We start from the raw sequence: 94,097 nt of genomic DNA, 5'->3' as shown, positions 1-94,097 counted from the left end.
CCCGACCCGACCCCTGGACAGGGGAAAGGTGATGCGACCCCAGCGCGGCCGCCAGCGGCGAAGGGGAGCGCAACGAGGCGTGAACGACCGAGCCGCAAGCTCGACCGTTCACGGCCGAGAAGCTGACCAAGCAGTTCTTCACCCATGATCGACACCACATGGGACGGCGAGGCTTGGACGCCGACGTTCCCCCAGGCCAGATACATGGCGCTGGACGCGGAGCTGCGCTGGGCGGCGGAGGAGTACGGCCGGGATCCGGGCTTCATGTACGGCTCGTACGCCGACAGCATCCTGCCTCTCATCGAGCGGCGGCGGATCGAGCCCGTCCAGGACGGAGCCCGGATCTGCGACCGGATCGAGATCCGGGCCGTACCGGGACACACTCCGGGCTCGTCGGTCGTCATCGTGGAGGGGGACCGGGAGACCGCCGTGCTGTCGGGGGATCTGATCCACCACCCGCACCAGTTCGCCCACCCCCTGACCTGCTCGCGGTTCTGCGTGGACCGGGCCGGGTCGGCGCGCGCCAGGCGGGAGACGCTCGGCTGGATCGCCGAACGCGGGGCCGTCCTGATGCCGGCGCATTTCGGCTGGGGGCGGGTCGCCAAGGAGGACGGCCGGTTCCGGTTCCGGCCGATCCCGCGCTGATATAGCCATATGGCTATGCCTTGTGCGGCAGTTGGTATTGGACAGGTATAGCGCGCGGGGCGATGATGTGGATGGCGGCCGTGCCGGTCACGATGCGGCCGCCCGACCAGCGACAGTGAGCATGACCAGCGCGACGAGCGTGACGAAATTGACGAGCACGACGAGCACGACGAGCACGGCAAGCACGGCCAGTACGACGAGCACGAGAGCGGTGACGGGTTGATGAAGCCGGCCCATTATGTTGGCGGGTCCTTCCTGCCGGACGCGCCCGGCGGGACGACGTTCCCGCTGCTCGACCCGGCCGACGGGACCGAGCGGGGACAGGTCCCGGAGGCCACCCGGGAGACGGTCGACGAGGCGGTACGCGCGGCGCGCGCCGCGCTGAAGGGTGCCTGGGGCGCGACCGGCGACACCGAACGGGCGGCGGCGCTGCGCCGGATCGCCGACGGCATCGAGGCCCGGTTCGAGGAGTTCGTGGACGCCGAGACCGGCGACACGGGCAAGCCCCGCGAGCTGGCCGCCACCGTCGACGTCCCGCGCGCGATCGGCAACTTCCGCGCCTACGCCGATCTGCTGTACGGGCGTCCCGAACGGTCGTACACGACCCAGATCCCCGGCTGGAGCGCCGGCGCGGGCGGGCAGGCGCTCAACTACACCGTCCGGCGCCCGCTCGGGGTCGTCGCGATCATCTCCCCGTGGAACCTGCCGCTGCTGCTGCTGACCTGGAAGGTCGCCCCGGCGCTGGCGGCCGGCAACACCGTGGTCGCCAAGCCGTCGGAGGAGACCCCCTCCACCGCCACCCTGCTGGCCTCGGTGATCGACGAGGCCGGGCTGCCGGCCGGCGCGTTCAACCTGGTCCACGGGCACGGGGCGGGCGCGGCGGGGGAGTTCCTCACCGGGAACCCGGGCGTCGACGCGATCGCGTTCACCGGCGAGTCGGCCACCGGCGCGGCCATCATGCGCAACGCCGCCGACCATGTCACGCCCGTCTCGTTCGAGCTGGGCGGCAAGAACCCGGCGCTGGTGTTCGCCGACGCCGACCTGGAGGCCGCGGTCGCGGGGACGGTGCGCTCCTCGTTCACCCACTCCGGCCAGATCTGCCTGTGCACCGAGCGGGTGTACGTGCAGCGCCCGATCTTCGAGGAGTTCGTCGCCGCGCTGGGCGAGCGGGCCCGCGCGCTGGACGGCTACGGCCCGATGATCTCGGCCGAGCACCGCGACAAGGTGCTGTCGTACTACCGGCTCGCCCGCGAGGAGGGCGCCACGGTCGTCGCCGGCGGCGGTGTCCCGGCGTTCGGCGATGGGCGGGACGGCGGCTTCCATGTCGAGCCGACCGTGCTCACCGGGCTGCCGGAGACCGCCCGTACCGTTCGCGAGGAGATCTTCGGGCCGGTCTGCCACGTCACCCCGTTCGACACCGAGGAGGAGGCGGTCCGGCTGGCCAACGACAGCCCGTACGGGCTGGCCGCCACCGTGTGGACCCGCGACCTGTCCCGGGCGCACCGGGTGGCGCCGCGCGTCGAGACCGGGATCGTGTGGGTCAACTGCTGGAACCTGCGCGACCTGCGGACCCCGTTCGGCGGCGTCAAGGCCTCCGGTATCGGGCGCGAGGGCGGGGAATACTCCCTGGACTTCTTCTCCGAACCCGTCAACGTCTGCATCCAGATCTGATCAGCACGCACTTTTCAGCACGCACCTTGGACACCGCACCGTAGAGAGCGAGCCCGTGACCGACACCGCCATTCAAGCCGCCGCGGAACGCCTCCTGCGGGCGCACGCGACCGGGGAGCCGTGCGCGCCCGTCCGCGACCTGATCGGGCCGGACGACGCGTACGACGTCCAGCGGCACCTCACCAAACACTGGCTCGCCGAGGGCCGCCGCCCGGTGGGCCGCAAGATCGGCCTGACCTCGGCGGCCGTGCAGCGGCAGCTCGGCGTGGACAGCCCCGACTTCGGGATGCTGTGGGCCGACACCGCCGTACCCGACGGCGCCGAGATCCCCGCCGGGGCGGTCCTGCAGGGGCGCGCGGAGGCCGAGGTCGCGCTCGTCCTGGAACGCGACCTGACGCACGAGCGGCACACGGTCGCCGACCTGATCCGGGCGACCGCGTTCGCGCTGCCCGCGATCGAGGTGGCGGGCAGCCGCGTCCGCGACTGGGACATCACGCTCGCCGACACCGTCGCCGACAACGCCTCGTCCGGGATGTACGTGCTGGGCAACCGGCCGGTCAAGCTGGCCGACGTCGACCTGCGGCTGTGCGGGATGGTGCTGGAGCGGCGCGGCGAGCAGGTGTCGACCGGCACCGGCGCCGCCTGCCTCGGCCACCCGCTGAACGCCGCGCTCTGGCTGGCCGACACCCTCGCCCGGGTCGGCAACCCGCTGCGCGCGGGCGACACCGTGCTGACCGGCGCGCTCGGCCCGATGGTCGCGGCCGTCCCGGGCGACGTCCTGGAAGCCCGCATCGAAGGGCTCGGCGACGTCCGCGTCGCCTTCGCCAAGGAGGCCTCATGAGAGAGCCGGAGGGAAGGCGGTGCCTGAAGGCGCCCCGGAGTCGAGCGGGGGACACGGCATGAGTGAAGGACACAGCGGGGGAGAGCGAGAGCCGGTGAACGAGTTCGCGTTGGCGGAGACGCTGGACGCGGCGGTACGGGACGTTCGCGCGATCCCGAGGCTGACCGACAAGGCCGCGCTCGACGTGGAGGCCGCGTACCGGGTGCAGCGCGCGGCGATCGGGCTGCGCGAGGGGCGGGGCGAGGCGCTCGCCGGCGTCAAGATGGGCTTCACCAGCCGCGCCAAGATGGTGCAGATGGGCGTGCACGACGTCATCTGGGGGCTGCTGACCGACGCGATGCTGGTCGAGTCGGCGGTGGACGTCGACGGGCTGATCCATCCCCGGATCGAGCCGGAGATCGCGTACCTGATCGGCCGCCCGGTGCGGTCGGCCGCCGATGTGGACGCGGCCGTGGCCGGCGTCGCGGTCGGCTTCGAGGTGCTCGACTCGCGGTACGAGGACTTCTCGTTCACGCTGCCCGACGTCGTCGCCGACAACGCCTCGGCCGCCGGGTACGGCGTCGGGGCCTGGCACGACCCGCGCTACGTGTCCAACGTCGGGATGCTGATGGAGATCGACGGCCGGGCCGTGCAGGCGGGCTCGTCGGCGGCGATCCTCGGCGACCCGATGCGCTCGCTGCGCGCGGCGGCCCGGCTCGCCGGGGCGGCCGGGATCACGCTGGAGCCGGGCTGGGTCGTGCTCGCGGGCGCCGCGACGGCGGCCGTACCGCTGCCCAAGGGCGCGCACGTACGGGTGACCGCGTCCGGGCTGGGCTCCGTGGAAGTGACGACATGAGCCGCGACCTGGGTGAGGCGCTGCTCGTCGAGGGCAAGGCCAAGCCGCGCGGGCGCTTCCCGCACCTGAAGCGCGCCGGTGACCTGGTCTTCGTGTCCGGTACGAGCTCGCGCCGTCCCGACGGGACGTTCGCGGGCGCGAGCGCCGACCCGATGGGCGTCACCGCGCTGGACATCCGCGAGCAGACCCGGGCGGTCATCGAGAACATCCGCGACCTGCTGCGGGCGGCCGGGGGAGACCTGTCCGACCTGGTGAGCATCACCACCTACCTGGTGAACATGAACGACTTCGGCGGCTACAACGAGGTCTACGCCGCGTACTTCGACGAGACCGGACCCACCCGTACGACGGTGGCCGTGCACCAGCTGCCGCACCCGCACCTGCTGATCGAGATCGCGTGCGTGGCGCACCTGCCCGCGGCGCCCGTCCAGGAGCCCGTCCACGAGCCCGTCCAAGAGAAGGAGGCCGGAAGATGACCACCCTGCCGAAAATGTCGTTCGGCGCGCCGTTCAACTTCGAGCGGTGGATCGACGAGCACCGCCATCTGCTCAAGCCGCCGGTCGGCAACGTCCAGGTCTGGCAGGACTCGGGCCTGATCGTGATGGTGATCGGCGGTCCCAACCAGCGCACCGACTTCCACGACGACCCGGCCGAGGAGTTCTTCTACCAGCTCCAGGGCAACATGGTGCTGCGCGTCATGGAGGAGGAGGGCAAGCCGCCGGTCGACGTCCAGATCAACGAGGGCGACACGTTCCTGCTGCCGCCGCACGTGCGGCACTCGCCGCAGCGCCCCGAGGAGGGCAGCATCGGCCTGGTCGTGGAGATCGGCCGGCCGGAGGGCACGCGCGAGGCGTTCGAGTGGTACTGCGTCAACTGCCACCACCTCGTGCACCGCGTGGACCTGCAGGTGCGGTCGATCGTGGACGATCTGCCGCCGGTGTTCCAGAGCTTCTACGACGGCGACCGCACCTGCGGCAACTGCGGCGCCGTCCATCCCGGCAAGCAGTGGCCCGAGGACATGCGCCCGGTGACCGAGACCCGCACGTGACGGTCATCGACGTTCACGCGCACGTGTTCCCGCGCGTGTCCAGGGACGAGGCGCGGGTCCTGGCGGACGCGGGGGAGCCGTGGCTGCGCGAGCACCGCGACGGCACCGGCATGATGATGAGCGGCGACGCGGAGTACCGGCCGGTCGGCGTGGAGCTGTGGGAACCGGGCGCCCGCGTCGCCGCGATGGACCGGCTCGGCGTGGACGTGCAGGCGGTCTCCTCGACCCCCCTGATGTTCGGGTACGAGGCCGAGCCCGCCCGCGCCGCCGAGTGGTGCGAGCTGGTCAACCAGCGGATCCTGGACTACTGCGCGCAGGCGCCCGACCGGCTGCTGCCGCTGTGCCAGGTCCCGCTGCAGGACGTCGGGCTGGCCCGCCAGGCGGTCACCAAGGCTGCTGCCGCGGGGCACAAGGGCGTGCACATCGGCAACCACGTCGGTACGCGCTATCCCGACGACGCGGAGATCGTGGACTTCCTCGCGCACTGCGCGAACGAGGGCATGCCCGTCCTCATGCACCCCTGGGACATGCTCGGCGGCGACCGGATGGACGGCCGCTACATGCTGCCGTGGCTGGTCGGGATGGCGGCCGAGACCCAGCTGTCGGTCCTGTCGATGATGCTCTCCGGCGCGTTCGAGCGGCTTCCGGAATCGCTGCGGCTGTGCTTCTGCCACGGCGGAGGCAGCTTCGCCTACCTGCTGGGACGGGCCGACAACGCCTGGCACAACCGCGACATCGTCCGCGCGGACTCGCCGCGCCCGCCGTCGGCGTACACCGACCGGTTCTTCGTCGACTCGGCCGTCTTCGACCCGCGCGCGCTGCGGCTGCTGACCGAGGTGATGGGACCGGAGCGGGTAATGCTCGGCACCGACTTCCCGTTCCCGCTGGGCGAGCTCGAGCCGGGCTCGACCGTACGGGCCTGCGACGCGCTGACCGACGGCGAGCGCGCGGCGATCCTCGGCGGCAACGCGCGCCGCTTCTTCTCGCTCCAGGAAGGATCTCTCCAGGACGCCTCACTGCAGGAACTCACTCTGGAGGCGGTCTCTCTGCAGGAAGGGGAGGGAGCGCAGCGGTGAGCACCCAGGACGAGCAAGAGGCGCGGCGGCTGGATGCCGTGGATCCGGTGCCGGTGCTGCGCGAGGAGTTCCATGTTCCGCCCGCGCCGGGTGGCCCGTACGAGGAGGCCGCCTATTTCGCGGGCAACTCGCTCGGGCTCCAGCCCAGGAGCGTCGCGCGCTACCTGAACGAGGAGCTGGAGGACTGGGCGCGGCTCGCCGTCGAGGGGCACACGCAGGCGCGCCGTCCTTGGGTGGACTATCACGAGGCTGCGCGCGCGCCCGCCGCGCGCCTGGTCGGGGCTTTGCCGCACGAGGTCGTGGCGATGAACTCGCTGACGGTCAACCTGCATCTGATGATGGCCACGTTCTACCGGCCCGCCGGGGAGCGCACCTGGATCGTCATCGAGGACGCGGCCTTCCCGTCCGACTCGTACGCCGTCCGGAGCCAGGCCGTCCACCACGGCCTCGACCCGGAACGGACCGTCGTCCGGCTGAAACCGCGCCCAGGCGAGGAGAACCTGCGTACCGAGGACGTCGTCGAGTACCTCGAACGCGAGGGACGGCATGTCGCCCTGCTGCTGCTGGGCGGGGTCAACTACCTGACCGGCCAGCTGATGGACATGGAGTCCATCACCAAGGCCGGACGCGCCGCCGGAGCGGTCGTCGGCTGGGACCTCGCCCACGCGGCCGGGAACGTACCGCTGCGCCTGCACGACTGGGACGTGGACTTCGCCGCCTGGTGCACGTACAAGTACCTCAACAGCGGCCCGGGCGCCGTCGCGGGCTGCTTCGTCCACGAACGGCACGTTCGCGACGCGGCGCTGCCCAAGCTGTCGGGCTGGTGGGGGACCGACCCGGCGACGCGGTTCCGGATGGACCCGCGGATCGATCCGCCCGCCTCGGCCGACGCCTGGCAGCTGTCCAACCCGCCCATCCTGGCGCTGGCCCCGGTGCTGGCCTCGCTGGAGATCTTCGACCGGGTGGGGATGGACGCGCTGCGGACCAGGAGCGAGCGCCTGACCGGCTACCTGGCCGGTCGCCTGGCGCCCATCTCCGGGCTGGAGGTCGTCACGCCGCCCGAACCGGCCGCGCGCGGCTGCCAGCTGTCGATCCGCGTCCCCGACGCGGCCGCGCTGACCGAGCGCCTCGCGGTCTCGGCGGGCGTGCTCGCCGATGCCCGTGAGCCCGATATCGTCCGGCTCGCCCCGGTGCCGCTGTACTCTACGTTCCACGATTGCCACCGCGCCTCCGTGGCCCTCGCGGCCATGCTCGGGTAAGTCATGCTCGGGTGAGTCATGCTCGGGTGAACAAGAGCACGCCCAAGCCGCCGTACGCCCGAATCCGGCACCGTGTGCCCGCGCGGAACGCCGAATCGGCTTCCGAGGTGAAGGACATGGAGCCGCACACGCCGTCCGCTCGAACGGACTCAGCGCACGGCGACCAGCAAGACCGCAGGAACCAGCAAGACCGCAGGAACCAGCAAGACCGCAGGGACCAGCAAGACCACCGGGCCCGCACGGAGACCGAGCTGGACCGCCGGCTGGCGTCCGCCGCGCACCGCGCCGACGGGGCGCGCGGTGTCGTCCGGGTGCTGCGTGAGGAACTCGGGCTCGGCTGCTGGGTACTGTCACCGCTGGCCACCGTCTGGGCGTCGGCCGGCGAGGGCCCGCACCCGGACGAGATACGGCGCGTCTGGCAGCACGTGTCGGGCCGTCCCCGCGACGCCTCGACGGTGCCGCTCGGTGACGGCGTACGGGCATCGGTCCACACGATCCGCGGCGAGGACGGAGACGTCCGCGGCCATCTGGTCTGTGCCCGCAAGGGCTCGGCGGGGTCGCGGGACGCGCTGCGCACGGCGCTGCGGATCATCGGCGGCGAGCTGGACCGGGTGGAACGGCGGCGGCAGGCCGAGCGGCGGCGCGTACAGGACCTCCTTGACCTGCTTACGCCGGACGAGACGGTGCCGGAGAACGAGACGGTGCCGGAGAACGAGACGGTGGCTGCGAAAGAGGTCGCGGCGCGGCTCAGGAAGCTGGGGGCCGATCCCGCGCTCCCGTTCGTGGCCGTCGCGGCACGCCTGGACGCCGGGCTGCCCAGGCCGTGGATCATCGGCGGCGTGCTGTCCGGCCGAGCCCGCAGGGTGCTGCTGTCCGAGCGGGACGGGGACGTGATCGCCCTGGTGAACGGGCGGATCCACGCGGAGGCCGTCGAGGAGGCACTGCGCGGCGCGCACACGAGGTACGGGCTCGTCCTGGACGGCCGCGCGCTGGCCGTCGGGGTGAGCGAGACCGTACCCGGCGCGGACGGGCTGGCCGGCGCCATCGGCGAGGCCAGGCGGTGCCTGCTGTCGGCACGGGCCGGCGCCGGTCCGGTGACCGTCGTGCCGGCCGCGGAACTCGGCTCCCATGGGCTGCTGCTGGCCGTCCTGCCCGGGAGCGTGCGCGACGCGTACCGCGAACGGCTCCTCGGCCCGCTGCAGGAGTACGACGCCCGGCACGGTTCGGAGATGGTCGGCACGCTCGAGACGTTCCTGGAAACGTGCGGCTCGTGGCAGCGATCGGCCGAGTCGCTGTACGTCCACGTCAACACCCTGCGCTACCGCGTCCAGCGGATCGAGGAGCTCACCGGGCGCGACCTGACGTCGATGCGCGACCGTACCGACCTCTACCTGGCGCTGCGCCTGCGGGACGCCCGCTGATCCGGCCGGTCCGCGGTCAGGTGTCGCGCCCTGCGCGGTGCAGCAAGGGGAACTGGCTCAGCGGCATCGGCGATCCGCCGCCCGCGGTGACGAGGGCGGCGAGCCGCTCGGGCGGGATGCCCCCGGCGGCGGCGCTGCAGGGCGCCCAGGTACGAGGCGCGGCCCCGCCCGAGGCCGGGTCCGGAACGCAGGCCTTGATCGCCACGCTGGCCAGCGAGATGACCAGGGACCGATCGGAGTCGGCGTCGAGCCCGACCACGATCCACTCGCGCCCGGGCCGGATCGCCACCCGGCCGGAGTCGGCGAGGGCGGGCCCGAGCCGGTCGATGACGGAACGGGTCAGCCGCAACTCGGCCGCCCCGCCGCCGTGCAGATGCATGATCTGGACACCGCCGGCCGCGAGGGCCACCCCGGTACCGCAGTCCGCCCGCTCCCTGGTCACCCCCGGCCAGGCAGCGAGCCGTTCCGCGATGCGGACATCATGGGAAGTCGCGCCACTCCCGTCGGCTGCCACGTCTCCATAGTCGCGTCCAGATGGCGGTACGCGGAACCTGCCGAGTCGAAATCGTTACGTGTGCCCCAAGTGCAGGCATGACCGTGAGCACAGGGCGCGGTCGTCACGCGCGACCGTATGCCGGGCGCGCTATCGGTCGGGCGCTCTCGGTCAGGTATGGCCGGGCGGCGGCGACGGGAGCCGCTCGCCGGACCGCAGCCGGTCGAGCCCGAGCCAGACGAACTCGACCGCCATCTGCTCGGCCCGTTCCCGCGCGGTGTCGGGATGCTCCAGCCACCACGACACCATCGACAGCATCGACCCGTACATGAGCGGGACCAGCAGCCTGGCCCGCCGCTCGTTGGCGGCCAGCGCGGCCGGCGACAGCGCGGGATCGGCGCGGCGGCGCCGCAGCAGCAGGTCGGCGAACGCGGTGCCGAGCCGTTCGCGCAGCTCGCGCAGCCCGAGGCCGACGTCGGGCTTGTCCAGATGCCGGATCACCAGCGCCCACGCGTCCGGGTCCTCGGTGGCGTAGTCGAACAGCACCCGCACCATCGCGCGGATGCCCTCGATCGAGTCCTGCCGTCCCCGCACCGAGGCGTTGAGCCGCCCGGTGAGCTCGGCCACGATCGTCTCGCTCACCTCGGCGAACAGCTCCTCCTTGGAGGTGAAGTGCTGGTAGAGCAGCGCCTTGGACACCTGCGCGGCCGCCGCCACGTGCTCCATCTGCGTCAGGTGGTAGCCGCGCCGGCCGAACTCGGCCAGCGCCACCCCGAGCAGCTGCTCCCGCCGCCGGGCGTGCGGCATCCTCCGCCGCACGCCCGGCCCTGCTCCCCCCGTACCCGCTCCCCCCGTATCGCTCGTCATTGGCCGGTGTACTTGCCCAACTCGGTACGGGCCACCGACCGCACGTGCACCTCGTCGGGGCCGTCCGCGAGACGAAGCGTGCGCAGGCCCGCCCACATCGCGGCCAGCGGGGTGTCGTCGCTGACGCCGGCGCCGCCGTGGATCTGGATGGCGCGGTCCACGACCTCCAGCGCCACCCGGGGCGCGATCACCTTGATGGCGGCGACCTCGGTCCGGGCGCCCTTGGGGCCGTGCTGGTCGATCAGCCAGGCGGTCTTGAGCGTGAGCAGCCGCGCCTGCTCGATGGCCATCCGGGACTCGGCGATCTGCTGCTGCACGACGCCCTGGCGGGCCAGTTCCTTGCCGAACGCGACGCGGGAGACGGCGCGCTCGCACATCAGCTCCAGCGCGCGCTCGGCCATGCCGATGGCGCGCATGCAGTGGTGGATGCGGCCGGGGCCCAGCCGGGCCTGGGCGATGGCGAAGCCGCCGCCCTCCTCGCCGACGAGGTTGCCCACCGGAACGCGCACGTCGGTCAGCTGGATCTCGCAGTGGCCGTGCTGGTCGGAGTAGCCGAACACGGGCAGCGGCCGGACGATCTCCACACCGGGGGTGTCCAGCGGTACCAGCACCATGGACTGCTGCTGGTACGGGTGCGCGTCGGGGTCGGTCTTGCCCATCAGGATCATGACCTTGCAGCGTGGATCGGCCGAGCCGCTGATCCACCACTTGCGCCCGTTGATGACGTAGTGGTCGCCGTCGCGCTCGATCCGGGTGGCGATGTTCCTGGCGTCGGAGCTGGCCACGTCCGGCTCGGTCATCCCGAACGCGCTGCGGATCTCGCCGTTCAGCAGCGGGGTGAGCCAGCGCTCCTTCTGCTCGGGCGTGCCGAACAGGTGCAGGACCTCCATGTTGCCGGTGTCGGGCGCCGCGCAGTTGATCGCCTCGGGGGCCAGGTTGGGGGAACGGCCCGTGATCTCGGCCAGCGACGCGTAGTCGGTGACCGACAGGCCGTGCGCGGGCTCCTCCTCGGCACTCACCGGGGGGTACAGGGGGGTCGTCCCCCCTGAATGACTCGGCAGGAAGAGGTTCCACAGGCCGCGCTTGCGCGCCTCGACCTTGAGGTCCTCCACCACCGGGGGCACCGTGTGCTCCTCGCCGGCGGCGCGCAGCTCGCGCCGCTGCGCCGCGTACACCGGCTCGGCGGGGTAGACGTGGGAGTCCATGAAGTCCTGGAGGCGGCCGAGATAGTCCTGGGCCCGCTCGCTCAAACCGAAGTCCATTCCGTTATAGTAACTGACGAGTCAGTTACTTTGGAGGGCGCACACATGGTGGCTTTCGACGGCGCGGGGTGGGACGGTCGGGGCAAGACCGCACTGATCACCGGCGGGTCCAACGGCATCGGGGCGGCCGTGGCACGCCGGCTCGCCGGGCAGGGCGCCAAGGTGGTGCTCGCCGACATCGACACGGAACGCGGCGGCGCCCTCGCGGAGGAGTTGGGCGGCCGGTTCGTCCGCTGCGACGTGCGCGAGCCCGGCGACAGCACGGCCGCCGTCGCCGCGGCGGTGGACGCGTTCGGCGGGCTGGACGTGGCCTTCCTGAACGCGGGCATCTCCAGCGGCTGCGGCCTGGACGGCGACTTCGACCCCGAGGTCTACCGGCGCGCGATGGCGATCAACCTCGACGGCGTCGTGTACGGGGTGCACGCCGCCCTGCCGGCCCTGCGCGCCCGCGGCGGCGGCGACATCATCGCCACCGCGAGCATGGCGGGCCTGACCGCCACCCCGTTCGACCCGATCTACGGCGCCAACAAGGCCGCCGTGGTCGCGCTCGTCCGGGCCCTCGGCCCGACCCACGCGGCCGAAGGGATCAGGGTCAACGCCCTGTGCCCCTCGTTCGCCGACACCGACATCCTGGGCGGGATGAAGGGGACGCTGGAGGAGCAGGGCTTCCCGATCCTGGAGGTGGACCGCGTGGTCGAGGCCGTCACGGCCATCCTGGACGGCGACGACGCGGGCGAGGCCTGGTTCGTCGTCCCGGGCCGCGAGCCCGGCCCGTTCGGCTTCCGCGGCGTCCCCGGACCCCGCTGACCCTCGAAGCCCGCGGGCGCGGGCAAGGCCCGTCCCGAAGCACGGTCTCGAAGCAGGTGCCGAAGACAGGTGCCGAAGACAGGTGTCGAAGCAAGGAGGAGAGAGCATGCGCGCGATCCAGATCACCGAGTTCGGCGGTCCCGAGGTGCTGACCGTCACCGAGCTGCCCGACCCGGTCGCCGGGGCCGGGCAGCTGCTCATCGACGTGTCCCGGGCCGGGATCAACTACGCCGACACCCACCAGGCCGAGGACAGCTACCTGTCCAAGTCCACGCTCCCGCTGGTCCCCGGCGGTGAGGCGGTCGGCCGTACGCCCGACGGCCGCCGGGTGGTCGCGCTGCTGGGCACCGGCGGCTACGCCGAGAAGGCCCTGGCCCCCGAGGCGATGGCCTGGGACGTCCCGGACGGCGTCGACGACGTCACCGCCCTCGGCATGATCGTCCAGGGCGCCTCGGCCTGGCTGCTGCTGCGCCGCAGCGTCCACATGGCGCCGGGGGAGTCGGTCGTCGTGCACGCCGCCGCCGGCGGTGTCGGCACGCTGGCCGTCCAGCTGGCCAAGCAGTGGGGCGCGGGCCGCGTCATCGCGACCGCCTCGTCCAAGGAGAAGCGCGAACTGGCCCTGGAGCTGGGCGCCGATGTCGCCGTGGACGCCAACGAGCCCGACATGAAGGCCGCGCTGATCGAGGCCAACGAGGGCCGGCGCGTGGACGTGGTGCTGGAGATGACCGGCGGTACCGTCACCGACCAGAGCCTCAAGGCGCTCGCGCCGTTCGGCCGGCTGGGCTTCTACGGGATGGCCTCCCGGCAGGCGCCCTCGCCCGTACAGCCGGGCAACCTCATGGCCCACTCGACCACCATCGCCGGAATGTGGCTGGCGCACGTGTTCCAGTTGCCCGGCGACGTGATGGGCACCGCGCTGGGCGAGCTGTTCGCGCTGGCCGGCGACGGCCGGCTCCGCGTCGTCTCCGGCGGCGAGTACGGCCTGGCCGAGGCCCGCCAGGCCCACGAGGACCTGCGCGCCCGCCGCTCGACCGGCACCGACCGGAGCGCCGCCTACGAGTCCGTTCTCGTACGCGTAGACCACGGCCTGGGTGCGGTCGCGGAGGGCGAGCTTGGTCAGCACGTGCCCGACATGGGTCTTGACCGTCTGCTCGGCCAGCACGAGCTCGGCGGCGATCTCGGCGTTCGACAGGCCCCGCGCGATGAGGCGCAGCACGTCCAGCTCGCGCGGGGTCAGCGAGGAGGTCGCGCCGGGGCTGGGCCGCTGGTGGTGGCGGCGGCGGGCGAAGTCGCCGATCAGCCGGCGGGTGATCGACGGGGCCAGCAGGGCGTCGCCGGCGGCGACCACCCGTACCCCGTTGACCAGGTCGGCGGCCGAGGCGTCCTTGAGCAGGAAGCCGCTGGCCCCCGCGCCGAGCGCCTCGTAGACGTACTCGTCGAGGTCGAAGGTCGTCAGCACCAGCACCTTGGGCCGGACCCCGGCCGGGTCGACGCCGTCGGCGGGCGGGGCGCCGACCAGCTCGGCGGTCGCGGCCAGGCCGTCCATCTCCGGCATCCTGATGTCCATCACGATGACGTCGGGATCCAGTTCCCTGGCCATCTCCACCGCCTCCAGGCCGTTGCCGGCCTGGCCGATCACCTCGATCCGCGGATCGGAGGACAGCAGCGCGGCCAGCCCGTCGCGGATCATCACCTGGTCGTCGGCGATCAGCACCCGAATCGTCACGGGATGAACAGTAGCGGGGGTGTTCCCCTGGTCGGGTCCCGCCTGCTCGGGCCGCCTGCTCGGGCTACTCGGTCTCGCCGCCGTACGGGACGTCCGCCACGACCGACCAGCCGCCCTCCGGCCGGCCGCCCGCGGTGAGGGTGCCGTCCAGCATCGCCACCCGCTCGTGCATGCCGACCAGCCCGTGCCCGCCGCCCTGCGACTCCTCGGGGGTACTGCGCGGGCCGTCGTCGACGACGGTGACCCGCAGCGAGGACTGCCCGTACCGGACCTCGATCTGGACCCGTGAGCCGGGCGCGTAGCGGGCGGCGTTGCTCAGCGACTCCTGGACGATCCGGAACGCCGACAGGTCGACCCCGACGGCCAGCGGCCGGGGGACCCCGACCACGGTGACGCCCACGGCGAGGCCGGAGCGGCGGGCGGCGGCGACCAGGTCGTCCAGCCGCTCCAGTCCCGGCTGGGGCGCCCGCTCGACGGTCTCGTCGTCGGAGCGCAGCAGCCCCACCACCCGGCGGGTCTCGGTCAGCGCCTCGCGGGCGGCGTCGCGGACCACGCCGAAGGTCTGCCGGGCGGCGTCGGGCAGATCCGGGATCTTGTACGGGGCGGCCTCGGCCTGCATCGCGATCACCGACATGTGGTGGGCGACGACGTCGTGCAGCTCGCGGGCGATCCGGGCGCGCTCCTCCAGGACCGCCTGCCTTGCCAGGTCCTGGCGGCGCAGCTGCTCCTGCTCCCGCACGATCGCCTCGGCGGTACGGCGGCCGCCGACCGCGTCGCCGAACGCCAGCACCACCAGGACGACTCCGGCCAGGATCGCGGCGAACCAGCCCGGCATGCCGAACAGCACGGCGGGACCGAGCAGGCCGCCGATGCTGACCGCGCCCACACCTACCAGGGTCTCCCGGTCGCAGGCGAGGGAGACGAAGAACAGGATCGCCAGATGGGCCAGGAACGCGGTGACCGGCCACGGCCAGAAGCCCACCCCGCGGACCATCAGCACTCCGATGAAGAACCCGGCGGCCGACAGCCGCCAGGCGGCCAGCGGGCGGGTCACGGCCAGCAGCAGTGGCGCGGCCTGCAGGACTCCGAGCAGTGCGCTGATGCCGGGCGAGCGGTGGTCGACCTCGATCGGGATGGCGATGGAGCCTGCGGTGAACCCGATGGTCATGGCCAGCAGGAGCAGCAGGATCGGCGTCCGCAGCCACATCCGCGAGGGCAGCATCGTGGTGTGCGGGTCGTGCGGGCCGGGCAGCAGCGCCGCGCGGATGCCCTGCAGGAGCCGCGCGTGGTCGTGCCGCTCGGGGTCCGGCCGGTACGGCCGGTCATGCCACTGGGGACGGGAAGGTTCGCTCATCGCACTTCGGAGCCTATGGCGCGGACCGGCGAGTTGGCGTACCCCGGGGGAGCCAGATGGCGACCGGCCCCTGGGTAGCAGGCCCCAGCGGGAGGGAGTGCGACACTGCGAGGATGACCGCTGATCACGTTCATCCCATCTTCGCCCGGATCTATCCCCGGCTGGACGCCGCCGCCGCGCGGGCCGGGGGCGCCGCCCACCGCGACGAGCTGCTGGCCGGCGCCCGCGGCCGGGTGCTGGAACTCGGCGCGGGCCACGGCGCCAACTTCGCGCACTACCCGGCCGAGGTGACGGAGGTGGTCGCGATCGAGCCGGAGCCCGGGCTGCGCGCCCGCGCGGTCGCGGCGGCCGCCGCGACCGCGGTCCCGGTGGCGGTACGGGCGGGTGTCGCCGAGGACCTCGATCTCGACGACGCCTCGTTCGATGTGGCCGTGGCCTCGCTGGTGCTGTGCTCGGTGGGCGACCCGGTACGGGCCCTGTCCGAGCTGCGCCGGGTCCTGCGGCCGGGTGGCGAGCTGCGCTACTACGAGCACGTCCGCGCCGTGACGCCCGGGGCGGTCCGGTTCCAGAAGTACACCGACGTGTTCTGGCCCTACCTGGCGGCAGGCTGCCATGTGTCCCGCCCCACCGGCGAGTGGATCGCGCGCTCGGGCTTCACCGTACGGAGCGAACGGCGGTTCGCCTTTCCCGACTCCCGGCTGAACCCCGCCTCGCCCCACCTGATCGGCGTCGCCGTGCGCGACTGAGGCGGCCGCATAACGTCTTTGTCTCCGGGAAGAGCTGCCCCATGGCTGATGATGGGGTGCCCGCAGAGACGAGGCCGCCGGGCGGACCACCGCCGGAGCACGGGCCGCACCCGGCGGCGACCGCCGTGCTGCTGGCCGGCGCGGCGGCCCTGGGCGGCTTCCTGTTCGGCTACGACTCCTCGGTGATCAACGGGGCGGTCGGCGCGATCGAGTCGGAGTTCGGCCTCGGCTCCGTGGCGGTCGGTCTGGTGGTGTCGTCGGCGCTGCTCGGCTGTGCGGCGGGCGCCTGGTTCGCGGGCCCGATGGCCGACCGGTACGGCCGGGTCCGGATGATGCAGATCGTCTCCGTCGTGTTCGTGATCAGCTCGGTGGGCGCCGCGCTGGCGTTCAACGCCTGGGACCTCACCCTCTGGCGGGTGGCCGGCGGGCTGGCGATCGGGGCCGCCTCGGTGATCGCCCCCGCCTACATCGCCGAGATCGCCCCCGCCGAGCTGCGCGGCCGGCTCGGCTCGCTGCAGCAGATGGCGATCGTGCTGGGGATCTTCGCGGCTCTGGTGGCCGACTACGTCATCGCCCGGGTGTCCGACGGGGGAGCGTCCGGCGAGTTCCCCTGGGGCGGCACCGCCTGGCGCTGGATGTTCGCCAGCGCGGTCGTACCGGCGGTGTTCTACGGGGTGATCGCCGCCACCATTCCCGAGTCGCCGCGCTACCTGGTCAAGAAGCGCGAGCTGTCGCGCGCCCGCGAGGTGCTGGCCAGGGTGATGGGCCGGGGCGATGTGGACACCAAGATCAGTGAGATCGTCCGCTCGCTGGCCCGCGACCGGCCGGTGCACCTGCGCGACCTGCGCGGCGACCGGTTCGGGCTGCTGCCGATCGTGTGGGTGGGCATCCTGCTGTCGGTCTTCCAGCAGTTCGTCGGGATCAACGTGATCTTCTACTACTCGACCTCGCTGTGGCGGGCGGTCGGCTTCAGCGAGCAGGACGCGATGCTGACCTCGGTGATCAACTCGCTGGTCAACGTGGTCGCCACGCTGCTGGCCATCGCGCTGGTGGACAAGATCGGCCGGCGCCCGCTGCTGCTGGCCGGGGCGGCCGGGATGACGGTCACGCTCGGGATCCTGACGCTCTGCTTCACCACCTCTCGGGTGGTGGACGGCGAGCCCGCGCTCGGCGACGTGGCGGGACCGGTCGCCCTGGTCGCCGCCAACCTCTACGTGTTCGCGTTCGCGGCCACCTGGGGCCCGGTGGTCTGGGTGATGCTCGGCGAGATGTTCAGCAACGTGATCCGCGCGTCGGCGCTGGCCGTGGCCGCCGCCGCGCAGTGGCTGGCCAACTGGCTGATCACCACCACGTTCCCCGGCCTGTCCGGCATCTCGCTGTGGCTGGCGTACGGGGTCTACACGACCTTCGCCGTGCTGGCCTTCTTCTTCGTGCTGCGCGCCGTACCGGAGACCAAGGGGCGCGAGCTGGAGGACATGGACCAGTTGAAATCCCCCGTCCGGCGCCGAGGCGTCGGTTAGGATGGTTCACATGGCAGCCGTCCACGCGTACGTTCACGCATCTCATGCGTACGAGACGACGACGCCGGGAAGCCCCCGGCGCGACGGCCGCACGTCCTGACATAGCGAGCGGCGAGGCCCCGGGAGCGATCCCGGGGCCTCTTCGCTTTCGCGGGTCGTTCCGGGCGCTCCCCAGACAGCACAGGAGCAGGAGAACGATCATGGAACACGACGCGTCCGGTGACCGGCCGGAGTCGATAGCATCAGGGATCGCAGCGGGAGCGGCCGCGGACGGAGAGAACGTCCCGGGCGCCGCCCCCGTGCCATCCACTTCATCATCGCGAGGAGTACCCGTGTCCACCGTGTCTGAGCTGCGCATCACCCTCGACGGAAGCGAGCGGGTGGTGGCCGCCGGCTCGACCGCCGGGCAGGTGCTGGAGGGGGCCGGGGAGGCCTCCCCCCAGAAGGGGCCCGCCGGCGGCGCGACCGTGATCGCCGCCCGGGTCGGCGGCGAGCTGCGCGACCTGGCCTACGAGCTCCGTGACGGCGAGGTCGTGGAGCCGGTCGAGCTCGGCTCCGACGACGGGCGCGCCATCATGCGCCACTCGGCCGCGCATGTGATGGCGCAGGCCGTCCAGGAGCTGTTCCCCGAGGCCAAGCTGGGGATCGGCCCGCCGGTGGAGAACGGCTTCTACTACGACTTCGACGTCGAGACCCCGTTCACCCCCGAGGACCTCAAGCGCATCGAGAAGCGGATGCGCGAGATCGTCAAGCAGGGGCAGCGGTTCTCCCGCCGGGCCGTCTCCGACGGCGAGGCCCGCGCGGAGCTGGCCGGCGAGCCGTACAAGCTGGAGCTGATCGGCCTCAAGGGCGGCGCCGGCGATGTGGCCGACGCGGCGGACGGCGCCGATGTCGAGGTGGGCGGCGGCGAGCTGACCATCTACGACAACCTGGACGCCAAGTCCGGTGACCTGCGCTGGAAGGACCTGTGCCGGGGGCCGCACCTGCCCACCACCCGGATCATCCCGGCGTTCAAGCTGATGCGCGCGGGCGGCGCCTACTGGCGCGGCAGCGAGAAGAACCCGCAGCTCCAGCGAATCTACGGCACCGCATGGGAGTCCCGCGACCGGCAGGACGAGTACCTGAAGCTCCTGGAGGAGGCCGAGAAGCGCGACCACCGCAGGCTCGGCGCCGAGCTGGACCTGTTCTCCTTCCCCAAGGAGATCGGCAGCGGCCTGGCGGTCTTCCACCCCAAGGGCGGCGTCGTCCGCAACGTGATGGAGGAGTACTCGCGCCGGCGGCACGAGGAGGCGGGCTACGAGTTCGTCAACACCCCGCACATCACCAAGGGCACCCTGTACGAGGTCTCCGGGCACCTCGGCTGGTACAAGGACGACATGTTCCCGCCCATGGAGGTGGACGGGGGCGACTACTACCTCAAGCCGATGAACTGCCCGATGCACAACCTGATCTTCAGGGCGCGCGGGCGGTCGTACCGGGAGCTGCCGCTGCGGCTGTTCGAGTTCGGCACCGTCTACCGGTTCGAGAAGTCGGGCGTGGTGCACGGGCTGACCCGGGTGCGCGGCATGACCCAGGACGACGCGCACATCTACTGCACCCGCGAGCAGATGGTCGGCGAGATCAAGAACCTGCTCGGCTTCGTGCTCGGGCTGCTGCGCGACTACGGGCTGAACGAGTTCTACCTGGAGCTGTCCACCCGCGACGACTCCGACAAGTTCATCGGCGTCCAGGAGGACTGGGACGAGGCGACCGCGGCCCTCAGGGAGGCCGCCGACGACTCGGGGCTCGACCTGGTGGCCGACCCGGGCGGCGCGGCGTTCTACGGCCCGAAGATCTCGGTCCAGGCCAAGGACGCGATCGGCCGCACCTGGCAGCTGTCGACCATCCAGGTCGACTTCAACCAGCCCAAGCGGTTCGACCTGGAGTACCAGGCCGCCGACGGCTCACGGCAGCAGCCCGTCATGATCCACCGGGCGCTGTTCGGGTCGATCGAGCGGTTCTTCGGCGTGCTGCTGGAGCACTACGCCGGCGCGATGCCGCCGTGGCTGGCGCCGGTGCAGGTGGTCGGCATCCCGATCGGCGACGCGCACGTCGCGCACCTGGAGCGGGTCGCGGCCGAGCTGCGTGCCAAGGGGATCCGGGTGGAGATCGACTCCTCCGCCGACCGGATGCAGAAGAAGATCCGCAACGCGCAGAAGCAGAAGGTCCCGTACATGCTGCTGGCCGGGGACGAGGACGTCGCCAAGGACGCGGTGTCGTTCCGGTACCGCGACGGGGAGCAGCGCAACGGCGTCCCGATCGCCGACGCGGTGGACGAGGTCGTGCGGGCGGTCGAGTCCCGGATCCAGGTCTGAGCCGGTTCGCTCGTCGTTACCGTCCGGTAATGCCGGCCTTGGTAACGTCGGCGGTCACCGTTCGGCGAGCGGGGAGCGGTCCTCAGGGAGACCGGCCGGGAGAGCGGTAGAGCGGCGGAAAGATCGGCAGGAAGATCGGCAGGGAGATGAAGACGAGGAGCCGGACCGGGCGGCAGGGTTCGCCCTGGGGCCGGATCGCCGGGTACGGCGGCGCGGTGCTGCTGGTGGCGGCGGCCGTGGCGGTGCTGCTCTACCCGGTCCTCGACCGGCAGGGGAACGGGGCGGCCACGGCCGGCGGGCGGACGACCACCGGCCCGCAGACCGGCGGCCCCGCCGTCGCCGGGCCCGGCGATCCCGCCGCGTCCGGTGCCCCGGGCTCCGCCGGCCCCGATCCCCGGCAGAGCCCCAGCGCCCCGGCCCAGGGGCAGGGCGGTGGGCAGGGCGGCGGCCCGCCGATGCCCGGCCAGGGCGGCGGCGGCACGGTCACCTGGTGCCCGAACGGCACCGCGTTCTACCGCGCGGAAGGCACCACCCTGCAGGTCGTCATCCAGGTCTCGGCCAGCGGCTTCGTCCGGGCCGAGGTGTCGCTGAACGGGCGGGCCCCGCTGTCCAAGCAGGGCAGCGCCAAGGCCGGGCGCCCGCACACCCTCACGTTCCCGGGCGTTCCGGCCGAACTGGTCGAGCGGGTGAAGGTCACGACGGTCTCGGTCGGGGCGTCGATGCAGACCTGCTATGCCCGGATCGGCGCCTGACCCGTTCCCTGACCCGGATGGTTTCCCGCCGGGTTCTGAGGGATAACGAGAGGGTGACCGATACCCACGAAGTGGCACGTCGGACGGCGCGGCGCGCCGCCGAGGTGGCCGGACGGCTGGAGGAACTGCGCCGCCGGCGTCTCGATCTCGCCGGCGGCCCGCCGCGTGACCCCGGTTCCGGGGCCGCGCTGCTGGCGGCCGAACGGGCGGCCGAGGCCCGGCTGCGCGCCGTCCAGGCGCACGAGGACAGCATTCGCGCCCATCTGTCCGCCGCGGCGGCGCACGAGCGGGTGGCCGGCCTCTTCGAGTACCTCGCCGCCAGCGGCCTGGGCGACGCCGAGTACTGCCGGCGGCACGCCGAACGCCACCGGGAGGGGGCCAGGGCCGACCACGAGCAGGCCGAGCGGGCGCGGGAGGGACACCGGACGTGACTTCCACCGACGGCCGCGACGTGGTCGCCGTCGTGGCCTCCGCCGGCGGGATCGGCGCGCTCCGCGAGTTGCTGGGACGGCTGCCCCCCGGGCTGCCCGCGACGGTCCTGGTCGTGCTGCACGTCGCGCCGTACGGCGGCGGCGCGCTGCCGCGGGTCCTGCAGCGCGCCTCGCCGCTGCCCGTCGCGTACGCCGAGGACGGCCAGGGCCTCGCCCGGGGACGGGTTCTGGTGGCCCCGCCCAACCGCCATCTGCTCCTGGCCGGCGACAGGGCGCGGCTGTCCACCGGCCCCCGGCAGAACGGGCACCGGCCCGCGGCGGACTCGCTGCTGTTCAGCGCGGCGCTGGCGGCCGGGCGCCGGGTCACGGCCGTGGTCCTCACCGGCGCGCTCGACGACGGCGCGGCGGGTGCCGCGGCCGTACGGCGGCACGGCGGTGTCGTCCTGGTGCAGGATCCCGGCGAGGCGGACTTCGCCGGGATGCCCCAGGCCGCGCTGCAGGCCGTCCCGGACGCGGCCGTGCTCACCCTGGCCGGACTGGCGGAACGGGTGGCCCGCGAGGCCCGCGAGCCCGCCGGCGAAGAGTTCGCAGGGCCGCCGCCCGATCCCGAGCTGGAACGCCGCGTCTCCTGGCTCATGCCCGAGGACAGGGGGATCTTCCTGCCGGGACGCACCGACCCCGAAGGGCTGTCCTGCCCCGAGTGCGGCGGCCCCATCTACCGAGGCCGGCGGGGTCGACACGAGCCCGCCCGCTACGAGTGCGTCATCGGACACGCCTGGACCGGCCGTACGATGCTCGGCGGCCAGGCGCACCAGGTGGAGTGGGCACTGGAGCAGGCCGCGCGGCAGTTGATGGAGCGCGAGCGGCTCAACCGGCGGCTGGCGGAGGAGGCGGCCGGGCGCGGCCACCACATCTCCGCGATGAGGTTCGCCGAGGCCGGCGCGGAGTCCGAGCGGGCGCTGGCGACGATCCGGCGGCTGATCGCCGAGGTGGGCGACGAGGGCGCGCGCGAACCCGCCGACGCCGGTTCCGAACCGGGCTGATCCCGCCCTGCGCCGATGCGGCCGGGAACGGGCGGGCCGGGACTAGGCTCGTGCCGTGGCGGCTATCTCGGGTGACGGCGAGGATCCCCGCGAGCTCGAGGAACTCCTGGCCATGCTGAAGGAGAACCGCGGCTTCGACTTCAGCGGGTACAAGCGATCGACCCTGACGCGGCGGATCGGCCGCCGCATGATCGCGGTGGGCCTGGCGACGTTCGGCGAGTACCGCGACTTCCTGGAGGTGCAGCCCGAGGAGTACGCGGCCCTCTTCGACAACCTGCTCATCAACGTCACCGGGTTCTTCCGGGACGCCCCGGCGTGGAAGGCGCTGGCCGAACGGGTCGTACCGGAACTGGCCGGCACGGCACCGGCCACCGAGACGGGCGGCACGGCATCGGGCGGCACGGAAGCGGCCGGTACAGCCTCGGGCGGCGCGGCATCGGGCGGTCAGGCGCGCCCGATCCGGGTGTGGAGTGCGGGCTGCTCGACCGGCGAGGAGGCCTACACGCTGGCGATGGTGCTGGCCGAGGCGCTCGGGGCGGACGCCTTCCGGGAACGGGTCAAGATCTACGCCACCGATCTGGACGAGTCCGCGCTGCAGACCGCCCGTACCGGCGCGTACCCGGAACGCCGGATGCGCGACGTCCCGGCCGAGCTGCGCGCCAAGTACTTCGAACGGGTGCAGTCCAACTACGTCTTCCGGCGCGATCTGCGCCGCCAGGTCATCTTCGGCCGCAACGACCTGACCAGGGACGCCCCGATCTCGCGGGTGGACCTGCTGGTGGTCCGCAACACCCTGATGTACTTCAACGCCGAGACCCAGGCCGGCATCCTGCGCCGGATGCACTTCGCGCTGAACGACTCGGGCTACATCTTCCTGGGCAAGGCCGAGATGCTGCTCAGCCACGGCGACTGGTTCGAGCCGGTCGACCTGCGCAAGCGGCTGTTCCACAAGCTGCCCGGACGGCCCAGGGCTCCCCGGATCGCGGTGGGCGACGCCGTCGGCGAGCACGCCGTGCGGACGGCCAGGATCCGGGCCGCTGTGCTGGCGGCGGGCCCGGTCGCCCAGCTGGCGCTGGACACCGCGGGCGATCTGGTCGTGGCCAACACCCAGGCGGAGGCCCTGTTCCACCTGCACCCCAAGGACGTCGGCCGGCCGTTCCAGGACCTGGAGGTCTCCTTCCGCCCGGTGGAGCTGCGGTCGATCATCGAGCGGGTCAAGCAGGAGCTGCGGCCGGTCGAGCTCAAGCACGTCGAGTGGCAGCGCTCCCCGTCCGCCGACAGGTGCGTCCTGGACGTCGTGGTCGGGCCGCTGTTCGACAACGGGCAGGGCCTGCTCGGCGTGGGGATCAGCTTCACCGACGTCAGCCGCTACAGCCGGCTGCACGAGGAACTCGAGCACGCGAACGAGGAGCTCGAACGCGCGTACCAGGAGCTGCAGTCGTTGAACGAGGAACTGGAGACCACCAACGAGGAGCTGCAGTCCACCAACGAGGAACTGGAGACGACGAACGAGGAGCTCCAGTCGACCAACGAGGAACTGGAGACCACCAACGAGGAGCTGCAGTCCACCAACGACGAGCTCCAGGAGATCAACGATGCGCTGCGGATGCGCACCGGCGAGGTGGACGCGGCCAATGCCTTCCTGGGCTCGGTGCTGCGCAGCCTCGGCATGGCGGTGATCGTGGTCGACGGCGATCTGCGGGTGACGGTCTGGACCCAGGGGGCCGAGGAGCTGTGGGGAGTGCGCGCCGATGAGGCCCGCGGCCAGCACCTGCTGGGACTGGACATCGGCCTGCCGGTACAGGAGGTCGCCCCGCTGGTGCGACGGTCGCTGGAGTCGGGCCGCACCGGGCGCGGCGGCATGACGCTGGACGCGATCAACCGGCGCGGCCGTCCGGTGCGGCTGCGGATCGAGACCCTGCCGCTCAGCGACGACGGCGCCGGCCATGGCGTGATCCTGATCGTCGACCATGCCGGATCGGCGGGCGGCGGCACCGTGGCGGGGATGCCGGCGGGACGCCCTTAGAGCCTTCCCAGGCCGTCCAGCGGTCCGGGGGACTCTCGGAGCGTGGAACCGGGGGCGGACCCGCACACTCCCAGTCGTCCCGCCGGCGCTTCAAGCGGTGAGGGGGGAGTCACCGCCTGAGCTGATGCGTCCGGTCGCCGGGCGGGTGTCAGGCGGTCGGCATAGCGGGTGGCGAGGCGCCGGGACTCGCCCGCTGCCCTGCGCAGCACGTCGGCCTTGTCGCGGTAGTGCATCGCGTTGCCGGGACGGACCTCGGCGAGGCGGGTGAAGGTGTCGGCCGCCTGCTCCTGCAGATCGGCGCTGCGCAGCAGGTTGCGCACGAGCCGGGAGGTCGCCTCTGAGGCCAGCGACCGCTGGCGCTCGACGGCCTGGCGGGTCGCCCGCGGATCGCCGCCCGCGGCGGGCGGCGGCGGATCGGCGCGGCGGCCGGGCGCGGTGGCCTCCGGCGGCCCGGCCGGTCCGGGCGGGCCGGGCGGGAGGGAGGACGCCGGAACGTGCAGCTGCCTCGGGGTGATCGGCAGGCCGGCGTCGGCGGCCGTGGTCGTGACGATGCTGCGCAGCGTGCGCTCGGCCAGCCGGCGGCCGCGCCGGCCGACGAACAGGGCCGGCTCGGCGGGGTCGGCGCTGAGCAGCGCGGGCCGGGTCCGCAGCCAGCGCCGCAGCGTGTCGTGGACCTCGCCGTACGGGAGGGTGACCAGGCGCCGGACCTGCCCCGGGCCGTCGCGCAGGACCAGGTGCCAGCGCCGCGAGCCGCGGACGATGTCGTCCAGGTCGAGCGCGGCGAGCTCGGTGACGCTCATCCCCGAGTGCACCAGCAGGAGGCAGATCGCCGCGTCCCGGTCGGAGTGCAGCCGCCGGGCCGCCTCGTGGAACCGCCCGCGCGACCGGGCGTCCAGGACGGCCGGCGACCGGTCGGGCAGTCGTTCCCGTACGGCCCGGGCCGGCCCCAGATCGCGGTGGAAGGTGTAGAAGTGGTCGATCGCCGCCAGGTAGTTGTTGATCGTGCCCGGCTTGCAGCCGTGCATCTCGCGCAGGTGTGCGCAGAAGCCGGCGACCGCGTGGTCGCGGAGGGCGGGGTCGGTGAGCGCCGTGCCGCCGCCGGGCGGGCCGGCCGGCGCGTTGGCGGCCAGCCATGCCAGGTAGCCGCGGAGCCGGGAGAGGTAGACCTGGCGGCTTCCAGGTGACAGCGAGGAGTGGCGCAACGCGGCCCGGTACGCCCACAGCTCCTGCAGTTGGGGGTCCGCAAGCGTGGCCGGGCGCCCGCGCCGGCCGCATCCGGATCCGTCCATGCCGCAGCTGTCACCATCGCCAGCGGTCTGCGCCATGACGACCTCCTGAGCCGGGGGGCCGGGCCGCGTTCCTCTAGGACTATCCCGGCACGGGCGGAACAGGAAACGGCTCAGCGGAAAAGAATCGGCGTTTCTTTCAGTAGCCGCGGCTTTCCGCAGGCGAGCCCGCCGCCCGTCATCGGCCCGTCATCCGGCCGGAGACGGCGCGCGGACGTCGTCGACGGCGACGTTGACCGCGATCACCCGCATCCCGAGCATCCGGCTGACCACCCGCGCCACATTGGTCTTGACCTGCTTGGCCACGTCCATGATCACGCAGCCGTACTCGACCGCGACGCTGAGGTCCAGCGTCACCTCGTTGTCGTGCAGGTGGACCCGCACGCCCGGCTTGGGCGCGTCGAGCCCCGGGACGGGTACGGGGGCACGGGTGCCGGCCGTTTCCGCGGGCTCGCTGCGGGCGGTGCAGGCGGCGGACCCCGCCACCCCCGCCACCTCCAGCGCCGCCAGCACCGCGATCTTCTCGATCACCTGGTCCTCGATGGTGATGCGTCCCTTCACGACCGCGGCCGGGGTGGCGGCCGGGATGGTGTGGGTGGTGTGGGTCTGGACGGGGTCGGCAGGGATGGGGCCGGCGGGCACCGTACCGGCCGGAACGGTGTCGGCCGGAACGGTCTCGGCCGGAACGGTGTCGGCCCGGATCGGGTCGGCCGGGAGGGCCGGGGCGGGCACGGCCGGCGCGGCGGGCGGCGCCGGCCGTGCCGCCGGATGCGGCGGTGCGGCCAGCGGGACGCCGCCGGTGGACGGCGGGCCCGACGACGGCGGTGACGGGAAGAACGGCATGGACCTGCCCTCGGGCCGCGGGGCCTCCGCGCCGTTGCCCGGGAATCCCTTGTCGAGGTCGGTCATCGATCGGCTCCCCACGGTGGATGTGCCCTCCATGGTGTCGGAGCGGCCCCCCGGGCGTCCGCCATGTCGGGTGAAGTCCGGTGAAATCCGGGTTTCTCACTCGGTGCGGGCGCGGGCCGGGGCATCCCGGCTTCAGGCCCTCCGGCTTCTCTCTCTATGCTGCTGGTCAGGCCGCGAACGCTGATCAGGCCGCGAACAAGAGGAGAGCGCCGCCTTGAGCCTAGAGCCGGAGAAGCCCGCGTCGCCGGAGGCGCGCGAGGGCGCGCCCGTCCCGGGCGCGCAGACCGCGAGCGGGCCCCGTCCCGGGGAGCCCCGCTCGAAGGAGCCTCGCTACGAGGAGGAGCGGGGCGGCGCGGGCACAGCCGACAACTTCCAGCGGCTGTGGACACCGCACCGGATGGCCTACATCAAGGGCGAGGGCAAGCCCACCGGCGCCGGCGCCGAGGACGGCTGCCCGTTCTGCGAGATCCCCGCGATGACCGACGACGACGGCCTCATCGTGGCCCGCGGCGAGCGCGTCTACGCGGTGCTCAACCTGTACCCGTACAACTCCGGGCACCTCATGGTCGTCCCGTACCGGCACGTGGCCGACTACACCGGGCTGGACGCGGCCGAGTACGGCGAGCTGGCCGAGCTGACCCGGCACGCCCTGACCGCGCTGCGCCGGGCGAGCGGCGCGCAGGGCTTCAACGTCGGCATGAACCTCGGCCAGGTCGCCGGCGCCGGGATCGCCGCGCACCTGCACCAGCACGTGGTGCCGCGCTGGGGCGGCGACACCAACTTCATGCCGGTCGTCGGCCACACCAAGGTTCTCCCGCAGCTGCTGCGCGACACCCGCAAGATCCTCGCCGACGCCTGGCCGTCCGCCTGACGGCCCCGCCCGGCGGCCGGGCCCCGCGGTCATCCGTGACCGCGGGGCCGGCCGTGGCCGTCAGCCGTCCCGGGAGTCCGCCGCGACCTTGTCGGTCAGGTGCGAGGGCAGCGGCTCGTACCGCAGGAAGTCGCGGTCGAACGTGCCGGTGCCCTGCGACAGCGAGCGCAGGTCGATCGCGTACCGGGTGATCTCCAGCTGCGGGACCTCCGCCTTGATCAGGGTGCGCCCGCCCGGGACCGCCTCGGTGCCGAGCACCCGGCCGCGGCGCGAGGTGAGGTCGGACATGACCGCGCCCACGTAGTCGTCGGCGATCAGCACCGAGACCACGTCGACCGGTTCCAGCAGCAGGATCGGCACCTTGGCCGCGGCGTCCTTGAGGCCCTGGGCGCCGGCCGCCTGGAAGGCCATGTCGGAGGAGTCGACCGAGTGCGCCTTGCCGTCGTGCAGCGTGACCTTGATGTCGACCAGCGGGTATCCGGCCGACACCCCGCGCGCCATCTGCTGCCGGACGCCCTTCTCCACCGACGGGATGAACTGGCGCGGTACCACCCCGCCGACGATCTTGTCGACGAACTCGAAGCCCTCGCCGGAGGCCAGCGGCTCGACGTCGATGTGGCAGATGCCGTACTGGCCGTGGCCGCCGCTCTGCTTGACGTGCCGGCCGAGGCCCTTGGCGGCGCCGCCGAACGTCTCGCGCAGCGGGACGCGCAGCTCGACCCGCTCGACCTCCACCCCGTACCGGGTGCGCAGCCGCTCGATCAGCACGTCGGCGTGCGCCTCGCCCATGCACCACAGCACCAGCTGGCGGGTCTCGGCGTTGTTCTCCAGCCGCAGCGTGGGGTCCTCGGCGACCAGCCGGCCGAGCGCCTGGCCGAGCTTGTCCTCGTCGGCCTTGGAACGGGCCCGGATCGCCACCGGGAGCAGCGGGTCGGGCATCGTCCAGGGCGCCATCAGCAGCGGGGCGTCCGGATCGGAGAGGGTGTCGCCGGTCTCGGCGCGGGCCAGCTTGCCGACCGCGCAGATGTCCCCGGCCGAGCAGGACGGCAGCACGCGCTGGGCCTTGCCGAGCGGGGAGCTCAGCGCGCCGACCCGCTCGTCCACGTCGTGGTCCTCGTGCCCGCGGTCCTCCAGGCCGTGCCCGGAGACGTGCACCGTGGAGTCGGGACGCAGGGTGCCCGAGAACACCCGGACCAGCGAGATCCGCCCCACGTACGGGTCGGAGGTGGTCTTGACGACCTCGGCGACCAGCGGGCCGTCGGGATCGCACCTGATGTCCTTGGGCGGGCCGCCGGTGACACCGGTGACGGGCGGGATGCCGTGCTCCGGCGGGGAGGGGAACGCCTGGGTGATGACCTCCAGCAGCTCCAGCATCCCGATGACCGGCCCGGGATGGTCGCCGTGCGGTACGGAGGTGGCCAGGACCGGGTAGAAGCTGCCGCGCGCCACCGCGGTCTCCAGGTCCTCGATGAGCGACTTGACCGGGATCTCCTCACCGCCGAGGTAGCGCTCCATGAGGCCCTCGTCCTCGCTCTCCTGGATGATCCCCTCGATCAGCGCGGCGCGCTGGTCGGCGATCTGGTCCAGGTAGCGCGGATCCGGGTCGCACTCGACCCGCTCGCCGGTGGAGTAGTCCAGGCAGCGCCGGGTCAGCAGCCCGACCAGCCCTTCGAGGCCGTCGCCGGAGTCGACCGGGAAGTAGCAGGGGAGTACCCCCTCGCCGAAGACGTCCTGGCAGGTCAGCACCACGTCGTCGAAGTCGCCGCGCTGCTGGTCGATCTTGGTGATGACGACCGCCCTGGGCATCGCGACGCGCGCGCACTCCTCCCACAGCAGCCGGGTGAGGCCGTCGATGCCGTCCACCGCCGAGACCACGAACAGCGCGGCGTCGGCGGCGCGCAGCCCGGCCCGCAGATCGCCCACGAAGTCGGCGTAGCCGGGGGTGTCGATGAGATTGACCTTGATGTCGCCGTGCGTCAGCGGGGCGAGCGTGAGGTTGACCGAGCGCTGCTGGCGCACCTCGACCTCGTCGAAGTCGCTGACGGTGGTGCCGTCCTCGACGCGGCCCCGCCGCTGGATCGTGCCGGTCGCGGCGAGCAGCGCCTCGACCAGCGTGGTCTTGCCCGCTCCCGAATGGCCGACCAGCGCGACGTTGCGCACCCTGTCGGGCCGGCCGGCCTCCGGTGCCCTGCCGTGGCCTCCCGGATGGCCTCCCCTATCCGCCATTGACTACCTCCTCGGACGGGCCCGCGCGGGGCCGCGTGCGGCTGAGGGCCCGGCCCCTCCGCCGGGGCCCGGTCCTGTCGTCCGAGTGCGCCGCCTGGCCACCTTCCGACGTGCGTGACCGACGTCACACCCGTGTCCACACCTTTTCCCGTGGCGGCACGGATCACAAGAGGCGGACGGCAAACGTCCGTCATCTCTTACCGCCGGACGACCGCGCCGCGCCGCCTCGACCCCTCGTGGCGGGCGCTCGCACTACGATGGGCCCGCGCTGCGCGGCCCCCCGAGCCCGGCGCGGCCCCGCGGCGAGCCTCTCGGCACGGGACCATGACCTCGACACCACAGGATCGGACGCGATGCTCAACAAACTGCGGCCCGCGCTGGGACGCGTTCTGACCCCCATCGGCCAGACCGTCGCGCGGACCGGGGTCTCGCCCAACGCCATCACCGTCATCGGCACGGTCGGCGTGCTGGCGGGCGCGCTGGGCTTCTTCCCGCGCGGCGAGTTCTTCTGGGGCACGATGGTGATCACCGCGTTCGTGCTGTTCGACATGCTGGACGGCGCGGTCGCCCGGGTCACCGGCAAGATCTCCCGCTGGGGCGCGTTCCTGGACTCCACGATGGACCGGGTCGCGGACGCGGCGATCTTCTCCGGGCTGATGATCGGGCTCTACCGGGACGGCCAGGACGTCCTGGCCGCCGTCGCGCTGTACTGCCTGGTGTCGGGCGTCGTGGTGTCGTACGCCAAGGCCCGGGCCGAGGGCCTCGGCTACACCTGCGACGTCGGCATCGCCGAGCGCGCCGAGCGGCTCATCGTGGTCCTGGTCGCGGCCGGCTTCGACGGCCTGGGCGTGCCGTTCATCCTGGCGGCGGCGCTGTGGGCGCTGGCCGTGCTGAGCACGATCACGGTCGGGCAGCGGTTCGCGACCGTACGGGCGCAGGCCATGGCCGAGCCGGCGGCCGAGGCGGCTCCGCAGGTCGAGCCCAAGACCCGGCCCGGCAAGCCGCAGGGCGGCACCGGGGCGGCCGGCCGGGCCAAGCCCCGGGCGGAGCGCCGCGCGTGACCCCCGGCATCCGGCCGCCCAAGCCGCCCAAGCTGCCCCGGCCGCCCAAACTCTCGGAGGCCCGGGACGAGGTGATGGACACCGCCTACGCCCTCGGCTGGACGGTGGTCCGCAAGATGCCCGAACGCGCCGCGCGCGCCGCGTTCACCGCGCTGGCCGACCGCACCTGGCACCGGTACGGGCCGGGCGTCCGGCAGTTGGAGCGCAACCTGTGCCGGGTGCTGGGCAAGGACGCCGTCGACGACGAGGTCCGGGTCCTGAGCAAGAAGGTGCTGCGGTCGTACTTCCGGTACTGGCTGGAGGTCTTCCGGCTGCCCGAGTACGACCGCGACCGCATCGTCGGCCGGATGCGCATCACCGGGCACGAGAAGATCTTCGAGGAGCTCGGCTCCGGCCGGGGCGTGGTGCTGGCCCTGCCGCACATGGGCAACTACGAGCACGCCGGTGCCTGGCTGGTCCACCAGGGCCACCCGTTCACCACGGTGGCCGAAAGGCTCAAGCCCGAGTCCCTTTTCGACCGGTTCGTTGAATTCCGCGAGAGTCTGGGCATGGAGGTGCTGGCGCACCGGGGGGCGTCCGCGTACGGGCGGCTCGCCCAGCGGCTGCGCGCCGGCCGGCCGGTGTGCCTGGTGGTCGACCGGGACCTCACCGAGAGCGGCATCGACGTGGACTTCTTCGGCGCGACCGCCCGGATGCCCGCGGTGTCGGCGGCACTGGCGATCCAGACGGGAGCCGCGCTCATTCCGGTCACCTTGTGGTACGAAGGCGAGTACTGGGCGGCGCGGGTCCACGACGAGATCCCGGTTCCTGACGGGGGCGTCAGACAGGAGAAGATCCAGGCGATGACGCAGCGGCTCGCGAACGTTTTCGAAGAGGGCATCCGGGAGCATCCCGAGGACTGGCACATGCTCCAGAAGGTGTGGGTCGAGGATCTGGCGGAGGGGCGCCGGGAGAGACCGGCGCCGGAAGGATCGGGACCGTGAGGATCGGCATCGTCTGCCCCTACGACTGGGACGTCCCCGGCGGCGTCCAGCAGCACATCCGCGACCTGGCCGAGGCACTGATCGAGCTCGGCCACCAGGTGTCGGTGATCGCGCCCGCCGACGACGACGCGGTGCTGCCCCCCTACGTCGTCCCGGCGGGACGCGGCGTGCCGGTGCCCTACAACGGCTCGGTGGGCCGGGTCTCGTTCGGGTTCCTGTCGGCCAACCGCGTCCGGCGCTGGATCAACGAGGGCGCCTTCGACGTCCTGCACGTGCACGAGCCCGCCGCGCCGTCGCTGGGCATCCTGGCCTGCTGGGCCGCCGAGGGCCCGATCGTCGGGACGTTCCACGCCTCGTACCAGCGCTCGCGGCTGGTGTCGGTCACCGCGCCGATCCTGCAGAGCGCGCTGGAGAAGATCACCGGCCGGATCGCGGTGTCGGAGGCGGCCCGCAACACGCTGGTGGAGCATCTGGGCGGCGACGCGGTGCTGATCCCCAACGGCGTGGCCACCGAGCGGTACGCGATGGCCGACCCGCTGCCGGGCTGGCCGGGCCGCGGCGACGGCGACGCCGCGCAGGACGGGTCCGGCGGCGTGCTGGGCTTCCTGGGCCGGATGGACGAGCCGCGCAAGGGCCTGCAGGTGCTGATGCGCGCGTTCGAGATCCTCGGCCGCGAGCGGCCCGGGCTGCGGCTGCTGATCGCCGGGCCGGGCGACGCCGACGACGTGGTCGCCAAGGTGTCGCCGGAGCTGCGCGACCGGGTGGTGATGCTCGGGCAGGTCAGCGAGGAGGACAAGGTCCGCGCCTACCACTCCGTGGACGTGTTCGTGGCCCCCAACCTCGGCGGCGAGAGCTTCGGGATCGTGCTGGCCGAGGCGATGTCGGCGGGCGCGCCGATCCTGGCCAGCGACATCGAGGCGTTCGACCGGGTGCTGCGCGGCGGCCGAGCCGGGGCGCTGTTCCCGACCGGCGACCACAAGGCACTGGCCGCCGCCGCCGGGGAACTGCTGGACGATCCCGCCCGGCGCAAGCAGCTGTCGGCCGAGGCGCGGGCGGCCGTCCGCGCCTACGACTGGTCGTCGGTGGCCCGCGACGTCCTGCGGGTGTACGAGACCGTCGCCCTGGACGGCGCCGGCGTGGTCGAGTCCGGCCGCCGAGCCTGAGAGGCGTTCGTCACACATGCCCTTCCCCGACTGGATCATCGACGTCCTGTTCTGGATCGCGGTCGTCTTCCTGATCGCCGTGTACGTCTCCTGGCGCGCGACCCGCCTCGACCGGCTGCACGTGCGGGTCGAGACGGCCCGGGCCGCGCTGGACGCCGCCCTCGTGCGGAGGGCGGCGGTCGCGCTGGAGATGGCGGCCTCCCGGCAGCTGGACCCGGCCACCAGCCTGGTGCTGGCCACCGCCGCGCACGAGGCCCGTACGGCCGATGCCGACGGGCGCGAGTTCGCCGAGAGCGACCTGTCCCGGGCGCTGCGCGCGGTCGTCGACCAGCCCGACTTCACCGAGACGCTCAAGGCCAGAGGCGACGGCCAGCCGGTCCTGGACGAGATGGCCTCGGCCTCGGCCAAGGTCGTCTACGCCCGCCGCTTCTACAACGACGCCGTCTCCGGCGCGCGGATCGCCCGCCGCAAGAGGCTGATCCGGGTGCTGCCGCTGGCCGGCCGGGCCCCGCTGCCGGGCTTCTTCGAGATCGACGACGACCCTCCGGAGGCGCTCCGGGGCTGACCGTACGGGCCGGGGCGCCGCGTGCGCGCCGGCCGTACGGGCCGGGTCACGTCGGGGGATGAACCGGACATAGTGCTTTTACGTATTCGCTACCCTCGGGCTGGTCCGCCGTTGGGAGGCAGAATCGTGGGTTTCGTGTGGGGTCCCTCGGGGACCCGTGGCCGCGTCCGGGGCCGTACGGCCGCCGGGATCGGGGCCGTCGCCCTCGGGGCCGCCCTGACCGCGTGCTCAGGCGGCTCGGGGCCGGAGACGGCCGTGCCCCCCGGCGCCGAGGGCGAGCGCCCCTCAGGCAAGCCCTCAGCCCCCGCCACGCACCCGTTCACCGGGGGCAGGAGCGGGCTCGACAATCCGGTGCTGGCCGTGAAGGTCGAGAACACCCGGCCGGCGCTGCCGCAGACCGGGGTCCGCTCGGCCGACATCGTGTACGTCGAGCAGGTCGAGGGCGGCGAGACCCGGCTGATGGCCGTGTACTCGTCCAAGCTGCCGTCCCGGGTCGGCCCGGTCCGCAGCGCCCGCATCTCCGACCTGCACATCCTCCCGCAGTTCGGGAAGCCGGCGTTCGCGTTCTCCGGCGTGCAGAGCAAGATGAAGAAGTACGTCAAGCAGGCACCGCTGTACGACATCTCGCAGGAGAACGCCGGGTCGGCCTATTTCAGGGCCGGTTCCAAGCCCATCCCGTACAACCTCTACGCCAGCCCCAAGTCGCTGCTGAAGCAGGCGCCCAAGGCGGAGGGGCCGCGCGACATCGGCTTCCGCTTCGGACCGGCCCCCGAGGGCGGCAAGCCCCTCAAGACCTTCACCGCCAAGTGGCCCTCCACCCGGATGTCGTTCACCTGGTCGGCCAAGCAGAAGCGCTGGCTGTCGGCCCACAGCGGCCGTACCAACACCGCCGCCGAGGGCGGCGTCCTGGGCGGCCAGACGGTCGTGATCCAGTACGCCAAGACCACCAGGTCCAAGTTCCACGACTTCCTCGGCAACTACACCCCGCTGATCGAGACCACCGGTACGGGCCGCGCCCTCGTCCTGCGCGACGGCAAGGCCTACGACACCCGCTGGTCGCGCCCGTCGGAGGGCAAGGGGACGACGTTCACGACGGCCGGCGGCGAGCGGATGACGTTCGCCAAGGGACAGGTCTGGATGGTCATCGTCAACGACGGCGAGCCCCGCATTCCGTAGCCCGCGCCCCTGCCGGCGGGGCGTTCCGCGCCGGTGCGCGCAACCTGTGAGAACGGGACGTGGAAGCTTGACACTCTGCCGGGTCCGATACCGGGTCGAGCAGGCAATATCATGGAAACCGACTTGCCGTCCGTTCACGTGAGGAAGACTCGTGTCCAACACTGCCAGCTCTGCCAACGACACTCCCGCCACCGGCACCGCCCGGGTCAAGCGCGGCATGGCGGAGATGTTCAAGGGCGGCGTGATCATGGACGTCGTCACCCCCGACCAGGCGAAGATCGCCGAAGACGCCGGCGCGGTCGCCGTGATGGCCCTGGAGCGGGTGCCCGCCGACATCCGCGTCGAGGGCGGCATCTCCCGGATGAGCGACCCCGACATGATCGAGGGCATCAAGGCCGCCGTCTCGATCCCGGTGATGGCCAAGGCCAGGATCGGGCACTTCGTCGAGGCCCGGGTGCTGCAGGCGCTCGGCGTCGACTACGTGGACGAGTCCGAGGTGCTCACCCCGGCCGACTACGCCAACCACATCGACAAGTGGGCGTTCACCGTCCCGTTCGTGTGCGGTGCCACCAATCTCGGCGAGGCGCTGCGCCGGATCACCGAGGGCGCGGCCATGATCCGCTCCAAGGGTGAGGCCGGCACCGGCGACGTCTCCAACGCCACCACCCACATGCGCGAGATCCGCGGCGAGCTGCGCCGCCTGCAGTCGCTGCCCGAGGACGAGCTGTACGTGGCCGCCAAGGAGCTCCAGGCCCCGTACGAGCTGGTCAAGGAGGTCGCGGAGGCGGGCAAGCTGCCGGTGGTGCTGTTCACCGCGGGCGGGATCGCCACCCCGGCCGACGCCGCGATGATGATGCAGCTCGGCGCCGAGGGCGTGTTCGTCGGCTCCGGCATCTTCAAGTCCGGCGACCCGGCCAAGCGCGCCGAGGCCATCGTCAAGGCCACCACGTTCCACGACGACCCCGACGTGATCGCCAAGGCCTCCCGCGGCCTCGGCGACGCCATGGTCGGCATCAACGTCGCCTCCCTGGGCGAGGACCAGAAGTTCGCCGGCCGCGGCTGGTGACGACCGGCCTGCACCCCTGGTGACGGGCCGCTCGTGACAGGACGAGGGGAGGGGCGCCGTAAGTGACCGGACGGTTACCTACGGCGCCCCCTCCCGCTCGCGCGGCCCAGGGTTTACGCTGGCCGCGCGGTCCTTCGGGGGCGGAACGGCCCCAGGGCGGCCCGGCCGCGAGAGGGGACGATCATGGGGTGGTCGGTCGCGCTGGCGTGTGCGAGCGCCGGTGAGCCCGCCGAGGTCTTCCGGCCCGGCCTCGACCCCGATCCCGACCCCGGGGCGGCGGCCACGCTGGCCCGCGGCCTCTACCCGGCCGCCACCCTCACCGAGACCGGCGACACCGTCCTGGACTTCGCCCTCTGGCCGTACGAGGACGAGCTGTTCGTCGGCGTCTTCGACCGCGCCGTGCTGCTGTGCGACCGGCGGCTGTTCTGCCTGGACGACGACGCCCGCCGGATCGCCGACACCGCCGCCGCCGCGCTGCCCGGCGCCCGCTGCGGCGTGCTGGTCCTGCACAGCGTGATCTCCGGCTGCTGGTTCCGCTGGTACGAGGGCGGCGAGCTGCGCCGCGACGTCTTCGTGACCGCCGAGGACGGCGTGGTCGTCGACCAGGGCGAGCGGCTGCCCGCCGAGCTCCCGTACTGGAAGGCCATCGACGAGGGCACCCCCGACGTGCCGCTGCCGTTCGACCCCGAGGAGTTCGGCCTGGCGCTGGCGGGCACCCACATGTTCGGCCGCGGCATCGCCGACCGCGGCGACGACGGCTTCCTGCCCCTGGAGCTGCCGCTGCGCCGCTTCAAGCTCTGCTGACCAGGGGAAGATCCTCCCGTTCCGGGGACGTTGTACGGTCGGAACACCACCTCCCCGGAAGGCTTCAACGTGACCGCTGTGCCCACCATCGGAGTTCTCGCCCTGCAGGGCGACGTGCGCGAGCACGCCAGGGCCCTGGAGGGCGCCGGCGCGCGCACCCTGCCCGTACGCCGCCCCGACGAGCTCGAGAGCGTCGACGCCCTGGTGATCCCCGGCGGCGAGTCCACCACGATGTGGCGGCTGGCCCGCACGTTCGAGCTGCTGGAGCCGCTGCGCAAGCGGATCGAGGCGGGGATGCCCGCCTACGGCTCCTGCGCCGGCATGATCATGCTCGCCGACCGGATCCGGGACGGCGCGGACGGCCAGGAGACCTTCGGCGGGATCGACATGACCGTCCGCCGCAACGCCTTCGGCCGCCAGGTCGACTCGTTCGAGAGCGAGGTGCGGCTGACCGGCGTGGGGGACACGCCGTTCCACGCCGTCTTCATCCGCGCCCCCTGGGTGGAGTCGGTCGGCGGCGGAGTCCAGGTGCTCGGCCGCACCGAGGGCGGCCCGAACATCGATAGGATCGTCGCCGTCCGGCAGGGACGCCTCATGGCGACCGCGTTCCACCCGGAGCTGACGGGCGACCACCGCGTGCACCACTACTTCGCCGACTTGGTGCGCCGGGCGATCGAGGAGGAGTAAGAGAATGTCCGGCCATTCCAAATGGGCGACCACCAAGCACAAGAAGGCGGCCCTCGACGCCAAGCGGGGCAAGCTCTTCGCCAAACTGATCAAGAACGTCGAGGTCGCGGCCCGTACCGGCGGCGGTGATCCCGACGCCAACCCGACCCTCTACGACGCCATCTACAAGGCGAAGAAGAACTCGGTCCCCAACGACAACATCGAGCGCGCGCGCAAGCGCGGCGCCGGTGAGGAGGCCGGCGGCGCCGACTGGCAGAACATCACCTACGAGGGCTACGCCCCCGGCGGTGTGGCCGTCCTGGTCGAGTGCCTCACCGACAACCGCAACCGCGCGGCCTCCGAGGTGCGGGTCGCGCTGACCCGCAACGGCGGCTCGCTGGCCGACCCCGGCTCGGTGTCCTACCTGTTCAACCGCAAGGGCGTCATCATCGTCCCCAAGGACGGCACCAGCGAGGACGACGTCATGATGGCCGTCCTGGACGCCGGCGCCGAAGAGGTCAACGACCTGGGCGACAACTTCGAGGTCGTGTGCGAGGCCGGCGACCTGATCCCGGCCCGCAGCGCCCTGCAGGAGGCCGGCATCGACTACGAGTCCGCCGACTCCAGCTGGCTGCCCAGCGTCTCGATCCCGCTGGACGAGGACAACGCCAAGAAGGTCTTCCGCCTCATCGACGCGCTGGAGGACAGCGACGACGTCCAGGACGTCTACGCCAACTTCGACGTCTCGGACGAGGTCCTCGCGGCCATCGACGACTGACGGTCCGTACACACCGAACGCCGCCGCGCCCGAAGCACGGCGGCGTTCGCCGTGGCGGGACCTTACCGCCACCATGACTCTCCGTGTTCATTCGTGGGCGTTCCGGCGTTGCGGCGAGGTCCGGCGGGTCGTACGGTCGAGATCATGGAGATCCGGGGGCTCGGCCAGGAGCACAGAGAAGCCGTCCGCGACCTGCTGGACAGGGCGTTCGGGCGGCGGTCGGACGCGTACTGGGAGCGGGCCTTCGAGCGCGCGCGGTCGACGCTGGGCGCCGGGCGGCAGTTCGGTGCCTTCGAGGGCGACCGGCTGGTGGCCACCGCGGTGATCCATGACATGGCCCAGTGGTGGCACGGCAGGCCGGTCTCCATGGGAGGGGTCAGCGAGGTCGCCGTGGCGCCGGAGATGCGCGGCCGCGGCATCGGGCGCGCGCTGATGACCGGGGTCCTGGAGAGCTGCGCGGCGCTCGGCCACGCGGTCTCCATGCTGTATCCGGCGACCACTCCGCTCTACCGCTCGTTCGGCTGGGAGCACGCCGGCGGGCTGCACGGGGTCCGGTTCGCCGCGGAGGCGCTGCGGTCCGTACGGGCGGAGCCCCTGGAGGTACGGCGCGCGACGCCCGACGACGCCGCCGAAGTGGCGCGAGTGATCGGGCAGGTGCACCGGGACGCGCGGGCGAGCGGGCCCGTCGACTGGGGCGAGGACCGGTGGCGGGTCCTCCTGGCCGACCCGGAGAAGTACTTCTACCTGGCCGAGGACGGCTTCCTCGAATACCGCTGGTCCGAGGGCAACGAGTGCCTCGAGGTGGGCAGGCTGGTCGCGGGATCGGAGCGGACGCTCCGCGCGCTCTGGGCCCTGGTCGGCTCGGGCTCGTCGACCGCCTCCTCCGTGACCGCGTACGTGGCGCCCCAGGACCCGGTGTTCTGGCTCACGCGGGAACGCTCCAGCGAGGAGGTGCAGCGGACCCGCTGGATGCTGCGCGTCGTGGACGCGCCCGCCGCGATCCAGGCCCGGGGTTACCCGGCCGGGGTGGCGGCCGAGGTACCCCTGATCATCGACGACCCCTGGTCGCCCGCCAACGCGGGCGCCTGGCGGCTGGAGGTCAAGGACGGTAGTGGACGGCTCGAGCGGTCGGCGGAGACCCCCGGAGCGGTCCGGGTCGGCGCGGGCGGACTGGCCGCCCTCTACTCCGGGGTGCCCACGGCCACGCTGCGGGCCGCCGGCCTGCTCGAAGGGGACGCGCCGGAGCTGGACGCGGTCTTCGCCGCCCTGCCCTTCTCGCTCGACCACTTCTGATCGTTCCGGACACTGATCGTTGCGGACACGGGGCGCGTGAGCGCGACGTATGTCCGGCCTGTTCGGTAGCGTGGCGGCTGCCGAACAGATGATCGAAGGAGTGCGTGTGCGGGTGATGGGCGTGGATCCCGGGCTCACCAGGTGCGGGGTCGGCGTGGTCGACGGCTCGCCGGGCAAGCCGCTGCGGCTGGTCCGGGTGACCGTCGTGCGGACCAGCCCCGACGACGATGTCGCCCTCCGCCTGCTGGGCATCGAGGCGGGCATCGAGGCGCTGATGGACGAGCTGCAACCCGACGCCGTCGCGGTCGAGCGGGTGTTCTCGCAGAACAACGTGCGCACCGTGATGGGCACCGCCCAGGCCGCCGGGGTCGCCATGCTCGTGGCGGCGCGCCGCGGGCTGCCGGTGGCGCTGCACACGCCCAGCGAGGCCAAGGCCGCCGTCACCGGTAACGGCCGGGCCGACAAGGCGCAGGTGACCAACATGGTGACCCGGCTGCTGCGGCTGGACGCCCCGCCCAAGCCCGCCGACGCGGCCGACGCGCTGGCGCTGGCCATCTGCCACGTGTGGCGCGGCGGCGCGCAGGCCAGGATCGACGCCGCCCGGACCAGGACCACCCGTACCGGCGACACTCGTACCAGCGACACTCGTACCAGCGACAGAGGGGGAGCAGGGCTGTGATCGCCTTCGTCAGCGGCCGGGTGGCCGCCGCCGGGCCGGACGGCGCCGTGATCGACGTGCACGGGGTCGGGATGGCGGTGCAGTGCACCCCGGCCACGCTCGCCGGCCTGCGGGTCGGCGAGCAGGCCCAGGTCCCGACCTCCCTGGTCGTACGGGAGGACTCGCTCACCCTCTTCGGGTTCGCCGACGACGACGAGCGCTCGGTGTTCGAGCTGCTGCAGACCGCCAGCGGTGTCGGCCCCCGCCTCGCCCTGGCCATGCTGGCCGTGCACACCCCCGACGCCCTGCGCCGCGCCGTGGCCACCGAGGACTTCACGTCCCTCACCAAGGTGCCCGGGATCGGCAAGAAGGGCGCCCAGCGGATCGTGCTGGAGCTCAAGGACCGGCTCGGCGGCCCGATCGGCGACGGCTCCGACGTGCGCGCCCCCGTACGGGCCGAGCCGTGGCGCGAGCAGGTCCAGATGGGCCTGGTCAACCTGGGCTGGACGGCCCGCGACGCCGACGCCGCCGTGGACGCGGTCGCCGCCGACATCGACGGCGCCGAACCCCCGCCCGTCGCCGCCCTCCTCAAGGCCGCCCTCAGGAAGCTGAGCAAGTGATTCCCGGAGGCGAGCGGAGCGAGCCAATGGGCGCGAGCGGCCGCGCGGCGGCTGGACTGAGGAGCGCAGGGAGCCTGCGACCGGAGCGACGAGGGAAGCCGTCGCGTGAGACGGCCGCGAGCCGGCGAGCGGAGCGAGCCAATGGACGCTGATCGGTTGGTCTCGGCCGCCGTGGACGGGTCCGAGGAGTCGGTGATCGAGGCCGCGCTGCGGCCCAAGAAGCTCGACGACTTCATCGGGCAGGAGCGGGTGCGCGAGCAGCTGTCGCTGGTGCTGCAGAGCGCGCTGCGGCGCGGCCGCACGCCCGACCATGTGCTGCTGTCGGGCGGGCCGGGGCTGGGCAAGACGACCCTCGCCATGATCATCGCGGCCGAGCTGGGGCAGCCGCTGCGGATCTCCTCGGGGCCGGCGATCGAGCGGGCGGGCGATCTCGCGGCGGTGCTGTCGACGATGGCGGAGGGCGAGGTGCTGTTCCTGGACGAGATCCACCGGATGGCCCGGCCCGCCGAGGAGATGCTCTACATGGCGATGGAGGACTTCCGGGTCGACGTCATGGTGGGCAAGGGGCCCGGGGCGACCGCGATCCCGCTGGAGATCGCCCCGTTCACGCTGGTGGGGGCCACGACCAGGGCGGGGATGCTGCCCGGGCCGCTGCGCGACCGGTTCGGGTTCGTGGCGCACATGGACTTCTACGAGCCGGCCGAGCTCGAGGTGATCGTCAAGCGGTCCGCGCGGCTGCTGGGGGTCGAGATCACCGACGACGCCGCCGCCGAGGTCGCGGGCCGGTCCCGGGGCACGCCGCGGATCGCCAACCGGCTGCTGCGCCGGGTCCGCGACTTCGCCGAGGTACGGGCCGACGGATCGGTCGACCTGGACCTGGCCCGGGCCGCGCTGCGCCTGTACGAGGTGGACGAGCGGGGCCTGGACCGGCTCGACCGGGCCGTGCTGGGGTCGCTGATGCGCAAGTTCGGCGGCGGGCCGGTCGGGCTGTCCACGCTGGCGGTGTCGGTGGGGGAGGAGCCGGAGACCGTGGAGGTCGTCGCCGAGCCTTTCCTGGTCAGGCTGGGGCTGCTGGCCAGGACGCCGCGAGGGCGGATCGCCACGCCGGCCGCCTGGGCGCATCTGGGGCTCACCGCACCCGCTTCGGCCCCCATGGCCGGTACGCTGTTCGAACTGGACGACGACGCCGAGCCGCCCGAGCAGTGATCACGAACTGACATGCGGCCCGTAACGGGTTGGGAACTTCACCGGGCTCCCGATCGTCACGTCGTTGCCCGGTGTCTGGCGTACTCTCTAGACTCCGGGACTCGGTCACCCCGTGCCCGGCCGGCCGCTCCATCGGACACCGTATTCAGGTGACAGGCCGGGCAAACCACATCGGAAGGACGCCCCAGTGATGGGCAGCGACATGATTATTGCGGCAGAGCAGGGTGGCAGCGGAGCGTTCAACCTTCTGCTTCTGCTGGCCGTTCCCCTGGTCTTCTACTTCCTGCTGATCCGCCCGCAGAGCAAGCGGCGCAAGCAGCAGATGGAGATGCAGAGCAATCTGCAGCCGGGCGCCAAGGTCGTGACGACCAGCGGGATGCACGCCAGCGTGGTCTCCGTCGACGACGACGGCATCGTGCTGGAGATCTCCCCGGGCGTCGAGGCGCGGTTCGTCAAGGCGGCCGTGATGAACGTCGTCAAGTCCACCGGGGAGGACGTCGACCTCACCGAGGACGAGGACGAGGACGACGAGGACGAGGACCTCACCGAGGACGACGAGGCCAAGACCGACCTGTCGAAGTCCGGCGCCAAGGCCGACCTCGGCAAGTCCGACGCCAAGGCCACGGACGAGGACGGCGAGACCGGCGAGGACGCGGAGTCCGCGGGTGCCACCGCGGTCGGCAAGGGGTCGAAGAAGTCCTCGGGCTGACCCGGCCCCGACATCAGTGACGACGGGAAGTTAACCGACCAGTGGCTCCGCCTAGAAGCAACGTACCCAAGCCAGGGCGCACGCTCCTCGTGCTGTTCGTGGTCATGGCGGCCCTCACGGGCGTGATGTTCCTGCAGGGGCCGCCCACGCCCAAGCTGGGGCTCGACCTGGCGGGCGGGACCACGGTCACGCTGACCGCCAAGACCGCGAACGGCAAGACGCCGCCCGCCACCCAGATGGACCAGGCCGTCAAGATCATGACCCAGCGGGTCAACGGCCTGGGCGTCTCGGACGCGGAGGTGGCCAAGCAGGGCTCCAGCAACATCGTGGTCAACGTCCCCGGGCAGGGCCAGGACCGCGTGGTCCAGCTGATCGGCACCACGGCGAAGCTGCAGTTCCGCCAGGTGTACGCGATGGCCGACGGCAAGCCGGCCGGGGCCGCCCCGGCTCCGTCTCCGTCGCCCACGGCCAAGGACAAGGCCAAGAGCGACAAGGACAAGGGCAAGGACGAGAAGGGCAAGTCGCCCTCGCCGTCGCCCAGTCCCTCGACGACGCCGCGCGGCCGGGCGCTGTCGGAGGCGCTCGCCGCCGCGCCGACGCCCACCCCGTCCGCATCGGGCTCCGGTGCCCCGCCGAACCCGTCCCCGTCCGGGCTTCCCACGGGGCTGCCGGCCACGCCCGACGCCGGCGGGGTGGATCTGTCGGGCATCGACGACAAGGCCGTCGTCCAGCAGTTCGAGGCGCTCAACTGCTACGTCCCCGACAAGCGGGTCCCGGGGTCCAACGACCCCAACCGCAAGTGGGTCGCGGCCTGCGACCAGAAGGAAGAGAGCGGCCAGGTCGCCAAGTACATCCTGGGCCCGACCCGGGTCCTGGGCGAGAACGTCTCCGACGCGGCCGCGATGCCGCCGGACACCACCCAGGGCCAGAGCAGCTGGTTCGTCAGCCTGGAGTTCGACTCCAAGGGCGGCAAGCAGTTCGGCGAGGTGACCACCGACGCCTTCCGGGCGTACCAGCAGAGCCCCGGCTCCGCTCGCTCGCAGATCGCGATCGTGCTGGACGGGCAGGTCGTGTCGGCGCCGAGCATCAGCAAGGGCGCCATCACCGGCGGTACCGCCCAGATCGACGGGCCGCCGGAGAGCTTCACCCAGGCCTACGCCACCGACCTGGCCAACGTGCTCAAGTACGGTGCGCTGCCGCTGGAGTTCACCCAGAGCTCGATCGACGAGGTGTCGTCCACGCTGGGCTCCGACCAGCTGCGCGGCGGCCTGATCGCCGGCGCGATCGGGCTGGTGCTGGTGCTGCTGTATTGCCTGCTCTACTACCGGGGCCTGGGGCTGGTGGCGGTGTCCAGCCTGGTGGTGGCGGCCGGGATCACCTACGTCTCGGTGGTCATCCTGGGCGAGAACATGGGCTTCCGGCTCTCGCTGCCGCACATCATCGGACTGATCGTCTCGATCGGCATCACGGCCGACTCGTTCATCGTCTACTTCGAGCGGCTGCGTGACGAGCTGCGGGCCGGCCGGATGCTGCGGCCCTCGATCGAGGTGGCGTGGAAGCGGGCGCGGCGCACCATCCTGGTCGCCGACGCAGTGACGTTCCTGGCCGCTCTGGTGCTCTACTTCCTCGCCGTCGGCGGGGTCCGGGGCTTCGCGTTCGCGATGGGCCTGACCACGCTGATCGACGTCGTGGTGGTGTTCTTCTTCACCAAGCCGCTGGTGGGGCTGCTGTCGCGGACGAAGTTCTTCGGCAAGGGCCATCCGCTCTCCGGCCTCAATCCGGCCCGCCTGCACAAGGTCGTCCCGGCCGTCGCCGGCGCCGGTGTCAGCGCCGGTGCCGCCACGGTCGCCCGCCCGAAGAGTGCGAGGAGCCCGAAGGGCCCGGGAAAACCCAGCCCCAAGAGCCCGAAGAGCCCCAAGAGCCCGAAGAGCCAGGAGGCCTGATGCTGGGATTGCGCGCGATCGTTTCCCGCGTCTACCGGGGCGAGATCAGCGCCGACATCGTCGGCAAGCCCAAGGTCTGGTACTCGATCTCGGGGCTGCTGCTGGTGTTCTCGATCGCCGGGCTGCTGTTCCAGGGCCTCAACTTCGGCGTGGAGTTCAAGGGCGGCTCGGTCTTCACCTTCAGTGCGCCGAGCGCCTCGATCGAGCAGGTGCGCGGCGCCATCACCGGCGGCGGGGCGCACCAGGCCATCGTCCAGGAGGCCGGCGACGGCTGGCGGGTCACCACCGAGAGCCTGAGCTCCACCGAGGTGACCGAGGTCAAGGCCAACGTCGCCGAGGAGCTGAACGTCCCGGCGCAGAAGGTCAGCACCCAGGTGGTGGGGGCCTCCTGGGGCGGCGAGGTCTCGGCGAAGGCGTGGCAGGCGCTGCTCGTCTTCATGATCTTGATCATCGCCTATCTCTCGGTGGCGTTCGAGTGGCGGATGGCGCTGGCCGCCGTGGTGGCGCTGGTCCATGACCTGGTGATCACCGCGGGCGTGTACGCCTGGTCGGGCTTCGAGGTCACCCCGGCCACGCTGCTGGGCTTCCTGACCATCCTCGGCTACTCGCTGTACGACGCCGTCGTGGTGTTCGACATGATCAAGGAGGTCACCAAACCGCTCAGCGCGTCCTCCAAGATCACTTACAGCGAGGCCGCCAACCAGGCGCTCAGCAGCACGCTGGTGCGCTCGCTGAACACCTCGCTGGTGGCGATCCTGCCGGTGGCGGCGATCCTGTTCATCGGGACCACGCTGTTCGGCGCGGGCACGCTGAAGGACCTGTCGCTGGCCCTGTTCGTCGGCATGGTCGTCGGTACCTACTCCTCGATCTGCGTGGCCACCCCGCTGCTGGTCCAGCTCAAGGAGCGGGAGCCGAGGTTCCGCGAGCTGCGGGCCAACATCGAGCGCCGGCAGAACAGCGCCAAGCGCCAGGCCAAGAGCGCCAAGGCCGCCAAGGCCATGGTCCCGGCGGGTGAGGGCGGTCCCGTCGACGACGTTCCCGAGGACGACGTCCCGGCGGACGACGCGGGCCAGGACGAGCTCCCGGTCGCGGTGACCGTCCGCAAGGTCGTCCAGCAGGGGCCGCGCCAGCAGCCCAAGCGGGGCACCCGGCAGCAACGCCGGAAGTAGCAGAGCCCCGGGCGGGCATGCCCGGGGCAAGCAAGCCCAGAGCAGGTACACCCCCGGGCGGCAAGCCCGGGAGAACGGCAAGCAGCGAGCACACCGGCCGTGTCCACCCCCAGCCATGGGCGTGGGCACGGCCGGCGCGTGACCAGGAAGAGAGCGACGCACGTGGACCTCGACAAGCTGATCCAGGACCGGATCCGCGACGTACCCGACTACCCCAAGCCCGGCGTGGTCTTCAAGGACATCACCCCGCTGCTGGCCGACCATGTGGCGTTCGCCGGGGTGGTGGACTCGATCGTGAACCATCACGGCCGCGGCACCGTCGACAAGATCGTCGGGATCGAGGCGCGCGGCTTCATCCTGGCCGCCCCGGTCGCCTACCACTTCGGCGCCGGGTTCGTTCCGGTGCGGAAAAAGGGAAAGCTGCCATCGCGGGCATACGCGGAGACCTATGATCTCGAGTACGGGACCGAGACGATCGAGATGCACGAGGACGCGTTCGGTCCCGGTGAACGGGTGCTGATCGTCGACGATGTCCTGGCCACGGGCGGCACCGCGCGCGCGGCGGCCGAACTGGTCCGCCGCGGCGGTGGCGAGGTCGTGGGGCTCTCGGTCCTGATGGAGCTGTCGTTCCTGCACGGGCGCGACAAGCTCGGGAATCTGGACGTCCATTCACTGGTTACGGTCTAGTACGAAATAGCTGCCGATACACTGGCGGTATCGGGTCCGGTGGGGAAACGGGCGCATCCCGCGGGGCGACGAGGGTATGGCGTCCCGAGTTTGAGGAGGCTGGGTGCCCGGTGAGGTGGTATCGACCGACGCGGTGACCGACACCGCGACAGGCCCGGCGAGGAAGCCCGGGGCCGAGGCGGAGTCCGCCGCGGCCGGATCCGGGCCCGTGCTCGATGACACCGCGATCGATGACGCCGTGCTCGACGAGACGGTGCCCGACGAAGCCGCGCCCGCCGAGACAGCGCCTGCCGGGACCGCGGCGCCGCAGGACGCGGCCGCACCCTCCAAAGGCACCGCCACGCCCGCCGATCCGACTCCCGCCCCGGCGGCCCTGGACCCGAAGGTCCCCATCCCCGCCGGTGAACGCTCTTCCAAAAGTGGACTTCCCCAAGGTGATTCAGCCCCTGAAGGCCCAGGCTCCCGTACGGCGCGCCCAGCCGCCCCGGGCGCACGTCCCGGCACGGGCTCCGGCTCGCGTTCCAGCACGGGCTCTCGGTCCGGCACGGGCACGGGCACGGGCGGCGGCTCTGCCCGGCCCGCACCAGGCACGATTCCGCCGTCGGCCGCACGGGTCCGCCGGCGGCTCGCCCGGCTGGGCGCACAGCGGAGCCCCTCGATGAACCCGGTCCTCGAGCCGCTGATCAAGACGGTCCGCAACACCCATCCCAAGGCGGACCTGCGGCTGATCGAGCGCGCGTACGACGTCGCCGCCCACCATCACCGCGACCAGAAGCGCAAGAGCGGCGACCCGTACATCACCCACCCGCTCGCGGTCTCGGCCATCCTCGCCGAGCTCGGGATGAACACCGAGACGGTCTGCGCGGCGCTGCTGCACGACACGGTCGAGGACACCGCGTACACGCTGGAGGAGCTGCGCTCCGACTTCGGCGACGAGATCACCGCGCTGGTCGACGGGGTGACCAAGCTCGACAAGGTCAAGTACGGCGAGGCGGCCGAGGCCGAGACCGTGCGCAAGATGGTCGTGGCGATGTCCCGCGACATCCGGGTGCTGGTGATCAAGCTCGCCGACCGGCTGCACAACATGCGCACGCTGCGCTACATGCCGCGGCACAAGCAGGAGAAGAAGGCCCGCGAGACGCTGGAGGTCTTCGCCCCGCTGGCGCACCGGCTGGGGATGAACACGCTGAAGTGGGAGCTGGAGGACCTGTCCTTCGCCACGCTCTACCCCAAGCGGTTCGACGAGATCGCCCGGCTGGTGGCCGAGCGCGCCCCGCGCCGCGACGACTTCCTGCAGGACGTGATCGAGAACGTGTCGACCGACCTGCGCGAGGCCAAGATCAAGGCCAGCGTGACCGGGCGGCCCAAGCACTACTACTCGATCTACCAGAAGATGATCGCCCGGGATGTCAGCTTCGACGACATCTACGACCTGGTCGGCATCCGGGTCCTGGTCGACAGCGTCCGCGACTGCTACGCGGCGCTCGGCTCGATCCACGCGCGATGGAACCCGGTCCCCGGCCGGTTCAAGGACTACATCGCGATGCCGAAGTTCAACATGTACCAGTCGCTGCACACGACCGTGATCGGGCCCGAGGGCAAGCCGGTCGAGCTGCAGATCCGTACTTGGGGCATGCACCGGCGGGCCGAGTACGGCGTCGCGGCCCACTGGAAGTACAAGGAGGAGACGGTCGGCGGCCGCAAGGCCGGCGACATGCAGTGGCTGCGGCAGCTGCTGGACTGGCAGAAGGAGACCGCCGACCCGGCCGAGTTCCTGGAGTCGCTGCGGTTCGACCTGTCGGTCTCCGAGGTCTTCGTCTTCACGCCGAAGGGCGACGTGATGGCCCTCCCGCAGGGCGCCACGCCGGTCGACTTCGCGTACGCGATCCACACCGAGGTCGGGCACCGCTGCATCGGCGCCCGGGTGAACGGGCGCCTCGTACCGCTGGAGTCCACGCTCGACAACGGCGACACCGTCGAGGTCTTCACCTCCAAGTCGCAGGACGCCGGGCCCAGCCGCGACTGGCTCAACTTCGTCAAGAGCGCCCGCGCCCGCAACAAGATCAAGCACTGGTTCTCCAAGGAGCGCCGCGACACCGCGATCGAGTCCGGCAAGGACTCCATCGCCCGCGCGATGCGCAAGCAGAACATGCCGCTGCAGCGGATGATGTCGGGCGAGGCGCTGCTGGCCCTGGCCCGCGACATGCGCTACCCGGACGTCTCGTCGCTGTACGCGGCGGTCGGCGAGGGGCACACCTCCGCGCAGCACGTCGTGCACCGCCTGGTGGAGGCCCTGGGCGGGGTGGAGAGCGCCGAGGAGGACCTGGCCGAGATCGCGCTGCCCACCAAGCGCAAGCGCAGCCGCGCGACCGACCCCGGCGTCGTCGTCGCGGGCGACTCGGACGTGTGGGTACGGCTGTCGCGATGTTGCACGCCGGTTCCGGGCGACGACATCGTCGGGTTCGTCACCCGCGGGCACGGGGTCTCGGTGCACCGGGCCGACTGCGCCAACGTGGCCAGCCTGAAGACCCAGCCCGACCGGCTGATCGACGTCAAGTGGTCGCCCGGCGAGGACTCGGTCTTCCTGGTCGCCATCCAGGTCGAGGCGCTCGACCGCCCGCGGCTGCTGTCGGACGTGACCCGGGTGCTGTCGGACCAGCACGTCAACATCCTGTCCGCCTCGGTCACCACCACCCGCGACCGGGTGGCCGTCAGCCGCTTCACCTTCGAGATGGGCGACCCCAAGCATCTGGGCCACGTCCTGAAGGCCGTCCGGACCATCGACGGCGTCTACGACGTCTACCGCGTCACCAGCGGCACCAGCCGCTGAACCTGTGTCTCAAAGTCTCGGCCCACGGTGCTCGCCTGGCGGCTGTGTTTCTAAAGACCCGGCCCAGGTACTCGCCTGGCGGCTCGTACCTGACCGGTTCTTGGGCGAGCGCGGCATCGCTTCGCGATCTGGCCGGTGAGGCTCGCCTCCGGCTTTGCCTCTCCGGCCGGGTAACGCGCTCGCGCGGTGGCTGAGGCCACTTTGAGACAAGCCCTAGCCCCCGTAAGGCGGCAAGGGCCGGCCCCGAGGGACCGGCCCCTGCTCAGCGAACGATGATCACTCCTGCGGAGCCCGCTGCCCGTCCTGGCCTTCGGCCTTCTTCTCGGGCTTTGCGTCGATGCCCGCCTCCCGGCGCTGCTGCGCCGTGATCGGGGTCGGCGCGGCGGTGAGCGGGTCGTACCCGGACGCCGCCTTCGGGAAGGCGATCACGTCCCGGATCGAGTCCTGGCCGGCCAGCAGCATGATCATGCGGTCCCAGCCGAACGCGATCCCGCCGTGCGGGGGCGGGCCGAACTTGAACGCCTCCAGCAGGAAGCCGAACTTGGACTCGGCCTCCTCCTTGGACATCCCCAGCACGTCGAAGACCCGCTGCTGCATCTCGGCGCGGTGCACGCGGATGGAGCCGCCGCCGATCTCGTTGCCGTTGCAGACGATGTCGTAGGCGTTGGCGAGCGCCTCGCCGGGCCGGTCCTGGAAGTCGTCGGCGTACTCGGGCTTGGGCGCGGTGAACGGGTGGTGCACCGACGTCCAGCCGACCTGCTCGCCCTTGTCGTTCTCGGCGGGCTCGAAGACCGGGGCGTCGACGACCCAGCAGAACGCCCAGGCCGACGCGTCGATCAGCCCGCACCGCCGGCCGATCTCCAGCCGGGCGGCGCCGAGCAGCTCGCGGGTGGCGTGCGGCTTGCCGGCCCCGAAGAAGATCGCGTCACCGGGCACGGCGCCGGTCTTCGCGGCCAGCCCGGCCTTCTCCTCGTCGGACAGGTTCTTGGCGACCGGGCCGCCGAGCGTGCCGTCCTGCTGGACGAGCACGTACGCCAGGCCCTTGGCGCCGCGCGCCTTGGCCCAGTCCTGCCAGGCGTCCAGCTCCTTGCGGGTCTGGGACCCTCCGCCCGGCATCACGACGGCGCCGACGTAGGGGGCCTGGAAGACCCGGAACGAGGTCCCCGAGAAGTACTCCGTCATCTCGGTCAGCTCGGTGCCGAACCGCAGGTCGGGCTTGTCCGAGCCGTACCGGGACAGGGCGTCGGCGTAGGTGATGTGGGGGATCTCGGGGATCTCGTACCCGGCGATCTCCTGCCACAGCCGCCGCACCAGGTCCTCGGCGACCGCCAGCACGTCGTCCTGCTCGGCGAACGACATCTCGATGTCGATCTGGGTGAACTCCGGCTGCCGGTCGGCGCGGAAGTCCTCGTCCCGGTAGCAGCGGGCGATCTGGTAGTAGCGCTCCAGCCCGCCCACCATCAGCAGCTGCTTGAACAGCTGCGGTGACTGGGGCAGCGCGTACCAGTGGCCCGGCTTGAGCCGTACGGGCACCAGGAAGTCGCGGGCGCCCTCGGGCGTGGAGCGGGTCAGCGTCGGCGTCTCGACGTTGACGAAGCCGTGCCGGTGCATGATCTCGTGCACCAGGTACGAGGCGTGCGAACGGGTCCGCATCGTCTTGGCCACGGCCTCGCGGCGGATGTCGAGGTAGCGGTACTTGAGCCGGATCTCCTCGTTGACGTTGACGTCGCCCTCGATCGGGAACGGCAGCGGCGCGGCCTCCGAGAGCACCTCGATGTCGCCCGCCACGACCTCGATGTCACCGGTGGGCAGGTCGGGGTTCTCGTTGCCCGCGGGCCGGACCCGGACCTCGCCGGTGATCTTGACGCAGTACTCGGCGCGCAGGTCGTGCGCGGTGTCCTCTTCGCGGAACACCACCTGCGCGGTGCCGGAGGCGTCGCGCAGGTCGATGAACGTGACGCCGCCGTGGTCGCGGCGGCGGCCCACCCAGCCGGCCAGCGTGACCTGCTGCCCGGCATGCTCCCTGCGGAGCGTCCCCGCCTCATGCGAGCGGATCATCGTTTAAGCCTTTCCGTCAACGTGGTAACGATCTCGGGGAACGGCACGGCGGCCTGCTCGCCGCCTTCCAGGTCCTTCACCTGCGCGGACCCGGCGGCGATATCTCGCTCACCGAGGATCACCGCGTACCGGGCCCCGGACCGGTCGGCGTCCTTCATGGCGCCCTTCAGCCGCTTGCCCCCGAAGGCCATGTCGGCCGCGATCCCCGCCCGCCGTAGCTCGTCGACCAGGGAGAAGACCTTCCGTTCGGCCTCCTCGCCGAGCGCGACACCGAACACCTCGCAGCGCGGCGGGGCGGCGAACTCCGCCCCCTCGGCCTCCAGCGCCAGGATCGTCCGGTCCAGGCCGAGCCCGAACCCGATGCCCGGCAGCGGGGGACCGCCGATGTCCTCCGACAGCCCGTCGTAGCGCCCGCCGCCGCCGATGCCCGACTGGGCGCCCAGCAGCGGGTGGTCGAACTCGTAGGTCGTGCGGGTGTAGTAGTCGAGGCCGCGCACCAGGCGCGGGGCGTCCTCCCAGGCGATGCCCAGGTCGGCCAGCAGCTCCCGGACGCGGTCGTGGTGGGCCTTGCAGCCCTCGCACAGGTGGTCGGCCATCAGCGGGGCCCCGCCCAGCTGGTCGGCCACCGCCGGGCGCTTGTCGTCCAGGACCCGCAGCGGATTGATCTCGATCCGCGCCCGGGTGGCCTCGTCCAGGTCGAGCCCGCGCAGGAACTCCTGCAGCCGCGCCCGGTAGGCCGGCCGGCACTCGCGGCAGCCCAGCGAGTTCAGCAGCAGCCGCACCCGGGTGAGGCCGAGGGAGCGGTACCAGCCGGCCGCGATCGCGATCGTCTCGGCGTCGACCTGCGGGTCCTCGCTGCCGATCGCCTCCAGGTCGAGCTGGTAGAACTGCCGGTAGCGGCCCTGCTGGGGACGCTCGGCGCGGAACGCCGGCCCGGTCGTCCAGACCTTGACCGGCAGCCCGCCCCGCTTGTGCAGGCCGTTCTCCAGCACCGACCGCAGCACCCCGGCGGTGAACTCCGGGCGCAGCGTCAGCGAGCGGCCGCCGCGGTCCTCGAAGGTGTACATCTCCTTGCTGACGACGTCGGTGGACTCGCCGACGCCCCGCCTGAACAGGTCGGTGTCCTCGAAGACCGCCAGCTCCAGATAGCCGTATCCGGCCAGCCGGGCCCGCTCGGCGAACGCCTGGCGGTCGCCGAGAACAGGTCCGCGCGCGGCGGAACGTATTCACTGACCCCCTTGGGGGCCTGAAAGCTCGAACTCATGATCCCTCTGGTCAGAATCCCTTGTCGGGACCGTCGGCCGGCACAGCCGTGTCATTCAGGGGAGACGATCCCCCTGTGCCCCCCGAAAGCCCGGAGAGGAAAGGATTGGTGGAACGCTCGCGCCCGATGCTCGTCTGCGGGCCGTGGCCGGGCAGGACGGCGGTGTCGTCGGGCAGCGAGAGGCAGACCCGCGACAGGCTGGCGAGGATCGACTCGTACGAGCCGCCCGGCAGGTCGGTGCGCCCGATCGACCCCGCGAACAGCAGGTCCCCGGTGAACATCACGTCGGGGATCTCCTCCGTGGGCGGTGTACGGAACGTCACCGACCCGGGCGTATGGCCCGGGGCGTGGTCGACGGTGAAGCTGAGCCCCGCCAGCTCCATGACCGCGCCGTCCGACAGCTCGCGGACGTCGTCGGGCTCGCTCAGCGACAGCCCGCCGAACAGCTGCTGGCCGGCCTGCAGCGACAGGCCCTTGGACGGATCGGTGAGCAGCTCGCGATCGTCCGGATGGATGTAGGCCGGGACGTCGCGGGCCCCGCAGACCGGCGCGACCGACCAGACATGGTCGAGATGGCCGTGCGTGAGCAGCACCGCGACCGGCTTGAGCCGGTGCTCGCGCAGCAGCTCGTCGATCCCGGCCTCGGCGTCCTGGCCGGGGTCGATGATCACGCATTCCTCGCCCGCGGCGGGTGCCACGACGTAGCAGTTCGCGGCGAACGATCCGGCTGGGAACCCGGCGACGAGCACGGTCGTCCTTCCTTCAGGCCGTTGAGGCCGATTCACTGGAATATCACTGGGATTCGTCCCGGGAGCCGTATCCCTGGCGGACGTGTCCCCGGAGCTTGTGGGCCTCGCGCCGCGGCCGGGCCACACCCGGCCACCCGCGCGGTGGCTTCGAGGGTACCGGCGCGGCCATGGCCACCGCGAACGAGATCCGCCGATCGCCGTGTCGGCGCCCCCGCGGGCGCCGGGCGCGGACGGGCGGTGGTAACGGCGGCCCGCGGCGGGTCCCGCCGGTCTCCGCGGACCGCTACTATGCGCTGCACGTTCCCCAGATCACCGGAGGCTAGGCACGTGGCGGGTAAGGACCGCAAGAAGGAGCTCGCGCGCCAGCGCTATGAGCGTCAGCAGCAGCGCCGCCGGGCGCAGGAGGCCCGCGCGCGCCGCATCAAGATCATCGGTGTGGTGGCCGCCGTCGTGGTCGTCGCCGGAGGTGCGGGAGGCTTCGTCGCGTTCACCGGCGAGGACGACAAGTCCGACACCGTGAAGCCCCAGGCCAAGGCCGACGGCTGCGCCTACACCAAGGCCGCCGATGACAAGGGTGCCCCCAAGGACCTCGGTACGCCCCCGGCCAAGCCCGTGAACACGGGACCCGTCCAGGCGACGATGAAGACCAGCCAGGGCGATCTCGGCATCACCCTGGACGGGGCCAAGGCCCCCTGCGCCACGAACTCGTTCACCTACCTGGCGCAGCAGAAGTACTTCAACGACACCGAGTGCCACCGGCTGTCGGCCAGTGAGGGCCTGAAGATGCTGCAGTGCGGCGACCCTACGGGCAGCGGCATGGGCGGACCCGGCTACCAGTTCGCCGACGAGAACATCGAGGGCGCCACGTACCCCAAGGGCACGATCGCCATGGCCAACTCCGGTCCGGGCACCAACGGCAGCCAGTTCTTCCTGGTGTACGGGGACTCGCAGCTGCCCCCCAGCTACACGGTGTTCGGCAAGATCACCAAGGGTCTCGACATGCTGGAGAAGGTCGCCAAGGCCGGCGTCACCAAGCCGGGCCAGGACGGCACCGGGCCGCCGAAGAAGAAGGTCGAGATCCAGAGCGTCGCGATCGCCGGGAAATAGGCGAACGGGATACTAAGGTGTGGAGGGCCCGATGGTCGTGAACACGATCGGGCCCGCGATTCAGGAGGCAAGCGTGTCCAGCGCGACCGATCCCTGGGGCCGGGTGGACGAGGACGGCACCGTCTACGTGAAGACGTCGGACGGCGAGCGTGTCGTGGGCTCCTGGCAGGCCGGCGCGCCGGAGGAGGCCCTGGCCTACTACAAGCGCAAGTACGACGGGCTGGCCACCGAGATCGGTCTTCTCGAGCAGCGGCTCCGCACCACCGACCTGCAGCCGGCCCAGGCCCAGCAGAGCGTCGCCCGGCTGCGTGAGGCGGTCGCCGACGCGCACGCGGTCGGCGACCTCGACGGCCTGCTGCGCCGGCTGGACGCCCTCACCGCGCAGGTCGGCCGCAAGCGCGAGGAGGTCAAGGCCCAGCGCGAGCACGCCCGGCACGAGGCCCGCGAGATCAAGGAGCGGATCGTCGCCGAGGCCGAGCGGATCGCCGTCGAGGAGACGCACTGGAAGAACGGCGGCGAGCGGCTGCGCCTGCTGGTGGAGGAGTGGAAGGCCGCCGACCGCATCGACCGGCCCACCGAGACGGCCCTGTGGAAGCGGCTGTCGGGCGCGCGCAACGCGTTCACCAAGCGCCGCAAGGCCTACTTCGCCACCCTGGACGACCAGCGCGACGAGGCCCGCCGTGAGAAGGAGCGCCTGGTCGCCGAGGCCGAGGCGATGACCGGCTCCACCGACTGGGGCGAGACCGCGTCCGCCTACCGCGACCTGATGCGCCGCTGGAAGCTGGCCGGGCGCGCCTCGCGCGATGTCGAGGAGGACCTGTGGGCCCGGTTCAAGGGCGCCCAGGACGTCTTCTTCCAGGCCCGCGCCGCCACGTTCGCCGAACGCGACGCCGAGCTGCGGGTGCACGCCGAGGAGAAGGAGAAGATCCTCGCCGAGGCCGAGCGGCTGCTGCCGGTACGCGACGTCCGGCAGGCCCGGCAGGCGCTGCGCTCGATCCAGGAGCGCTGGGAGGCCGCCGGGATGGTGCCGCGCGACCAGCGGGACCGGCTGGAGGGCCGGCTCCGCAAGATCGAGGAGACCGTGCGCGGCGCCGAGGAGAACGAGTGGCGCCGGACCAACCCCGAGGCGCGGGCCCGTGCCGAGGCCACGGTCGCCCAGCTGCGCGGCTCGATCGAGCGGCTGGAGAAGGAGCTGGCGAAGGCGCGCAACGCGGGCCGGGACAAGGCGATCAAGGACGCCGAGGAAGCCCTCAGCGCCCGCCGCGCCTGGTTGGAAGAGGCCGAGCGCACGCTCGCCGAGTTCTCCTGAGCGGTACTTTCACAGCCCCTGTCCTACGGGTTGTCGGCCGTACGGCCGAGGAAGGCCAGCAGCCGGGTCTGCTCGTCGGCCCCGCGCGGCGGGACCAGCGCGGGCCCCAGCCGTCCGGCCGCGCGCAGATCCGCCGCCAGCACGTGCGCGGTCGCGAACGCGTGGTGGACCAGGTCCTGGTCGAGCCGGCTCGGCAGGCAGGCGGCGCGGGCCAGATCCCAGGAGTGCACCAGCGGCTCCAGCACGTACGCGCCCAGGAAGTCGATCAGCGGCGGCTCGCCCAGCGTGCCGAACGGGATCGGGCGGCGCAGCGCCTCCGGGGTGAGCGCGGCCTCGCACTCCTTGCGGGCCGTGCTCCAGGCCGACAGCGCGTCCCCGGAGGCGTACCGGGCCGGCGCCTCGTTCGCGTCCGGCGCCGGCCGTCCCGTGGCCAGCGCCAGGATCGCGTACTGCCCCCCGATCACGTGCCCGGCCACCTCGCGGGCCGTCCAGCGCGCGCACGGCGAGGCGGCGGACCAGCGGTCCCGGGGCACGGCGCCGAGGATGCCCTCGAACAGATCGAGCGAACGGTGGTACCCGCTGAGGTCCTGAGCCATGGTGGCCAGTGACCCGCGATCGGCGTCCGCTGTCAAGCGGTATCGCCGGTTATGTGCCGATGCCCCGCTCGCGCAGCATGCCGGTCATGAGGTTGATCTCTGACCGCTGCCCGCCGACCATGGTCCGGGCCAGCCGCCGCACCCGCGGATGATCGGTCCGGGCCAGCACCGCCTCGGCCATGTGCAGGCCGCCCTGATGGTGGGCGATCATGAGCCGGAGGAAGCGCACCTCGGCGTCGCGGCCGGAGGACTTCGCCAGCTCGTCCAGCTGCTCCCGCGTCGCCATGCCCGGCATCCCGCCCGTGCCGCCCGTGGTGCCTGTACTGCCCGGGCCGCCTGCACTGCCGGGGGAGGCCGTTCCGGTGCCGTGGCCCGCATGGCCCTGCATCCAGCGCATCGGGCCCGCCGGATCGGCCTTGGGCAGCTCCCACTCGTCCAGCCAGGCCGTCATCATGCCGATCTGCGCCGACTGGGTGTTGATGACGTCGTAGGCCAGCAGCCGGACGCGCTCGTCGTCGGTGCCGTCCCGGACCAGGAACGACATCCGTACCGCCTGGGCGTGATGGACGCTCATGTCCCGCGCGAACCCCGCCTCGGGCCCGTTCGTCCCCGGCTTGCCGGGCAGCAGCGCCTGCACGACCAGGGCCCCGGCGGCGACCAGGACGAGCACCGCGAGGACGACGGTGACCCGCCGTCCCCGCGATGCGTGCCCCTCGGTCAAGGGGTGTCCTTCGCGCCACTGCAGGCAGCGCCGGGCTCGAGCGTCTGCGGGCCCTTCACGAACGACCGCAGGAAGACGTCCACGCGCGGGTCCGAGGCGTCCTGCAGCTTCAGCTGCTTGCCCCACGCGGTGAGGATGATGGGGGAGTCCTGGCCGGGGTACGGGCTCATCATGGTGTAGTCGGTGTTCTTCACCTTGCCGCCGAGCTTGTCGACCTGTGCGGCGGCCAGGCCGGGCTGGTAGGTGATCCAGACGGCACCGTGCTCCAGCGAGTGGACGGCGTTCTCGTTGCGGAGCCGGCTGTCGTAGACGCGGGCGTCGCAGTTCTGCCAGGCCGGGTCGTGGTCACCGCCCATGGGCGGGGTGGTCTCGTACCGGACGGTCCCGCTGGTGTGCTCCTGGCCGAGCCCGTCCTTCTCGATCAGGCCCTCGATGGCCGCGCTGGCGGGGCGGCTCTGGACGAAGGCCCAGCCGATCGCCACCACCGCCACCAGGCCGATGACGGTGAAGAACGCGATGCTCCCCCAGGGGACCTCGCGCTTGGTCAGGACGTTCTTCTGGGTGCGCTGGGCGCGGTTTCTGGCGCTCTTGGACATGCTGAGGCTCCCTCTCGGGCCGGGTACTCGGAAACGACTGGAATCAGGGCCGCGCGGGCCTGACTGTCACAGCCGGAGCACCTGCAGAGAGGCGAGGGAGAGTGCGAGGAAGGGCGGTTCGCCCGCCGGAGGCAGGAACGAGCGCGTACTGCGCGAGAGCAGGGTGCCCGCTCCCCGGCGCTTGGAGGCCAGGCCCAGTGCCATCAGACCGAGCAGGACGGCCAGGCACACGCACGCGGCGTCCGCCGGGCTGATCGGAGGCAGGTCCAGCGGGGCGGTGAAAGCCGGGGCACTGAACGCGGGGGCACTGAACGCCGCGGCGCCGGGAGCGGCGGCGGTGGTGCCGGCCATCGCGGCGGCGACGTCCGCCGGGACGCTCACCAGATGCGCGGTGCACACATCGCGCGGCGGGCCGTGCCCGAGGCCGTAGCTGAACATGAGTCCGGCCACGACGAACAGCGCCATGAGCAGCCCGGCGGGCCCACGGCGCGGGCGCGTGATCCCGCGTCCCCTCGTCATGCTCCGATTCCCACGGGCAGATCTTATCCGTGCCCGGGGGCGCCGGGACTGTCCGTACGGGGAGATAGTGTCGGAGCGTGACCAGCAGGGCAGAACCCGGACAACCGGAAGGACTCTTCGAGCACCCGGGAGGTACAGGGGGGTCGTCTCCCCTGAAGGGACAAGACGACCCGGCGGTGGAGGCCGCCAGAGCCACCGGGGCCTCCTACTCGCGGGGCGGGGCCGAGGAGCCGCTGGCGGTACGGATGCGGCCCCGGGGGCTGGACGAGGTCGTCGGCCAGCAGCACCTGCTCGGGCCCGGTACGCCCATCCGGCAGCTGGTCGACCGGGACGTGCCGATGTCGCTGGTGCTGTGGGGCCCGCCCGGCACCGGCAAGACCACCCTGGCCACCGTGGTGAGCCATGCCACCCGGCGCCGGTTCGTGGAGATCTCCGCGGTCAGCGACGGGGTGAAGCGGGTCCGCGCCGAGATCGAGCTGGCCCGGCGCGAGCTGGGGATGGCCGGCCGGCAGACCGTGCTGTTCGTCGACGAGGTGCACCGCTTCAACAAGGCCCAGCAGGACGCGCTGCTGCCCGCGGTGGAGAACCGCTGGGTCTCCTTCATCGGCGCCACCACGGAGAACCCGTTCTTCTCGGTGATCAGCCCGCTGCTGTCCCGCTCGCTGCTGCTCACGCTGGAGCCGCTCGGCGAGGACGAGCTGCGCGAGGTGGTCCGGCGCGCGCTGGCCGACGAGCGCGGGCTCGGCGGTGCGATCACGATGGACGTGGCCGCCGAGGACCACCTGATCCGGCTGGCCGGTGGCGACGCGCGCCGCGCCCTCACCTACCTGGAGGCCGGCGCCCTGGTCGTTCCCGAGGGCAGGGCGATCGACGTGGACGTGCTGGAGAGGGCGGTCGACCGGGCCGCCGTCCGCTACGACCGCGAGGGCGACCAGCACTACGACGTGATCAGCGCGTTCATCAAGAGCATCCGGGGCAGCGACGTGGACGCCGCGCTGCACTACCTGGCCCGCATGATCGAGGCGGGCGAGGATCCGCGGTTCATCGCCCGCCGGCTGATCGTGCACGCCAGCGAGGACATCGGGATGGCCGATCCGACCGCGCTGCAGACCGCGACCGCCGCCGCCCAGGCGGTCGACTACGTCGGGCTGCCCGAGGCCCGGATCAACCTGGCCCAGGCGGTGATCCATCTGTCCCTGGCGCCCAAGTCCAACGCGGTGATCATGGCGGTGGACGCGGCGATCGCGGACGTGAAGAAGGGTGACGCCGGCGCGGTGCCCGGCCATCTGCGCGACTCGCACTACAAGGGCGCGGCCAAGGTCGGGCACGGGCAGGGCTACAAGTACGCCCACGACCATCCCGGCGGGGTCGTCCGCCAGCAGTACGCCCCCGACACCGTGCACGGCCGCCGCTACTACCGGCCGACCAGGCACGGGGCCGAGGCGCGGTTCTCGGAGGTGCTGTCGCGCATCCGGTCGGTACTGTGGGGCAAGGGCGACGGGTAGGGCCGCCCGGGCCGATCCGATCTTCGTGGCCGGTGCTCCCGACATCGGGCCGCCAGGCCCGGTAGATTGCCCAGAACACCTCGGGTCCCGGGGCGCCAGCCGGTCACGGCGAGGCCCGCCGCGGAGGGCGAGCGGGGCATCCGACCCCGCACGGCCAGGGCCGGTACCCACGGTAAGGTCTCTCCAGACCGAGCCCGGACCGGGCCGAGACCCGAGCCGCACGCAGCGAACGGAAACCCTGATGCTTACTGGTGGACAGCTAGCGGGTCTCATCGTGGCCGTGTTCTGGGCGATCCTGGTCGCGTTCCTCGCTCTGACCCTGCTCAAGCTCGCCCGCCTGCTCAAGGAGGCGAGCGAGTTCGTCTCGGACCTCGGCGAGCAGGCCGGGCCCCTGCTGGAGGACATGACCCGTACGGTCAACCGCGCCAACGAGCAGCTCGGCCGTACCGACGTCATCACCAAGCAGGTCGCCGGCGTCACCCAGAACGTCTCGGCCGTCACGACCGTCATGACCTCCGTGGTCGGCGGCCCCCTGGTGAAGGCGGCGGCGTTCTCCTACGGGGTGCGCAAGGCCCTGACCAGCAGGGCCGAGGACGGGCAGGCCCGCGAGAGCAACGGCCGGGAACTGCAGCACCGCTCGTCCGGCAAGGGGCGCAGATGAGCGCCGGCCGAAGCGAGGCACAATGAAGAGGCTCTTCTGGCTCGGCGTGGGCGCCGGCGCGGGGGTCTACGCCACCCACCGGGTCAAGCGAAAGGTGGAGCGCTTCGCGCGCACCTGGTCGCCGGAGGGCGTGGCGGCCCGCGCGGTCACCGCCGGGCATGACGCGGGCGGCCGGTTGAGGCATTTCGCCCTCGACGTCCGTACCGAGATGCGAGCCCGGGAGATCGAGCTGCGGGAGGCGGTCGCGATGGACCAGGCCCCGCCCGAGCTCGACGGCCCCCGGCGCCGGGTCCTGAAGGCGCGTTACACCATCATCGACGACGACAAGGATGGCCACTGATCATGGAGTCGGCAGAGGTCGCACGCCGCTTCCTCGGTTTCTTCGAAGAGCGCGGGCACACCGTGGTGCCGTCGGCCGGCCTGATCGCCGAGGATCCCACGCTGCTGCTGGTGAACGCCGGGATGGTGCCGTTCAAGCCGTACTTCCTCGGCCAGCGCACCCCGCCGGCGGTCCGGATGACCAGCGCGCAGAAGTGCGTGCGGACACCGGACATCGAGGAGGTCGGCAAGACCACCCGGCACGCCACGTTCTTCCAGATGCTGGGCAACTTCTCCATCGGGGACTACTTCAAGGAGGGGGCCATCCCCTTCGCCTGGGAGCTGCTCACCCGGCCCCAGGCCGACGGCGGGTTCGGCTTCCCCGAGGAGAAGCTGTGGGTCACCGTCTACACCGATGACGACGAGGCCGCCGGCCTGTGGCGGGACAAGGTGGGCGTGCCCGAGGAGCGCATCCAGCGCCGCGGGCTGGCCGACAACTACTGGCACATGGGCGTGCCCGGCCCCGGCGGGCCCTGCTCGGAGATCTACTACGACCGCGGCCCCGAGCACGGGCGCGAGGGCGGGCCGGTCGTCGACGAGGACCGGTACCTGGAGGTCTGGAACCTCGTCTTCATGCAGTCGCAGCTCAGCGAGGTCCGTACCAAGGTCGACTTCGACATCGCGGGCGACCTGCCGGCCAAGAACATCGACACCGGCATGGGCCTGGAGCGGATGGCGGCGATCCTGCAGGGGGTCGACAACATCTACGAGACCGACACCCTGTGGAAGGTCCTCGCCCGCGCGGCGGAGCTGACCGGCGCCGCGTACGGCCGCGACCAGCGGGGCGACGTGTCGCTGCGGGTCATCGCCGACCACGTGCGCAGCGGGACGATGATGGTCGCCGACGGCATCCGGCCAGGCAACGAGGGCCGCGGCTACGTGCTGCGCCGCATCCTGCGCCGCTCGATCCGCAACCTGCGGCTGCTGGGCGGCCAGGACGCCGGTCTCATGCACGAGCTGACCGCGGTGGCCGTGGACGCGATGGGCGAGCAGTACCCCGAGCTGGTCCGTACCGCCGCCAACATCCACACGGTGATCGACGCGGAGGAGGACTCGTTCCTGCAGACCCTGCGCACCGGCACCGCGATCTTCGACCAGGCGGTCGCCGACACCCGCGGGTCGGGCCGGCCCGCGCTGGCCGGCGACCAGGCGTTCAAGCTGCACGACACCTACGGCTTCCCGATCGAGCTGACCCTGGAGATGGCCTCCGAGCAGGGCCTGCGGGTGGACGAGGCGGGCTTCCGCCGGCTGATGGCCGAGCAGCGCGACCGGGCCAAGAAGGACGCGCGCGACAAGAAGACCGGCAACCTCGACGTCTCGATCCTGGACGAGCTGCTCGGCGGCGCCGGCGGCAAGGTCGACTTCACCGGCTACACCGACGTCCTCGGTGAGGCCCGGCTCGTCGGCCTGCTGGTCAACGGCGCCAACGTGCCCGCCGCCGGCGAGGGCACCGACGTCGAGGTCGTGCTCGACCGCACCCCGTTCTACGCCGAGGGCGGCGGACAGCTCGCCGACCACGGCGTGATCCGTACCGGCAACGGCGCCGAGATCGAGGTGACCGACGTCCAGTCCCCGCTGAAGGGCCTGATCGTCCACCGCGGCCGGGTCCGTACCGGCGAGGCCCGCTCCGGTGACACCGCGCTCGCCGAGATCGACGTCGAGCGCCGCCGCGCGATCTCCCGCTCGCACACCGCGACCCACATGGTGCACGCCGGGTTCCGGCGGGCACTGGGCGAGTCGGCGGCGCAGGCCGGTTCGGAGAACTCGCCCGGCCGCTTCCGGTTCGACTTCACCGCCTCCGGCGCCGTCCCGGTCAGCGTGCTCCGCGACGTCGAGGACGAGGTCAACGACGTCCTGATCAACGACCTCGACGTCCGCGCGTTCCACACCTCCATCGACCAGGCCCGCGCGATGGGCGCGCTGGCGCTGTTCGGCGAGAAGTACGGCGACGAGGTCCGCGTCGTGGAGGTCGGCGACTACTCCCGCGAACTGTGCGGCGGCACCCACGTCGGCAGCTCCGGCCAGCTCGGCCTGGTCAAGGTGCTGGGCGAGGCCTCCATCGGCGCCGGCGTGCGCCGCGTCGAGGCACTGGTCGGCATCGACGCGTTCCGCTTCCTGGCCAAGGAGAGCGTGCTGGTCGCGCAGCTCTCGGAGCAGATGAAGGCGCGCAAGGACGAGCTGCCCGAGCGGATCTCCGGTGTCGTCGCCAGGCTGCGCGACGCCGAGAAGGAGCTGGAGCGGCTGCGTTCCCAGCAGGTCCTGGCGATCGCCGGCTCCCTCGCCGACGGCGCTGCGGACGTCAACGGCGTGGCGTTCGTGGGACACCGCGCGCCCGACGGCACCGGCGCCGACGACCTGCGCAAGCTGGCGGCCGACGTCCGCGGCCGGCTCGCCGCCAAGCCCGCCGTGGTCATGGTGGTCGGCGTGCCCAAGGACCGCCCGGTCGTGGTCATCGCCGTCACCGAGGGCGCCCGTGACCGCGGCCTCAAGGCCGGCGCCCTCGTCGGCGTCGCCGCCAAGACACTCGGCGGCGGCGGTGGCGGCAAGGACGACCTCGCCCAGGGCGGCGGCGCGAACGCCGGCGCGATCACCGACGCGCTGGCAGCCGTCGAACATACCGTAGGGGCCGCGTGAGCCCGGCCCCGGCGAGCGGAGCGAGCCCATGAACGAGAGCGAGCCCATGAGACAGGGCGTGCGGCTCGGGGTGGATGTGGGGACGGTCCGGATCGGGGTGGCGCGGAGTGATCCCGGCGGGATCCTCGCCACGCCGCTGGAGACGGTCAAACGGGGTAAGGGGGACCTCGGCCGGCTGGTGTCGCTCGCGAGCGAACACGAGGCGCTCGAGGTGATCGTGGGGCTGCCGACCTCGCTGTCGGGCCGGGAGGGCCCGGCGGCGGAGGCGGCCCGCAAGTTCGCGGCCCGGCTGGCGGGCCTCCTTCCTCCTGAGGCGGTTCGCTTGTACGACGAGAGGCTCACAACGGTCACCGCCGAGAGCGGGCTGCGCGCGGGCGGAGTCCACGGCCAGGCCCGGCGGCGGGTCGTCGATCAGGCGGCCGCGGCGGTACTGCTCCAGGCGGCTCTGGACGGGGAGAGGTTGACGGGCCGGGCCCCAGGCGAGATCGTCCGGGGAAGCTCATGAACGACTTGGACCTCTTCTCAGATCCCCACGGCTCCGATCAGTACGGCGCGGAGCCGTACGACCAGCGGGACCAGCGCGGTGGCCATGGCGGCCGCGGTGGTCGTGGTGGCGGCGGCCGTGGCGGCCGCGGCGGTGGTCGTGGTGGTGGCGGTGGCCGTGGTGGCGGGAGCGGGCGCGGCGGTCGCGGCGGCCCGTCCGGGCGCGGTGGCCGGGGCGGTGGCGATCGCGGGGCCCCGCGCGTCCAGCGCCGGCGGCAGCGCAAGCGGGCGCGCAACGGCCAGGCCGCGTTCCTGTTCGCGATGGCGTTCCTGGTCGCGGTCGTGGGCATCGGCGGGCTGTTCGGGTACGTGTGGGTCGACAAGCGGCTGAACCCGCCCGACTACGAGGGCGCGGGAGCGGGCAACGTCACGGTCCAGATCAAGGACGGCGACAGCGGCTCCGCCATCGCGGGCACGCTGCTGCAGAACGACGTCGTCAAGAGCACCGCGGCGTTCCTGGAGGTGTACGGCAAGAACCCCAAGGCGCCGAGCATCCAGCCGGGCTTCTACCAGATGCGCAAGCGGATGTCGTCGGCCTCGGCGATGGGGCTGCTGCTGGACCCCAAGTCGCGGTCCGGCAACCAGATCACGATCCCGGAGGGCCTGCGCGCTTCCCAGCTGGTCGTGCAGCTGGCGAAGAAGACCGGTATCCCGGAGAAGGACTTCAAGCGGGTCGTCGCCAAGCCGACCGGGCTCGGGCTGCCCGAGTACGCCAACGGCAAGATCGAGGGCTATCTGCTGCCGGGCCAGTACAGCCTGAGCCCCAACGCGTCCGCCAAGGAGATCCTCAAGGCGATGGTGGACCGCTTCAACAAGTACGCCTCGGACTCGGATCTGGTCGGACGGGCGGAGCGGGCGAACATGACCCCCACCAAGGCGGTCACGATGGCCAGCCTGATCCAGGCCGAGAGCGGCAAGCCCGAGGACATGCCGAAGATCTCCCGGGTGATCTACAACCGGCTCAAGCACGAGCCGGTGCCGATGTTCCTGAAGTTCGACAGCACCACGCTGTACGGGCTGGGCAAGTTCGGCATCGTCGCCAGCAGCCAGGACATCAAGTCCAAGAGCCCGTACAACACCTACAACTACCCGGGGCTGCCCCCGGGCGCGATCGGCAACCCCGGTGCCGACGCCTTCGACGCGGTGTTCGAGCCCACGCCGGGCACCTGGCTGTTCTTCGTGGCGACCGACCCGAAGAACCGGATCACCGAGTTCGCCACGACCGAGGCCGAGTTCAACCGGCTCAGGGTGAAGCTGGAAGCGTATCTCGCGGCCAATGGAGGTAACTAGTGACGCGGGCCGCCGTGCTCGGCAAGCCGATCGAGCACTCGCTGTCCCCGGTGCTGCACCGCGCGGCGTACGCGGCGATGGGGCTGGACGGCTGGAGCTACGACGCCTACGAGTGCGACGAGACCGGCCTGTGGGGGTTCCTGGAGTCCCTGGACGAGGAGTGGGCGGGGCTCTCGCTGACGATGCCGCTCAAGCGCACCGCGCTGAAACTGGTCGACAGCGTGTCGCAGTTGGCGGTCGAGGTCGGCGGCGCCAACACGATCGTGGTCCGCGACGGCCGCCGGCACGGCGAGAACACCGACGTGCACGGGATGGTGGCCGCGCTGGCCGAGGCGGGCCTCGGGGCGCCGGGCTCTGCGCTGGTGCTCGGCGGCGGCGCCACGGCCGCCTCGGCGCTGGCGGCGCTGGCCGAGCTGGGGCTGACCAAGGCCGGGCTGGCGGTCCGCAATCCCGACCGGGCGGCCGAGTCGGTGGCCGTGGGCAAGCGGTTCGGCCTGGACCTGCGGATCGGCTCGCTGGACCGGCTGCCGGACCTGCTGACGGCCGATCTGGTGATCTCGACCCTGCCGGGCATCGCCGCGGACCCGTTCGCGGGCCAGATCGCCGCCTCGGGCGCGGCCCTGTTCGACGTGGTGTACGCACCGTGGCCGACGACGTGCGCGTCGGCGGTCGAGGGGGCGGGCGGCACGGTCGTGGGCGGCTTCGCCATGCTGCTGCACCAGGCCGCGCGGCAGGTGGAGCTGATGACCGGCCGCGACGACGTGCCGGTCGAGGCGATGCGCGCCGCCGGAGAGGCCGAGCTGACCCGCCGTATCACCGAGCCGCCGGCCCCGATCGCCCCTCGCTTCTGATCCGGGACGTTCGCGGCCCGGTCAGACCGAGGTGCGCTGGGAGGACGGCTGGGGCGCGGGCGCCGGGGGAGGACGGCGGCGCTTCATCGCCTCGTGGGTGGTGGTCAGGACGATCGGCAGGATGACGCTGAGCCAGAAGTCCTTCCAGCCCCACACGCCGCTCGCGACGCCGCCGAGGCTGCCCACGGCCACCAGGCACAGGACGAGGATCGTCCAGTGGCGCTTGAACAGCGCGACCAGGTCGACGCGCGGGCGTTCGGGCAGCAGGGCGGCCAGCGGGCGGTCCCGGGCGTGCTCGCGCTGGACGATCGTCGCGTCCGGCATCCAGTGCAGCACGTCCTTGGGACGCAGCAGCGGCAGCCGGCCCAGCTCCATCAGCGCCTCCATGCGCCACCACAGCGTCCACAGGGACGTGCGGCCGCTGCCCGGGTAGCCGTTCCAGCGGGGTGCGGTCACCTTGCCCTTGACGAGGGTCTGGAACGCGCGCGCGACCGTGGGGCCGGACGGGCCGCGCGGGTCGCGCAGCAGCGCCATCAGCGCCAGGGGCAGGCCGTGGTGCCAGAGGGCCAGCCGCCACACGGGCTTGGACCCGGCGCCGTGGGGTGACACGTCGTAGGTCTCGATCCAGGTGTGCTCGTCGTCGGGGTCGAGGTGCTCGCGGAGCCAGTCGTGCGCCGCCAGCAGCCGCTCGTCGCGGTGCCCGGGCCGTGCCTCGGCGAGGGTCACCAGCACGAACGACGTGTGCGTGACGGTCGGGCCCGCCGAGGACGTGGGGCCCCAGCCCGGCCGGTCGGCGGTACGGTCGGCGGTCAGCCACTCCACGCCCCGCTCGACCGCGGGATCGTAGGGGTTGAGCTGGGTGAGGGCGCGCAGGGCCAGGCAGGTCAGCCAGACCCGGGACGGGCAGCCCAGCAGCGAGCCCCAGCCGCCGTCGGGGTTCTGGTTGCGCAGCAGCCAGCGGTACGCGCGCCGCACGTCGGGCGCGTCCTCGCGCAGGTCGCAGCGCGCCCGCGCGAGGAACCTGGCGATCCACGCGGTCGCCTCCACGACCGGCATGCCGAGGCTGGTCTTGGTGGCCCAGCCGCCGTCCCTGAGCAGGTCACCGGAGGCGGTCTGCCGCGCGGCGAGGTAGGCCAGCCCCTCGTCGAAGTGCTCGAACGGCCGCCGCGCCTCGCTGAACGCCAGCAGCCCGAGCGCGGTGGCGGTGGTGCCCGGCTCGGGGCGGGTCAGGTCGTGGTACCAACCGCCGCCGCCGTCGCCGTTACCGTCGGTCACCGCGTAGGAGTCGCGCAGGACGTCGAACGACTCGTCCAGGCGCGCGTTGAGGACGGCCATGTCCACGGCCGGTGGCCGGGGGGCCGGAGGGTTCGCCAACCTGCGGACGAGGGGGGAGTGCTGCACGCTTACCGCCTTTTATGGCTATGTGCCCGTTCGGTTGAGTTCTCTACCTCACTGGTCTGGTGGCTCTATCCGTGCCCGTACGGTCCGGCGGCCATTCCCGGGCACGTTCACTGAGAGACACGGGAGAGAACCCCAGGTGGGGGCACCGGCGATCCGCGGGAGGACAGGATGGACGAGCAGGCGGCGGGGCAGGAGGCGGGACAGGACTGCGTCCTCTGCCCGCCATTGCGGTTCCGGCTCAACGCGATGGCGGACCTCCCGGGGGCGCCGGCCGTCCTCGCGGCCGACGACGACTTCTTCCTCATGCCGGATCTGGCTCCGTTGGTCGAAGGGCACGTGCTGCTGGTGACGGCGAGGCATCTCCAGTGTGCCGGAGCCTTCGGGAAGGGTCTGTGGGCCAAGGCGTGGCAATGGCGTCACCGTGTCGCAAGGGTCTACCGTGCCGCCTACGGCAGCGATGACCTGCTGATGTTCGAGCACGGCCCCGGAACGCCGCAGGGCGGGGGCGCGTGCATCGACCACGCCCACTGGCACCTGCTGCCCGCCCGCGCGGGTGTACGGAGCGTACGGGCCGTCCTGGAGGAGCGCGGCCTGCACGGCACCGCCGCCACCCGCGATGCCGTACGCGCCCATTTCGGTACGGGCCACTCCTACCTGCTCGTGGAGGAGGAGGGCGAGGCGACGGTCCATCCGGGCGACGGGGTACCGAGCCAGTTCCTGCGCTGGGCGGCCAGGAACGTCTACGACCAGGACGCGGGCGGCCGTGCGTGGCGGTGGCAGGAGTCGTTCGGGCTGCCGGGCAGCCGTACGCGCTTCCTGCACACTCTGGGTGACCTGCGTGCCGCACTGGCGGCGGCGCACCAGGACGAGGGCGAGGAAGAGGTCTCAGCGGCCTGACCGCGCCGCCAGCCACCAGAACAGCTCGCCGGCGGCCAACCGGTCACCGAACCCGGCCCGTTCCACGCTGTCGTCGTAGCCGGTCGCGTACTCCAGTCGCAGCCCGTCCCGCTGGTACGCGAGAGCCTGTTCGAGCGAACTGGCGCCGTAGCGCAGCAGCCACAGCGGCCGTCCGGGCACGGTCTCGTCCATGACGGGCAGCAGCTCGCGCACCTCGGCGGAGCAGGTCATCGTCGCGGGCCGGCCGAGCAGCCGCGCCAGCGTCGGCGCCTCGCTGAACACGACGTCGGCCAGCCGGAGCAGGGGGATCACCTCGGGCGCCGGCAGCCGGGCGTCGATGTCGTGCGGGACGAGGTCGAACGCGACCAGCGTGCCGTGCCGGCGGGCGATCTCCGCCGCCCGCAGCAGCGCGCCGCGCGAGACCGGCGACAGCAGCGCGTACCCGTCGAGGAACAGCACGTCCGCGCGCCGGATCTCGCCCGCGGCGGCGTTCACGTCCCGTTCCGACAGGCGGCGGTTGGGCGTGTCCTCCTCGGCCACCAGCAGCCTGACCCCGTGGGCGCGGCCGGGCGCCACGCCGTCGCGCAGCATCACGGTGACGCCGTTGGCGGCGCCCCGCTCGACGCGGAGCAGGTCGCGCAGCCCGAGCCGGCGCAGTTCGCGCCGGATCACCGGGGTGTAGTCGTCGTCGCCGACGCGGGCGAGCACGCCGGCGCGCTTGAAGTAGCCGGCCGCCGCGCGGGCGAGGTTGACCGCCGTCCCGGCGACCATGGCCCGAGCGGGCGCGTAGGCGAGCCGGTCGGCGGTGACCTCGGTGAAGCGCAGGTCCGGCAGCGTCGCGCGGACCTCGATCCGGACGTCGCCGATCGCCAGCAGGCGGAACCGGCGCTCGGCGATCCCGTCGAGGCCGGGCCAGTCGGCGGGTGAACGGGCGGGAGTCTCGATGATGTCCATGGCGGGGGGCTGTGCGCGGGGTCAGCCGGGTGCCGGAGCACCCGGCGGGAAGGAGCCGGGCAGCCGCTCCGGCAGTGGCTCGGGCGGCCGCTCGGACAAGGGTTCGGACAGCGGATCGGAGAGCGGATCGGGGAGCGGATCGGGCAGGGACTCGGGCAGCGGATCGGACAGGGACTCGGACAGGCCGGCGGACATCGACCCGGGGACGGCGTCCGGGAGGGCGTCGGCGAGGGAGTTCAGCGGCGGGGCGGCCTCCGGATGCATCAGCAGGAACGCCCGCATCACCGGGCGCAGGCTCGGGATGAGGTCGTAGGCGGCGATCTCGGCCAGCGGCACCCAGGTGGGGTCCACCAGATGGTCGCCCGGCGTCTGGTTCTCCAGCGTGATCTCGCGGGTGACCGGCCGGCACAGCCGCGCGGCCGCCACCACCCGGATCGCCCGGGCGCGCTCGCCGAACGCGCCCGGCTCGCGGTGGTCGGCGCGGTCGCCGCGGACGGGCCGCCGGCTCCGGCGGTCGCGGCGGTCGGGCATGTACCACTGCCAGAGATGGAACGGCGGGCCCGGCTCGATCTTGAGGCCGACCTCCTCCCAGACCTCGCGCCGGATGTGCTCGTCCAGATCGAGGTCGCCGGCCACCTCCAGCCGGCCCCCGGGCACCTCCCAGCGCCCGGGGTGGTGCGGATCGGACGGGGCCTTGCGGACCATCAGCAGCCGGTCGCGGTCGGTGATGAACGCCTTCTGCGCGAACTCCAGCCTCGGCTGCGGTGAGGTGAGGGCACTGGGTAGTGGGGCATCGGTCCTGAATGCGGGCATAGCGAAGGAGTCTTTCCGTGCTACCGAACCCGGCGGTCCGTGCTGTGACCACGGTAACAATGATCCCCGGCACGGGGAATGAACGGCCCCGGCGGCATGTTGTGACCGTCACGTACCCCCGTCCCTGCCGTCCCTTCCGCTCCGCTCCGGCGTGAGCGGGCGTGGCGGCCCTTCACGGCCCCACGGCGCGGGTCACGGTAAGGCCCCGCAGGTGATAGGCTGAATAACCGACCGGCCCTGTGCGGACATCCCCGTGATGCACCCGCCCGGGGCGCTCAAGCGGAGGCCATCTCCCACCTGACCGGCCAGTCGAGGCCGGTGGGTTTCGGTCCGGCGTACGGGCGTCGCGGCGCCCGATCCGCCGTCGTCGCGGATGCTCAGGCGTCCGGACGGCGTCGGCGACGGCCGGAGGTGGCCCCGCATGCGAGTCGTGCGGGGCTTTTCGTATGGAAGGCCCGGGGTACGACCGGTCGCACAAGTCGTGAGAACGGCCCCAAGGAGGTCCCATCAGCGCTGAACCGCGTATCAACGACCGCATTCGCGTGCCCGAGGTCCGGCTCGTCGGCCCGAACGGCGAACAGGTGGGCATCGTTCCCATCGCCAAGGCCCTCGAACTCGCCCGCGAGTCGGACCTCGACCTGGTCGAGGTGGCGCCGACCGCGCGCCCGCCCGTCGCGAAGCTCATGGACTACGGCAAGTTCAAGTACGAGTCAGCGATGAAGGCGCGTGAGGCGCGGAAGAACCAGGCGCACACGATCATCAAGGAGATCAAGCTCCGGCCCAAGATCGACCCGCATGACTACGAGACCAAGAAGGGTCACGTGGTCCGGTTCCTCAAGGCCGGGGACAAGGTCAAGGTCACGATCATGTTCCGTGGTCGTGAGCAGTCCCGGCCTGAGCTGGGCTTCCGGCTGCTGCAGCGGCTGGCCGACGATGTCGAGGACCTCGGCTTCGTCGAGTCGCGGCCAAAGCAGGACGGCCGGAATATGATCATGGTGCTCGGACCGCACAAGAAGAAGGCGGAGGCCAAGGCCGAGCGCGCCGCCGCGAAGGCGGAGCACGACGTCGGCCCCAGCGCCGTCTGAGTCCCGGCCCCGCCGGGCCGGAACGGGGCGGCCGTCCGCGACCGCCCCGCCCTGATCCCGCGCTCGCGGGATCGTGACGCACGTACATTGAGCCTGTCCAGGCGCGTTCCAGCCGGCAGTCAAGCCGGTGGGACGGAACGCGTCCGTACAGGCACGCCCCCGCGCCCGCCGCGGCGGGCCCGGGAAGATCGAGGGAGACGACGGCGACCATGCCGAAGACCAAGACACACAGCGGTGCCAAGAAGCGTTTCAAGCTGACCGGCTCCGGCAAGGTGATGCGCCGCCGCGCCAACAAGAACCACCTGCTCGAGCACAAGTCGTCCAGGCGGACGCGCCGCCTCGACGGCCCGGCCGTGGTGGCTCCGGCCGACGCCAAGAACATCAAGAAGCTGCTGCGCAAGTAGCCGGCGACCCAGCAACCCGTACGACCGGCCGAGGCCTGGAGGCCCCGGCCCCCACGAAGGAGCACAACACGTGGCACGCGTGAAGCGGGCGGTCAATGCCGCCAAGAAGCGTCGGGTCGTCCTGGAGCGGGCGAGTGGCTACCGCGGCCAGCGGTCGCGCCTGTACCGCAAGGCCAAGGAGCAGCAGCTCCACTCGATGACGTACGCCTTCCGGGACCGCAAGGACCGCAAGGGGCAGTTCCGCCGGCTGTGGATCCAGCGGATCAACGCCGCGGCCCGCGCCAACGGCATGACGTACAACCGGCTCATCCAGGGCCTGAAGCTCGCCGAGGTCGAGGTCGACCGCCGCATGCTGGCCGAGCTGGCCGTCAACGACGCCCCGGCCTTCGCCGCCCTGGTGACGGTGGCCAAGAACGCGCTGCCCGCCGAGGGCAGCGAGGCCGCCTGACCGGCGGACGGCGTTCACCACATGGCGGGCCGCGAGCTGACCTCTGTCCGATCTCCACGGGTGAAGGCGGCTCGGCGGCTCGCCAAGCGCACCTTCCGGCGCCGCGAGCGGCGCTTCCTCGCCGAAGGGCCCCAGGCCGTACGGGAGGCCCTGGAGATCCCCGGCGGGCTGGTCGAGCTGTTCGCCACCGCCGAGGCCGAGACGCGTCACCCGGAGCTGGTGGCGGCCGCCGAGGCGGCGGGCGTTCAGGTGCTGCGGGTCAGCGGCGAGGTCATGGCCGAGCTGGCCCAGACCGTCACCCCGCAGGGGCTGCTGGCGGTCTGCGGCTTCGTCGACGTGACCCTGGAGTCCGCGCTGGAGCCGTCCCCGCGGCTGGTGACCGTGCTGGCGCACGTCCGTGACCCGGGCAACGCCGGCACCGTCCTGCGCACGGCCGACGCCGCCGGCTCGGAGTCGGTGGTGTTCACCGACGCCTCGGTCGACCCGTACAACGGCAAGTGCGTGCGGGCCTCGGCCGGGAGCCTGTTCCACCTGCCCGTGGTGATGGGGCCGCGCTTCGACGCGCTCATCCCCGAGCTGAAGAAGACCGGGCTGACCGTCCTGGCGGCGGACGGCGCCGGGACGCGCACCCTCGACGACGCCATGGACGACGGGCTGCTCGCGCGGCCCACGGCCTGGGTGTTCGGCAACGAGGCATGGGGCCTGCCGGAGGAGATCCTGCGGCATGTCGACGAGGTCGTCCGGGTACCCATCCACGGCCGGGCCGAGAGCCTCAACCTGGCCACCGCCGCGGCGGTCTGCCTGTACGCCTCGGCCCGCGCCCAGCGCGCGGCGGTCGGCTCGTCCGGTTCCTGATCGCAACACGGCCGTGTTCCGGTATGGCCGTGTTTCGGCATGGCGGTGTTTCGGTACGGCCGTGTTCTGTTCCCGCTCCGGTGACCGGATCCGGCCGGTTCGCGCGGGGTGTCGATGGTCCTGACCTGCGAGAATAGGGCCGCGCTCGGCGGCCGTACGGGGGACGTACGGGAGCGGGCGCGCCGGGCGGCTCGTTCCTGAGGAGGAGCGTGATACCAGACCGGCGAGGGATCCGCGGGCCTCACCAGATGCCTACGGTGTTGACGAGGACGGCGACGAGGCCGTGCGAGCTGGGGGCGACATGATGACCGACGATGGCAGGACGGCCAGGAGGCGTGCCCGACGGGTACCCGACCTGCGCTGCCGCGCGGGCGCGCCGCGCCCGGCGCGCGAGGCGGGGCACGACGGCACGGGGGTGCCGCCCTTCGCGGACGGCGGCTTCGAGATCGAGGTCGTGCGGACCGAGGGCGACGCGGCGGTCGCCGCCGCGTGCGGCGAGATCGACGTGCGGACCGCCGACATCCTGCGCGGCCGGCTGATGGAACTGCACGCCGCCGGCCACCGCCACCTGGTGGTCGACTTCTCCGATGTCGCGTTCTGCGACGCGGCCGGGCTCGGCGCGCTCGTCGCCGTGCAGAACCGCCTCGGCGCCGACGGCGGCGGGGTCCGGCTCGCCGGGGCGCGGCCCGCCCAGCGCAAGCTGCTGCGCATCACCGGCCTGCACCGCGTCTTCGGCCTGTACGACGACGTCGAGGGCGCGCTGGCCGCGACGGCCCCCTCCACGCGGTAGCCGCCGGGCCGGGCCCGCGGCCCTGGCCTCCAGGGCCACACATGCCTTGCCGCAGGGAGTTTCACGGGTCCCGCAAGGCGGTCCGGTGCCGATAGAGTCTCTACTCGACAGGCCGCGTTCTACCCGTGTCTGGAGGCCGTTGTGGGCGGAGACGACTCCCCGCACGCGCCTCGCCGCATGCCCTCGGCCGAGGGCGCCTCCCGTTCCGTACAAGAGGACATGAACGACGATCTCCCCGACGGGCTGCTGGTGGCGGACCGGGACGCCCGCGTCATCACGTTCAACGCCGCCGCCGTGCGGATGACCGGCATCGCCGGCGCCGACGCGATCGGCCGCGACTTCCGCGACGTGCTGCCGCTGCACGACGCCGAGGGCCGCGACTGGTGGAAGTGCCTGGCGCCCTACGACGGGCTGGCCACCCGCACCCGCCATCCCGAGCGCTCACTCTTCCTGCCCGGCGGTGTCGAGCTGCTGGTCACCGCCGCCTACCGGCGCGACGGCGAGGGGCGGGTGCGGCGCTTCACGGTGTGCCTGCGCGACGCCGCGGTCCGGGCCCGCCAGGAGCGCGACCGGGCCGACCTCGTCTCCACGGTCGCGCACGAGCTGCGCTCCCCGCTGACCAGCGTCAAGGGCTTCACCGCCACGCTGCTGGCCAAGTGGACCCGCTTCAACGACGACCAGAAGCGCGTCATGCTGGAGACCGTCAACGCCGACGCCGACCGGGTGACGCGGCTCATCACCGAACTGCTGGACGTGTCCCGGATCGAGGCGGGCCGGCTGGAGATGCGCCGCCAGGTGGTCGACCTGGTCGAGGAGACCCGCAAGGTGATCGCGGGCCGGGTCGCGGCGGGCGAGGCCGAGGACCGGTTCCGGTTCGAGGCGCGCGGCGAACTGCCGGAAATGTGGCTGGACCCCGACAAGGTGGACCAGATCCTCGGCAACCTGGTCGAAAACGCGGTGCGGCACGGCGCTGGTACCGTCACCATCGTGGTGGAGCCGGACGCGCACAAGGAGGGGGCCGCCGTGTCGGTACGCGACGAGGGCGAGGGCATACCGCCCGAGGCCGTCCCGCGCGTCTTCCGGCAGTTCTGGCGCGGTCCCGGCGGCAACCGCCGCGGCGGCACCGGTCTCGGCCTCTACATCGTGAAGGGCCTCGTCGAGGCGCACGGGGGCACCATCACCGTCCGGCGCGCCCCCGGTGGCGGCGCCGAGTTCCGATTTACGATGCCCGCGGGCGCTCCCGACTACGCCTCCTGATCGTTCTCAGGGAGCCGTACCCCGGGCCGAGCGCCGGCGGGCTTTCCGGATCCCCATCGCCCGCGCACTAGACTCGGGCGATCCACGCCGACCGGAGTTCATCACACCACCATGTCTGCACCCAATAAGTCCTACGACCCTGTCGAGGTGTCCGCGTTGCAGCCCGAAGCGCTCGACGCCGCGCGTGACGATGCCCTCGCGGCGATCGCCGCGGCGGCCGGCCTCGACGAGCTCAAGCAGGTCCGGCTGGCGCATGCCGGCGACCGTTCCCCGCTGGCCCTGGCCAACCGCGAGATCGGCGCGCTGCCGCCGGCCGCCCGCGCCGAGGCCGGCAAGCGGATCGGTGCCGCCCGCGGCGCCGTCGGGCAGGCCCTCAAGGCCCGCCAGGCCGAGCTGGAGGAGGAGCGCGACCAGCGCGTGCTGGTCGAGGAGACCGTCGATGTCACGCTGCCGTGGGACCGCGCCCCGCGCGGCGCCCGGCACCCGCTGACCACGCTCCAGGAGCGGATGGCCGACGTCTTCGTCTCGATGGGGTTCGAGGTCGCCGAAGGCCCCGAGGTCGAGGCGGGCTGGTTCAACTTCGACGCGCTGAACTTCGAGCCCGACCACCCGGCGCGCACGATGCAGGACACGTTCTTCGTGGAGTCGGAGGACACCGATCTGGTGCTGCGCACGCACACCTCGCCGGTGCAGGTCCGCTCGCTGCTGTCGCGGCCGCTGCCGGTGTACGTGGTCGCGCCGGGCCGTACGTACCGCACCGACGAGCTGGACGCCACGCACAGCCCGGTCTTCCACCAGCTGGAGGGCCTGGCGGTCGACGAGGGCCTGACCATGGCCGACCTGCGCGGCGGCATCGACGCGTTCGTCGGCGGCATGTTCGGCGAAGGGCTCACCACGCGGTTCCGCCCGTCGTACTTCCCGTTCACCGAGCCGTCGGCCGAGGTCGACATGCAGTGCTTCGTGTGCCGGGGCGCGTCGGTGGAGCCCGGCGCCGAGCCGTGCCGTACGTGCGGCTCGGAGGGCTGGATCGAGCTGGGCGGCTGCGGCATGGTCAACCCGCGGGTGCTGGTGGCCTGCGGCATCGACACCGACCGCTACAGCGGCTGGGCGTTCGGGCTGGGCGTGGAGCGCTCGCTGATGTTCCGGCACGGCGTCGAGGACATGCACGACATAGTGGAGGGCGACGTGCGCTTCGCCCTCCCGTTCGGGATGGAGATCTGATGCGCGCCCCGCTTTCCTGGCTGCGGGAGTACGTGGCACTCCCGGCCGGCGTCACCGGCCGCGACCTGGCCGCCAAGCTGATCGCGGCGGGCCTGGAGGTCGAGACGGTCGAGCAGGCCGGTCTCGACGTGACCGGGCCGCTCGTGGTCGGCCGGGTGCTGGCCATCGAGGAGCTCACCGGGTTCAAGAAGCCGATCCGCTACTGCCAGGTCGACGTCGGCCAGGCCAACGGCACCGGCGAGCCGCAGAACATCGTCTGCGGCGCCGCCAACTTCGCGGTCGGCGACCGCGTCGTGGTGATCCTGCCCGGCGGCGAGCTGCCCGGCGGCTTCACGATCGGCTCCCGCAAGACCTACGGCAAGGTCTCCGAGGGCATGATCTGCTCGGTCCGCGAGCTGGAGATCGGCGACGACCACGACGGCATCCTGGTGCTGCCGCCCGGCGACGAGCCGGCCGGCACCGACGCCATCGAGCTGCTCGGGCTGCGCGACGACGTGCTCGACATCGCGGTCACGCCCGACCGCGGGTACGCATTGTCGATCCGCGGGCTGGCGCGCGAGGCGGCCACCGCCTACGGCGTCCCGTTCACCGACCCGGCCGACGTGCAACCGCCGGCGGACTCGGCCGATTCGTACCCGGCGGGCATCGGCGACCCGACCGCCTGCGACCGGTTCGTGCTGCGCGAGGTGCGCGGCTTCGACCCGTCCGCGCAGACCCCGATCGCGATGCGGGTCCGCCTGCACCGCGCCGGGATGCGCCCGGTGTCGCTGGCCGTCGACATCACCAACTACGTGATGCTGGAGCTGGGGCAGCCGCTGCACGCGTTCGACCGGGGCAAGCTGACCGGCCCGATCGTGGTCCGGCGCGCCGCCGCGGGCGAGCGACTGGAGACCCTGGACCACGTCCGGCGCGAGCTGCACGCCGAGGACATCCTGATCACCGACGAGTCGGGGCCGATCTCGATGGCCGGCACGATGGGCGGGCTGGCCACCGAGATCGACGAGAAGTCCGCCGACATGGTGATCGAGGCCGCGCACTTCGACCCGATCGGTACCGCCCGGATGAGCCGGCGGCACAAGCTGCACAGCGAGGCGTCGTACCGGTTCGAGCGCGGCGTCGACCGCGAGCTGCCGCTGTACGCCTCGTACCGCGCGGCGCGGATGCTGGCCGAGCTGGGCGGCGCCGAGGTTCTGCCCGGCGTGACCCACGCCGAGGCCCCGGTCGAGCCGGTCACCGTCTCGATGGCGGCCGGTCACCCCGGCCGGGTCGCGGGCGTCCCGTACGAGCGCGACGCGGTGGTGCGGCGGCTCGAGCAGGTCGGCTGCACCGTCGAGAGCGGTGCCGACGCGCTCACGGTGACGCCGCCGTCGTGGCGGCCCGACCTCACCGACCCCAACGACCTGGCCGAGGAGGTCATCCGGCTGGAGGGGTACGACGCGATCCCGTCGCGCGCGCCCCGTCCCAGCACCGGGCGAGGCCTCACCACGGACCAGCGCCTGCGCCGCCGCGTGGGCCGGGCCCTCGCCGGAGCCGGGTACGTGGAGGTCCTGAGCTACCCGTTCGCGGCCGAGAAGGACTGGGACGCCCTCCAGCTCCCGGCCGATGACGCGCGCCGCCGGGCGCTGCGGCTGGCCAACCCGATGTCGGAGGACGAGCCGCTGCTGCGCACCACGCTGCTGCCGGGCCTGTTCAAGGCGCTGGCCCGCAACGTGGGGCGGGGCTTCGGCGACGCGGGCCTGTACGAGCTGGGCCTGGTCTTCCGTCCCCGCGAGGGCGGCCCGGGCCGCGCGCCCCGGCTCGCGGTCGACCGCGGGCCGACGGCCGAGGAGATCGCCTCGCTCAAGGCGGCGCTGCCCGACCAGCCGCAGCGGGTCGCGGTGGTGCTGGCCGGTGAGCGGGAGCCGTCGGGCTGGTGGGGCAAGGGCCGTGCCGCCGACTGGGCCGACGCCGTCGAGGCCGCCCGTACGGTGGCCCGCGAGGCCGGGGTCGAGCTGACGGTCAGGGCCGACCGGCACGCGCCCTGGCACCCGGGCCGCTGCGCCGCGCTGTACGCGGGGGACACCCTCGTCGGGCACGCGGGCGAGCTGCACCCGCGCGTGATCAAGGCGTACGGGCTGCCGGCCCGCAGCTGCGCGATGGAACTGGAGCTGCGCCGTCTCGGTGACGTGGGCGTGGTGCGGGCACCGCACGTGTCGTCCTACCCGGTCGCCACGCAGGACGTCGCGCTGGTCGTCGACGCGGCCGTGGCCGCGGCCGAGGTCGAGGCGGCGCTGCGCGAGGGCGCGGGCGAGCTGCTGGAGTCGGTGCGGCTGTTCGACGTCTATACCGGCGAGCAGGCGGGGGAGGGGCGCAAGTCGCTGGCCTACTCGCTGCGGTTCCGCGCGCCGGACCGGACGCTGACGGCAGAGGAGGCCGGCGCGTCCCGGGACGCCGCGGTCGCCGCCGCGGCCGAGCGCACCGGAGCCGTCCAGCGCGGCGGCTGACACCTGCCGACGCCTTCCGGAAGCGGCCCCCGCCACGGTGCGGGGGCCGCTTTCGCGTTCCCAGGAGAAAATCCTTAACGCTACTTGTGTTGCGTTAGATCGGCGGGTAGGCTGGGCCCATCACATCGTCGTCCGGTAGGGGAGTCCGTTGAGGAACTGAGGTCGCAGACACCGCGCGGTGGTATCCCTCGCGCACGTGACCTTGGTTGGACCCCTTTCGTCCCGGGCGTTTTTTCATGCCCGCACGCTTGTGCGCGTTCCGCGGTGTCTCCACGTGTCCTGTCGAATCCGGTGCGTCATGGAGGACCGCTCATGTCTTTGTCTTTCGCTTCATCCCCCTTCTCCGTCGTCTGTTCCGAGGTGTCGTTCGCCTGGCCGGACGGCACCACGGTCCTGGACGGCCTGGACGCCGCGTTCGGTACGGGCCGGACCGGCCTGATCGGCGTCAACGGCTCCGGCAAGTCCACCCTGCTCGCACTGATCGCGGGGGAGCTGAGCCCGGCGTCCGGGACGGTCGGCGTCGCGGGCGAGATCGGCTACCTGCCGCAGAACCTCCCGCTCGGTACCGCCCGTACCGTGTCCGACCTGCTCGGCATCTCCGCGACCCGTTCGGCGCTGCACGCGATCGAGCGGGGCGAGGCGACCGAGGAGAACTTCACCGCGGTGGGGGAGGACTGGGACGTGGAGGAACGGGCCCGCGCCGAGCTGGACCGGCTCGGCCTCGACGGGCTCGGCCTGGACCGTACGGTCGCCACGCTCTCGGGCGGGGAGGCCGTCATGGTCGGGCTGGCCGCCCAGTTGCTCGCCCGGCCCGACGTCCTGCTGCTGGACGAGCCCACCAACAACCTGGATCTGGACGCGCGCCGCCGGCTGTACGAGGCGGTGTCGTCCTGGCCGGGCGTGCTGATCGTCGTCAGCCATGACCGGGAGCTGCTGGACCTGGTCGACGAGATCGCCGACCTGCGCGAGGGCGGCGTGCGCTCGTTCGGCGGCAACCTGTCCGCCTACGAGGAGCTGCTCGCGGTCGAGCGCGAGGCGGCCGAGCGGGCCGTCCGCGTCGCCGGGAGCGACATGCGGCGGCAGAAGCGCGAACTGGAGGAGGCCCATGTGAAGCTGGCCCGGCGGGTCAGGTACGGCGACAAGATGTACGAGCAGAAGCGCGAACCGAAGGTCATCATGCAGGAGCGCAAGCGGCAGGCGCAGGTGTCGGCCGGCAAGCACCGGCTGATGCACGAGGACCGGCTCTCGGACGCTCGCGAGCGGCTGTCGGAGGCCGAGGAGGCGGTCCGTGCCGATGCCGAGATCCGGGTCAGGCTGCCCGCCACCGAGGTTCCGGCGGGCCGTACCGTCCTCACGGTGAACGGACTGCCCGCCCAGCAGCCCGCGTCCCTGGAAGAGCTGATCGTCCGGGGGCCGGAACGGATCGCGCTGACCGGCCCGAACGGCTCCGGAAAGACGACGTTCCTGCGCTCGCTGCTCGGCGAGGGCCCGGAGGGGCTCCAGGTGAAGATCGGCGTCGAGGGCGTCCGCTACCTGCCGCAGCGGCTGGACGTCCTGGACGACCGGCTCAGCGTGGTCGACAACGTGCGGGCCTTCGCCCCGTCGGCGTCGGTCAACACCGTACGGGCCGGCCTGGCGCGCTTCCTGTTCCGCGGCCGGCGGGCCGAGCAGCCCGCCGGGACGCTGTCGGGCGGGGAGCGCTTCCGGGCGGTGCTGGCGGCGCTGATGCTGGCCGAGCCCGCACCGCAGCTGCTGATGCTGGACGAGCCGACCAACAATCTCGACATGGCCAGCGCCCGCCGGCTGTCGGAGGCGCTGGAGGCCTACCAGGGTGCGCTGATCGTCGTCAGCCACGACGTCCCGTTCCTGCGGACCATCGGGATCACCCGCTGGCTGCACCTGGACCGGGACACCGGCCTGACCGAGATCGAACCGATGTAGGGCCCGCTCCGGCCCGGCCCGGGGTTCCGCCCCGGGCCGGGCCGGACGGACCAGGCTCCAGCCTGATCACGGATCAGGTGCCGGACGGATCAGGTCAGGACGCGCTTGGTGAACGTGCGCGTCGCGAACCAGGTCAGCACGGCGGTGCCGCCGATCAGCGCCAGCGAGAACGCCCAGGTCGGCATGTGCCCGACACCGGGCGTCAGCGCGGCGCGCAGTGCCTCGCTCACGTACACCAGCGGGTTGAACAGGCTGGCGATCTGCAGCCAGCGGATGTCCTCCAGCGCCGACCACGGGTAGTAGACGCAGCCGAGCATCGTGACCGGCAGCAGGACCACCGCGAACAGGATCTGCGCCTTCTGCGGGTCGATCAGCGTGCCCAGCAGCAGCCCGGCCGAGGCGGCCAGCAGCGAGCCCACCACCATCGCCATGATCAGGATCGGCCAGCTGCCCACCTGCACCTCGGGGGCCTGGCCCTCGGCGTGGATGAACAGGACGGCGGGGAAGACCAGCAGCCCGCCGACCAGGCCCTGCAGCGCGGCGGCGGTGATCTTCTGGATCGCCAGCAGCGGGATCGGCAGCGGTGCCAGCGCCCGGTCGGTGATCGAGCGCTGCCAGGTCAGCTCCATCATCAGCGGCATGATCGCCGCCATCATCGCCTGCATCAGCATCGACGAGGCGACCAGCCCGGGCACCAGGATCGTGGTGAAGTTGGCGCCGCCCGCGCCGCCCATCATCCCGGCGCCGCCGATCTTCGGCAGCACGAAGGAGAACACGAACACGAACATCAGCGGCTGGATCAGCACCCGCAGGAACGTGGACAGGAAGTTCTTGCGCATCACCCGCAGCTCGCGGGCCATCATGCCGCCGAAGGTGCGCGCCAGGGTGGGCCGCATCGCCGGCGGAGCCGGCACGGCCTTGCCGGCCTTGTCGGCGGCCTTGCCGGGGACTTCGTCGATCGCCATCAGTCGCGGTACTCCCGTCCGGTCAGGGTGAGGAACACGGTCTCCAGGCTGGGCCGCAGCTGCGAGGCGTCGGTGACGCCGACCCCGGCGGCCGCGCCGATCGCGACCAGCTCGCCGAGGACGCCGTCGGGCTCGCGGGCGAAGACCCGGACCTGCTCGCCGGCGACCTCGACCCGCTCGATCCCGGAGCGCTCGCGCAGCTTGCCGACGTCCTCCGGGGGCGTTCCGTCGTAGGAGACGCTGATCACGGTGTCGGCGCCCGCGGAGTCCTTGAGGCCCTCGACGGTGCCGCTGGCCAGGATCCTGCCGTGGTCCACCACGGCGAGCCGGTCGCAGAGCTCCTCGGCCTCCTCCATGTAGTGCGTGGTGAGGACGATCGTCTGGCCCTCCTGCTGCAGGCCGCGCAGCACCTCCCAGAGGTTGACCCGGTTCTGCGGGTCCAGGCCGGCGGTGGGCTCGTCCAGGAACAGCACCTCGGGCCGGTGCACCAGGGCCCGGCAGATCATCAGCCGCTTGGCCTGCCCGCCCGACAGCTCGAACGGGGTGCCCTTGCGGCGGTCCTGGAGGGTGAACATCTCCAGTAGCTCGTCGGCCCGGCGGCGGGCGTCCTTGCCGGACATGCCGAAGTAGCGGCCGCGGAACTCCAGGTTCTCGAACGCGTTGAGATCGTTGTCGAGGGTGTTGTTCTGCGACACCATGCCGATCCGGCGCTTGACCTCCACCGACCGCCGGACGACGTCGAGCCCGCACACCTGCGCGGCGCCGGACGTCGGCACCACCAGGGTGGTGAGCATGCCGATGGTGGTGGACTTGCCGGCGCCGTTCGGCCCGAGCAGGCCGAAGAACTCGCCCTCGGCGACCTCCAGGTCGATGCCCTGCACGGCCGGCACGTCGCCGCGCGGGCCGGAGTAGGTCTTGTGCAGGTCGGTGGTGCGAACGGCCACCGGCGGCCCCTCGCCGGGCGCGTCCTCGGGGGGTGCGGTCACGTGGATTCCTCTCGTGCGGTGGTCGTCACCGGCGGATCGGCCGTGCGACCGGCCGGTGACCGGTCTGCGGGACGGGCCGTGCCGGCGTCCGGCGGGCCCGCCGCGCAGGCGGCGAGACCCCCGTCGTCCTGGAAGGCGTGGAAACGGGCGATGAGGGTCAGCAGGAAGCGGCGTACGGCGGGCTCGTCGGCCTCGTCGACGTCGTACAGGCCCCACAGGTCCTCGGCCAGCGCGCTCCCGGTCGCCGTGACCAGCGCCAGGCCGGAGCCGGTGATGTGGACCCGGACGGCCCGGCGGTCGGCGGGATCGGGACGCCGCTCCACATGCCCGTTGCGTTCCAGCGTGCCGACCACCGAGGTGACGGTGGCCGGTGTGATCATCAGCTGCCGGGCCAGTTCCCCGGCGCGCCGCCCGTCCTGGACCACCAGCGCGCGCAGCAGGAAGAAGCCCGCCGGGCTCGTCCCGTGCCGGTCGGCCAGCCGCCACATGACCGGCCCCGACAGCTTGGCGGCCGCCGCGAACAGCCGGCCGATCGGCCATTCGTCGACGGCACCGAGTGCCGTCGGGTCGCCGAAGCCGAGATCCGGCGTCTCCATGGGCCCATTCTTGGGCGGCCGTTATTTAGCTGTCAAACCTTTAGCCGTCGAAGCAAATCCGCCCCAGCGGCCCCGGGGATCAGTTTGGATATTCATCCAGCATCATGCATACTCTTGCTTATCGATCAGCGGGGAAGGTGAAACGGACACCATGGGCATCAAGGCGGCGGTCGCCGGCGCCAGCGGATACGCCGGCGGCGAGGTGCTGCGCATCCTCGCCGGCCATCCGGAGTTCGAGATCGGCACACTGACGGCGGGCTCCAGCGCGGGCACCGAACTCGGCGCGCACCAGCCGCACCTGCGATCCCTGGCCGATCGCGTCCTGGCGGAGACCACGCCGGAGACGCTCGCCGGGCACGACGCGGTCTTCCTGGCGCTGCCGCACGGGCAGTCGGGCCCGCTGGCCGAACGACTGGGTGACGACATGCTCGTCATCGACTGCGGCGCCGACTTCCGGCTGACCGACGCCGACGACTGGACCGACTTCTACGGTACGCCCCACGCCGGGACCTGGCCGTACGGGCTGCCCGAGCTGCCCGGCCAGCGCGCGGCACTGGCCGGTTCCACGCGGATCGCGGTCCCGGGCTGCTACCCGACGGCGGTCACGCTGGCGATGTTCCCGGCGTTTCTGGCCGGGCTGGTCGAGCCGGACGTGGTCGTGGTGGCCGCCTCCGGAGCCTCCGGCGCGGGCCGCGCCCTCAAGCCCCACCTGCTGGGCAGCGAGGTCATGGGCGGGATGAGCCCGTACGGCGTCGGCGGCGTGCACCGGCACACGCCCGAGATGATCCAGAACCTGAGCGGCGTGGCGGGCGAGCCGGTCATGGTCTCCTTCACCCCCACGCTGGCGCCGATGAGCCGCGGCATCCTGGCCACCTGCACCGCCAGGACGCGGCCCGGCGTCACGCTGGAGACCCTGCGCGACGCGTACGGGCTGGCCTACGAGGACGAGCCGTTCGTCGGCCTGCTGCCGCAGGGGCAGTGGCCGTCGACCGCCATGACGCTGGGCGCCAACACCGCGCTCCTCCAGGTCGCCCACGACGAGCGCGCCGGCCGCGCGATCGTGGTCGCCGCCATCGACAACCTCACCAAGGGCACCGGCGGCGGTGCCGTGCAGAGCGCCAACATCGCCCTCGGCCTGCCCGAAGAACTCGGTCTCACCACGATCGGAGTGTCCCCGTGAGCGTCACCGCCCCCAAGGGCTTCCGCGCCGCCGGCGTCGTCGCCGGGCTCAAGGACAGCGGAACCCGCGATCTGGCCCTGGTCGTCAACGACGGGCCGTCCCGCGCGGCGGCCGCCGTCTTCACCCGCAACCGCGTGAAGGCCGCGCCCGTCCTGTGGTCCGAGCAGGTCCTCCAGGGCGGCCGGGTGCGCGCGGTGGTGCTCAACTCCGGCGGCGCCAACGCCTGCACCGGCTCCGCCGGCTTCCAGGACACCCACGCCACCGCCGAGAAGGTCGCCGCCGTCCTGCAGGACTCGGCGGGTGAGATCGCGGTCTGCTCCACCGGCCTGATCGGCGAGCGGCTGCCGATGGACCGGCTGCTGCCCGGGATCGGCACCGCGGGCGCCGAACTGACCCGCGGCGACGGCGGGCTGGCCGCCGCGGACGCGATCCGTACCACCGACACCGTCGCCAAGATCGCCTTCCGGCAGGGCGCCGGCGGCTACATGATCGGCGGGATGGCCAAGGGCGCCGGCATGCTCGCCCCGTCGCTGGCCACCATGCTCTGCGTGATCACCACCGACGCCGGCCTGGACGCCGCCGCGCTGGACCGCGCGCTGCGCGCCGCCACCGGCGTCACCCTCGACCGGCTCGACGCCGACGGCTGCATGTCCACCAACGACACCGTCCTGCTGATGGCCTCCGGCGCTGCTGGCGTCACGCCGGACGAGGCCGAGTTCACCGCGCTGCTCACCGAGGTCGCCGCCGACCTCACCCGGCAGCTGCTGGTGGACGCCGAAGGCGCGTCCAAGGCCATCACCATCGAGGTCGTGGGCGCCCACAGCGAGACCGACGCGGTCACCGTCGGCCGCTCCATCGCCCGCAACAACCTGCTCAAGTGCGCCATCAACGGCGAGGACCCCAACTGGGGCCGGGTCCTGTCGGCCGTCGGCACCACCGACGCCGTCTTCGAGCCCGACCACCTCAACGTGGCCATCAACGGCGTGTGGGTCTGCCGGAACGGCTCGGTCGGCGACGACCGCGACAAGGTCGACCTGCGCCCCCGGGACGTGACGATCACCGTCGACCTGTCGGCCGGCCCGCACAGCGCGGCCGTCTGGACGACCGACCTCACGGCCGACTACGTCCACGAGAACTCGGCGTACTCGACGTGAGCGGCATAACCAGCGGGGCGCGGATGCGGAAGAACCGGGCCGGGGTGATGGACAAGGCCGAGACGCTGATCAAGGCGCTGCCGTGGCTGGAGCGGTTCCAGGGCGCCACCGTCGTGATCAAGTACGGCGGGCACGCGATGAGCGACGAGGCGCTGCGCGCCTCGTTCGCCGAGGACGTGGTGTTCCTGCGGTACGCGGGGCTGCGGCCGGTGATCGTGCACGGCGGCGGGCCGCAGATCAACGCCGCGCTGGAGCGGGCCGGGATCGAGTCCAGCTTCACCGCCGGGCTGCGGGTGACCACGCCGGAGGCCATGGAGGTCGTCCGGATGGTCCTGGTCGGCCAGGTCAACCGGGACGTGGTGGGGCTGCTCAACCGGCACGGCGCGTTCGGCGTCGGGATGTCGGGCGAGGACGCCAACCTGTTCACCGCCGAGCGCAAGCACGCGCTGGTGGACGGCGAGCCGGTCGACATCGGCCAGGTCGGCGAGATCGTCGAGATCCAGGTCGGCGCGGTCCGGGCGCTGCTGGACGACGGCCGGATCCCGGTGATCTCCAGCGTGGCCCGGGGCGACGACGGCGAGGTCTACAACGTCAACGCCGACACCGCCGCCGCCGCGCTGGCCGTGGCGCTGGACGCGTCCAAGCTGGTCGTGCTCACCGACGTCGAGGGCTTGTACGCCGACTGGCCCGACAGCGACGACGTGATCGACAGCCTGACCGCCGACGAGCTGGCCGCGCTGCTGCCCGAGCTGACCGCCGGCATGGTGCCGAAGATGGAGGCCTGCCTGCACGCGGTCCGCGGCGGCGTCCCGCAGGCGCACGTCCTGGACGGCCGGGTCCCGCACTCGGTGCTGCTGGAGATCTTCACCGACGAGGGCATCGGCACCATGGTCATGCCCGGCGTCCCCGGCGCCGTGGCGGGCGAGAACGAGAACGAGAACGAGGGAGAAGTCGCATGAGCGCGGTCAACGACGATCTCAGGGCACGCTACGAGACGGCGTTCATGCCCAACTACGGGGTGCCGCCGCTGGCGCTCGCGCGCGGCGAGGGCAGCCGGGTGTGGGACGCCGACGGCAACGCCTACCTCGACCTCATCGCCGGCATCGCGGTCAGCAGCCTCGGGCACGGCCACCCGGCCCTCGTCGAGGCCGTGACCGCCCAGGTCACCGCGCTCGCGCACACCTCCAACCTCTTCCTGAACGAGCCCGAGGTCCGGCTGGCCGAGAAGCTGCGGGAGCTGCTGGACGCCGACGGCCGGGTGTTCCTGTGCAACAGCGGCACCGAGGCCAACGAGGCCGCGCTCAAGCTCGCCATCAAGTACGGAAAGTCCAACGGCCGGTCCTGCTTCGTCGCGGCCGAGAACGGCTTCCACGGCCGCAGCATGGGCGCGCTGTCGCTGACCGGCAAGGCCTCCATCCGCGAGCCGTTCGGCCCGTACGCGCTGGACGTACGGTTCGTCCCGTACGGCGACGCCGCCGCGCTCAAGGCGGCGGTGACCGATGAGTGCGCGGCGGTGTTCCTGGAGCCCACGCAGGGCGAGGCGGGCGTCGTCCCGCCGCCGGACGGCTACTTCGCCGCCGCGCGGGAGATCTGCGACGCCACCGGCGCGCTGCTGGTCGCCGACGAGATCCAGTCCGCGATCGGCCGTACCGGCACCTGGTTCGCGTTCCGCAACGAGCTGCCCGACGCGACCCCCGACATCCTCACCCTGGCCAAGGGCCTGGGCGGCGGGCTGCCCATCGGCGCCTGCGTCGCCTTCGGCCGGCACGGCGAGATCTTCGCCAAGGGCGACCACGGCAGCACGTTCGGCGGCAACCCGGTGGGCGCCGCGGCGGCGCTCGCGGTGATCGAGACCATCGAGAAGGACGGCCTGCTCGACCATGTCACGGCGGTGGGCGAGCGGCTGGCCGGCGGGATCGCCGCGATCGGCCATCCGCTGCTGGCGGGCCTGCGGGGCCGCGGCCTCTGGCGGGGCCTGGTCCTGACCGAGGCCAGGTCGGGCGCGGTCGAGGCCGCGGCCCGTTCGGCCGGGTTCCTGGTCAACGCGCTGCAGCCGGACGCGGTCCGGCTCGCCCCGCCCCTGATCCTCACCCACGAGCAGGCGCAGTCGTTCGTGGACGCCCTCCCGGCGATCCTCGACGCGGCTTCGGAAAAGGAGGGCTGACCGATGGTGCGGCACTTTCTCCGGGACGACGACCTCACCCCCGCCGAGCAGGCCGAGGTGCTGGAGCTGGCCTCCGTCATGAAGGCGGACCGCTTCGGCCACCGGCCGCTGGAGGGCCCCCGCACGGTGGCGGTGCTGTTCGACAAGCCCTCCACCCGGACCCGGATCTCGTTCGCGGTCGGCATCGCCGAGCTGGGCGGGCACGCGCTGGTCCTGGACGCCGGGAGCAGCCAGCTCGGCCGCGGCGAGTCCATCGCCGACACCGCCCGCGTCCTGGAGCGGCAGGCCACCGCGATCGTGTGGCGGACCGCCGGGCAGGAGCGGATCGAGGAGATGGCCGCGGGCACCGCCGTCCCGGTCGTCAACGCCCTCACCGACGAGTTCCACCCCTGCCAGATCCTGGCCGACCTGCAGACCGTCCGGGAGGCCAAGGGCGCGCTCGCGGGCCTCACCCTCGCCTACTTCGGCGACGGCGCCAACAACATGGCCCACTCCTACCTGCTGGGCGGCGCCACCGCCGGGATGCACGTACGGATCGCCGCCCCCGAGTCGCTGCCGCCCGACGCGGCGGTCCTGGCGCGGGCGGCGGAGATCGCGGCGGCCACCGGCGGCTCGGTCGACGTGACCGCCGACCCCAAGGGGGCCGCCGCGGGCGCCGACGTCCTGGCCACCGACACCTGGGTGTCGATGGGCCAGGAGGGCAAGGACACCTCGCTGTACGAGCCGTACGCGATCGACGAGGCGCTGCTGTCGCTGGCCGGCGACGAGGCGATCGTGCTGCACTGCCTGCCCGCGTACCGGGGCAAGGAGATCGCGGCGTCGGTCCTGGACGGTCCGCGCAGCGCGGTCTGGGACGAGGCGGAGAACCGGCTGCACGCCCAGAAGGCGCTGCTGGCCTGGCTGCTGCTGCGTTCGGAGGCCGTCTCGCCATGACGATGCCGATGACCAAGCCGGCGCGGCAGGCCAAGGTGGTGGACCTGCTGACGCGCAACCCGGTGCACTCGCAGGCCGAGCTGGCCCGGCTGCTGGGCGAGGCGGGCGTCGAGGTGACCCAGGCCACCCTGTCGCGCGACCTGGTCGAGATCGGCGCGGTACGGCTGCGGGCCGACGACGGCAGCCTGATCTACGCCGTCCCCGGCGAGGGCGGTGAGCGGATCCGGCGGGCCAGGACGGGTGCCGGCGACGCCGAGTCGTTCACCGGCCGGCTCGGCCGGCTGGCGGCCGAGCTGCTGGTCTCCGCCGAGGCGTCGGCCAACCTGGTGATGGTCAGGACCCCGCCGGGCGCCGCCCAGTACCTGGCCTCGGCGATCGACCACGCCGAATGGTCCTCGATCCTCGGCACGGTCGCCGGCGACGACTCGATCCTGGTCATCGCGCGCGATCCGGCCGGCGGGCAGGAGCTGGCCGAGGCGCTGCTGCGGCTGGCCGCGGGCCGCGAGAAGCGAAGCTAGGGGCCGCGCCCCCGCCTGCGACCGGCACCGACCGACACGAACCGACTTCCCAGAGGAGAACGACCATCATGAGCGAGCGCGTCGTACTCGCCTACTCCGGGGGACTGGACACATCCGTGGCCATCCCGTTCCTGGCCGAGCAGACCGGCGGCGAGGTGATCGCCGTCGCGGTGGACGTCGGCCAGGGCGGCGAGGAGCTGGACGCCATCCGCAAGCGGGCCCTGGCCTGCGGCGCCGCCGAGTCCGTGGTGGTCGACGCCCACGAGGAGTTCGCCCGGGACTTCTGCTTCCCGGCGCTGCGGGCCAACGCCCTCTACATGGACCGCTACCCGCTGGTCTCCGCGCTGTCCCGGCCGCTGATCGTCAAGCACCTGGTCGAGGCGGCCGAGCAGTACGGCGGCACCGCGGTCTCGCACGGTTGCACGGGCAAGGGCAACGACCAGGTCCGGTTCGAGGCCGGGCTGTCGGCGCTGCACCCGGAGCTGAAGGTCATCGCCCCGGCCCGCGACTACGCCTGGACGCGGGACAAGGCGATCGCCTTCGCGGAGGAGAAGGGCCTGCCGATCGACGTGTCGGCCAAGTCGCCGTACTCGATCGACCAGAACCTGTGGGGCCGGGCCGTCGAGACCGGCTTCCTGGAGGACGTCTGGAACGGCCCCATCGAGGACGTCTACGACTACACCGCCGACCCCGCCGAGCCGCGCGAGGCCGACGAGGTCACCATCACCTTCCGGGCGGGCGTCCCGGTCGCGCTGGACGGCCGCGAGCTCGGCGCGTACGAGCTCATCGCCCAGCTCAACCGGCGTGCGGGCGCCCAGGGCGTCGGCCGGATCGACATGGTCGAGGACCGGCTGGTCGGGATCAAGAGCCGCGAGGTGTACGAGGCGCCCGCCGCGATCGCGCTGATCGCCGCGCACATGGAGCTGGAGAACGTCACCGTCGAGCGCGACCTCGCCAGGTTCAAGCGGTCGGTGGACCAGCGCTGGGGCGAGCTGGTGTACGACGGCCTGTGGTTCTCGCCGCTGAAGGACTCCCTGGACGCCTTCATCGACGACTCCCAGAAGCACGTCTCCGGCGACATCCGGATGACGCTGCACGGCGGCCGCGCGGTCGTCACCGGCCGCCGCTCGGACGCCTCCCTCTACAGCTACGACCTGGCGACCTACGACACCGGCGACACCTTCGACCAGAGCATGGCCAAGGGGTTCGTGGAGCTGTGGAGCCTGCCGACCAAGATCGCAGCCATCCGGGACCGCGACCAGCGGGCCTGATCCGAAGCGCACAGCCCGTACGACGGCCACGGCCACCTCCGCGCGTGCGAGGCGGCCGTAACCGGTGCGTGCCGCGGTGGCAATACAGTGGAGGACCGCGGCCTCCGGCGGGACGGCCCGCATCCGGGCCGGCCCCATCCAGCAGCACGGCCCCATCCAGCAGCGCAGGCCCATCCAGCAGCACAGGAAGAAGAGGATCTTCGTGACCAAGGCACCGACGCGACTGTGGGGCGGCCGGTTCGAGGGCGGCCCGTCGGACGCGCTCGCGCGGCTCTCGGTGAGCGTCCAGTTCGACTGGCGGCTCGCTCCGTACGACCTGATGGGCTCGCGCGCGCACGCCCGCGTCCTCAACCGGGCGGGGCTGCTCACCGGCGACGAGCTGGAGCGCATGCTCGGTGCCCTCGACGACCTCGAGCAGGCCTGCCGCAGTGGCGAGTTCCGGCCGACCGTCGCCGACGAGGACGTGCACACCGCCCTGGAGCGCGGGCTGCTGGAACGCCTCGGCGCCCTCGGCGGCAAGCTGCGCGCCGGCCGCAGCCGCAACGACCAGGTGGCCACCGACCTGCGGCTCTACCTGCGCGACCACGTCCGGAAGATCGTCAGCCGGCTGGTCGAGCTGGAGACGTCCCTGATCGGCCAGGCCGAGCAGAACCTGGGCGTGGCAGCCCCCGGCATGACCCACCTGCAGCACGCCCAGCCGGTGCTGTTCTCGCACCAGCTGCTGGCCCACGTCCAGCCGCTCACCCGCGACATCGACCGGCTGCTGGACTGGGACCGGCGCGCCGCGGTGTCCCCGCTCGGCTCCGGCGCCCTGGCCGGCTCCTCGCTGCCGCTGGACCCCCAGGCCACCGCCGCCGAGCTGGGCTTCGACTCGGCCGCCGCCAACTCCATGGACGCCGTCGCCGACCGCGACTTCGTCGCCGAGTTCCTCTTCGCCGCCGCGCTGGCCGGCGTGCACCTGTCCCGCCTGGGCGAGGAGATCTGCCTCTGGGCCTCGCAGGAGTTCCGCTGGATCGAGATGGACGACACCTACGCCACCGGGTCGTCGATCATGCCGCAGAAGAAGAACCCCGACGTGGCCGAGCTGGCCCGCGGCAAGGCCGGCCGCCTGATCGGCCACCTGGTCGCCCTGCTCACCACCCTCAAGGGCCTGCCGCTGACCTACAACCGCGACCTGCAGGAGGACAAGGAGGGCGCCTTCGACGCGGTCGAGACGCTGCTGCTCGTCCTGCCCGCGATGGCCGGCCTGATCGCGACGATGCGGGTCAACACCGAGCGGCTGGAGGCCTCCGCCCCCGACGGCTTCGCCCTCGCGACCGACCTGGCCGAGCTGCTCGTACGGCGCGGGGTCGCCTTCCGCGACGCGCACGAGATCGTCGGCCACCTGGTGGTCTACTGCCAGGTCAACGACAAGGACTTCGACGACCTGACCGACGAGGAACTGGTCAAGGTGTCGCCGCAGCTGACCGCCGACGTCCGCGAGGTCTTCAACGTCCACGGGGCACTGGCGTCCCGCAAGGCCCACGGCGGCACCGCCCCCGACCGCGTCCGCGAGCAGATCGCCGCGCTGCGCGCCCTGGCCGACGAGCACGCCGCCTGGGCCGCGGGTTCCGACTGACCCGGATGTCCGCTTCCCCCCTGCCACGCGGCTTCTTCGACCGCCCGGTCGACGAGGTCGCCCCCGACCTGCTGGGCCGCGTCCTCGTCCACGGGGACGTGGCGCTGCGGCTGTCCGAGGTCGAGGCGTACGCGGGCCCCCTCGACCCGGCCTCGCACGCCTACCGCGGCCGTACGCCGCGTACCGACGTGATGTTCGGGCCGCCCGGCCACGCCTACGTGTACTTCACGTACGGGATGCACTTCTGCGTGAACCTGGTCTGCGCGAAGGAGGGCACGGCCTCGGCCGTCCTGCTCCGCGCGGGCCAGGTGATCGACGGGCTCGAGACCGCCCGCTCGCGCCGCCCCCGTTCCACCGAACGCGACCTGGCGCGCGGCCCGGCGCGGCTGTGCCAGGCCCTGGGCATCGCCCGCGAGCAGAACGGCTCGGACGTGTGCACCCAGGGCGGGCCGATGCTCATCCTCCCGGGAGAGCCCGCCGACCCGTCCCTGATCAGGACCGGCCCCCGGACCGGCGTGAACGGCGCCAAGGAGACCCCCTGGCGGTTCTGGGTCGACGGCGACCCGTCGGTCTCCCCGTACCGCGCCCACGTACCCCGCAAGCGCAAACCGGCGGTCTGACGGCCGGGAACGATTCGCGCCGGGACACGAGGTCTCCGTCCCGGCCCGGGCGCTCACGTCGGGCCGCTGAAAACCGTTACCGTGAACGGCGTTCCATCAGCCAATCTGGGTGGACCGACCACCCGCATGCCGGAGACGAGGGAGAACGTGACCGACATCCTCGAGGATCTCGTGTGGCGCGATCTGATCGCGCAGTCCACCGATCTGGACGAAATGCGGGCGCTGCTCGCCGCGGGGCCGGTCACCCTCTATTGCGGATTCGACCCGACGGCGCCCTCGCTGCATCTGGGCAACCTGATCCAGATCCTGATGCTGCGCCGGTTCCAGCGGGCCGGCCACCGCCCGATCGGCCTGGTCGGCGGCGCCACCGGCCTGATCGGCGACCCCAGCGGCAAGAGCGCCGAACGCGTGCTGAACTCCGAGGAGACCGTCGCCGGCTGGGTCGCGCACATCCGCGGCCAGGTCTCGCGCTTCCTGGACTTCGACGACGTCCCCAACGCCGCCACGATGGTCAGCAACCTGGACTGGACCGGATCGATGACGGCCATCGAGTTCCTGCGCGACGTCGGCAAGCACTTCCCGGTGAACCGCATGCTGGCCCGCGAGACGGTCAAGAGCCGCCTCGAGACCTCCGGCATGAGCTACACCGAGTTCAGCTACGTGCTCCTGCAGTCGATGGACTTCCTGGAGTTGTACCGGCGGCACGGCTGCCTGCTGCAGACCGGCGGCAGCGACCAGTGGGGCAACCTCACCGCGGGCGCCGACCTGATCAGGCGGGTCGAGGGCGTCGCGGCCCATGCCCTGACCACGCCCCTGCTGACCAAGGCCGACGGCACCAAGTTCGGCAAGACCGCCGGCGGCGAGACCTACTGGCTCGACCCCGAGCTGACCTCGCCGTACGCCTTCTACCAGTTCTGGTTCAACGCCGAGGACCGCGACATCGAACGCTTCCTCAAGGTGTTCAGCTTCCGGTCCCGGGAGGAGATCGAGGACCTGATCGAGCAGGGCGCCGAACGTCCCGCCGCCCGCGTCCCGCAGCGCTCGCTGGCCGAGGAGATGACCACCCTCGTGCACGGCGCCGGCGAGACCGAGCGCGTGATCGCGGCGTCCCGGGCCCTGTTCGGGCAGGGCGCCCTGGACGAGCTGGACGAACGCACCCTCCGATCGGCCCTGGCCGAGGTTCCGCGTGCGGAGGTGCCCCCGGGCGACCTTCCGTCCGTGGTCGACCTCCTGGCCTCCTCAGGCCTGTGCAAGAGCAAGTCCGATGCCCGCCGGGCCGTCTCGCAGGGCGGGGCCTACCTCAACAACGCCAAGGTGGAGTCCGAGGACGCCGTACCGGCCGCGTCCGACCTGCTGCACGGCCGCTTCCTGGTCCTCCGGCGCGGCAAGCGCAACATCGGAGGCGTGGAGGTCGTACGGGGCTGACCAGCGGTTCTCGCGCCGAGGGCGCCCGTCCGGACGGTTCCGGGCGGGCGCCCTTTCGCCTGCCGAGGGCAAAACCTTGGCGGGATTCACGTCACAGTGCGGTCACGGGGACGGCCGCAGACCGTCCTGAGGCGACGAAAACCGCCTCTCACCTGGGCTTATGTGGCCTCGGACGCTGATTTGACGCTGTAGCGGGTCGGATCTAGTGTTCTACCTGCCCCCAGGGGAGCGGGACGCCGACAGGCGGCCGGCCCGGGGGAACTCCCAGAGCCCGACAGCGCGGATCTTCATTCGCGCCCGTCGAGCATGCGGGAGGGCTCGAATCGGCCGAAAGTTTGACAAAACGGACGAATCGGGTAGGCTTGAAGGGTTGCCCCGGAGCCTGGATCTGCGAGAGCGGGTTCGGCGCGGTGGGTGTCCGTTTCTTGAGAACTCAACAGCGTGTTAAAAGCCAGTGCCTTTATATGGTTCGGTCATGGTACCGGATCACC

85 protein-coding genes and 2 pseudogenes are annotated in these 94,097 nt (G+C 72.3%); 66 read left to right on the top strand and 21 right to left on the bottom strand.

The genetic code is table 11. The features are described from left to right. The first annotated feature begins 144 nt into the window (after positions 1 to 144). From ACH34Q_RS40060 to ACH34Q_RS40020, 9 genes are all read left to right on the top strand, one after another. Positions 145 to 645 (top strand): hypothetical protein, encoded by a 501-nt coding sequence (locus tag ACH34Q_RS40060; protein ID WP_395988414.1) that lies wholly within the window; start codon positions 145 to 147, stop codon positions 643 to 645. A gap of 222 nt (positions 646 to 867) precedes the next feature. Continuing rightward, a complete protein-coding gene (locus tag ACH34Q_RS40055) occupies positions 868 to 2,316 on the top strand; it encodes a 2-hydroxymuconic semialdehyde dehydrogenase (protein ID WP_395988413.1) in 1,449 nt (482 codons plus the stop codon). Between the two features lie 55 nt (positions 2,317 to 2,371). After that, positions 2,372 to 3,157 (top strand): 2-keto-4-pentenoate hydratase, encoded by a 786-nt coding sequence (locus ACH34Q_RS40050; protein WP_395988412.1) that lies wholly within the window; start codon positions 2,372 to 2,374, stop codon positions 3,155 to 3,157. A 94-nt stretch (positions 3,158 to 3,251) separates the two neighbouring features. After that, positions 3,252 to 3,992, top strand: a complete 741-nt coding sequence (locus ACH34Q_RS40045) for a 2-keto-4-pentenoate hydratase (RefSeq protein WP_395988411.1) — start codon at positions 3,252 to 3,254, stop codon at positions 3,990 to 3,992. After that, positions 3,989 to 4,468, top strand: a complete 480-nt coding sequence (locus ACH34Q_RS40040; RefSeq protein ID WP_395988410.1) for a RidA family protein — start codon at positions 3,989 to 3,991, stop codon at positions 4,466 to 4,468. The genes ACH34Q_RS40045 and ACH34Q_RS40040 overlap by 4 nt, the downstream gene beginning before the upstream one ends. Beyond that, positions 4,465 to 5,040 (top strand): 3-hydroxyanthranilate 3,4-dioxygenase, encoded by a 576-nt coding sequence (locus ACH34Q_RS40035; RefSeq protein ID WP_395988409.1) that lies wholly within the window; start codon positions 4,465 to 4,467, stop codon positions 5,038 to 5,040. The genes ACH34Q_RS40040 and ACH34Q_RS40035 overlap by 4 nt, the downstream gene beginning before the upstream one ends. Continuing rightward, positions 5,037 to 6,116 carry an amidohydrolase family protein gene (locus ACH34Q_RS40030; RefSeq protein ID WP_395988408.1) on the top strand — a complete coding sequence of 360 codons (1,080 nt, stop codon included), beginning with the start codon at positions 5,037 to 5,039 and terminating at the stop codon, positions 6,114 to 6,116. Before ACH34Q_RS40035 ends, ACH34Q_RS40030 begins: the two co-directional genes overlap by 4 nt. After that, positions 6,113 to 7,375, top strand: a complete 1,263-nt coding sequence (gene kynU, locus ACH34Q_RS40025; protein WP_395988407.1) for a kynureninase — start codon at positions 6,113 to 6,115, stop codon at positions 7,373 to 7,375. The genes ACH34Q_RS40030 and kynU overlap by 4 nt, the downstream gene beginning before the upstream one ends. Before the next feature lie 116 nt (positions 7,376 to 7,491). Continuing rightward, the gene (locus ACH34Q_RS40020) at positions 7,492 to 8,796 is read left to right on the top strand and encodes a PucR family transcriptional regulator (RefSeq protein WP_395988406.1); all 1,305 of its coding nucleotides are present in this window, start codon (positions 7,492 to 7,494) and stop codon (positions 8,794 to 8,796) included. A 16-nt stretch (positions 8,797 to 8,812) separates the two neighbouring features. On the opposite strand, the gene ACH34Q_RS40015 is transcribed toward ACH34Q_RS40020, so the two are convergent. The 3 genes from ACH34Q_RS40015 to ACH34Q_RS40005 form a co-directional block, all read right to left on the bottom strand. Further along, entirely contained in the window at positions 8,813 to 9,310 is a 498-nt protein-coding gene (locus tag ACH34Q_RS40015; RefSeq protein WP_395988405.1) for a luciferase family protein, read from the bottom strand. Positions 9,311 to 9,460: 150 nt separating this feature from the next. Further along, entirely contained in the window at positions 9,461 to 10,108 is a 648-nt protein-coding gene (locus ACH34Q_RS40010; protein ID WP_395988404.1) for a TetR/AcrR family transcriptional regulator, read from the bottom strand. A 44-nt stretch (positions 10,109 to 10,152) separates the two neighbouring features. After that, a complete protein-coding gene (locus ACH34Q_RS40005; RefSeq protein ID WP_395988403.1) occupies positions 10,153 to 11,418 on the bottom strand; it encodes an acyl-CoA dehydrogenase family protein in 1,266 nt (421 codons plus the stop codon). A 45-nt stretch (positions 11,419 to 11,463) separates the two neighbouring features. Between ACH34Q_RS40005 and ACH34Q_RS40000 the strand changes: the two genes are divergently transcribed. Further along, positions 11,464 to 12,225 carry an SDR family oxidoreductase gene (locus ACH34Q_RS40000; protein WP_395988402.1) on the top strand — a complete coding sequence of 254 codons (762 nt, stop codon included), beginning with the start codon at positions 11,464 to 11,466 and terminating at the stop codon, positions 12,223 to 12,225. A gap of 106 nt (positions 12,226 to 12,331) precedes the next feature. After that, positions 12,332 to 13,261, top strand: a pseudogene (locus ACH34Q_RS39995) (zinc-binding alcohol dehydrogenase family protein); the annotation flags it as partial. A gap of 18 nt (positions 13,262 to 13,279) precedes the next feature. On the opposite strand, the pseudogene ACH34Q_RS39990 reads toward ACH34Q_RS39995, so the two are convergent. Both ACH34Q_RS39990 and ACH34Q_RS39985 read right to left on the bottom strand, forming a co-directional pair. After that, positions 13,280 to 13,915: pseudogene (locus ACH34Q_RS39990) on the bottom strand (LuxR C-terminal-related transcriptional regulator); the annotation flags it as partial. 100 nt (positions 13,916 to 14,015) lie between these two features. Further along, the gene (locus ACH34Q_RS39985; RefSeq protein ID WP_395988401.1) at positions 14,016 to 15,305 is read right to left on the bottom strand and encodes a sensor histidine kinase; all 1,290 of its coding nucleotides are present in this window, start codon (positions 15,303 to 15,305) and stop codon (positions 14,016 to 14,018) included. A gap of 113 nt (positions 15,306 to 15,418) precedes the next feature. Between ACH34Q_RS39985 and ACH34Q_RS39980 the strand changes: the two genes are divergently transcribed. The 7 genes from ACH34Q_RS39980 (at position 15,419) to ACH34Q_RS39950 (ending at position 24,177) form a co-directional block, all read left to right on the top strand. Then, positions 15,419 to 16,051, top strand: a complete 633-nt coding sequence (locus tag ACH34Q_RS39980) for a class I SAM-dependent methyltransferase (RefSeq protein ID WP_395988400.1) — start codon at positions 15,419 to 15,421, stop codon at positions 16,049 to 16,051. A 41-nt stretch (positions 16,052 to 16,092) separates the two neighbouring features. Then, positions 16,093 to 17,571, top strand: a complete 1,479-nt coding sequence (locus tag ACH34Q_RS39975) for a sugar porter family MFS transporter (RefSeq protein ID WP_395988399.1) — start codon at positions 16,093 to 16,095, stop codon at positions 17,569 to 17,571. Between the two features lie 332 nt (positions 17,572 to 17,903). Beyond that, positions 17,904 to 19,925 carry a threonine--tRNA ligase gene (gene thrS / locus ACH34Q_RS39970; RefSeq protein ID WP_395988398.1) on the top strand — a complete coding sequence of 674 codons (2,022 nt, stop codon included), beginning with the start codon at positions 17,904 to 17,906 and terminating at the stop codon, positions 19,923 to 19,925. Between the two features lie 146 nt (positions 19,926 to 20,071). Continuing rightward, positions 20,072 to 20,677 carry a hypothetical protein gene (locus tag ACH34Q_RS39965; RefSeq protein ID WP_395988397.1) on the top strand — a complete coding sequence of 202 codons (606 nt, stop codon included), beginning with the start codon at positions 20,072 to 20,074 and terminating at the stop codon, positions 20,675 to 20,677. A gap of 71 nt (positions 20,678 to 20,748) precedes the next feature. Next, complete coding sequence (locus tag ACH34Q_RS39960) at positions 20,749 to 21,108, top strand: hypothetical protein (protein ID WP_395988396.1); 360 nt, start codon at positions 20,749 to 20,751, stop codon at positions 21,106 to 21,108. Further along, positions 21,105 to 22,151 (top strand): chemotaxis protein CheB, encoded by a 1,047-nt coding sequence (locus tag ACH34Q_RS39955; protein ID WP_395988395.1) that lies wholly within the window; start codon positions 21,105 to 21,107, stop codon positions 22,149 to 22,151. Before ACH34Q_RS39960 ends, ACH34Q_RS39955 begins: the two co-directional genes overlap by 4 nt. A gap of 55 nt (positions 22,152 to 22,206) precedes the next feature. Next, entirely contained in the window at positions 22,207 to 24,177 is a 1,971-nt protein-coding gene (locus ACH34Q_RS39950) for a CheR family methyltransferase (protein ID WP_395988394.1), read from the top strand. On the opposite strand, the gene ACH34Q_RS39945 is transcribed toward ACH34Q_RS39950, so the two are convergent. Together ACH34Q_RS39945 and ACH34Q_RS39940 are read right to left on the bottom strand one after the other, a co-directional pair. After that, positions 24,174 to 25,502: a tyrosine-type recombinase/integrase gene (locus ACH34Q_RS39945; RefSeq protein ID WP_395988393.1), complete on the bottom strand. Its 1,329-nt coding sequence runs from the start codon at positions 25,500 to 25,502 to the stop codon at positions 24,174 to 24,176. The genes ACH34Q_RS39950 and ACH34Q_RS39945 overlap by 4 nt on opposite strands. Before the next feature lie 150 nt (positions 25,503 to 25,652). Continuing rightward, positions 25,653 to 26,372 carry an Asp23/Gls24 family envelope stress response protein gene (locus tag ACH34Q_RS39940; protein ID WP_395988392.1) on the bottom strand — a complete coding sequence of 240 codons (720 nt, stop codon included), beginning with the start codon at positions 26,370 to 26,372 and terminating at the stop codon, positions 25,653 to 25,655. Positions 26,373 to 26,751: 379 nt separating this feature from the next. Between ACH34Q_RS39940 and ACH34Q_RS39935 the strand changes: the two genes are divergently transcribed. Continuing rightward, a complete protein-coding gene (locus tag ACH34Q_RS39935) occupies positions 26,752 to 27,243 on the top strand; it encodes an HIT family protein (RefSeq protein ID WP_395988423.1) in 492 nt (163 codons plus the stop codon). A 60-nt stretch (positions 27,244 to 27,303) separates the two neighbouring features. On the opposite strand, the gene ACH34Q_RS39930 is transcribed toward ACH34Q_RS39935, so the two are convergent. Then, positions 27,304 to 29,469, bottom strand: a complete 2,166-nt coding sequence (locus ACH34Q_RS39930) for an elongation factor G-like protein EF-G2 (RefSeq protein WP_395988391.1) — start codon at positions 29,467 to 29,469, stop codon at positions 27,304 to 27,306. 353 nt (positions 29,470 to 29,822) lie between these two features. On the opposite strand from ACH34Q_RS39930, the gene pgsA reads away from it, so the two are divergent. From pgsA to ACH34Q_RS39840, 18 genes are all read left to right on the top strand, one after another. Beyond that, positions 29,823 to 30,530: a phosphatidylinositol phosphate synthase gene (gene pgsA, locus ACH34Q_RS39925; protein WP_395988390.1), complete on the top strand. Its 708-nt coding sequence runs from the start codon at positions 29,823 to 29,825 to the stop codon at positions 30,528 to 30,530. Further along, positions 30,527 to 31,513 carry a phosphatidylinositol mannoside acyltransferase gene (locus ACH34Q_RS39920; RefSeq protein WP_395988389.1) on the top strand — a complete coding sequence of 329 codons (987 nt, stop codon included), beginning with the start codon at positions 30,527 to 30,529 and terminating at the stop codon, positions 31,511 to 31,513. Before pgsA ends, ACH34Q_RS39920 begins: the two co-directional genes overlap by 4 nt. Next, positions 31,510 to 32,676, top strand: a complete 1,167-nt coding sequence (locus tag ACH34Q_RS39915) for a glycosyltransferase family 4 protein (protein WP_395988388.1) — start codon at positions 31,510 to 31,512, stop codon at positions 32,674 to 32,676. Before ACH34Q_RS39920 ends, ACH34Q_RS39915 begins: the two co-directional genes overlap by 4 nt. Before the next feature lie 16 nt (positions 32,677 to 32,692). Next, positions 32,693 to 33,241 carry a hypothetical protein gene (locus ACH34Q_RS39910; RefSeq protein ID WP_395988387.1) on the top strand — a complete coding sequence of 183 codons (549 nt, stop codon included), beginning with the start codon at positions 32,693 to 32,695 and terminating at the stop codon, positions 33,239 to 33,241. A 126-nt stretch (positions 33,242 to 33,367) separates the two neighbouring features. Further along, positions 33,368 to 34,417, top strand: coding sequence for a DUF3048 domain-containing protein (locus ACH34Q_RS39905; protein ID WP_395988386.1), 1,050 nt, complete (start codon positions 33,368 to 33,370; stop codon positions 34,415 to 34,417). A gap of 151 nt (positions 34,418 to 34,568) precedes the next feature. After that, positions 34,569 to 35,483: a pyridoxal 5'-phosphate synthase lyase subunit PdxS gene (gene pdxS / locus ACH34Q_RS39900; RefSeq protein ID WP_395988385.1), complete on the top strand. Its 915-nt coding sequence runs from the start codon at positions 34,569 to 34,571 to the stop codon at positions 35,481 to 35,483. Positions 35,484 to 35,666: 183 nt separating this feature from the next. Continuing rightward, entirely contained in the window at positions 35,667 to 36,287 is a 621-nt protein-coding gene (locus tag ACH34Q_RS39895; RefSeq protein WP_395988384.1) for a DUF6928 family protein, read from the top strand. 69 nt (positions 36,288 to 36,356) lie between these two features. After that, positions 36,357 to 36,974, top strand: a complete 618-nt coding sequence (gene pdxT / locus ACH34Q_RS39890; RefSeq protein ID WP_395988383.1) for a pyridoxal 5'-phosphate synthase glutaminase subunit PdxT — start codon at positions 36,357 to 36,359, stop codon at positions 36,972 to 36,974. 4 nt (positions 36,975 to 36,978) lie between these two features. Beyond that, positions 36,979 to 37,731, top strand: coding sequence for a YebC/PmpR family DNA-binding transcriptional regulator (locus tag ACH34Q_RS39885; RefSeq protein ID WP_395988382.1), 753 nt, complete (start codon positions 36,979 to 36,981; stop codon positions 37,729 to 37,731). A 144-nt stretch (positions 37,732 to 37,875) separates the two neighbouring features. Next, a complete protein-coding gene (gene eis, locus ACH34Q_RS39880; RefSeq protein ID WP_395988381.1) occupies positions 37,876 to 39,024 on the top strand; it encodes an enhanced intracellular survival protein Eis in 1,149 nt (382 codons plus the stop codon). A 106-nt stretch (positions 39,025 to 39,130) separates the two neighbouring features. Continuing rightward, positions 39,131 to 39,703 (top strand): crossover junction endodeoxyribonuclease RuvC, encoded by a 573-nt coding sequence (gene ruvC, locus ACH34Q_RS39875; protein ID WP_395988422.1) that lies wholly within the window; start codon positions 39,131 to 39,133, stop codon positions 39,701 to 39,703. Further along, a complete protein-coding gene (gene ruvA, locus ACH34Q_RS39870) occupies positions 39,700 to 40,302 on the top strand; it encodes a Holliday junction branch migration protein RuvA (RefSeq protein WP_395988380.1) in 603 nt (200 codons plus the stop codon). Before ruvC ends, ruvA begins: the two co-directional genes overlap by 4 nt. Positions 40,303 to 40,443: 141 nt before the next feature. Further along, positions 40,444 to 41,508 carry a Holliday junction branch migration DNA helicase RuvB gene (gene ruvB / locus ACH34Q_RS39865; protein ID WP_395988379.1) on the top strand — a complete coding sequence of 355 codons (1,065 nt, stop codon included), beginning with the start codon at positions 40,444 to 40,446 and terminating at the stop codon, positions 41,506 to 41,508. Positions 41,509 to 41,710: 202 nt separating this feature from the next. After that, the gene (yajC, locus tag ACH34Q_RS39860; protein WP_395988378.1) at positions 41,711 to 42,217 is read left to right on the top strand and encodes a preprotein translocase subunit YajC; all 507 of its coding nucleotides are present in this window, start codon (positions 41,711 to 41,713) and stop codon (positions 42,215 to 42,217) included. Positions 42,218 to 42,306: 89 nt separating this feature from the next. Then, positions 42,307 to 44,160 carry a protein translocase subunit SecD gene (gene secD / locus ACH34Q_RS39855; protein WP_395988377.1) on the top strand — a complete coding sequence of 618 codons (1,854 nt, stop codon included), beginning with the start codon at positions 42,307 to 42,309 and terminating at the stop codon, positions 44,158 to 44,160. After that, entirely contained in the window at positions 44,160 to 45,329 is a 1,170-nt protein-coding gene (secF, locus tag ACH34Q_RS39850; protein ID WP_395988376.1) for a protein translocase subunit SecF, read from the top strand. The genes secD and secF overlap by 1 nt, the downstream gene beginning before the upstream one ends. 162 nt (positions 45,330 to 45,491) lie before the next feature. Next, entirely contained in the window at positions 45,492 to 46,016 is a 525-nt protein-coding gene (locus ACH34Q_RS39845; RefSeq protein ID WP_395988421.1) for an adenine phosphoribosyltransferase, read from the top strand. 658 nt (positions 46,017 to 46,674) lie between these two features. Further along, positions 46,675 to 48,846 (top strand): RelA/SpoT family protein, encoded by a 2,172-nt coding sequence (locus ACH34Q_RS39840; protein ID WP_395988375.1) that lies wholly within the window; start codon positions 46,675 to 46,677, stop codon positions 48,844 to 48,846. Between the two features lie 276 nt (positions 48,847 to 49,122). On the opposite strand, the gene aspS is transcribed toward ACH34Q_RS39840, so the two are convergent. The 3 genes from aspS to ACH34Q_RS39825 form a co-directional block, all read right to left on the bottom strand. Beyond that, on the bottom strand, positions 49,123 to 50,904 hold the full coding sequence (gene aspS, locus ACH34Q_RS39835) for an aspartate--tRNA ligase (protein ID WP_395988374.1): 1,782 nt from the start codon (positions 50,902 to 50,904) through the stop codon (positions 49,123 to 49,125). Then, positions 50,901 to 52,043, bottom strand: coding sequence for a histidine--tRNA ligase (gene hisS, locus ACH34Q_RS39830; RefSeq protein WP_395988420.1), 1,143 nt, complete (start codon positions 52,041 to 52,043; stop codon positions 50,901 to 50,903). The genes aspS and hisS overlap by 4 nt, the downstream gene beginning before the upstream one ends. Positions 52,044 to 52,179: 136 nt before the next feature. Continuing rightward, positions 52,180 to 52,917: an MBL fold metallo-hydrolase gene (locus ACH34Q_RS39825; RefSeq protein WP_395988373.1), complete on the bottom strand. Its 738-nt coding sequence runs from the start codon at positions 52,915 to 52,917 to the stop codon at positions 52,180 to 52,182. Between the two features lie 327 nt (positions 52,918 to 53,244). Here ACH34Q_RS39825 and ACH34Q_RS39820 point away from each other — a divergent pair, with 327 nt between their 5' ends. Continuing rightward, a complete protein-coding gene (locus ACH34Q_RS39820; RefSeq protein ID WP_395988371.1) occupies positions 53,245 to 54,024 on the top strand; it encodes a peptidylprolyl isomerase in 780 nt (259 codons plus the stop codon). 31 nt (positions 54,025 to 54,055) lie between these two features. Next, a complete protein-coding gene (locus tag ACH34Q_RS39815) occupies positions 54,056 to 55,333 on the top strand; it encodes a DUF349 domain-containing protein (RefSeq protein WP_395988370.1) in 1,278 nt (425 codons plus the stop codon). A gap of 23 nt (positions 55,334 to 55,356) precedes the next feature. On the opposite strand, the gene ACH34Q_RS39810 is transcribed toward ACH34Q_RS39815, so the two are convergent. The 4 genes from ACH34Q_RS39810 to ACH34Q_RS39795 form a co-directional block, all read right to left on the bottom strand. Next, entirely contained in the window at positions 55,357 to 55,929 is a 573-nt protein-coding gene (locus ACH34Q_RS39810; RefSeq protein ID WP_395988369.1) for a TIGR03086 family metal-binding protein, read from the bottom strand. Positions 55,930 to 55,978: 49 nt separating this feature from the next. Beyond that, entirely contained in the window at positions 55,979 to 56,650 is a 672-nt protein-coding gene (locus ACH34Q_RS39805) for a DUF305 domain-containing protein (RefSeq protein ID WP_395988368.1), read from the bottom strand. Continuing rightward, positions 56,647 to 57,246 (bottom strand): DUF3105 domain-containing protein, encoded by a 600-nt coding sequence (locus ACH34Q_RS39800; RefSeq protein WP_395988367.1) that lies wholly within the window; start codon positions 57,244 to 57,246, stop codon positions 56,647 to 56,649. The genes ACH34Q_RS39805 and ACH34Q_RS39800 overlap by 4 nt, the downstream gene beginning before the upstream one ends. Positions 57,247 to 57,312: 66 nt before the next feature. Beyond that, on the bottom strand, positions 57,313 to 57,765 hold the full coding sequence (locus tag ACH34Q_RS39795) for a hypothetical protein (protein WP_395988366.1): 453 nt from the start codon (positions 57,763 to 57,765) through the stop codon (positions 57,313 to 57,315). Positions 57,766 to 58,010: 245 nt separating this feature from the next. Here ACH34Q_RS39795 and ACH34Q_RS39790 point away from each other — a divergent pair, with 245 nt between their 5' ends. The 7 genes from ACH34Q_RS39790 to ACH34Q_RS39760 all read left to right on the top strand — a co-directional run bounded on the left by ACH34Q_RS39790 (position 58,011) and on the right by ACH34Q_RS39760 (position 65,627). Further along, positions 58,011 to 59,270, top strand: coding sequence for a replication-associated recombination protein A (locus ACH34Q_RS39790; protein WP_395988419.1), 1,260 nt, complete (start codon positions 58,011 to 58,013; stop codon positions 59,268 to 59,270). A gap of 241 nt (positions 59,271 to 59,511) precedes the next feature. Then, positions 59,512 to 59,931: a DUF948 domain-containing protein gene (locus ACH34Q_RS39785; protein ID WP_395988365.1), complete on the top strand. Its 420-nt coding sequence runs from the start codon at positions 59,512 to 59,514 to the stop codon at positions 59,929 to 59,931. 22 nt (positions 59,932 to 59,953) lie between these two features. Continuing rightward, positions 59,954 to 60,271, top strand: a complete 318-nt coding sequence (locus ACH34Q_RS39780) for a hypothetical protein (protein WP_395988364.1) — start codon at positions 59,954 to 59,956, stop codon at positions 60,269 to 60,271. A gap of 2 nt (positions 60,272 to 60,273) precedes the next feature. After that, a complete protein-coding gene (gene alaS, locus ACH34Q_RS39775; RefSeq protein ID WP_395988363.1) occupies positions 60,274 to 62,943 on the top strand; it encodes an alanine--tRNA ligase in 2,670 nt (889 codons plus the stop codon). A gap of 46 nt (positions 62,944 to 62,989) precedes the next feature. Then, positions 62,990 to 63,448 carry a Holliday junction resolvase RuvX gene (ruvX, locus tag ACH34Q_RS39770; protein WP_395988418.1) on the top strand — a complete coding sequence of 153 codons (459 nt, stop codon included), beginning with the start codon at positions 62,990 to 62,992 and terminating at the stop codon, positions 63,446 to 63,448. Continuing rightward, a complete protein-coding gene (gene mltG, locus ACH34Q_RS39765) occupies positions 63,445 to 64,776 on the top strand; it encodes an endolytic transglycosylase MltG (protein WP_395988362.1) in 1,332 nt (443 codons plus the stop codon). Before ruvX ends, mltG begins: the two co-directional genes overlap by 4 nt. Further along, a complete protein-coding gene (locus ACH34Q_RS39760) occupies positions 64,776 to 65,627 on the top strand; it encodes a shikimate dehydrogenase (protein ID WP_395988361.1) in 852 nt (283 codons plus the stop codon). The genes mltG and ACH34Q_RS39760 overlap by 1 nt, the downstream gene beginning before the upstream one ends. Before the next feature lie 21 nt (positions 65,628 to 65,648). Here ACH34Q_RS39760 and ACH34Q_RS39755 read toward each other — a convergent pair whose 3' ends face one another. After that, entirely contained in the window at positions 65,649 to 67,028 is a 1,380-nt protein-coding gene (locus ACH34Q_RS39755) for a prenyltransferase/squalene oxidase repeat-containing protein (RefSeq protein WP_395988360.1), read from the bottom strand. Between the two features lie 168 nt (positions 67,029 to 67,196). On the opposite strand from ACH34Q_RS39755, the gene ACH34Q_RS39750 reads away from it, so the two are divergent. Then, on the top strand, positions 67,197 to 67,925 hold the full coding sequence (locus ACH34Q_RS39750; RefSeq protein ID WP_395988359.1) for an HIT family protein: 729 nt from the start codon (positions 67,197 to 67,199) through the stop codon (positions 67,923 to 67,925). Here the strand turns inward: ACH34Q_RS39750 and ACH34Q_RS39745 are convergent. Together ACH34Q_RS39745 and ACH34Q_RS39740 are read right to left on the bottom strand one after the other, a co-directional pair. Further along, positions 67,914 to 68,879: a PfkB family carbohydrate kinase gene (locus tag ACH34Q_RS39745; protein ID WP_395988358.1), complete on the bottom strand. Its 966-nt coding sequence runs from the start codon at positions 68,877 to 68,879 to the stop codon at positions 67,914 to 67,916. The two genes, ACH34Q_RS39750 and ACH34Q_RS39745, sit on opposite strands and share 12 nt — an antisense overlap. Before the next feature lie 21 nt (positions 68,880 to 68,900). After that, positions 68,901 to 69,692 (bottom strand): NUDIX domain-containing protein, encoded by a 792-nt coding sequence (locus ACH34Q_RS39740; RefSeq protein ID WP_395988357.1) that lies wholly within the window; start codon positions 69,690 to 69,692, stop codon positions 68,901 to 68,903. A 506-nt stretch (positions 69,693 to 70,198) separates the two neighbouring features. Between ACH34Q_RS39740 and infC the strand changes: the two genes are divergently transcribed. From infC to ACH34Q_RS39695, 9 genes are all read left to right on the top strand, one after another. Continuing rightward, positions 70,199 to 70,777 carry a translation initiation factor IF-3 gene (infC, locus tag ACH34Q_RS39735; RefSeq protein ID WP_395988417.1) on the top strand — a complete coding sequence of 193 codons (579 nt, stop codon included), beginning with the start codon at positions 70,199 to 70,201 and terminating at the stop codon, positions 70,775 to 70,777. 209 nt (positions 70,778 to 70,986) lie between these two features. Further along, the gene (gene rpmI, locus ACH34Q_RS39730; protein ID WP_395988356.1) at positions 70,987 to 71,181 is read left to right on the top strand and encodes a 50S ribosomal protein L35; all 195 of its coding nucleotides are present in this window, start codon (positions 70,987 to 70,989) and stop codon (positions 71,179 to 71,181) included. A 70-nt stretch (positions 71,182 to 71,251) separates the two neighbouring features. Beyond that, entirely contained in the window at positions 71,252 to 71,629 is a 378-nt protein-coding gene (rplT, locus tag ACH34Q_RS39725) for a 50S ribosomal protein L20 (protein WP_395988355.1), read from the top strand. 21 nt (positions 71,630 to 71,650) lie between these two features. Continuing rightward, positions 71,651 to 72,484 (top strand): TrmH family RNA methyltransferase, encoded by an 834-nt coding sequence (locus tag ACH34Q_RS39720; protein ID WP_395988354.1) that lies wholly within the window; start codon positions 71,651 to 71,653, stop codon positions 72,482 to 72,484. Between the two features lie 301 nt (positions 72,485 to 72,785). Then, positions 72,786 to 73,274 carry an STAS domain-containing protein gene (locus ACH34Q_RS39715; RefSeq protein ID WP_395988353.1) on the top strand — a complete coding sequence of 163 codons (489 nt, stop codon included), beginning with the start codon at positions 72,786 to 72,788 and terminating at the stop codon, positions 73,272 to 73,274. A 177-nt stretch (positions 73,275 to 73,451) separates the two neighbouring features. Then, on the top strand, positions 73,452 to 74,531 hold the full coding sequence (locus tag ACH34Q_RS39710) for an ATP-binding protein (protein ID WP_395988416.1): 1,080 nt from the start codon (positions 73,452 to 73,454) through the stop codon (positions 74,529 to 74,531). Between the two features lie 111 nt (positions 74,532 to 74,642). Further along, complete coding sequence (gene pheS / locus ACH34Q_RS39705; RefSeq protein WP_395988352.1) at positions 74,643 to 75,752, top strand: phenylalanine--tRNA ligase subunit alpha; 1,110 nt, start codon at positions 74,643 to 74,645, stop codon at positions 75,750 to 75,752. Next, a complete protein-coding gene (pheT, locus tag ACH34Q_RS39700; protein ID WP_395988351.1) occupies positions 75,752 to 78,235 on the top strand; it encodes a phenylalanine--tRNA ligase subunit beta in 2,484 nt (827 codons plus the stop codon). The genes pheS and pheT overlap by 1 nt, the downstream gene beginning before the upstream one ends. Before the next feature lie 312 nt (positions 78,236 to 78,547). Beyond that, a complete protein-coding gene (locus ACH34Q_RS39695; protein WP_395988350.1) occupies positions 78,548 to 80,176 on the top strand; it encodes an ABC-F family ATP-binding cassette domain-containing protein in 1,629 nt (542 codons plus the stop codon). Between the two features lie 89 nt (positions 80,177 to 80,265). Here ACH34Q_RS39695 and ACH34Q_RS39690 read toward each other — a convergent pair whose 3' ends face one another. Genes ACH34Q_RS39690 through ACH34Q_RS39680 form a run of 3 tightly spaced genes read right to left on the bottom strand, consistent with a single transcriptional unit; the run spans position 80,266 to position 82,723 of the window. Beyond that, positions 80,266 to 81,141, bottom strand: coding sequence for an ABC transporter permease (locus ACH34Q_RS39690; protein ID WP_395988349.1), 876 nt, complete (start codon positions 81,139 to 81,141; stop codon positions 80,266 to 80,268). Next, complete coding sequence (locus ACH34Q_RS39685) at positions 81,141 to 82,127, bottom strand: ATP-binding cassette domain-containing protein (RefSeq protein WP_395988348.1); 987 nt, start codon at positions 82,125 to 82,127, stop codon at positions 81,141 to 81,143. Before ACH34Q_RS39685 ends, ACH34Q_RS39690 begins: the two co-directional genes overlap by 1 nt. After that, on the bottom strand, positions 82,124 to 82,723 hold the full coding sequence (locus tag ACH34Q_RS39680; RefSeq protein WP_395988347.1) for a MarR family winged helix-turn-helix transcriptional regulator: 600 nt from the start codon (positions 82,721 to 82,723) through the stop codon (positions 82,124 to 82,126). The genes ACH34Q_RS39685 and ACH34Q_RS39680 overlap by 4 nt, the downstream gene beginning before the upstream one ends. A 151-nt stretch (positions 82,724 to 82,874) precedes the next feature. Between ACH34Q_RS39680 and argC the strand changes: the two genes are divergently transcribed. From argC to tyrS, 10 genes are all read left to right on the top strand, one after another. Continuing rightward, the gene (gene argC / locus ACH34Q_RS39675) at positions 82,875 to 83,903 is read left to right on the top strand and encodes an N-acetyl-gamma-glutamyl-phosphate reductase (protein WP_395988346.1); all 1,029 of its coding nucleotides are present in this window, start codon (positions 82,875 to 82,877) and stop codon (positions 83,901 to 83,903) included. Then, positions 83,900 to 85,057 carry a bifunctional glutamate N-acetyltransferase/amino-acid acetyltransferase ArgJ gene (gene argJ, locus ACH34Q_RS39670; protein ID WP_395988345.1) on the top strand — a complete coding sequence of 386 codons (1,158 nt, stop codon included), beginning with the start codon at positions 83,900 to 83,902 and terminating at the stop codon, positions 85,055 to 85,057. The genes argC and argJ overlap by 4 nt, the downstream gene beginning before the upstream one ends. 23 nt (positions 85,058 to 85,080) lie before the next feature. After that, positions 85,081 to 86,016, top strand: coding sequence for an acetylglutamate kinase (gene argB / locus ACH34Q_RS39665; protein WP_395988344.1), 936 nt, complete (start codon positions 85,081 to 85,083; stop codon positions 86,014 to 86,016). Beyond that, positions 86,013 to 87,221 carry an acetylornithine transaminase gene (locus ACH34Q_RS39660; protein WP_395988343.1) on the top strand — a complete coding sequence of 403 codons (1,209 nt, stop codon included), beginning with the start codon at positions 86,013 to 86,015 and terminating at the stop codon, positions 87,219 to 87,221. Before argB ends, ACH34Q_RS39660 begins: the two co-directional genes overlap by 4 nt. Positions 87,222 to 87,224: 3 nt before the next feature. Beyond that, a complete protein-coding gene (gene argF / locus ACH34Q_RS39655; protein ID WP_395988342.1) occupies positions 87,225 to 88,154 on the top strand; it encodes an ornithine carbamoyltransferase in 930 nt (309 codons plus the stop codon). Continuing rightward, a complete protein-coding gene (locus tag ACH34Q_RS39650; RefSeq protein ID WP_395988341.1) occupies positions 88,151 to 88,672 on the top strand; it encodes an arginine repressor in 522 nt (173 codons plus the stop codon). The genes argF and ACH34Q_RS39650 overlap by 4 nt, the downstream gene beginning before the upstream one ends. Before the next feature lie 68 nt (positions 88,673 to 88,740). Then, a complete protein-coding gene (locus ACH34Q_RS39645) occupies positions 88,741 to 89,943 on the top strand; it encodes an argininosuccinate synthase (protein ID WP_395988340.1) in 1,203 nt (400 codons plus the stop codon). A 202-nt stretch (positions 89,944 to 90,145) separates the two neighbouring features. Beyond that, complete coding sequence (gene argH, locus ACH34Q_RS39640) at positions 90,146 to 91,561, top strand: argininosuccinate lyase (protein ID WP_395988415.1); 1,416 nt, start codon at positions 90,146 to 90,148, stop codon at positions 91,559 to 91,561. A gap of 5 nt (positions 91,562 to 91,566) precedes the next feature. Further along, on the top strand, positions 91,567 to 92,181 hold the full coding sequence (locus ACH34Q_RS39635) for a DNA-3-methyladenine glycosylase (RefSeq protein WP_395988339.1): 615 nt from the start codon (positions 91,567 to 91,569) through the stop codon (positions 92,179 to 92,181). Positions 92,182 to 92,328: 147 nt separating this feature from the next. Next, entirely contained in the window at positions 92,329 to 93,606 is a 1,278-nt protein-coding gene (gene tyrS / locus ACH34Q_RS39630; protein WP_395988338.1) for a tyrosine--tRNA ligase, read from the top strand. Positions 93,607 to 94,097: the final 491 nt, after the last annotated feature.

It is taken from the genome of Actinomadura sp. 9N407, assembly GCF_044326315.1.
Taxonomy (GTDB): domain Bacteria; phylum Actinomycetota; class Actinomycetes; order Streptosporangiales; family Streptosporangiaceae; genus Spirillospora.
Note: the sequence above shows the minus strand (reverse complement) of the source record. Positions and strands in the feature narration are given on the sequence as shown.

Excerpts from the sequence above, each read along its gene's own strand:
- ACH34Q_RS40060 (WP_395988414.1), top strand. The coding sequence starts at position 145 with ATGATCGACACCACATGGGACGGCGAGGCTTGGACGCCGACGTTCCCC.
- ACH34Q_RS40055 (WP_395988413.1), top strand. The coding sequence starts at position 868 with ATGAAGCCGGCCCATTATGTTGGCGGGTCCTTCCTGCCGGACGCGCCC.
- ACH34Q_RS40040 (WP_395988410.1), top strand. The coding sequence starts at position 3,989 with ATGAGCCGCGACCTGGGTGAGGCGCTGCTCGTCGAGGGCAAGGCCAAG.
- ACH34Q_RS40035 (WP_395988409.1), top strand. The coding sequence starts at position 4,465 with ATGACCACCCTGCCGAAAATGTCGTTCGGCGCGCCGTTCAACTTCGAG.
- ACH34Q_RS40020 (WP_395988406.1), top strand. The coding sequence starts at position 7,492 with ATGGAGCCGCACACGCCGTCCGCTCGAACGGACTCAGCGCACGGCGAC.
- ACH34Q_RS40005 (WP_395988403.1), bottom strand. The coding sequence starts at position 11,418 with ATGGACTTCGGTTTGAGCGAGCGGGCCCAGGACTATCTCGGCCGCCTC.
- ACH34Q_RS40000 (WP_395988402.1), top strand. The coding sequence starts at position 11,464 with ATGGTGGCTTTCGACGGCGCGGGGTGGGACGGTCGGGGCAAGACCGCA.
- ACH34Q_RS39985 (WP_395988401.1), bottom strand. The coding sequence starts at position 15,305 with ATGAGCGAACCTTCCCGTCCCCAGTGGCATGACCGGCCGTACCGGCCG.
- ACH34Q_RS39980 (WP_395988400.1), top strand. The coding sequence starts at position 15,419 with ATGACCGCTGATCACGTTCATCCCATCTTCGCCCGGATCTATCCCCGG.
- ACH34Q_RS39975 (WP_395988399.1), top strand. The coding sequence starts at position 16,093 with ATGGCTGATGATGGGGTGCCCGCAGAGACGAGGCCGCCGGGCGGACCA.
- ACH34Q_RS39965 (WP_395988397.1), top strand. The coding sequence starts at position 20,072 with ATGAAGACGAGGAGCCGGACCGGGCGGCAGGGTTCGCCCTGGGGCCGG.
- ACH34Q_RS39945 (WP_395988393.1), bottom strand. The coding sequence starts at position 25,502 with ATGGCGCAGACCGCTGGCGATGGTGACAGCTGCGGCATGGACGGATCC.
- ACH34Q_RS39940 (WP_395988392.1), bottom strand. The coding sequence starts at position 26,372 with ATGACCGACCTCGACAAGGGATTCCCGGGCAACGGCGCGGAGGCCCCG.
- ACH34Q_RS39930 (WP_395988391.1), bottom strand. The coding sequence starts at position 29,469 with ATGGCGGATAGGGGAGGCCATCCGGGAGGCCACGGCAGGGCACCGGAG.
- pgsA (WP_395988390.1), top strand. The coding sequence starts at position 29,823 with ATGCTCAACAAACTGCGGCCCGCGCTGGGACGCGTTCTGACCCCCATC.
- ACH34Q_RS39910 (WP_395988387.1), top strand. The coding sequence starts at position 32,693 with ATGCCCTTCCCCGACTGGATCATCGACGTCCTGTTCTGGATCGCGGTC.
- ACH34Q_RS39895 (WP_395988384.1), top strand. The coding sequence starts at position 35,667 with ATGGGGTGGTCGGTCGCGCTGGCGTGTGCGAGCGCCGGTGAGCCCGCC.
- ACH34Q_RS39885 (WP_395988382.1), top strand. The coding sequence starts at position 36,979 with ATGTCCGGCCATTCCAAATGGGCGACCACCAAGCACAAGAAGGCGGCC.
- eis (WP_395988381.1), top strand. The coding sequence starts at position 37,876 with ATGGAGATCCGGGGGCTCGGCCAGGAGCACAGAGAAGCCGTCCGCGAC.
- ruvB (WP_395988379.1), top strand. The coding sequence starts at position 40,444 with ATGGACGCTGATCGGTTGGTCTCGGCCGCCGTGGACGGGTCCGAGGAG.
- yajC (WP_395988378.1), top strand. The coding sequence starts at position 41,711 with ATGATTATTGCGGCAGAGCAGGGTGGCAGCGGAGCGTTCAACCTTCTG.
- secF (WP_395988376.1), top strand. The coding sequence starts at position 44,160 with ATGCTGGGATTGCGCGCGATCGTTTCCCGCGTCTACCGGGGCGAGATC.
- ACH34Q_RS39840 (WP_395988375.1), top strand. The coding sequence starts at position 46,675 with ATGAACCCGGTCCTCGAGCCGCTGATCAAGACGGTCCGCAACACCCAT.
- aspS (WP_395988374.1), bottom strand. The coding sequence starts at position 50,904 with ATGATCCGCTCGCATGAGGCGGGGACGCTCCGCAGGGAGCATGCCGGG.
- ACH34Q_RS39815 (WP_395988370.1), top strand. The coding sequence starts at position 54,056 with ATGGTCGTGAACACGATCGGGCCCGCGATTCAGGAGGCAAGCGTGTCC.
- ACH34Q_RS39810 (WP_395988369.1), bottom strand. The coding sequence starts at position 55,929 with ATGGCTCAGGACCTCAGCGGGTACCACCGTTCGCTCGATCTGTTCGAG.
- ACH34Q_RS39800 (WP_395988367.1), bottom strand. The coding sequence starts at position 57,246 with ATGTCCAAGAGCGCCAGAAACCGCGCCCAGCGCACCCAGAAGAACGTC.
- ACH34Q_RS39795 (WP_395988366.1), bottom strand. The coding sequence starts at position 57,765 with ATGACGAGGGGACGCGGGATCACGCGCCCGCGCCGTGGGCCCGCCGGG.
- ACH34Q_RS39790 (WP_395988419.1), top strand. The coding sequence starts at position 58,011 with ATGCGGCCCCGGGGGCTGGACGAGGTCGTCGGCCAGCAGCACCTGCTC.
- ACH34Q_RS39785 (WP_395988365.1), top strand. The coding sequence starts at position 59,512 with ATGCTTACTGGTGGACAGCTAGCGGGTCTCATCGTGGCCGTGTTCTGG.
- ACH34Q_RS39780 (WP_395988364.1), top strand. The coding sequence starts at position 59,954 with ATGAAGAGGCTCTTCTGGCTCGGCGTGGGCGCCGGCGCGGGGGTCTAC.
- alaS (WP_395988363.1), top strand. The coding sequence starts at position 60,274 with ATGGAGTCGGCAGAGGTCGCACGCCGCTTCCTCGGTTTCTTCGAAGAG.
- ruvX (WP_395988418.1), top strand. The coding sequence starts at position 62,990 with ATGAGACAGGGCGTGCGGCTCGGGGTGGATGTGGGGACGGTCCGGATC.
- mltG (WP_395988362.1), top strand. The coding sequence starts at position 63,445 with ATGAACGACTTGGACCTCTTCTCAGATCCCCACGGCTCCGATCAGTAC.
- ACH34Q_RS39750 (WP_395988359.1), top strand. The coding sequence starts at position 67,197 with ATGGACGAGCAGGCGGCGGGGCAGGAGGCGGGACAGGACTGCGTCCTC.
- ACH34Q_RS39745 (WP_395988358.1), bottom strand. The coding sequence starts at position 68,879 with ATGGACATCATCGAGACTCCCGCCCGTTCACCCGCCGACTGGCCCGGC.
- ACH34Q_RS39740 (WP_395988357.1), bottom strand. The coding sequence starts at position 69,692 with ATGCCCGCATTCAGGACCGATGCCCCACTACCCAGTGCCCTCACCTCA.
- rpmI (WP_395988356.1), top strand. The coding sequence starts at position 70,987 with ATGCCGAAGACCAAGACACACAGCGGTGCCAAGAAGCGTTTCAAGCTG.
- ACH34Q_RS39720 (WP_395988354.1), top strand. The coding sequence starts at position 71,651 with ATGGCGGGCCGCGAGCTGACCTCTGTCCGATCTCCACGGGTGAAGGCG.
- ACH34Q_RS39715 (WP_395988353.1), top strand. The coding sequence starts at position 72,786 with ATGATGACCGACGATGGCAGGACGGCCAGGAGGCGTGCCCGACGGGTA.
- ACH34Q_RS39710 (WP_395988416.1), top strand. The coding sequence starts at position 73,452 with ATGCCCTCGGCCGAGGGCGCCTCCCGTTCCGTACAAGAGGACATGAAC.
- pheS (WP_395988352.1), top strand. The coding sequence starts at position 74,643 with ATGTCTGCACCCAATAAGTCCTACGACCCTGTCGAGGTGTCCGCGTTG.
- pheT (WP_395988351.1), top strand. The coding sequence starts at position 75,752 with ATGCGCGCCCCGCTTTCCTGGCTGCGGGAGTACGTGGCACTCCCGGCC.
- ACH34Q_RS39695 (WP_395988350.1), top strand. The coding sequence starts at position 78,548 with ATGTCTTTGTCTTTCGCTTCATCCCCCTTCTCCGTCGTCTGTTCCGAG.
- ACH34Q_RS39690 (WP_395988349.1), bottom strand. The coding sequence starts at position 81,141 with ATGGCGATCGACGAAGTCCCCGGCAAGGCCGCCGACAAGGCCGGCAAG.
- ACH34Q_RS39680 (WP_395988347.1), bottom strand. The coding sequence starts at position 82,723 with ATGGAGACGCCGGATCTCGGCTTCGGCGACCCGACGGCACTCGGTGCC.
- argC (WP_395988346.1), top strand. The coding sequence starts at position 82,875 with ATGGGCATCAAGGCGGCGGTCGCCGGCGCCAGCGGATACGCCGGCGGC.
- argB (WP_395988344.1), top strand. The coding sequence starts at position 85,081 with ATGCGGAAGAACCGGGCCGGGGTGATGGACAAGGCCGAGACGCTGATC.
- ACH34Q_RS39660 (WP_395988343.1), top strand. The coding sequence starts at position 86,013 with ATGAGCGCGGTCAACGACGATCTCAGGGCACGCTACGAGACGGCGTTC.
- argF (WP_395988342.1), top strand. The coding sequence starts at position 87,225 with ATGGTGCGGCACTTTCTCCGGGACGACGACCTCACCCCCGCCGAGCAG.
- ACH34Q_RS39650 (WP_395988341.1), top strand. The coding sequence starts at position 88,151 with ATGACGATGCCGATGACCAAGCCGGCGCGGCAGGCCAAGGTGGTGGAC.
- ACH34Q_RS39645 (WP_395988340.1), top strand. The coding sequence starts at position 88,741 with ATGAGCGAGCGCGTCGTACTCGCCTACTCCGGGGGACTGGACACATCC.
- ACH34Q_RS39635 (WP_395988339.1), top strand. The coding sequence starts at position 91,567 with ATGTCCGCTTCCCCCCTGCCACGCGGCTTCTTCGACCGCCCGGTCGAC.